The sequence below is a fragment of the Nocardia sp. NPDC051929 genome, from assembly GCF_044548645.1.
Lineage (GTDB): Bacteria > Actinomycetota > Actinomycetes > Mycobacteriales > Mycobacteriaceae > Nocardia > Nocardia sichangensis.
Genome location: NZ_JBIUCG010000021.1, coordinates 57,672 through 163,899, shown reverse-complemented (window position 1 = coordinate 163,899; position 106,228 = coordinate 57,672). Strand labels below are relative to the sequence as shown.

Here is a 106,228-nt window from a genome sequence, read left to right as displayed (position 1 = left end):
CCGTGCGGGGGGTCCGAACTGGGGCCCGGGGGGGGCGCGGGGGTCTTAAGGGGGGTGGGCTTCCCCCACTACTTTTGTTTTCGGCCCGGGCGGGCGGGGCGCCCCCCCCCCCCCGGCCCCCCCCCCGGCCCTGTTTCATATATGCGGGTGGTCGACGAACAAGGTTTCAGGGCAGCGGGACAGGCCGTCGGTTCTCCCGATCGCTGCTCACGGCTCGAACAAGCTCACACCTTGACGATCTCGATCTCCGGACCACACAGCAACGCCATGTCCTCGGGGTCCGACGTCACCACCGTCGCCAGCCCACGAACCGAGCGAGCCGACGCAGCCAGAACGGCGTCGATCGCGTACTTGTGTCCACCAAGGCCATGCTCGCGCAACAACGCAGCGGCCTGCGCGGCCAACTCTCCGGTCACCGTGTGAACGTCGATCTGTGACAGCGTCCATGCGATCCGGGCGGCACGCACTTTGCTGTAGTCGGCTTCCACAGTCGTCATAGCCGTAGTCGCGACTCGCACGCCGTCCTCTTTGGCCGCCTGTATCCACGCAAGCATGCGACGATCCTTCCGATACAGCATGGACAACCCCTCGCAATCGAGGAAAAGCACATCCGGCATCAGGCGGCCGATCCGCGCGAACCCCGACGTCGCCGCTCGAAACCCAATTCCGCCCTCGCCTGATCGATCTCCGCACGAGTCAACGGCTCGTCGTCCTTCTCGAAATCGGCAACCAGCTCCCCCAGCTTGTCCATCGCTACACGCTGCTCCAACGCCTCGGCAACATAGGCGGAGAAGCCGCCGGGGCCAACATAGGCTCGAGCCTGCTCGGCGAGATCCTCTGGGAGGCTGATCGAGTATTTCTTACTACCACCCATACTCCCGATGCTACCAAGGGTAGCAATCGCGGTGCCATGCAGGCCGCCTTCAAATGCGTGCCGCAGCGCAGCTCGGCATCGTCTCGATAATGTCGGCGCACTCGTCACCCAGCTCGATCGCGTCGCCCAGAGGTCGCCACTTTCTCGCCGTGCTCTTCGCGATGCCGGCACGGGCGGCGAATCGACGCTGGGTGAGTCCCAACGCGTCCGCAAAGCTGTGGCCCACCAGGATGATCGGCGTCGACACCCTCCGATAGGCACAATGGGTCCCTCGACAGGTCGGGCGGACATTCAGTACGCTGCCGGTCATGAGCAACGGGGGGACGCCGTCGACCGATAATCTCTCGGTGGTTCCGGAGAAGGTTCGTGAGGTCGGCGAGCAGGTCTATGAGCTATCGATGGCATTGCGGACGGCACTCGACTCTGCGGCCAAGGATGTCGAATCACTGGTCAATGGAACGTGGAGGGGCAATCTGGCGAGCCAGTTCGCTGACGGCTGGACCGATATCCGTGACGGCGGCGCCCAGATCATCACCGCTCTGTCCGGGATGGCCGAAAAGCTCGGTGTCACAGCCTCGACCTATGAAGACCTCGACGGGAGCAACGCCGCCGTACTGTACAACGCGAGCAGCTCGAGTTTGGACCTGCCATGAGTTCCGAGGAGTTCCAGGTCGACTTGGACCACCTCGATGAGGTCGTGATCCGCCTGTCCGCACTCGCGAGCGTTATCGCCGAGCACCTCGACACGATTGACGACAAGGTTGCCGCGCTGGCGGGTACCGGCTGGGAAGGTGTTGCCGCTCAGGCCTATTCCGACGCCCACCTCGAGTGGTCGGTCGGCGCGCGGGAATTCGCCGAAGGTGTCCGCGATATCAGCGAAGCAGCCCGCAAAGCGCATACCGGCTACACCAGCGCGATCGAAGAAAACCTGAAGATGCTCCGGGGGGCATGATCAGTGCGCGTCAATTGGCAGACGTACTTCGATGCCGGCAAACAATGCCATGACCTCGCCGCCGAACTGCGTCGCACCGACAAACCGCTACACGACGCCGTCAAGGGTGAATGTGCAGGCATGGCCGGGGACGCCCCCGGATGCAAGCAATGGGGCGAAGCGTACGACCAGTACGCACGCGACACCATGCAAACGTGTACACACCTGGCCGACGCCCTTACCAACTTCGGCAACGTCCTATACGCCAATGGTTACAAATACGCGATCGCAGACAACGCCAAACCCCAGCGACCGACTCTCCACCAGGTCTCCGAGTACCAGGTAACCATCCCGACCTCCGTCCACAACAACGGCGACGGCGTCAAACACAACGGTGGCGTAGAGGAGTTCTTCAACGAACTCACTGCGAAAATCGTCAGTACCTTCGGGAAACTTCCCAACGGTGACGTCGACAAACTCTCCAAGGCCGCCGACACGTGGAAAACCTTCGCCAACCACGCGACCATCACTGGAGCTGCGGCTAAGATCAGCGGGATCTCCGCGTTGTTCGACGATATGGATGCGGCAGAGAATCGCGCCAAGATCCAGGAATACTTCGGGACACTGAAGTCCAGCGCCGATCTTCTGGCCACCGCGTCCCTCAATGTCGCCGCCCCTGTTGCGGACTATCACAGCTCGACAGTCGAAGTCGGCGAAGGCATCAAGACGGCAATGACCACCTTCGCCTGGGCCGTCGGACTGCTGGTCACCGGCGCCATCGTAGGAGCGATCTTCAGCTTCGGCGGCAGTCTCGCGGTCGCCGGCGGCGGTGTCGCGCTCGCTGTTGAGGACACGATCGCCACCATTCGCGGCCTCTACACGACAAAGCGGCTATTCCAAATCCTCAAGATCACCCTGGCTGCGAGCGTCGCCGTCGGCGTTATCGAAGCCTTCGGCCAGGTCCCCGACCTCACCGCCACACTCACCAAACTGGCCGCCATCATCGCCATGAACGCACTCATCGACGACAACGGCCCTACAGCGACGCCAGCCCTGGGCGGGGACGATCCGATTACACAAGAGATCGCGAAGAAGATCGCCGAACACGCGAATGGACGTGCCGCACAGGGAGATGGCTCACACTACGTATCCGGCGTAGGCGCCGCGGAACTTCCCGAGTACGTTCGCAAGGTACTCGACGGCGAGGTACCGACGGAGGTAAAGCATCTACCCAGGGGCCGAACGGCATATTGGGATCCGGAGAAAGGTGCTGTAGTCATCGAGGACGGAGATGGAGGAACCGTGTTCACGCCAAAGGACGGACGCGAGTACTTCGACGGCCTGTAGCGATGACTTGGATTGACAGGAAGGACCCGGAGAAGATGCCAGAACCGAACCTCGGACGCTATCGAGAGCATCTAGTCAGCGCAGAAAATTTCCAGGTCATTCGACAGCTGACGTTCGAGCTGGCTAATGTACCCAGAGAACCGATGGTCAAGTTGGGATGGAATCCGAAGAACGGCGATTATCTGAAACAACTCGCGCGATCTGTGCCGTCGCAGATCACAGCTCCTACTCGGGTGAAATTGGTTGTCCTCGATGAGGAAATCAACGATCCGACCTTGCCGGGCCGCTTATATGCAGCCGAGGAAGAACCCGAACCACCGAGCGATATCGTGAGATACTTACCCAAGTCGATCGCGGCCGTGTATCCGAATCTGTTGAGAGCAGCTTTTGAAGCCCTGGGAGAGCTTGAAACACGTTATCGAACAGGATTCTACGAAGACGAAGTAATAGAGGCCCTGAATGCAATCGATGGCGTCAGCGAAAATTGAATGGATTAAATAGCCGAGAGCAACGGCAGACTCGCCGGAGCAGGACCGGCGACGCTACATGAGCGTCTGCTCGCCAAATACGATGCCACACCCGATCCGGGCGGCACGGTCATGCGCCCTGCCGATCCGGACAGCGCACTCGGCAAAGCTCCGGCAGCGTCCTTCTCGTCGCTGTGCCGGTGTTGGGAGTGGTCGGATTTCTGGCATATGTGGGCGGCGGCCCTTTCGAGCCGCCACCTGAGTGATGACAAGGCGCTGTCCGCGCAGTTGAACAACTTGTGACGGAAGGGCGGCTCCGCGCCGCTGCTCGACCTTGCCGGCGGAAGCTGGGACCGCGTCTATGTCTATCAACAGGAATACTTCGGCCGGGAGCAGGTGACTGCCCCGAGTCGAAATCACATCGACAGCGAGAACATATACGCAAGATTGCGATTCGACTGTTCGCTAAGGTTGCGTGTTCGGGATCCAATTGTGGGGTCAGAACCACTGTGCGGTCGGTGATCTCCGCGTCGATCGGGAAGACGAAATCGTCTACACGAGCGGCGAGTTCGGCTGCGGCGAGCACACGGCCGTCGTCGGCCGCGATCCGGAGGACGCCGTCATCGACGATCAGCGATCCCGCGTCGATCTCGATGATGGCCGAGGTAGACGTAGCGTGGGCGTTGAAACCTACTGAGCGCGAATCGGATTCCGCGCCTGCGGGTCCCGCAGCGAGGATGGCAGACGACGCGAGCGCCAACACTGCCCCGGCGACGATCCCGCCATCGCGACGACGCGCGATCGCCGACACAACGGTTTCCACGACCACAGCACGACGACGACCTGCGCGGGTCCTCGCGACTCCGCCATCGCGGCGGCGAGCGACTGCCGCGGCCACGGATTTCTCGATTGCGCCATCACCGCGACTCCGGAACGACGAAACCGCGTCCTGCACGATCCCACCGCGATCCACGGACCCCGCCGCACCCCTCACAATTCCGCCAACGCGGCGACGAACGAGGCGGCTACGGCCTGCTGACCGGCCAACGTGGCGTGGACGCCGTCATCGAGCAGCAGCGGGTCCTCGCCGTTTGGCAGCGTGTCGTTCTCCACGTCGACGGTCAGGTCGGCCAGGTCGTGCAGCACGGTCGAGGTGTCGGCGATGTCGGCTCGGGTCCAGGCGATGCCGATTCGCTGGAAAGGCTCGAACGCGGCGATGCGGGCTTCGTCGACCGTGGTCGGGGTGAGCCAGATCCACTGCGCCGGTTCGGGGGCGCGGGATCGGAGTATGCGCAAGTTGCGTTCGGTCTCGGCCAGGCCGACCAGACGCTGACCGCCGGGGCCGCCGATGCGCTGGGCGTCGTTGGCGCCGAGCTGGCAGAACACCCAGTCGGGGCGCTGGAAACCCAGAGCGGGAGCGAGCGTCAGCGTCTGCGTTGTGGTCGCCCCCGAGACGGCGAGATTGGTGAGCCGAATGGCATCGTCGGGTCTGCGCAGGTCGAGCAGATAGCACAGGATTTCGAACCACGACAGCCGGTCGGCGGTCGAACTTTCGCCCAAGGCGACCACGTGCTGTCCGGGTCGAAGCGGCAGCCGATCCACCGCGGCGGCCATCGCGGCGTCGTCCAGGAGGGCAGCGGCCGCCCAGCGCGCCTGCTCATCGAAATCGGCACAGAGCTTTTCGTATTCGACGGGGGTGAGGCCGAACAGCGGTGCGACGCGGTCGGCGCCGAGGCCGGGGAGGTAGGGCAGCGAGCGTTCGGGACGCTGGAATCGGACGAGCTTCTCAATGTGCGGATTCATCGGTCATTCCGTTTCTGCGGCAGATGATTTCGAGACGAGGAAGCCAGCGGCGATCAACCACGCCATGCCGGTGAAACGGGCCAGCGGCAGCAGGACGGCGGCCTCCGTGCGCATCAGCGTTGCCGTGGTAGCCAGTCCGGCGACGGCGATGACGAGGCCGAGCCTGGCCAGCCAGGTACGGAAGGCAGCTACCGGCAACGCGATGCCCGCGATGAGCAACCCGGTCGAGACGACATTGCCTGGGCCGCCCGCGAGGAAGGCCAGCGTGTGCAAAGCGCGCACCAAGTGCGGAGATTCGACGACTTCGGGCACCGTCAGCACCCAGGTCACCACCGCCGACAGCATCAGGAATCCGGTGGCGAGCGCGCCTCCGGTGAGGGCGAGCGCGCCCCGCGTCCGCAGCCGCGCGGTGATGGCGGCGACGAACAGCGCACCGGGGATCGCGGCGGCGAACTGCAACGTCGCTCCCAGCCGGACCGCGTCGCGGTGGTCGGTGAAGTAGAACAGCGCGTCGTCCGGCGCGGCGAACGGGGAAGGAAACACTTCGCCACCGGCCGCGACGGTGCTCGCGGCCAACCCGGCGACGAACAGCGCCGCCGAGGCGGTGGCGAAGACCCCCGGCGACGGTTCCAGCCCGGGTATATCCGGCCGCGGTGGAGTGGAAGCGATTGCGGGAGCGCTCATTACACGAGTCCGTTCTTTTAGGTGAATCATTCACTGCGGTGAACGATTGAGGCGTGTGTACGATAACCCGGTGACAGCAGGAGAGCAAGCGGGTGACAACCCGATTCCGCGACAGGCCCTTACCCGGCAGGTCTCGTTCCTGCTCGCCCAGCTCGGCGCACACGCCACCCAGCGGTTCACCGACCGCATCGCCCCGCTCGGCCTGACTCCCCCCGATATCGGCGTGCTGCGCATGATCGCCATGTCCCCCGGTCGCAGCCAGCGCGCTCTGGCGGAGGAACTCGGCGTGGTTCCCAGCCGCGTCGTCGCCCTACTCGACAACCTCGACCGCAAAGGCCTCGTCGAACGCCGCCGCAGCGCCACCGACCGCCGCAACCACGAACTGCACCCGACCCCGGCGGCCTACCAGCTGATGGGCGAACTTTGGCCGGTACTCCAGACCCACGAAGCCGACCTCACCGCGGCGTTGTCCCCCGCCGAACGCGATCAATTGGCGTCACTGCTGGCGCGGATCGCCGATCAACAAGGTCTGGACGTGGGCGTCCACCCGGGATACCAGCGCGCGAACTCGCCCACCACCGATCAGACGAAGGGATAGATCGCGACCCGACACCAGGCCGCTTCCAGGTGGAGCAGTTCAGCCCACGGCTTCACGCGGGTGGCAGTACCTGGTGAGATCACTGCCCCGTCGCCCCCATACGTGGCCGTGTAGGCCCACAGCGCCGACGCCGTACAACATGCGGGTGAAGGTTGTTGCCGGTTGAATAGCGTTCCCCACGTCACAGACGGTCCTGGCGTGAACTCCGTAATCGTCACCACGCAGATGCTGACGCGGCGTCCACTGCCGATATCGCCGTTGCGCCCACCTGCGCGAGTAGAGTCGCCGACCTGACGACGGCTCTCGGCAGTCCGCTTGAACGGCTCGGCCGGGCACGCCACCGGGCGGTCCGGTAGGACGGCCGTGGAAGCAGTGGCCGTCAGAGGCAAGCGTAAACCGCGCCTGTTCACCCGAAACCGCTCGCTCACCGTCTGCATCAGGGCGGCGCGGTTCGAGGCGGCCGCCCAACTCTCCGCTCGACACCACTATCGAAAGGCTGTGTCAGCAGGAGTGGTATTGCTTCAGCTGGCACAGAACGCCCGATCGACAGTTCTATGAATCGGACGTCTTCATCCTGTCCAATATCCTGGGCTGCCATTGGTAGAACCAACTGAACTTGTAGGACTCCCCATCGGGCGACGAGGTAGCGGCATAGGTGAATCGACGGTCGGTCGTGCTGATCGGGACTTTGTCGACGAGTTGCCCGAAGCGCGGTTCGATTCGAACCGGGAGCGTTGTCGGGTCCGGTGTTATCACCGGAAAACAGAGGCGCTCGATTCGGCGCGATTCCCAGCTGATGGTGGCGTAGATATCGAATGCTTTCTCGGTGAGTGAGAGAAAGTCATCGCTCGGGTCCGGGAGTCCGGCATCCCGGTGCAGCGACACGATGGCGCGGGGTTCGAAGTAGTCGGCCGACAGGCCGGGGAAGTACACGTTCATCGTCTTGTCGTGGTAGTCGATACCGAGCAAGCCGACTTTGTCCTCCAAGCCGTGACGTGCGAACATGCCGACGTGGTCGGCGAGACTGGGCGGCATGGACGGTAGTTCGGCGAGCTCCGATACTTTCCGCATGCCATCGGCGGGAAAGAACGGCCAGATTTTCTTGAAGCCGCCGACTACACCGATGTCGATCCCGTAGCTGTGGATCGGGCACCGTTCCCGGACCTCGTCCAGCAGAGCGCCGACCGGATGATCGGTCTCGGAAATGAGTTCGTTGGAAAGGGCGATGTCATAGGGGTCGATGTCGCTCGGCAGCGTCAAGAAGCGGTAGTCGAGGTCTCCTGAGCGGCGGGCGTCGGTGACCACTCGGAGGGAGATCACGGAACGCGTGAGCATCGCGCCGTACGCGGTCAGAGTGGGCCGGACAGCTTCTCGAGTGCAGGGCACGTTCCATAGCCGCGCGGATTCCTCGATGGCCGCGTAGAGATCTTCCAGCTCGGATTCGGTAGTGGTGAACACGCGTCCTTCCAGAGATCGGTGCTACGAGCAACATCACGGTTGCGCCAATTCCATTCAACCAGAATGCAACTCAGCGCCGGATGCCACGTGTGGGAATGCAGGCACCGCATCCATCCATGGTCACGCGGTCGACGAACGGAGGTGGCGGGTGAGGGCATGACCCAGATGCGGGCCGAGGGGACCGGTGTGGTCGATGCCGAGCTGGGTGGCGAGGGTGGTGGTGTGCAGGCGTGTGGCGTTTTCCAGCAGAGTGGCGTAGGCATCGGTGGTAGCGCGGATTCGGTGATGAGCGGTCGCGGCGATGACGACGGCGAGAGGTGCGGCGGGCCACCACCAGACGGTCAGAACGAGGTAGAGAACGGACCAGGCCGCAAGCGTGGTCGCTCGCGAGAGAGCGGTGCGGGCGGTGGTGATCTGCTCGCGCACGGGGTCCGGCAGGACCAGCCACAGCGACGGCCATACGGTCGCCAGGTCGAGATGGTGATCGCGATCGAGTCGAATCGCCGTTGCTTGGATTCGGTCGCCGCTCCAGGTCGGGCGCTCGGGCCGCTCGACCGAAATCCTTGCTCGCGCGCGTGCCGCACGGTGCCTGAGCGCCGGGTCGGGCCGGGACGCCGGATCGGGAGTCAAGGCATTCTGGTATTCACGGAGGTAGTCGGCGTTGGCGCTGTCCCACCGACGCTGACGGCGGGCGAGCGACCACCGAGCGGCGAACCGGACGGGAATCGGCCAAGCCTGCCATTCCGCCGCCAGCACAGCCCGCTCCACAAACGTTCCGATCGATTGTGCGACGAAACCGACCGCCGCGGCGGCTGCGAGAATCGCGGCCAAGACGACGACCTGCCCGCCCGTGCTGGTCACCCCGGGATTTCTGGCGTAGTCGGTGATATGTCGGGTGAGCAGGCCGATGTCCAACGCATGCGCGTGGCCGAGAGTGAGCGCGGTGGCGGTGACCGCCAGATAGAACGCGCCGGGCAACACGAGAAGCGAAAACCATTTCTCGGCCATCTTTTTGGCGAGTTCAGTCCACAACCCGTTCATCAGGAGAGCCGTTCGCGCCGTAATTCCCGTCCGCTGACGGCGCATCGGGGCGGCTCGGCATCGACATCGTCGCGGCCGTCGCAGCGTTCGAGCGGGCAGCGGTAGACGACTTCGATGCTGTGCACGCCGACCGGCACCAGACCGCGGTGGTGTCCATACAGACCGCGCGCATCGCCGGCCGCCCGCAGAGCGGTGTGCACCGCGTCCAGCGCGGCGGCGATGCCCGCACCGTCCCCCGATCGGACCGAGCTGAGCAGCTTGTGCAGCGGGGTCGAAGTGTCCGTCCCGTCATCCCCGAGAGTGCCGCGGATCTCCTGCAGATGACCGCACAGATACGCCAGCCCGGCGGTGACCCGAGTTGCATCTTGCGACGGCGGCAACCGAACCCCCAGGTGCACAGGTGAATACGATGGACACTGCCGCCGAGGCCACGATCCGGCGAGCGTGTCGTGTGATCATATCGCCGTAAACCGTTGTGCCACGGGTGGCCGTGTGATCAGCGTGGCTCGATAGGGCAGGGGGATGGATGCGGTATGACGATCAACGCCACCATCATCACGGCCGAAATCAAACTGTGGCAACGCAAGCTGACCACCCTTCCGAACGGCCACCCCACGCGGGTGCTGTGCCTGTTCCGCCTCGGTGACGCGTTTTATCGCCGGTTCAAGCAGACAGGGGCCATCGCCGACCTGGACGAAGCCATCGTCTCCCTCCGGAAAGCCGTGGAGGCCACTCCCGCCGGTCACCCGAACCTCGCCGTCATACTGACCGAACTCGGCGGCGGACTCTGGATCCGTTTCCAGCGGACCGGGATGCCGCCCGACTTGGACGAGGCGATCCGGACAGCTCGACGCGCGGTGGACGCCACGCCACCCGATCGCCCCGTGGACGGCCTGCTGGGTTTCATCGCTGCAGCCCTGAAGATCCGGTTCGAGCGGACGGGCGCGATGGCCGATCTGGACGAGATGGCCCGGACAATGCGGCTGACGATCGCGGCCACGCCCACCGATCACCCCGAGCGGGCCCAAAGGATCAGCGCGCTGAGTCGCGCCCTGCGGCATCAGTTCACGTTGACGATGGCGCTGCCCGATCTGGACGAGGCGATCCAACTCGGCCGACAGGCGGTGGCCGCGGCCCCGTACCACCCCGAGCGTTCCAGCATTCTGTCCGATCTCGGGATCTCCTTACGGTTAAGGGCCGAGCGAACGGGCGGGCAGGCCGACCTGGAGGAAGCGATCCGAGTAGGTCGGCAGGCGATAGCAGAAACATCCCCCGACCACCCCAAGCGTGCCGACCACATGACCAGCCTCTGCCGGGCTCTGGTGCACCGGTTCGCACGCGCGGGTCTACCGGACGATCTAGATGAGGCGATCGAAATCGGTCGACGAGCGGTAATGGTCACAGCCCCAGAGCATCCCGACCGTGCCGAAAGTATGTCCATCCTCGGATCAGCGCTACGGCTCCGGTCCGAGCGAACAGGCTCGACAGCCGATCTGGACGAGGCCGTCGCCACCCTGCGGAAGGCCGTGAATGTGGACCTCGTCGACCGAACAGTCCGCCCGGTGTCGCTGTCCGATCTCGGTATCGCCCTTTTGAACCGTTTCGAAAGGACCGGGGCCCAGGCCGACCTGGACGAGGCGATTCAGGTCGGCCGACAGGCGGTGGAAACCGGCTTCGGCCGCTTCGACTTCGGCAACATCCTGTCCGGTCAGGGGGTCGCGGTACTGCGGCGGTTCGAGCGAAACGGCGAAATGAGCGATCTGAACGAGGCCGTCATCACCTTCCGGAAAGCCGTGGACGTCACGTCTCCCGATCATCCCGATCTGGCGAGCATACTGACCAATTCCGCCGTCACCCTGCTGAAGCGGTTCGAGCGGACCGGCGAGCTGCCCGATCTGGACGAGGCGATCGAACTCGGCCGACAGGCGGTGACAGCCCTGCCCACCGGCCACCCTGACCTGGCCAAAACACTGTCCAATCTCGTTACCTGCCTGGCGAGCCGGTTTCACCGGACAGGCGAAATGGCCGACTTGGACGAAGCGATCCGGATCGGACGGGAGTCGGTCGTTGCCACACCCACCGGCCATCCCGGCTCGGCCGCCACCGGGTCCAATCTCGCGATCTGCCTGGTGAGCCGATTTCACCGTACGGGGCAGACGCCGGACCTCGACGAGGCGATCGCCACCCTCCGGAATGCCGCGGACGTTCTTGCCCCCGACCATCCCGATCTTGTCACGCTGCTGTCCAATCTCGGTGTCGCATTGTGGAAGCGGTTCGATCGAACCGGAGCCCCGGTCGACCTGGACGAGGCGATATACGCGAACCGACGAGCGGTGGCGGCCATACCGGACGACCACCCCCTCCGAGCCCGCCATCTGTCCAATCTAGCCATCCCTTTGCGGATTCGATTCCAGCGAACCGGCGCGATGGCCGATCTGGACGAAGCGATCCGAATGGGTCGGCAATCGGTCGCGGCCACACCCGAAGACCATCCTGACCTTCCCATCATGTCGACCGAACTCGCGGCCTTCCTGCTCAGCCGGTTCGAGCGGACGGGCATGATCGCCGACGCGGACGAAGCCATAGCCACGCTCCGGAAAGCCGTGGACATCACCCCGGTCGACCACCCCGCACGCGCCGGGATACTGGCCGACCTCGGAGTAGTGCTTTGGAAGCGCTCCGAGCGTACGGAAACGGCGGATGACTTGGGCGAGGCGATCCGGATGGGCCGGCTGGCAGTCGCGGCCACGCCGACCGACCACCCCGAACGCGCCAACCGACTGTCGAACCTCGCCGTGCCCCTGACGATTCGGTATGAATCGACGGGCACGACACACGATCTGGACGACGCGATCCGTCTCGCCCGGCAGGCGGTCGCGGCCATCCCGACCGGGCACCCTGGCCACGCCGTCATGCAGGTCAACCTCGCCGAAGCTTTGCGGGCCCGATACTCGCGGACAGGCACGGCGTCTGATCGGGAGGAGGCGACGACCGCCTTGCAGGAGGCTGCGGAACTGGCCACAGCGGCTCCGTCCCTGCGCATCCGGGCTGCTCGCGGCGCCGCCGAGCTCACCGCGACGGCGCAGCCGGGCCGGGCGGCGGAACTGCTGCGGCGGGCGGTCCGCTTGTTGCCCGAAGTCGCGCCACGTGAGTTGGCGCGGTCGGATCAACAACATGCTCTGGGCGAGTACGCCGGAATCGCCTCCGACGCGGCGGCACTGGCGCTGGACGATCCGTCCACACCGCCGGACCAGCGGCCCGTCCTGGCATTGCAGCTGCTGGAGGCGGGGCGGGCGGTGCTGTTGAGCCAAGCGTTGCAAGTGCGCGGCGACATAGCCGACCTCGCACACCAGCATCCAGATCTGGCCGCCGATTTCGTCCGGCTTCGGAAACTTCTCGACCGAACTCCCCATGCCGCCGCCGCGTCGGACGCGGCAGCCGACCCCATAGCGGACCGGGCGCGCTCGGCGCGGGAGTTGAACGACGTGCTGGCGCGGATCCGGGCGCAGCGCGGATTCGAGTACTTCGCCCTGCCGCCGTCGGCGGCGGAACTCATCGCTCAGGCCGGCCGAGGCCCGGTGGTGGTGTTCAACATCAGCGGTCACCGCAGCGACGCGCTGCTGCTCACCGCCGGCGCAGCGACCTGTCTGCCGCTGCCCGGCCTGCCGCTCGAGACCGTGATCGACCAGGTTCTCGCCTTCCACGAAGCCTTGCAGGCCGCTGGTCACGGCGGTACCGGGCCGGAGCGGCAAACCGCCCAACGACAGCTCAGCCGGATCCTGGAATGGCTGTGGGACAACGCCGCAGGCCCGGTTCTGGACGCCTTGGGCTACCGCGATCGGTTCCCTGTGGACCGGACCGGCCCGCGGGTGTGGTGGATACCCGGGGGTCTGCTGGGTCTACTGCCCATCCACGCCGCGGGCTATCACACCGCACCACCTGATCCCGCGGGCCGGGCGGTGCTGGACCGGGTTGTCTCCTCCTACACCCCCACCATCGCCGCCCTCCGCCATGCGCGGCGGCGCTCACCGAGCACCGAGCCGTCCGCACGCAGGCCCGCACTCATCGTCGCGATGCCGACCACCCCCGGCGTAGCGGGGCGCCTGCACCACGTGCCCGGGGAAGTCCGCACGGTCGCCGCCCACCTGTCGTCGTCGATCACGCTCACCGAGCCGGACTCCGGCATCCAGGTCGATCTCGCTGGAGCGGACTCCGCCACAACCCTTCCGACCAAGGCCAATGTCTTGAATCGCCTGGCCGACTGCGCCATCGCGCACTTCGCCTGCCACGGCACCACCGATCCGGCCGACCCATCCCGCAGCCACCTGCTGCTGCACGACCACGACGCGGACCCGCTCACCGTCGCCGAACTCGCCCCGGTCCACCTCGACCACGCGCGTCTGGCCTACCTTTCGGCCTGCGAAACCGCCCTCACCACCAACACCCGGCTCCTCGACGAAGCCATTCACCTCACCTCGGCGTTCCAACTCGCCGGATACCCACACGTCATCGGCACACTGTGGCCCATCGACGACGAAATCGCCGTGCAGGTGGCCGACGCCTTCTACGCCGCTCTGGTCACCGACCCGAACGTGACCGATGCCGCATACGCGCTGCATCGCGCCATCCAGGCTGTGCGCGACGCGCTTCCCGCCACCCCCTCGCTCTGGGCCGCCTACCTTCACGCCGGGGCATGAGAGCCGACCTCGATCGGCCCCGCATGCCCGCCTGCGTCGTCAGCACTTCGGCGTGAGCGGAGTGCACAGAGGCAGCAGGTTCATGCGGGCCGGGGTCTCCGTGACGGGCGGCGGTGGGGGAACCGCCTCGGTCGTGAGCACAGGCGCTTGGGTGGGTTGCACAGCGCCGCCGGTGGGGGTCGAGCAGGAGGCGGCCAGTATCCATATCGTGCCGATGACCAGCACGATCAGCGCCACCGCGGCGATCTGTTGCGAGCGGTGGCCGCGTGACTTCGATTTCTCGGAGGTGCGACCGGGGATCCGCGCGGACAGGGCGGTTATCTGCTCGCGAACCGGGACCCGTGGACGGCGCTCGAGCACAGCCGTCGGCGTGGGTCGGCGCAGCGGCTCGGGCGCGGGGGTGGGCGTTGACCACGATGCGGGCCGGCTCGGCGGAGGCGCCTGCACCGGACGTGGGCTCCGAGGCCGGTCGGCGGCGGGCTCGATCCACGACGACCAGTTGTCCGTGAAGGACGACGGTGCGGGCTTCGCCGCGAGTCGGCCTTCGAACCGAGGCGGCTCCGCGTGCTCGGCATCAGTTGTCGGGTCCGACGCCGCGGGATGTGATTCGGGCTCCGGCGCGAGGTATTCCGGCGCGAAGGGATCCGCCTGGGCGGGTTGCGCCTGCGCAGCTACGGCGACAAGTGCCTGCGGGGAATGCGACTCTGGCGCGGACACCTTCTGGCTGCCGCCTGGCACATCCGTGTACTCGAGTGACTGTCCAGCCGTCGACGACGCCCCTTGGGCTCGCTGTGCGCTTTCGGCACTGGGCCGCGTCGACGGCTCGAACTCCGAGCCCTCGTGCTCGTCGACAACCTGCGCGGCCACGGTTCCCGAGGCGTCGGTCTGCTCCAGCGCAGGCATCGCGGACTGCGACGCGGGCGACTGATCTACCTGCGGGACCTGCTGATAACCCTCATCTGCCTCGTCACCGTTTTCGACGGTTCGCGTCGAACCGGATTCGCTGAGTCGCGCAGCATCCGGATCGAGGTCGTGCGGCTCGGGCACGGCGTCGACCGGTGGCGCGTCCGAACCAGCCGACACGTCGTCGGTGTCCGAATCCTCGCTGGACGTCCTACCCTCGAGCTCGGGAGCCTTCCGCGTCACGCTCTCCAACGCCGCCAGCGTCCCGGCCCGTAACTTCCGCTCCGCCGGAAAACCATCCGCCACCAGGTCGTCGATGGTGATCTGGTCGCCCAGGTTCAAGTCCGTCAGGAGGGCGTGGGTGCGTTCGGCGGTCCAGATGAGCTTGCGGCTCGCGGTGCGGTGGAACCACGCGCGCAGGTCGGCCTGCCCGGCTCCGAGCACCACCGCGCATCCGCGCCTGCGCGACTCGATGTTGAGCGTGAGGTTCGAATCCTTGGGCGGCACCACGACGATCAGTCCGTCGACGAAGGCCTCGGCATTGTGCTTGCGCACCAGCGTCTTCAAGTTGAAGACGTTGTTCGTCACCTGGTCGAACGGGCTGCTGTCGTGGTCGCGCACGTGGATCGGGTCGCCCGCGTAGCCGGACAGCCGCCAGCGTCCGTTGGCCTGCACCGACAGGACACCGCTCGTCGCCTCCGGGACGGTGCCCTTGACCTCGACGACGACCGCCGCCCTGGGTGTGATCACCACCAGATCGGCTTCTTGCGTTTCGTCCTTGCGCTCGCGGTCGGGTAGGTAACACCCCGAGATCGCGAGTCCCACAATGACGTACTGGCCGGTCCAGCTCCGCATCCAGTCGAGCACGCGCTGTTCGGATCGCGGCGCCGTCGTTCGTTCATTGATGACCAACATCGGCGGCCTCCATCGCCGTCCACACCATCGACCACACAACGGTATGCGCCGGGATTTCCGCTACAAAATCGAAAGGCACTGGAGCAGCAGGATATTGGCAGCACAAGGGCGTGCGAAGGACGGCGTGTGGGCAGCGCCACACTCGGGTGCGTCAGACCCCGACCGCTTCTTCGATCTCTTCCTCGGCCGCATGTTCCGTGACGCCGACCGTCTCGGTGCGCGCGGCCGTGCGCAGCCTGCGCTCGTAGCCGCCCGCCACCAGGACCAGTCCCGCACCGGCCGCCAGCCACAGCACCAAGCTCAACACCCGGTTGCCGAATCCCGCACCGCCGTCGAAGTACAACAGGGTGCGCGCGCCCTCGACGAAACCCGCTCCGTTCCAGAACGAATGCAGCGCGCCGAAGAAATCGTTCTGCAGCCACGGCCCGTACACGCCGCCCGATGTCGTGAAGTTGAGCATCACGAACAGCACCATCATCGTCAGCGTGGTCCAGCGCCGTAAGAAGGTGTGCAGCCCGATGCCCACCGCGAGAATCCCAGCCGAATACAGCCACGACATCGCCCAGACGGCGGCGTAGTCGTGGTCGACCACATGGAATACCGGCCCCGCGACGCCGAGTCCGATGACGCTCACCGCCAGCGACGTGACCAGGCCCAGCAGCGCGCGAACGCCCATGCTCAGTCCCGCCCCGGCCGCGCCGATCGCCGCGACGCTGCCGTAGGAGCCGATGCTCAATGCCACCAGCAGGAAGAACAAGCCCTGCGCGGTCGGATCGCCGGTGCTCGGCGGAGCGATATCGGTGACCTCGACCGGTGCGCCCTGCTGGGCGGCGATCCGGTCGAAGACGGCCTCGGCCGCCATCGCCGTGGTGTCGGAACCAGCCTTGGCGACCAGCGCTTCGTGCGATTCCGGCACGTAGGCGCCGGCCAGTGTCCGCTCCCGCAACTGCCGCACCGCCTCCTCCCGACCTGGCAGAGTGACAACCTCCAGCGCGTCTCCGGCCCGGTCCTTCAGCGTCTGAGCCAGCACCTTGACCTGCGGTGCGTCACCCACGATCGCCACCTTCAGGTGGTTCGGCTCGGGCTGGTGGAACGCGCCCAGATACGCCAGTGCCATGCCGAGGCACATCAGCAGTGGGGTGAGCAGATGCGCGGCGACATGCCGTAGTTGGTGCATGAGACGACTCCCCAAAAGGTTGGTAAATACAACTATCTTCGTTGTACTATACAACCATGCGGCAATCTCCGGCATTCCCCACTCGCTCGACCCCCACTCGCTCGACCGCGATCCACACCATTCAGCGCGAGCTCACCGCATTCGCCCGCCGAGCCCGTGGCCGAGCCGCCGAACTGCATCCGGAACTGCCGCTGGTCGCGTCGAGCATCCTGGACCTGGTCATCGAACGCGACGGCTGCCTGGCCACCGAACTGGCCGAACACTTCCTGCTGGACAAATCCACGGTGAGCAGGCAGGTTGCGGCGCTGGAACGGCTCGGGTATCTCACCCGGGAGATCGATCCCGCCAATCGCCGCAACCACATCCTGCGCGCCACCCCCGCCGGGCAGCGGATCGCACGGGAGGCCGAGCAGCGCCGCCGGGAGGCGTTCGCGGAACGGTTCCGCGACTGGGACGACGAGGACCTCGCCGAACTCGCCGGGTACCTGGTCCGCTACAACGCGGCGGACGGCTGATCGGCCAACGGCCGGCGCGGCGGACGCGAGCGAGCCCCCTCAACCTCGCAGCGCCGCGGCCAGATCCGGGTCCACGGAGAACGCGATGGCGATCAACGATTCGACCAGCAGATCGATCAGCTCCGTACGCGAGATGGGCTCCGAGCGCAGCCAGGTGAGCGTGGATTCCTCGACGAAGGCGATCCAGCCGCGCATGGCGAGCATGAGGCGGGGGTGGTCGGATTCCACAATGGGAGTGGGAGTCTCCGCGAGGATGATCCCGATGATCGCGTCGCGGGTCTGGTCGACCAGCGGGGCCAGGTCGGGGCTGACGCTGGTGGGGCCGCGTAGCAGCGCCAGATAGGAGGTCCGGTTCTCCGTGACGTACTCGATGTAGCGCTCGATCGAGTCGCGCAGCATCTCGAACAGGCCCAGCGAGCGGTCCGGGGCGACACGCTCGAGCAGTTCGGCGTTGGCGTGGTGCACGATCGCGAGCTGGAAGTCCTGCTTGGTCGGGAAGTAATGGAACAGCAGGCCGCGGGAGATGCCCGCCTCGGCGGCGATCTCGCTGACGGAGATGTCCTCGATGGAACGCTCGCCGAGCATCTTCGCACCCAGAGTGATCAGCTGCTCGCGGCGCTCGTCGGGACTCAGCCGCGTGCGCTTGGGGGCGTCTCCCTGGGTTCTCGTCACGCGCCCAATCCTACTGAACGTCAGTCAATACACTGTTGACTCACGCTCAATAGGACCGTAGGCTCGGTTACATGAGTCGCAAGGTTACAGACAAAGCTGTCGCCGGCCGACCCGCGCGCCACGCCAAGACGATCATCATCGGCAGCGGGTTCGCGGGCCTGGGTCTGGCCATCCGGCTGACCCAGCAGGGTCGCAACGACTTCCTCGTGCTGGAGCGCGGCAGCGACGTCGGCGGCACCTGGCGGGACAACACCTACCCCGGCGCGGCCTGCGACGTGCCTTCGCACCTGTACTCGTACTCGTTCGCGCTGAACCCGAACTGGTCGCGGTCGTTCTCCCGGCAGGGCGAGATCCAGCAGTACATCCAGGACGTGTCGAAGCGCTACGACGTGCGTGACAAGCACATCTTCGACTGCGACGTGACCAGCGCCCGCTGGAACGACGAGACCGCGCTCTGGGAGATCGAGTCGACCAAAGGCAGCTTCACCGCGAACACGGTGGTCTCCGCGGTCGGCGCGCTGTGCGAGCCCGCGCTGCCGGACATCAAAGGCATCGGCGAATTCGAAGGCGAGATCTTCCACTCCGCCCGCTGGAACCACGACGCCGACCTCACCGGCAAGCGGGTCGCCATCATCGGCACCGGCGCCTCGGCGATCCAGATCGTGCCCGCCATCGCCCCGAAGGTCGGCCACCTGGACGTCTACCAGCGCACGGCGCCGTGGCTGCTGCCGCGCCTGGACCGCCCGTACACGAAGGCCGAGCGAATGGCCTTCAAGTACGTGCCGGGTCTGCAGCGACTATCCCGCGCGGCCATCTACGCCGCGCGCGAGACCCAGGTGGTCGGCCTGGCCAAGGTGCCTGCCCTGATGCAGTTGTTCGAGGCGATCGCGAAGGCCAAACTCCGCCGCGAGATCCGCGATCCGCAGCTGCGCGCCAAGGTCACGCCGAATTTCCGGATCGGCTGCAAGCGCATGCTGATCTCCAACGACTACTACCCCGCGCTGTCGCGCCCCAACGTCGACGTGGTCACCGACGGCATCGCCGAGGTGCGCGCGAACTCGATCGTCACCGAGGACGGCACCGAGCGCGAGATCGACGCGTTGATCGTGGCGACCGGCTTCCACGTCACCGACTCCCCCACTTACAACACCATCGCGGGCCGTGACGGTCGCACTTTGGCAGAGGTATTCGACGAGATCGGCCAGCAGGGCTACAAGGGCTCCGCGATCGCCAATTACCCCAATTTGTTCTTCCTGCTCGGCCCGAACGTCGGCCTCGGGCACACCTCGATGGTGTACATGATCGAATCTCAGATCAATTACATCGCCGACGCACTGGCTACCATCGACCGCCTCGACCTGCGTACCGTGGAGGTGCGCCGCGACGTGCAGGATGCCTACAACGCCGACCTGCAGGCGAAGCTGGCGGGCAGCGTCTGGCTGACCGGCGGGTGCTCGAGCTGGTACCTGGACAAGCACGGCAACAACACCACGTTGTGGCCGGACTTCACTTTCGAATTCCGTAGGCTGACCAAGACATTCGACGTGGCGGCGTACGACATCTCCATTTCCCGGGCCGATTTGAAAGCAGTGGCATCGTGAGCAGTGACGCTTACTTCGAGAACAAGGTATGTGTGATCACCGGAGCGGGTTCCGGGATCGGCCGTGCGCTGGCAATGAATCTGGCCCGGCGCGGCGCCAAACTGGCACTGTCGGACATCGACGTCGACGGTTTGAACGAGACCGTACGCCGCTGCGAACAGCTCGGCGCCGAGGTCAAGTCCGACCGGCTGAACGTGGTCGAACGCGAAGCGGTGATCCTCTACGCCGACGCGGTGAAAGCGCACTTCGGCACGGTGCACCAGATCTACAACAACGCGGGCATCGCCCACCACGGCGAGGTCATCCGCTCGGAGTACAAGGACTTCGAACGCGTGATGGACGTCGATTTCTGGGGCGTCGTCAACGGCACCAAGGCGTTCCTGCCGATGGTCATCGAGTCCGGCGACGGCCACGTCGTCAATGTGTCCAGCCTCTTCGGCCTGATCGCGATTCCCGGGCAGAGCGCCTACAACGCGGCGAAGTTCGCGGTGCGCGGCTTCACCGAGTCGCTGCGCCAGGAGATGCTGGTCGCGCGGCACCCGGTCAAGGTCACCTGCGTGCACCCCGGCGGCATCAAGACCGCGGTCGCGCGCAACGCCACCTACGCCGAGGGCATCGACGCCAAGTCGGCCGCGACGATGTTCGACCGGAAGCTGGCCATCCACACCCCGGAGATGGCGGCGCAGACCATCGTCGAGGGCGTGCGCAAGGGGCACGGCCGCGTGCTGATCGGCTGGGAGGCCAAACTGCTGGATCTGTTCGTCCGGGTCACCGCGTCGGGCTACCAGCGGATCGCGGCCAACGTCGAACGCCGCTTCCTGCCCTGACCCGGATTCGAGGAACGACGAATGCGGGACATCGACCTGCCACTGCCCCTCGCGCGGGCGATACTGAATCCGATCTTCCGGGTCACGCTGAACAAGCGATTGCCGTTCACGGTGCAGCGCAGGCTGCTCGACGTGACTTCGCGGGCGCAGTTGCTGCCCGCGGGCGCTGTCGTGCGGCCCGTGCGCCTTGGCGGCAGGCCCGCCGAGCGGATCGATTTCGCGGACACCTCCGAGCACGGTGCCGTGCTCTATCTCCACGGAGGCGGATACGCGGTCGGCTCGGTCGCGACACATCGCTCGCTCGCGGCCCGGCTGGCACGAGACATCGGTTGCGCGGTCTACGTGCTCGACTACCGGCTCGCGCCGGAGCACCCCTTCCCCGCGGCACTGGACGACGCCGAGGCGGCGTTCCTGGAGCTGGTGGCGACCTCGGGACTGCGGCCGGACCAGATCGCCGTCTCCGGTGACTCCGCGGGCGGCGGTCTGTCGCTCGCGCTGGCGCAGCGACTGATCGCCCGGCACGGGCAGACCCCGGCCGCGCTCGGTCTGATCGCGCCGTGGGCGGACCCGAACGAGATCCCGGAGCGGGAACGCGATCTGGTTATCAACAGGCCCTGGTCACGCGCCTGCGCCGCCGCTTACCTGGGCGACAGCGATTCCGCCGACCCGGCTTACGCACCCCTGACCGGCGAACTGCGCGGCCTGCCGCCGACCTACGTGCAGGTGGACGTCAGCGAACTGCTGCACCGGCAGTGCGTCGCGCTGGTCGCCGCGCTGCGCGAGGCGGGGGTACACGTGCGCTTCACCGAGAGCAAGGGCTTGTGGCACGTCGCTCAATTGCAGGCCGCGCTGGCGGCGCCCGCAGCGGCCGCGCTGTGCGAACTCGCCGAGTTCCTGCGCGAAGCGATTCAACCGGCGGACCTGCGCGAACTAGGATGAAATTCGAGCGGGTCCCCAGCCTGCGGTGATGTACGGAGGCGATTGGCGGTGGTCGACCTCACGGGCCCGGCGCAGGTGTCGTAGATTACTGGCGAGTAAACCCACGTGGAAGGGCACTGATGCGAGAGTTCGAAGTCCCGGCTTCTTACACCATTCCGGATGACGCGAACAATTCCGACAACGTCTTCCGCCACGCCGAGCAGTCGCCGAATACGGTGCTGTTCAACGTGCCGAACGGCAGTGGCGGCTGGCGGGACGTCACCGCCGCCGAGTTCGCGAAAACCGTTACCGGGGTGGCGAAAGGCCTGATCGCTTCGGGTCTCGAACTCGGCGATCGCGTCGCCATCATGGCCCCCACCCGCTACGAGTGGGCCGTCCTCGACTTCGCCATCTGGGCCGCGGGCGGCTGCACCGTCGCGATCTACGACAGCTCCGCCGCCGAGCAGGCCAAGTGGATCCTGCAGGACTCGGCCACCAAGCTGCTGTTCGTGGACAGCGACAAGCACCGGAAGGTGATCGACGAGATCGAAACCGGGGCGCTGCCCGAGCTGCGGGAGATCCTGCAGATCGACAAGGGCGCGGTGGACGAGCTGCTCGGCCGCGGCGCCGACCTGGACGACCAGGCCGTGCACGAGCGCCGCGCACAGGTCGGCGCGCAGTCGCCCGCCACCCTGATCTACACCTCGGGCACCACGGGCCGCCCGAAGGGCGTCATGCTGACCCACGCGAACCTGTACGCGGAGTCCAAGTCCGACCGGATCGCGCTGAACAAGTACGTCACCGAGGGCAAGAAGACCCTCATGTTCCTGCCGCTGGCGCACGTCTTCGCCCGCGCCGTGGCGCTGGCCGCGTTCGACGCGAAGGTGGTCGTCGCGCACACCGCCGACTGGTCCACCCTGGTCGAGCAGTTCGGCAGCTACCAGCCGCACTTCATCCTCTCGGTGCCCCGGGTGTTCGAGAAGGTGTTCAACAGCGCCAAGCAGAAGGCGCACGACGGCGGCAAGGGCAAGATCTTCGACGCCGCCGCCGATACCGCGATCGCATGGAGCGAGGCGCTCGACAACGGCGGACCGGGCCTGGCGCTGAAGCTGAAGCACGCGCTGTTCGACAGGCTGGTGTACGCCAAGCTGCGCGCCGCGCTCGGCGGCCAGTGCGAGGCCGCCGTTTCCGGCGGCGGACCGCTCGGCGCGCGACTGGGCCACTTCTTCCGCGGCGTCGGCGTCACCATCTACGAGGGCTACGGCCTCACCGAGACCACCGCGGCCATCGCGGTCAACACCCCGGAGCACATCCGGGTCGGCTCGGTCGGGCGGCCGATCGAGGGCCACGCCGCCAAGATCGCCGAGGACGGCGAGCTGCTGCTGCGCGGCTCGGTCGTGTTCAGCGGCTACTGGGGCAACGCGGAGGCCACCGACGACGCGTTCGAGGACGGCTGGTTCAAGACCGGTGACCTCGGCGCCATCGACGGGGACGGCTTCATCACCATCACCGGCCGCAAGAAGGAGATCATCGTCACCGCCGGTGGCAAGAACGTCTCCCCCGCGCTGCTGGAGGACTCGCTGCGGGCGCACCCGCTGATCAGCCAGGTGATGGTGGTCGGTGACGGCCAGCCCTTCATCGGCGCGCTGATCACGCTGGACCCGGAGTCGCTGCCCGGCTGGAAGGAACGCAACAGCCTGCCCGCCGACACCCCCATCGAGAAGCTGATCGAGAACCCGGATCTGCTCGCCGAGGTGAACGCGGCGGTGGCCGAGACGAACAAGAAGGTGTCGAAAGCCGAGCAGATCAAGAAGATCCGCCTGCTGACCATCGACTGGACCCAGGAAACCGGCGAACTCACCCCGAAGATGTCGCTCAAGCGCGCCGTCGTGATGAAACAGCACGCCGACGACGTGGCGAACATCTACAACTGAACCGATCGCGGAAAGGCGCTGTCCGTTCGCGGGCAGCGCCTTTCGCGTGTCCGGGTCCGTCCGCGACGATCCGTGCGCTGTCGCGGATGCCGGACCGAGCCGGTCGGCGGCCGACCGGCAGTAGTCTCGATGCCATGGCCGATCTGCGACTGCGTGTGGTGGCCGGGATCGTCTCGGCGGGCCTCACGCTGGGTGTCGCCGAATTGCTCGCGGCCTTCCTCGGCCCCGACAGCGCGCCGCTGCACCTTCTCGGTTCGGCCGTGGTCGACCACACGCCCGACGGTGTGCGGGAATGGGCCATCACCACCTTCGGTACCAACGACAAGGCCGCGCTGTACCTGATCATGAGCGTCATCGCCGTCCTGGTCGCCGGCGTGGCCGGAGCGATCGAGCGGACCACCCGTGCCGCCGGGTCGTGGTTGTTCGTCGTGTTCGGAGTGATCACCGCATGGGTGGCGGTAGCGCGCACCGGTCTCACCGCCGCGTTGCCGACCGTCGTCGGCGTCGCCGTCGGCATCTACTCGCTGCGAGCGCTGACACTTCGCATCGACGCGGCGGTCGACAAGTCGTCCGGTACGAGGCACGCGGGAACGGCATCGTCGACCGACCCTGCTCGAACCGTGGCCGAAGGTTCGGCTTCCGCCGACCGAGATCACTCAGAGCACGCCGATGTCGCCGACGGGCAGAACCGGGCGATCACCGACGTGGACTCTCGTCCGGACTCATCGGTGCACCGGCCAGGCACCGAACGCCCTGGTGCGGGCGAGAACCTCGCCGCCGCGGACGAACCGGGAAGGGTCGAGGCTAGACCGGCGGGTGAGGCCTCGCCCGCATCGGCCGCCGGGGCTTCGGAGCTCAGCTCGGCGGCTCCGGAGCGCAGGCAAGTCTTGCGGGGACTACTGGTGGCCGGTGGGCTGGCCGCGGTGACCGGAATCGGCGGACGGGTGCTCGGCGCCCGCCGCAGCGACGTTTCCGGCGAGCGAGCCGCCGTGCAGTTGCCGGAGCCGTCGGCACCCGCCGAGCCGGTCGCGCCCGGCGTGGACCTTCGTGTCCCCGGACTGACGCCGTACCTGACCGCGAACGACGATTTCTACCGGATCGACACCGCGCTGATCGTGCCGCAAGTGTCCAAGGACGGCTGGTCGCTGCGGATCCACGGCATGGTCGACCGCGAGATCCGGCTCACCTGGGCGGATCTGGCGCTTCGCCCGGTGGAGGAACACCTGGTCACGCTGGCCTGCGTGTCCAATCCGGTGGGCGGCGACCTGATCGGCAACGCGCGCTGGCTCGGTTACCGCGTGGATCAACTGCTCGCCGAGGCGGGACCGCACCCCGACGCGGACATGGTCCTCTCGCACAGCGCCGACGGCTGGACCGCGGGCACGCCGCTGGCGGTGCTCACCGACGGACGCGACGCGCTGCTCGCGGTCGGCATGAACGGCGAACCGCTGCCGGTGCGGCACGGGTATCCAGCCCGGCTGGTCGTGCCCGGTCTCTACGGCTACGTCTCGGCCACCAAATGGGTGACCGAACTGGAAGTCACCCGCTTCGACCGCGCCACCGCGTACTGGACCCGCCGCGGCTGGTCGGCACTCGGCCCGATCAAGACCGGCATCCGCATCGACACTCCCCGTGCCCGCGGCCGCCTCCAGCCGGGCCGCATCCCCATCGCCGGAGTCGCGTGGGCGCAACATCGCGGCATCCGCGCCGTGGAAGTGCAAGTCGACAACGGCCCCTGGCAGCAGGCCCGCCTCTCCGAAGAGCAGTCCATCGATACCTGGCGCCAGTGGGTCTTCGACTGGGACGCCACCTCCGGCCCGCACACCCTCCGCGCCCGCGCCACCGACGGCGCCGGCGAAACCCAAACAGCCGAACGCCGCGACGTCATCCCCGACGGCGCCACCGGCTACCCCTCGGTCACAGTCAGCGTGGGTTGACGCGCACCGCGGATGGTCGCGTAATGGCAGGCAGTGAACTCGTGTCGACGGGATAGGATCGGGCGAGTCCGGTAGTCGTCGGCCGTTCGAGGAGGGGGCCATGTCCGAGATTTTGGATTGGGCGCGAGAAGAGAACTTGCAGCCGGCGCCGATCACGTTGGAGATCTGGAAAAAGCTTCCCGAAGATTTCTGCCGCTTGGTGGAGGTGGTGAACGGGGAGGCCGTTCGGGCGGAGTCGCCTACCAGGCCGCATCAGAAGTCCGCCCGCAGAATAGCGGACTTTGTCGAGACCGCTGCCGAAGCTCACGTTGGTCGATACCGTAGCGGCTGCTTGGACGTCGATATGGATTTCGATGTGCTGCTGTGGGAGCTGCCGCGGGTGACGATTCGGCGGCCCGACATCGCACTGTTCGAATGCGCCCCGCCCGAACTTCGGCCGTTGCCCGCTTCCATGGTCAAACTGGTGGTAGAAGTCGTCTCACCGGGCACCGAGCGTGTAGACACGGCCGACAAGCTCGCGGAGTATGCGTTGGCCGGGATCCCGTGGTACTGGATCGTCTGGGTTTCCGGCAATTGCGTCGATTCGATCGAGGTCTATGTACTCGACCATGTACTGGGCCAGTACCGACTACATGTGAAGCTGCCGCCGACCGATTCCCAGACCGTGATCGATGTGCCGATCGAGATCACCATCGACTGGACCAAGCTCGGCGTGCTGGCGCGCTGACGAACATGCCCCGCAGAAGGACTTCTTCTGCGGGGCATGGGATTTCGGCGGTCAGCTCGCTACGGCGTCCGCCTCGACCCGTTCTTTCTCGAGCCGCGGCGGGGCCGACTCGCCGTGGCGGATGAACAGTACCGAGGCGGCGACGCCGATCAGCAGGACGGCCGCGGGGAGCAGCGCGGACTGGCCGAGCGCGGTGCTGAAGGCATCCTTGACGAACTCCGGGAGCGGGCCCCGGCCCGCGCCTCCTTCGGCGACCGGGCCGCCGCCCAGGCCGTTCGCCGTCATCCTGGCCGCCACGAGCGCGCTGATCGCCGCGCTGCCGAGCACCGAGCCCACCTGGCGGGTGGTGTTGTAGACACCGGCGCCCGCGCCGGCCAGCTGGACCGGCAGGTTGTGCGTGGCGGTGGACGCCAGCGGCGCCCAGATGCAGGCGTTGGCGAAACCGGCCAGCGCCGCGGCCACCAGGAACCAGACCAGCGACGAGTCCGGCTTCATCAGCGCCGCGAAGCAGAACACCGACAGCGCGAACAAGCCGAAGCCGATGGTGGGCACGATCCGCGGGTGCAGCTTGTCGGCGAACTTGCCGACCAGCGGGGCGGAGAAACCGGTCACGATCGCCATGGGCGCGAAGACCAGCGCGGACTTGGTCGGCGACAGCTCCCGCACGGCCTGCAGGTAGAAGTACGTCGGCACCATCAGGGAGGTCACCGCCGCACCCATCGCGGCGATCGCGGCATTGGACAGCGCGAAGTTGCGATCACGGAACAGGCTCAGCGGCAGCAACGGCTCGCCCTTGTTCCTGGCCTGGTTGACCAGGAACACCGCGAGCACCACCAAGCCAGCGCCGATCAGCAGCCAGATGCGCAACGACCAATCGTAGGTGTTGCCCTCCTGGATGCCGAACACCAGCAGGAACATGCCGACGCCGCTGAGTAGCACGCCGGGGACGTCGAACTTGTGCTCGTGCGTCGGCAGCGCGGGCACCAGCCAGACGGCCAACGCGAAGGCGACGACGCCGACCGGAACGTTCACGATGAAGATCCATTCCCAGCCGAGACCGTCCACCAGCACACCGCCGAGGATCGGACCCACCAGTGTCGCCAGGCCTGCGACGCCACCCCATAGACCCATAGCAGCGCCGCGCCGGTCGGGCGGGAAGGTTCTGGTGATCACGGCCATGGTCTGCGGCGTCATCAGCGCGGCGCCGATGCCCTGGGCGGCGCGTGCCGCGATCAGCATGCCGATGGTGCCGGACAGACCGCACCACAGCGACGCGGCGGTGAACACCGCCAAGCCGATCAGATAGATGTTCTTGGGGCCGAATCGATCACCCAATCGTCCGGTGACCAGCAGCGGCACCGCGTAGGTGAGCAGGTAGGCGCTGGTCACCCAGATCACCTGGGAGATGTCGGCGTGCAAGCTGGTCATGATCGCGGGATTGGCGACCGCCACGATCGTCATGTCCAGCAGGATCATGAAGAAGCCGACGACCAGCGCGAGCAGCGCCAGCCACGGATTGCGTTGTGTGGACATCTGTTTCGATTCCTAACTCGGATGATCCGAAAATCTCGGGTCGGCGGCCGCCACAGCGCCGGGCGGCACCGGCAGCGACACCGCGGTGTCGGCGGCCGGTCCGGCCGCGGAGCGTTCGCCGGTCACGGGGTCGAAGTCCAGCCACTCCACTGCGCCGCCGGCCAATTCGGCGGTGAACTCCTCGACCCAGGTGAGTTCGGCGGCGAGGATCGCCCGCAGATACTGCAGGGAGATCCAGTAGCGGCGGGGAACGACGTGCTCCTCGGCCCAGGCGATCAGCATGTCGGCATCGGCCAGTTCGGTCTCCAGCACGCCGATTCGTTCGCGCAGCAGCGTGAGCGCCTCCGTCTTCGGCAGATTGTGCAACTCGCCCAGCGCCACCGGGAAGATCGGATACTCCGGAACGGGTCGCCGCACGATCTCGGCGATCCGGTTGCGCAACGCCTCCCTGCCGCGCCCGGTGATCCGGTAGGTGGTGCGTTCGGGCCGGTTGCCCGCCCGGTCGACGCCCTCGGCGTGCACCAATTCTTGGTCGGCCAGGCGGGACACGGTGTGGTACAGCGAGCCCGGCCGCACCTTGACCAGCTTGTCCTCCCGCCGCGCGATCAGCGTCTGGAACATCTCGTACGGATGCATGGGCCGCTCCTCCAGCAGTGCGAGCACGGCGATGGCCAACGGCGTCACCGACGGATGCGCCTGCCCTTGCCCCATGCTTGTTCACCTCCGTCACTCGATCGTCTCGGCCTTCGGCCGCCGACGCTGCGAGCCTGCCGCCGACCGGCACGCTATCGCCCGGTTCCGACATGCTCCACTCTAAATATTCCACGTGGAATATACGGCGCGGAACAGCCTGCGAACAAGACACTGCGACCCGTGATGACCCCCACAATTCACAGCCCCGCGTATCGCGTTCCCCATGTCCCGGCTCGTACACGACGAGAGGCCATCGAGATGTCAGTTCTCGATGGCCTCTCGATTTCGGCTCCCGCCGAAGGCCGACAACGTCGGCGACCCTCTCCAGCGCCATTGCTGTGCGGGATGGTGTAGTGGCTGCTCAGCCAGCCTATGTCGCGGCTCACAACCGGCGGCAGTGTCGGATGCGACATCTATCGCTCGATTCCCGACAGCAAACGACGCGAGCTTAGGACTCAGCGGTGCCGGCCGGCTGTGGCAAGCGCCGTGCGGGTCACGCCTACAAGGAGTGCTTGTCCAGCCAGGCGCGCGCGACGTCACTCGGTGCGGCACCGTCGTCCCGGACATTCCGGATCATGGCCGCCAGCTCGTCGGTCGTCAGTTCGCCCGCGACGTAGTCGAGTTTCTTGATCTGCCGCCGGTCGAGCAGTCCTTTGCGGAACAGCGGCAGCACGTTCTCGGCTCGCACGGCGTACTCGTCATCGGACAGCACGGCCAATCCGTCGGTCGCACCGGGCGCCAGTTCGGCGGGACCGCCGAGCAGGCCGGCCTGAACCCGGCCTTCCAGCAGCGCTTTCCGCAGTGCGGCGGGATCCGGGAAGGCCACGGTGGCGGCGAAGTCGCACCCGGCGACGCGATCGCTCCCGGCCTGCGGCAGCAGGCCGGGCGTGGCCGCTACGCCGACGGTCAGTCCACCGCAGCGGGGCGCGAGATCACGCACCGAACGCACTCGGTCCTGCGCCGCCGCCTGGGCGGTGAGCAGCACCCGCGGCCGCAGATCGGTGCCGTCGGCGAGATCGGAGACGACCAGCCCCTCGGGCAATGCGGCGCTCACCGCATCTTTCACCTGCTCAGGCAGCCGCGCCGTCGTGTGTTCGTCGAGATGGGCCAGCAGCGCGCCGGTGTGCTCGCCGACCACTTGGACCCGGTCCGCATCGAGCGCGGCGAGGTAGTCCGCGCGGCTGCCCAGGCGCGGGTCCACCGCAGTCCGCACACCGGCGCGCGCGAGCGCGCCCGCATAGATTTCGGCGAGCACGGAGGACTCGATCGAATCACCCGCGCCGACCGTGATCGACGGCTGCGGCTCGTCGTTCCCGCAGGACACGACCAGCGCGACGGAAGCGACGACCAGCAACCGAGCCAGCACCCGCTGTGACGAGGCCAACACCATCCGGCGACACCAACTCTCCGACGACTCGACACGGCCAACAGAAAAACCCGGAAGCGGGCAGTATGGACACCCAGAATGTACCGGCGGCCGCTCGGTGCCGAGACCGCGCCCGCCGTCATGTCGGAAGGACTCTCGTGAAATCCACCCGCACCCCCGGTGCCGCCGCGCACCGGCACCCCGCCGCGCGCGTCGCACTGCGCGGCGCCCGTATCCTCGCCGCCGCGACCGCCCTCGCCGTCGCGATGGCCCTGTCGGCTTGTGGCGATTCCGATCCACTCGCCACCGGCGGCAGCTGTTCGGGAGACGGATTGACCGTCGGTTCGGCGAACTTCCCCGAGTCCGAGACCATCGCCGAGGTGTACGCGGAAGTGCTGCGCGCGAACGGCTTCAGCGTGGATACCAAGCTGGGCATCGGCAGCCGGGAAGCTTACCTTCCCGCCCTGCGGAAGTGCGCCATTTCGGTGATCCCCGAGTACACCGGCAATCTGCTGCAGTACCTGGACAAGAACGCCACCGCCACCAGCGCGGCCGACGTGAACAGCGCGCTCGGCAAGGCGCTCGGTTCCGATCTCGCGATCGGCACGCCCGCGCCCGGCGAGGACTCGGACGCCGTCGTCGTCACCCGCGCCACCGCCCAGCGCTGGAACCTGAGCACGATCGCCGACCTGGCCGCGCACTCGGCCGAGGTGAAATTCGGCGCGCCCGCCGAATTCCAGGAGCGTGCGGGCGGTCTGCCCGGCCTGAAGAAGAACTACAACCTGGATGTCGCGGCGGGCAATTTCGTGCCGATCGCCGACGGCGGCGGTCCCGCGACAGTTCGCGCGCTGGTCGAGGGCCAGGTGACCGCGGCCGATATCTTCACCACCTCGCCCGCCATCCCGCAGAACGACCTCGTGGTGCTGCACGACCCGAAGCACAACTTCCCGCCGCAGAACGTGGTGCCGCTGCTCAACGCGAGCAAGAAGTCGGACAAGGCGCTCGCGGCGCTGAACGCGGTATCCGCGCAGCTGACCACCGCCGAACTGATCAAGCTCAACGAGGCGGTCTCCGGCACCGGCAAGACCGAGCCCAAGGCCGCCGCCGCGGCCTGGGTCGCCGCCAAGGGGCTGAACAAGCCGGTCGGCTAGGGAGGGAGATTCGGTGTCCGATATCGAATTCTCCGGTATCAGCAAGACCTATCCGGACGGCACGCACGCCGTCACCGACCTGGATCTGCGCATCGAGTCCGGGTCGTTCACCGTGTTCGTCGGGCCTTCCGGCTGCGGTAAGACGACCTCGATGCGAATGATCAACCGCATGATCGTGCCCAGCTCGGGGACGATCACCATTGCCGGGCAGGATGTTTCGACCGTCGATCCGGTCCGGCTGCGCCTCGGGATCGGGTACGTCATCCAGAGCGGCGGACTGCTGCCGCACCGGACGGTCGTCGACAATGTCGCGACCGTTCCGGTCCTGCGCGGTGACTCGCGCCGGGCCGCCCGTGCCGCGGCGCTCGAGGTACTCGACCGGGTCGGCTTGGATCGCTCGCTGGCGCAGCGGTATCCGGCGCAGCTGTCGGGCGGTCAGCAGCAGCGCGTTGGCGTGGCCCGCGCGCTGGCCGCCGACCCGCCGGTCCTGCTGATGGACGAGCCGTTCAGCGCCGTCGATCCGGTGGTGCGCGCCGAATTGCAGGTCGAAATGCAAAGGTTGCAGGCGGAATTGCACAAGACCATCGTGTTCGTCACACACGACATCGATGAGGCGATCACGCTCGGCGATCGCGTGGCGGTGTTCGGACGCGGCGGAGTGCTCCAGCAGTACGACGCGCCGCAACGCGTGCTCGCCCAGCCCGCCACCGATTTCGTCGCCGACTTCGTCGGCCGCGACCGCGGTTACCGCGGATTGTCCTTCCGGTCCGCGAATGAGATTCCGCTGCACGAGATCCGGACGGCTGTCACGGATGAAGTGCGCGAACTGCGACTCGACGCGGGCGAGTGGGTGCTGGTGGTCGACACCGACCGCAAGCCGGTGGGCTGGATGGACGTCACCGGCGTCGAGGGATTCCGCGCGGGCCGCGCACTGTCGGACAGCATGTCGGCGGGCGGTTCGCTGTTCACCCCGTCCGGCGACCTGCGCCAAGCGCTGGACGCCGCGATCTCCTCGCCATCCGGAATCGGTGTCGCCGTCGACGGCGCCGGTGCGGTACGCGGCGGAGTGCTCGCCACCGAGGTGCTCGAGCAGTTGGCCGGGCAGCGCGCCCACGAAGACGCCGAACGCAACCGGCACTTCTTCGAAGAACGAGTGCCGTGAACGGACGTGAGCGAGACGGCGTCGTGCACGCCGGAATCCGGAGAGCGGCATGAGATACCTCGTCGAGAACTTCTCGGAGATCATGGGAATCACCGCGACCCACCTCTATCTCGCCCTGGTGCCGCTACTGCTGGGCCTGGTGATCGCGGTCCCGGTCGGCGCGCTGGTGCGGCGAGCGGCGTGGCTGCGCCGGGTCACGGTGACCGCCGCGAGCCTGGCCTACACCGTTCCGTCGCTGGCGCTGTTCGTGATCATTCCTCCGCTCGTCGGCATCTCGGCCATCGACCCGATGAACGTGATCATCGCGCTCACCATCTATTCCACGGCGCTGCTGGTTATCGCGGTCCCGGCGGCTCTGGACTCGGTGCCCGCCACGGTGCTCGACGCGGCCGACGCGGTGGGCCACGGCCCGCTGCGCCGCACGCTCACCGTGGATATGCCACTTGCCGTGCCGGTCTTCGTATCCAGTCTGCGGGTGGTGGTGGTGACCAATATCGCGATGGTGTCGGTCGGCGCGCTGATCGGCGTCGGCGGGCTCGGCAAATTATTCACCCAGGGCTACCAGCGCGATTATCCGGACGAGATCATGGCGGGCATCATCGTGACGCTCGCGCTCGCGCTGGTCGCCGACCGGGTGGTGTACGCGCTGGGCCGCTGGTCGACGCCCTGGGTGCGCGCGGACGCCAGGACCGTCAGGGCGAAAGGCACTGCGGCATGAACCTTTTCCTCGACGCCTTGCACTACTTCACCGACGGCGCCAACTGGAGCGGTCCGTCGGGCATCGGGAGCCGCATCGTTCAGCACCTCTGGTACAGCTTCCTGACCGTCGCCGTCTCCGCGGTGATCGCCGTACCGCTCGGCCTGATCATCGGCCACACCCGGCGTGGGGCGGCGGTGCTGGTCGGCTTCGCCAACGCCATGCGCGCGCTGCCCACCCTCGGCCTGTTGACCTTCCTGGTGCTGCTGCTCGGCCTCGGCTTGATACCGCCGCTGCTGGCACTGATCACGGTCGGCATCCCCCCGCTGCTCGCGGGCGCGTACGCGGGAATCGCGAACGTTCCCGCCGACGTCGTGGACGCCTCGCGCGCCATGGGCATGACCGAACGGCAGATCCTGTTCCGAGTGGAGGTGCCCAACGCGCTGCCCATCCTGCTCACCGGGCTGCGCGGCGCGACCCTCCAGGTGGTTGCCACCGCGACGATCGCCGCCTACGTCAACCTCGGCGGCTTGGGCCGCTACATCTTCGACGGCATCAGCCTCTACCGCTACGACCGCGTGCTGGTCGGCGCGCTGCTGGTGGCGGTGCTTGCCATGCTGCTGGACGGGCTGCTGGCGTTCGCGGTGTGGGTCAGCGCGCCGGGCACCGTCCGGTTGCGTCGCCCGACCCCGGCCGCGCGATCTGCTCCGCTATCGACCCAGGACCGAGCCACCGTGCCCAACTAAGCTCTCCACGTGTCCGCTCAGTCGTCGGTGACGCGAGGCGCTTACTCGGCCGCGACACGCAAAAGGCGCCCATTCGCGGTCGAATGGGCGCCCTCGGCTGGCGTGCGGTGGCGTTACGCGACGCCCTCGGCGCGAGCGGCGGCGGCGACCGCTTCGGCGACGGCCGGAGCGACCCGCGGGTCCAGCGGGCTCGGCACGATCTTGTCCGGGCCGAGTTCGTCGGCGACGACGCTGAGGATGGCGTCGGCGGCGGCGATCTTCATGCCCTCGGTGATCCGCCGGGCGCCCGCGTCCAGCGCGCCCTTGAAGACGCCGGGGAACGCGAGCACATTGTTGATCTGGTTCGGGAAATCGCTGCGGCCGGTGGCCACGATCGCGGCGTACTTGCGCGCCACCTCGGGGTGGATCTCCGGGTCCGGGTTGGACATGGCGAACACGATCGCCTCCGGAGCCATCGACGCGATGAGCTCCTCGGCGATCAGACCGGCCGACAGGCCGAGGAACACGTCGGCGCCTGCCAGCGCCTCCGCCGCGCCGCCGGTGAGGCCGCGCGGGTTGGTGCGGGTAGCCAGCTCGGCCTTCACCTCGTTGAGGTCGCCGCGGTCGGCGCCGACGATGCCCTTCGAATCGAGCACGGTCACGTCGCGGACACCGGCGGCCAGCAGGATGTTCGTGCACGCGACACCCGCGGCGCCCGCGCCGGACACCACGACCTTCAGGCCCTCGATGCCGCGGCCCTGCACCTTGGCGGCGCCGTTGAGCGCGGCGAGCACCACGATGGCGGTGCCGTGCTGGTCGTCGTGCATCACGGGGCAGTCGAGCGCCTCGATGACGCGCTTCTCGATCTCGAAGCAGCGCGGCGCGGAGATGTCCTCCAGGTTCACCGCGCCGAAGCTCGGCCGCAGGCGGATCAGCGTCTCGACGATCTCGTCGACGTCCTTGGTGTCCAACACGATCGGGATCGAATTCAGCCCGGCGAACTTCTTGAACAGCGCCGCCTTGCCCTCCATCACCGGAAGCGAGGCGCGCGGGCCGATGTCACCGAGGCCGAGCACGGCGGTGCCGTCGCTGACCACGACCACGAGCCGATCGGTCCAGGTGTAGCGCTTGGCCAGCGCCTCGTCCTCCGCGATCGCGCGGCTGACCTGGGCGACGCCCGGGGTGTAGGCGATCGACAGATCGCGCTGGGTCTCCAGGGGCGCACTGAGTTCGACCGAGAGCTTGCCGCCGAGATGTCCCGCGAAAATTTCGTCGTTTGTGATTTCGGACAAGCTTGCCGTGGAATTCGGTGCATCAGTCACAGGTGACACGATTTCACTCCTGCTCGGGTCGGGCTAAACCGGGGGACGGTTACCACCGGGTAATGGGTATAAGGGGTTTCACGACGCTCATCGGGTGCGCTGACCGGTGCGTTTCGAGCTGGCTGCGAGCGGCGAACGCGACTTGCCGAGTTCTCGATGGCGGGCGCGGCACTGATCCGCGAAGCAGAACCGAGCGGGTGCGCCCGGACAGAACGTGCGGTGCGATCTCGCGGGTCGCGACGGTACGTCGGCGAGGCGGAGACCTCCGTGATTCCCTCACCCGGCGGTGGCGGAGGCAAGGAATCCGACACATTCTGCCAGTCCGGTAGGCAAGTTGCCAAACCGATTACCCCGTGGGCCGTGTCGCGCTCCATCACCCAACGTTATGGGGCGGGAATTACCCTCAGGTAAGCGGAAACTCCCCGTTCAGCAGTCGCACGCGGTGAGCGATCGCACCGCTCGGGGCGGCGGCGGTGTGAGTACCAGCGGGCCGAGCGCCGCCCGGCGGCGCTCTGTCAAGCGACGATATCGCGGGGCTGCTCCGGCATCGTCCTCTGCGCGTCCGGGCGCACCCACACGCTGCGCACACCACCGGACATCAGTCGCGTCCGCCAGGTGTCGGACGCGCCGGGATGATCGGTCCTGCGATGCATGCCGCGGCTCTCCGTGCGCGTCAGCGCGCTGTATTTGGTCCAGCGCGCCACCGCGAGCAGCGCGGCGGCCTGCCGGGCCCGCAGCAGGTCGGCGCCGCTGCCGCCGAGGTCGAATTCCGCCCCGGGCCACATGCCGTCGAGTTCGCCGATGCTGTCGCGCAGGCTGCCCGCGCTGCGCCAGTAGCTGCGCCGCAACGGCAGAGTGTGCTCTTGGACGAGGCCGACCACCGCCCTCGGATCGATCCGCGCCACGACGTTGAGCCCGGCTCCGGTCACCTCGCGCGCCGGGGCACGCCGGTCCGTCGTCCGGGCGAATTTCGCCGCGCCCGCGCCTGCCCAGACGCCGGAAGCGATCGCCCACGCCGCGCTCAGTCCGCCGAATCCGCTCACCGCGCCGGTGAGCGGCTCGCGACTGACCACGGCGCCTGCGGCGAACAGGCCCGCGACGGTGGTCGCGCATTCCGGTCCGGTGACGCGCAGTCCGCCGGTGCCGCGCACGGTGCCCTCCAGCACGGCGCGCAGCGGCACCCGTTCGGCACGGTCGACGAAGCCATGGCGCGCCAGCCGGGACCGGAGGGCCACCGGTACGTCGTCCAGGGCGGCGAAAACCCGCTGACCATCGGCGATGGCCGCGAGCGCCGCCGAGCGATGCCCGGGCAGCTCGACGCCGGATTCGTCGTAGAGCGGGGCGTACCGCAAGGCTAGATTCCGCAGCGCGGTCGGCTCGGCCTTGCCTGGCGGAATCAGGCTGTAGGCGCAGGAGAACTCCATCCCGGACAGCTCGGCGCCCGCTTCCACGGCGAACAACAGACCGTCGCCGGTGTCCACGTCGGTGCCCGCCGCCCCGGACAGGAACGCGCAGCCACCGGTGGCCACCACGACCGCACCCGCGCGCACGGTCCAGCGCCCGAACCCGTCATGGGGGCGCAGCCCGGTGGCGCCGCGCACTACGCCGTCGCGGTCCACCAGCAGTTGCAACGCCGGGTGATGATCGAGTACCCGGATCCCCGCTTCCCGCACCGCGCGGCGCATTCGCCGCAGGTAGCGGGCGCCGTCGAGATAGCTGCGCCGCCTGGCCGGACCCGCGGGGTCACCGGCGATGTGATAGCCCCAGCGGGCCAATTGCTCGACCCGCTGATGACTTTCCTCGAGCACGCGGTGCATCCAGTCCGGATCACCCAGCGCGCCGCCGTGCGCGTGCCCGCGCCGCACCGCCTCGTCCCGCGCCGGGCCGGGCGGAAGGTGCCACAGCGAGATCGCGCCGTACGCCGTCGGCCCGCTCGACCCGCAGCGCGCCTTGTCGACGAGCACCACGGTGGCGCCGGCCGCGGCGGCCGAGACGGCCGCCCAGGTACCGGCGGGACCACCGCCGAGTACCAGTACATCCGTCTCGAGTTCGGTCATAAAGAAAAATGTTCGGGCACAATTCATCGGCCCGCAACCAAAACTCGGGAGTCAGCTCCACCATTGCGTCCACAGCAATAGTCCAGCAGCCAGAAAAACGATCATCGAACCGGTAAAGGCGGCCGAACCACGATGCCGGTCCGAATATATCTGCGCCGCCAGGGCGACCACCGCGGCCGCCACGTGCCAGGCCACCGATTCGGCACCGGGACCGGGGAAGCCGCGCCGCTGCGCGATGACCGCGGCGCCGACCACGACCAGCATGCCCACCACGACGCCACCGGCGACGACGCCGCTGAGGCCGCGCACGAATCTCACGCGGCGATCACCGGCACGCCGGAGGCCTTGCCCACCAGCTTCTCGAATTGCGTTGCGTCGGTGGTGAACTCGCCGAGCCGAATGGTCTTGTTTGTGCCGTGATAGTCCGATGAACCGGTGGTGAGCAGGCCGAGTTCCGCGGCGAGATCGGTGAGCAGCTCGCGGTCGGCCGCGGAGTGGTCCGGGTGCGCGATCTCCAGGCCGCCGAGCCCGAGCGCGGCCAGCTCCCGGATGTCGTCGACGGCGAGCAGCCTGCCCCGCTTGCGCGCCCTGGTGTGCGCCAGCACGCTGACTCCGCCCGCGGTGGCGATCATCTGCACCGCGCGACGCAGCGGGGTGTCGGCCTTCTCGGCGTAGTAGGGACCGTGCGGGGCGAGCAATTCGTCGAACGCCGCGTCCACGCTGGGCACCACGCCCGCGGCGACCAGCGCCCGGGCCAGATGCGGGCGCCCGGCCGACGGCCCAGCCGAGGCCAGCACGGCGTCGGGATCGATCGGCAGTCCGTCGGCCGCCATCCGCTCGGCCATGGCGCGCAGCCGTTCCACCCGTTCGGCGCGCAGCCGCTCACGTTCCTCGGCGAAGCCGCGATGGGTCGGGTCGAACAGGTAAGCCAGCAAATGTACGGGTACCGGCCAGCCATCCTCCCCCAGGCCGACGCAGGACATCTCCATGCCGCGGACCAGCGTCAGCCCCTTCGGTAGCGCGTCGACCGCTTCCGACCATCCGGCCGTGGTGTCGTGATCGGTGATCGCGACGACGTCCAGGCCCGCGGCGGCCGCGTTCCGTACGAGTTCCGCCGGAGTATCGGTGCCGTCGGACGCGGTCGAATGGGTATGCAGGTCGATGCGCACGCCTTCAAGTCTTACAGTGCTGCGCCGTCCCCCCGCACGCGCAGGCGACGTTCCGCCGGCCTGCGGCGACGTAGCATCGTCAGCGTGCCGTCCTTTTCTCCGCTTTCCTCGCTTCGTGGATCCGGCCGGACGCCGTCGCAGTCCGAGCAGCGGTTCATCCCGGTTCCGACGGCGCAGGCGATCGTCGACTGCGCGGTGTACGTGGACGGAAAGCGTCTGCCCGGACGGTTCACCCACAAAGCCGCACTCGCGCGAGCCCGCGAGGAGCCGAACGGGTTCGTCTGGGTGGGCCTGCACGATCCCGACCAGACGCAGATGGAAGACATCGCCGCGACGTTCGGCCTGCACCAGCTCGCCACCGACGACGCCCTGCAACGGCACCAGCGGCCGAAACTGGAGCGCTACGACGATTCGCTGCTGCTGGTGTTGCGCACGGTCAGCTACGTCCCGCACGAGATGAACAGTGTCAGCGAGATCGTGGAGACCGGCGAGATCATCGTGTTCACCGGTCCCGACTTCGTGGTCGCCGTCCGGCACGGTGAGCACTCCGGACTGGCCGAGGTACGCAAGGCGCTGGAGGAGGACTCCGCGCAGCTGGCCCTCGGACCGGGCGCGGTGCTGCACGCGATCGCCGACCGGATCGTGGACTCCTACATCGACGTGGCCCAGTCGGTCGAGAACGACATCGACGAGATGGAAGAGGAGATCTTCACCCCGCGCAGCAAGGTCACGGTGGAATCCATCTACCAGCTCAAGCGCGAGGTGGTCGAGCTGCGGCGCGCGGTGAATCCGCTCGCCGCGCCGCTGGAACAGCTCAGCCGCAAAACCGATCTGCCGGTGCCGAAGGAGGTCCGGCGCTACCTGCGCGATGTCGCCGAGCATCACGCCGCCGTGGCCGAGCGGATCAACGACTTCGACGAGGCGCTCAGCGCGCTGATCAGCGCCGCGCTGGCCCGGATCGGCGTGCAGCAGAACACGGATATGCGCAAGATATCGGCCTGGGTGGCGATCGCTGCCGTGCCGACGATGATCGCGGGCATCTACGGGATGAACTTCGACCACATGCCCGAACTGCACCAGGTCTGGGGTTATCCGATGGTGTGGGTGCTCATCCTCGCCATCTGCACCGGCTTGTTCTTCACCTTCCGCCGCAACAAGTGGCTGTAGCCGGGCTGGGCATCACAAGCTGGCGGCGCCGCGCCTCGGGTCGCGCACGTCGATGCCCGCCTCCTGCCATGCCTCCCGCAACGCCTGCGCTCCCCGCACCCGGACCCATGCCGCCTCGGTCGCGGTCACCGGCGTCACCGCGAAATACCGCACCGGCTCCGCCGGGTCCGGCAGCGGCACGGCGGGAATGTCGCTCTCACCGAGCAGAACCGCGGTGAACGGCGCGTCGCGCCACATCGGCTCACCCAGATCCATCAGCGCGTCCGCTTGCAGCACAACACCTTCCACGACCGGCGCCGCGGCGAGCACGCCGAGCGACTTGGCCAGGCCCGAGCTGGCTCCCACACCGGACCGCAACGTCAGCACGAGTTCCGCGCGCGGGCCGCGCACCGGGTCGGCGTGCACCGCGGTGGGATCGCCCATGGGATGCCTGCTGCCGCCCAGCGTCACGTAGTGCACCAGATCGTCCTCGACGATGCGCAGGATCTCGATCGGCTCCAAGCCCAGAAAAGTGACCGACGCGGCGTCGACGTTCGCGGCGTCCACACCGAAATGGCCCAGCACCTCGGTGCGGACCGTCTCCAGCACTTCCATACGTCAGATCGCCAGCCGCGCGAGCATGTCCCGTGCCTGCTCGGCCGACTTCGGATCGCACAGCACGTCGTAGCGGCCAGCCACCAATTGCATGGTGGACGCGAAGTCGCGCTGACCCCTGGTCGCCGCGTACGGGATCGAGGTCGAGATCAGGCCGAAGATGATGCCGCCGACCAAGCCGACGATCAGCGGGCCCAGCGCGCCGCTGGTGGTGAACAGGCTCAGCAGCAGACCGAGGAACAGGCCGAGCCAGGCGCCAGACACCACGCCGCCGCCGATCACCTTGCCCCAGGTCAGCCGGTAGAGAACCCGCTCGACCTGCATCAAGTCGACACCGACGATGGTCACGTCCTGCACCGGGAACTGGTTGTCGGCCAGATAGTCGACCGCCTTCTGCGCCTCGGCGTAGGTCGGGTAGGAGCCGACCGGCCAGCCCGACGGAGGCGTCGGGAGGGCCTGCCGCGCACGGCTCGAGTTCCCCAAGGGATTCGTCATAGTTCCATTCTGCTATTCCGACGCATCCCGCGGTGGTGTGAAACGCGTGGTGCGCGTCATTCCGGCGGCGCGGCCCTTTTCCGCGATCACCTGGGCCATCTTGGCGCTGGCCTCGTCGATCATCTCGTCGCCGAGCATCACCGCGCCGCGGGCGCCGCCGGCCGCCGAGGTGTGGAAGGCATAGGCGTCCAGGATCTCCTCGGCGCGGTCGTAGTCCGATTGCCGCGGGCTGAAGATCTCGTTGGCCGCCTCGATCTGACCGGGGTGCAGCACCCACTTGCCGTCGAACCCGAGCGCGGCTGTGCGCGCGGCGGCTCGGCGGAAGCCGTCCACATCCCGGATCTGCAGGTACGGGCCGTCGATCGCCTGGAGGCCGTGGGCGCGGGCGGCGAGCAGGATGGTCATCAGGATGTGGTGGTAGGCGTCGCCGGTGTCGTAGCCCTCCGGCTGTTCGCCGACCACCAACGTGCGCATGTTGATGCTGGCCATGAAGTCCGCCGGGCCGAAGACCAGGGTCTGCACCCGGGGACTCGCGGTGGCGATCGCGTCGATGTCGCGCAGTCCCACAGCGTTCTCGATCTGCGGCTCGATGCCGATCCGTCCGACGTCCAAGCCGCAGGTCTTCTCCAGCTGGGTCAGCAGCAGGTCCAGCGCGCGCACCTGGCCCGCGTCGGTCACCTTGGGCAGCAGGATCGCGTCCAGCCGCGCGCCCGCGCCCTCGACCACGGAAATGACGTCGGCGTAGGTCCATTCGGTGGTCCAGTCATTCACCCGGACCACCCGCAGTTGCGTTCCCCACCCGGAGTCGTTCAGCGCCGCGACGATGTTCGCCCGCGCCTCGGCCTTCGCGACCGGAGCGACCGCGTCCTCCAGATCGAGGAACACCTCGTCGACGGGCAACGTCTTGGCCTTCACGATCATCTTCGGGTTGCTGCCCGGGCACGCGAGCACCGAACGGCGTGGCTTCATGATCACTCCCGTCGATCGTGGCGGGATGCGAACACCCGCGCGCGAACATCTAGCCTTGGCAGCATGGCAGCTACCAGGGTGTACGTCGCCAGGCTGGCCGGTTTGGCGGTACTGGGACCGGACGGGGAGTCTATCGGCCGGATTCGTGACGTCGTCGTGGCCGTGCGGTCCGACCGCCAGCAGCCCCGCGTGCACGGCCTGGTCGTCGAACTGCCCACCCGGCGGCGCATTTTCGTGCCGATTCTGCGGATCACCGCGATCGAGCCCGGCGTGGTCACGCTGAACACCGGAACGGTCAGCCTGCGCCGTTTCACCCAGCGACCGGGCGAGATGCTCGCCTTGGCGCAGATCGTCGACTCGATGGTGCGGGTCGATGACCCCGACCTGCCCGACCTGGCCGGCGTGGACGTCCACGTGGCCGATCTCGGCATCGAACAGGCGCGTTCCAGGGATTGGCTGGTCAGCAGGGTGGCCGTGCGCGGGCACCGCAGGCTTGGCCGCAGGCGCACGGTGCACGTGGTGGACTGGACCAGGGTGTCCGGCCTGACGCCCCACGAGATCGGCAGGCCGGGACAGGACGTGACGCAACTGCTCGAACGGTTCGAGGGCATGCGCGCGGCCGACGTGGCACAGCAACTGCGCGAGCTGCCGGAGAAACGGCGGATCGAGGTGGCCGTCGCGCTGGACGACGAACGTCTGGCCGACGTGGTGCAGGAACTGCCCGACGACGAGCAGGTCGAGTTGCTCAGCCACCTGGAGGTGCGCCGGGCCGCCGACGTGCTGGAGGCGATGGACCCCGACGACGCCGCCGACCTGCTGGGCGAACTGCCCGAGGGCGAAGCCGAATCGCTGCTCGCCCTGATGGACCCGCAAGAGTCCGAGCCAGTGCGCAGGCTGCTCGAGCACTCCCCTTACAGCGCGGGCGGCTTGATGACGCCCAAGCCGGTCATTCTCACCCCCTCCACGACGGTGGCCGAAGCTCTGGCGCGCGTGCGCAACCCGGACCTCACTCCCGCGCTGGCCTCCATGGTGTTCGTGGTCCGTCCGCCCACCGCTACGCCGACCGGCCGCTACCTCGGTTCGGTGCACATCCAGCAGTTGCTGCGCGAACCACCCGCCCACCTGGTGGGCGGAATCCTCGACACCGATCTGTCGACGTTGCGTCCCGAACTGCCTCTGGCCGCGGTGACCCGGTACTTCGCGACCTACAACCTGGTCTGCGGACCGGTGGTGGACGAGGAGAATCACCTGCTCGGCGCGGTCAGCGTCGACGACGTCCTCGACCACCTGCTGCCCGAGGACTGGCGCGACCAGGAAGAGACCGACGAACGGGGCGGAGCGTGAGCCCGCACGACCCCGCGCACGCCCGAAAGGACACACCGTGAGCGAGAACGACCCGGGCGTGCGGCTCGGTCACAGCAGGGCCCGCCAACGGCTGGAGACGCCGGTGGAAAGCCGGTTCCGATTGGAGTGGGACGCCGAGGCTTTGGCCCGCAGCAGCGAGCGAGTGGCGCGATTCCTGGGGACCGGTCGGTATTTAGCGGTCCAGACGATCGTGGTGGTGGTCTGGATCCTGGTGAACATCTTCGTGGTCGCGCTGCGCTGGGACCCGTATCCGTTCATCCTGCTGAACCTGGCGTTCTCCACTCAGGCCGCCTACGCGGCGCCGCTGATCCTGTTGGCGCAGAACAGGCAGGACAACCGGGACCGGGTCGCCCTGGAGGAGGACCGGGTGCGGGCCGCTCAGACCAAGGCGGACACCGAGTTCCTGGCCCGGGAACTCGCATCGCTGCGCATCGCGGTCGGCGAAGTGGCCACGCGCGATTACCTGCGCCGGGAATTGGAAGAGCTGAAAGGAATTCTGGACCGCATGGAGTACGCGGAATCCCCGGATGCGGAGAGCCGGACGGACAGCGCAGGAAAGGGCGGTCGCAAGAAAAGCTCCGGCCGAAAGCCCGCTCCGGCATCGGTTTCACCGTCGGTAACCAGTGATCAACCGGAAATACCGAATAAGGACCTGACTGGTGGGTAACCTGGACAACGTTGTCCAGAGCGGCCTGGGCAGGGGATGTCCCGGACAGCCGCTCCCACGACGTCGAGGATTGGGTGTGGCCGAATGCGTGTATCTGCTCCGATAACGGTCTCGGCTTTGGTTGTTGCTGGTGTGGTGGTGAGTGGTTCGGGGGCGCAGTCTCCGGTGGGGGTGTCGGCGCCGCGGGCGCCGGAGGTGTTGGCGGCGGCGAACGCCGAGTCGCGGGTGGTGGGGTTGTTGCCGGTGGCGGCGGAGGGGCCGCGGCGGTTGCGGGCGGTGACGCCGGGGGTGGCGCCGTTCGCGGGTGCGGTGCCGTTGCAGGAGTTTTCGTTGCCTGGGGTGGGGGGTGCGTTGGGGATTCCGGAGGTGGTGTTGGCGGCGTATCGGAATGCGGAGTTGGCGTTGGCGTCCTCGACGCCGGGGTGTGGGTTGTCGTGGAGTTTGCTGGCGGGGATCGGGCGGATCGAGTCGGGGCATGCGGGGGGTGGGCGTACGGATGCGGCGGGCACGACGGTGACGCCGATCTTCGGTCCGGTGTTGGATGGGAGTTTGCCGGGTAACGAGGTGATCAGGGCGGCGGAGGGGGGGTATGTGCGGGCGGTGGGTCCGATGCAGTTCTTGCCGGGGACGTGGGGGGCGTATGCGGCGGATGGTAACGGGGACGGGGTGGCCGATCCGCACAATGTGTTCGATGCGGCGTTGGCGGCGGGGAAGTATTTGTGTTCGGGGGGTTTGGATCTGCGGGATCCGGCGCAGGAGTTGCGGGCGGTGTTGCGGTACAACAACTCGATGGCGTATGCGGCGAATGTGTTGAGCTGGGCTCGGGCGTATCGGTCGGGTGGTTCGCCGACGCAGGTGCGGGTGTCGCCGGATCTGGTGGCGCCGGGGTCGTTGCCGCCGGTGGGGCCGGGCACGGACATGAGCGCGGTGCGCACCACCACCCCGACCACGGATCCGGCCGGACAGTATCGAGCGCCCCGGCCGCGACCGCAGCCGACGCAGGTGATGATCACGCTCCCCGGTCTGCCGCCGATCCCGTGCGGGATCTTCTGCCCGGCTCCAGCGCCGGTGAATCCCTGTGTCGGGCAATCGGTTCCCGCTCCGATGCCGTTCCCGGACCTACCCGGGACCGCCCGCGTACCGCTCGCACCGCAGCAGCCTTACGGCGCCACAGCGGCCGAGCCGCGCAACCCGGGTTCCACCGATGCCGCCGGGGCGGACAAACCCGCGGAGGCCGCTACAGCGGGACAACCCGGCACCGCAGGACAGCCCGCTCCCGCAGGACAACCCGGCACACAGGACCAGCTCGCCGCCGGATGCGGACAGCCGGACACCACGCTCGCCACCGCCGAACCTGCCCCCATCCCGGGTGACCTACCCGCCCGCGACAACGAGTCTCGCCGCGAATCCGAACCCGCCGCCACCACCACACCACCCGCACCGGAACCCGAATCGGCGACCGCCGCCGAACCCACACCCACGCCGCCGCCCGGAATCACCCTGCCGTTCGGCATCGTCATCCCCCTTCCCGCGCCACCCGCGCCCCAGCAGTGATTCAAACCTGGCATCAGATCACGAAGCAGTAACAAAAAGATCTCGGATGCGGTACCCTTCCCATGGTTCCGTAACAAAGGGCTCACAGCGAGCCATGGGAGGGTCACCACACCGTGGGGCGTCATCGAAAACAACCGCCTGCCACCGTTCGACGGAGTTCCGTCATCGCGTTGACCGGATTGGTTCCCGCAGGGCTCGTATCCGTCACGGCCGCCTCCGAGGTAGGCGAGGCAGCGCCGCTCGCGACCGCCGTCCATACGCCGGAGGGCCAGGACGTTCAGGGCGCCGCGCAATCGGTGGTCGAGCCCGTCGCCGGGACCGAATTCCTCGCTCACGCAATGGCCAAGGCCGCGCCCACGGCGACGCCCGTGGTGAAAACCGTTGCGCTGCCCAGTGGTCGGCAGGCCTCCGCCATGCAGGCCGGGCCGCTCGGCGTCCCCGGCATCGCCGTCGCCGCCTATCAGAACGCGGAACGGGTCCTGGCCGCCGAGAACCCCGTGTGCGGCATGCCGTGGTCGCTGCTGGCCGGTATCGGCCGGGTCGAGTCCACCCACGCGTACGGCGGCAAAGCCGACGCCGACGGCAACCCGCTCAGCCCCGTCTACGGCCCCGTGCTGGACGGTTCGCTCAACGGCAACCACGTCGTCCGGGATTCCGACGACGGCGCGCTGGACGGCTTGGACAGCTACGACCGCGCGATCGGCCCGATGCAGTTCCTGCCCGACACTTGGAAGCGCTACGGGGCCGACGGCAACGGCGACGGCATCGCCGATCCGCAGAACCTCTTCGACGCCGCGCTGACGGCGGGGAGGTACCTCTGCGACGGCGGCCTGAACATGCGCGACCTGGCGCAACAGTCCAAGGCGATCCTGCGCTACAACCACTCCATGGCCTATGTCGCGAACGTCATGGCATGGGAGACCTCCTACAGCACGGGGGTCGCACCCCGGGCCGGAGACCTGCCCAAAATTTGACACGCCTAAAATTCCGGCCATGCCAGTGGTTACGGAATCGGATGTGCGGGGTGCCCTTGCGAAGGTCGACGACCCGGAGATCCGCAAGCCGATCACCGAACTGGGCATGGTGAAAAGCGTCGTCATCGGCGCTGATAGCGATGTCCACGTGGAGATCTATCTGACGACGGCGGGCTGCCCCCTGCGCACCGAGATCACGCAGCGGGTGAGCAGGGCCATCGCCGACGTGCCTGGTGTGGGCGCCGTCAGCGTCGACCTCGACGTGATGGACGACGAGCAGCGCACCGCACTGCGCAAGCAGCTGCGCGGCGACTCCGCCGATCCGGTCATCCCCTTCGCCCAGCCCGGCTCGCTGACCCGCGTCTACGCCGTCGCCTCCGGAAAGGGCGGCGTCGGCAAGTCCAGCGTGACGGTGAACCTCGCCGCGGCCATGGCCGCGCGTGGCCTGTCGGTCGGCGTGCTGGACGCCGACATCTACGGTCATTCCATCCCGCGCATGCTCGGCACCGACGCCAGGCCGACGCAGGTGGAGCGGATGATCATGCCGCCGGTCGCGCACGACGTGAAGATGATCTCGATCGCGCAGTTCACCCAGGGAAACACCCCTGTGGTCTGGCGCGGCCCGATGCTGCACCGGGCGTTGCAGCAGTTCCTCGCCGACGTGTTCTGGGGCGACCTCGACATCCTTTTGCTGGATCTGCCGCCGGGCACCGGCGACGTCGCGATCTCCATCGCACAGCTGATCCCGAACGCCGAGATCCTGGTCGTCACCACCCCGCAGCCCGCCGCCGCGGAGGTGGCCGAGCGAGCGGGCGCGATCGCGTTGCAGACCCGGCAGCGCATCGCGGGCGTGGTGGAGAACATGTCCTGGCTGGACCTGCCGGACGGCACCCGGATGGACCTGTACGGCTCCGGCGGCGGGCAGGCCGTCGCCGACCGGCTCACCCGCGCCGTCGGTGCGACCGTGCCGCTGCTCGGCCAGATCCCCATCGAACAGGCGCTGCGCGAAGCGGGCGACGAAGGTACTCCGATCGTGCTGCGCGATCCGGAGAACTCGGCCGCCAAGGCCCTGTTGGAGGTCGCCGACAAGCTCGCCGTCCGCCGCCGCGGCCTCGCGGGCATGTCGCTCGGCATCGACACCACCCGGCATTTGTAGGGCCACGCGCGAGCCCGACTGTCGGTGCTCGCTAATAAGCTCGGTCCCATGCTCACCATGCTGTTGTACGTGCTGATCGTCGGCTTGGTCGCCGCGGTGCTGTTCCTACTGGCCAGTGCGGTGTTCGGGCGGGCGGAGGAACTCGGGCCGCTGCCGGAGGGTACGACGGCCACCGTGCTGCCGGTGGAAGGGATCACCGGGGCGGACGTGCGCGCGTTGCGATTCCAGCAGGTGGTGCGCGGCTACAAAGCCGGAGAGGTGGATTGGGCGCTGGCCCGGCTGGCCGCGCGGATCGATGAGCTCCAGCACCAACTGGCCGAGGCGCAGGCCGCGCGATGGCAGACGCCGATCGCGCCGGAGTCGAAATGAGCGCCCTCGCCGACGACGGACTGATCCGCTGCGCGTGGCCGTTGGATTCCCAGCTCTACCGGGACTATCACGACTACGAGTGGGGCAAGCCCCTGCACGGCGACGACGCGTTGTTCGAACGGCTCTGCTTGGAGGCGTTCCAATCCGGGTTGTCCTGGCTGACCATCCTGCGCAAACGCCCGGCCTTCCGCGCGGCGTTCGCAGATTTCTCGATCGCGCGAGTCGCGGAGTTCGGTGACGACGACGTCGCCCGGCTGATGGCCGACGCCGGCATCGTCCGCAACCGCCTCAAGATCGACGCGGCCATCGCCAACGCACGCGTCGCGCGTGACCTCGACGTCGGCTTGGACGAGTTGCTCTGGTCGTTCGCCCCGCTGCCGCGCCCGCGCCCGCGCTCCGGCGCCGAGGTGCCCGCCACCACACCCGAATCCACCGCCATGGCAAAAGAATTGAAACGGCGTGGATTCCGGTTCGTCGGACCGACCACGGCGTACGCCCTGATGCAGGCGACCGGAATGGTCGATGATCATGTGGCCGACTGCTGGGTGGGCAGCGCCCGGCCCGAGACGGGCCGACCGGTCACTTTTTGAACTCAGCTATCCGTCCCTATCGGCGATAGGGAAGAATGGGACGGGTGTAGCTCGCCAAACGCCGGCGAGCTCGCTGGTTGGTGACAACTGGAGTTCCAAAAAGTGCGCAAGGACCGCGCAGATCTGGAGGGAGCAGAGGATGGCGGCCATGAAGCCCCGTACCGGGGACGGTCCCCTCGAGGCAACCAAAGAAGGGCGTGGAATCGTCATGCGGGTTCCACTCGAGGGTGGCGGGCGTCTGGTCGTCGAGCTCACGCCGGACGAAGCAGCGGCGCTCGGTGACGAACTGAAGAGCGTCACGAGCTGAGTGGCCCCGGCTGAGCACTCGGCCCTCGCCGACGCGGCCGACGTCCTGGCCTGCCCGGAATGCCTGCGGGCGCACCGGGATGCCGCGTCGCTCGCGCTCGAACCGCGGGATCGAGCACTGCGCTGCGGTCGCGGCCACAGTTTCGACGTCGCCAGGCAGGGCTACGTCAGCCTGCTGACCGGTGCGTCGACCAAGATGACCGGGGACACCGCGGCCATGCTCGATGCCCGCGCCGCCTTCCAGAGCGAGGGCCACTTCAGGCCGATCGCGGACGCTGTGGCGCGCGCCGCCACTGCGCGCCGGACGGACGGTCCGGTGCTGGAGGTCGGCGCGGGCACCGGCTACTACCTCGCTCGGGCACTCGACGCCGCTCCCCCGGCTGTCGGCATCGGGCTGGACGTGGCCAAACCCGCCGTCCGGCGGTGCGCCCGCGCGCACCCGCGCGCCGCGGCGGTGCTGGCCGACGCATGGCGCGGGTTACCGATCCGCGACGGCGCGCTGGCCTGCGTACTCTCCGTCTTCGCCCCGCGCAATCCCGGCGAGATCGCCAGGGTGCTCACCGAGGACGGTCGCTTCGTTGTCGCCACACCCACCGAGCGCCACTTGGGCGAACTGATCGAGCCGCTGGACATGGTGCGGGTCGACCCCGACAAGAACAGCAGGCTCGACGCCGCGATGACGGGACATCTCGAACCCGTGGACCGGACATTGATCGAGTATCCGATGACGCTCGCCAGAACCGATGTCGAACATGTGGTCGGCATGGGTCCGTCCGCGCATCACGCGGCCGCCGGAGCGGAGCGTCTCGCGCGGCTGCCGGAGACCGTCGAGGTCACCGCGTCGGTCGTCGTCGGCACCTACCGCCGGGCGGCCTGATCGCCCGGCTCAGCCTTTTCTGACCTCGTCGTAGACCGCGACCGTGCGCGCCGCGATGCGTGACCAATCGAATTCGGAGATCGCGCGCTCGCGCCCCGCGGCGCCCAGGCGAGCGGACAGCTCCGGATCACCGGCCACTTCGTTCACGGCGGCGGCGAGTCCGTGCTCGTAGTCCTCGGCTGCGCCCGCGTCGTAGTGCACCAGTCGGCCGTTGCGGTCGTCGACCACCTCGGGGATGCCGCCCACGTCGGAGGCGACCACCGCGGTCGCGCAGGCCATCGCCTCCAGATTGACGATGCCCAGCGGCTCGTACACCGACGGGCACACGAACAGTGCCGACGCGGCGAGAATCTGCCGGATCCGCTCGGTCGGCAGCATCTCACGCACCCAGAACACCCCACCGCGCCGCTGTCGCAGCTCCTGGACAGCCGTGGCGACCTCGTGCTCCAGCTCCGGCGTGTCCGGCGCGCCCGCGCACAGCACGAGCTGGATGTCGGGGTCGAAGTCGCGGGCGGCCGCCAGCAGGTGGCCGACGCCCTTCTGCCGCGTGATGCGGCCGACGAAGGCGACGAGGGGAAGATCGGCCCGCACGCCGAGTTCGGTGAGCACCGACGGCTCGCCGCCCGCCGGGGGGCCGGGATGCCAGACCGCCCCGTCGATGCCGTTGTGCACCACATGCACGCGGTCCGGGTCCACCGCGGGGTAGGCGTCGAGCACGTCGTGGCGCATGCCCTCGCTCACCGCGATGACGGCGTCGGCGTGCTCGACGGCGTTGCGCTCCGACCAGGACGAGAGCCGGTAGCCGCCGCCGAGCTGCTCGGCCTTCCACGGCCTGCGCGGCTCCAGGGAATGGGCGGTCAGCACGTGCGGGACGCCGTAGAGGGCCGCGGCCAGATGGCCGGCCAAGCCGCTGTACCAGGTATGCGAGTGCACCACGTCCACATCGCCCACCGCGTCGGCCATCCGCAACTGGGCGGACATCATCTGCAGCGCGGCATTGGCGGCGTAGAGCGACGGATCCGGTTGGTGGACCACGGCATCGGCGCGGTCGACACCCATGCAATGCACGGTCACCTCGCACAGTTGACGCAAATGCGCCGTCAACTGCGTGACGTGCACCCCGGCCCCGCCGTACACCTCGGGCGGATACTCGCGGGTCAGCATCGCGACGCGAAGCCGGTCCCGTTCGCCGGAATCCACCGGCGAACGTCCGCCATCCGTGCCGAAACTCACCGATCCAAACTAAACGTTCGCGTCCGCGGCGGCCACTCACGGGCGCTTCACCCGGTAGTTTGGCAGGTGTGAGGAGCCAGCCGCACGTACTCGGAATCGTGCTCGCCGGTGGTGAGGGCAAGCGACTCTTTCCACTCACGGCCGACCGCGCCAAGCCCGCCGTCCCGTTCGGCGGCGCCTACCGTCTCATCGATTTCGTACTCAGCAATCTGGTCAACGCGGGTTTCCTGCGGCTGTGCGTGCTCACCCAGTACAAGTCGCATTCGCTCGACCGGCACATCTCGCAGACCTGGCGGTTGTCCGGTTTCGCGGGCGAGTACATCACCCCCGTGCCCGCCCAGCAGCGGCTGGGACCGCGCTGGTACACCGGCAGCGCGGACGCGATCCTGCAATCACTGAACCTGATCTACGACGAGGACCCGGAATACATCGCGGTTTTCGGCGCCGATCACGTCTACCGGATGGACCCGGAGCAGATGGTGCGCCATCACATCGATTCCGGCGCCGGTGTAACCGTGGCCGGCATCCGGGTGCCGCGCAGCCAGGCGAGCGCGTTCGGCTGCATCGATAGCGACGAGTCCGGCCGCATCACGCAGTTCCTGGAGAAGCCCGCGCATCCGCCCGGCACCCCGGACGACCCGAACGTCACCTTCGCGTCCATGGGCAACTACGTCTTCACCACCAAGGTGCTGGTGGACTCGATCCGGGCGGACGCGGACAACTCCGACTCCGACCACGACATGGGCGGCGACATCATCCCGGCCCTCGTCGCGGCGGGGCAGGCCGGTGTCTACGACTTCGCCGACAACGACGTGCCGGGCGCCACCGACCGCGACCGCGGCTACTGGCGCGATGTCGGGACCATCGACGCGTTCTACGACGCGCACATGGACCTGGTCTCGGTGCATCCGGTGTTCAATCTCTACAACCGTCACTGGCCGATCCGCGGGGCGACCGAGAACCTTCCGCCCGCCAAGTTCGCCCAGGGCGGCCTGGCGCAGGAATGCATCGTGGGCGCGGGCAGCATCCTGTCGGCCGCCACCGTCCGCAATTCGGTGCTCAGCGGCAACGTCATGGTCGACGACGGCGCCACTGTCGAGGGGTGCGTGCTCATGCCCGGCGTGCGGATCGGGCGCGGCGCGGTGGTCCGGCACGCCATTCTGGACAAGAACGTCGTCGTCGGCGAGGGCGAGATCATCGGAGTGGACCTGGCGCGCGACCGCAGCCGCTTCGCCGTGAGCAACGGCGGTGTCGTCACGGTCGGCAAGGGCGTCTGGGTGTAGTACCGCCTGGATCGGGCTAGGGCGCGCCCGGCTCGGGCGCGGGCGAATTGATGCAGAACGGCGCGCAAGGGCCCGGGGTGCGTGGCACGGTGGATTTCGAGGCGCCACCGAAATCGGCGGTACTCACCAAATAGACCACCAGCACGGCGAACAACAGCACCGCGGCGAAAGCGATCATGGTCCGGCCCCAATGAATCGGCTTCGGACGACGCTCGTCTTCGTCCCAGAGAAACATCATCATCACCATGCCGCACCCGCCTCCGGATCCACTCGGAACATGACTTCCACCAGTATCGGGGATCTTCGGTCTTTCGCGGCATCATGCGCCGAACCGTGCTCGTTCGGCGGCTGTTTCGCGAACGCCGGCGGGTGGTGCGGCTGCGATGAAGAAACGGCACGGCGGCCAGGAATTCCGGAAAAACTTCGGCGGCAGGCCTATTCGGCCGGAGTACGCGCGCGGTCGACAGCGGGATTACGGGGCGGGCGGGGCGACGTTCTGGGTGCAGAACGGCTCACAGGGACCGGGGGTAGGCGTGGTTTTCGCCGGGCCGGTGTCGAAATCGGTGTTGCTCACCACCACCATCACCAGCACCGCTCCCAGAATCACGAGCAGCAGGGCCATCATCGTCGGCCGCAACCAACTCGTGCGCCGTTCGGTCACGACTTCCCCCATAGCCGCTACTTCGAGGGGTGTTAGTTCACGCATAACTGTTTTCCTCACTGAGTTCTTTCTCAGCGCATACCCCGGATTCCGGGGTGGAATCAGACTGCCCCGCGAATCGCTAACCGCGTGAGGCGCAAAGCAATCCGTCGCCGACCGGAATCAGCACGCAGGTGAGTTCCGGATTCTCCGCGATGGCGCGGGTGGCGGCGCGCACCGCCTGCGTGGCCGGATCACGTTGCGCCGGATCGGGTACGCGCCCGCCCAGCAGCGCGTTGTGCAGCAGGATGGCGCCGCCGTCGCGCAGCAGCCGCACGGCCTGAGCGACGTACTCCGGGTGTTCCAGCGGCGCGGCGTCGATGAAGACCAGGTCGTAGGCGCCGTCGGCCAGCCGGGGCAGCACGTCCAGCGCCCGCCCGTTGATCAGGCGGGTGCGCGCGGGCGGGATGTCGGCGGCGCGGAACGCCTCCTTGGCCGCGCGCTGGTGTTCCGGCTCCGAATCGATGGTGGTGAGCGTGCCGTCCTCGCGCATGCCGTCGAGCAGCCACAGGCCGCTGATGCCCGCGCCGGTGCCGACCTCGACCACCGCGCGCGCACCGAGCAACTGCGCGTACATGCTCAGCAGCGCACCCACCGAGGGCGGCACGGGTATCGCGCCGAGTTCGGTGGCCCGTTCCCGCGCGCTGACGAGGATTTCGTCTTCCACGACGGATTCCTCCACATAGGCGAGATTCCGCTCCAGATTCGATGCCACGGGTATGAGGCTAACGCCGGGCGGGTGATCTCGGCGTTCCGGACAACACGCGCCGCCCGCCATTTCCGCCGCCGGTTTTCTCAGGTGACCCTCAGCATCTCCATAACCCGGCCATATCAGGACCAGAAAGAGTATGGGCATCGCAAGACCACCGACCGTGCCTTAACACGGGACGCGGGAACAACGACATACCGGTTGTCGGTTGTATCCGTACGTGACGGACCGTAGACCCGGCCCCGAGCGAGTTCCCGACGTTTGCGGTCCCTAGTAGGAGGTAGCCCCATCCACATGGTCGATGCGGCGCGCGAATACGCCACCCTGCCCGAGCAGATCCTGCCGGTCGAGGCCGAGTCCGCCGAGGACGCGGTCGAGCTGACCGGGACTGCTGCCTTCGATGCCACCGGCGACCGGTCGGCGATGCCCACGTGGGACGAACTCGTCCGCGAGCACGCGGACCGGGTCTATCGCCTGGCCTACCGACTCTCCGGCGACGCACAGGACGCGGAGGACCTCACCCAGGAGACGTTCATCCGGGTGTTCCGTTCGCTGTCGAATTACCAACCGGGCACCTTCGAGGGATGGCTGCACCGCATCACCACCAACCTGTTCCTGGACATGGTGCGCCGCCGCAACCGGATCAGGATGGAAGCGCTGCCCGAGGACTACGACCGGGTGCCCGCCGAGGGCCCGGGGCCGGAACAGGCCTACCACGACGCCCGGCTGGATCCCGACCTGCAATCGGCCCTGGATTCGCTCGCGCCGGAGTTCCGCGCGGCCGTGGTCCTGTGCGATATCGAGGGGCTGTCCTACGAGGAGATCGGCGCTACGCTCGGCGTGAAACTGGGCACTGTGCGCAGTCGGATCCACCGTGGACGCCAAGCCCTGCGCGACTACCTTGCGCATAATGGAAGTGAGCAGCGGTTCGCCGCTGACGCGAACATAGGGTGATTCGTCGGAAGCCGGCATCGCCCGAACATCGGTCGATGTCGGTTGGAAGGGTGAGCACCGAATGAGTGGCGACTTCAGCACGTCCGGTCGTCGTCCGCCCCGTTTTCGCCCCACCGAGCATTTGGCGAGCGAGGCGATCGCGGCGTACGTGGACGGTGAGTTGCGGATGAACGCCTACCTGCGTGCCGCTCAGCACCTCTCGCTGTGTCCCGAATGCGCGGCCGAGGTCGATGCCCAGCAACAGGCGCGCATCGCACTGCGGCACGCAGGCCAGGTCGCGATTCCGACCGGGCTGCACGACAGCCTGACCAGGATTCCCCTCGCGGAGTTGCCCGGCGGCGCGTCCAGTGGCCGGACGCCCGCCCCGACCTCCGGTCAGTCCGGGCGTAACGACGCGGTTTTCGGGTTTCTGACCGATTCGTTCACCGCGACCCGGTGGACCACGTGGTGGCGCAAGTAGAGTTTCCCGAGTGACCACCGAATCGACGAATTCCGGATCGGCCGACACCTCGGATTCGGCGGCCAACCGCGGGAATCTCCGTCCTCCGGACGCACCCGTGCTCGGTCCGCGCCCGGTCTACCGGCCCCATGTCGACACGCACACGGCGCGGGCCTTCCGCAGACCGTCCGGCCTGTCCGGTTCGTTCGCCGAGCCGCTGCCGCTCCGTAAGGCGGGCGCGGCGCCGCAATCCGGTCCCGAACTGCAGAACCGTCCGCCCGACGCGGTGCTGGCCGAGGCATTCGGCCGTCCAGAAGGCTCCAGCGAACTCCTGCAGCGCGATCCCGACGCGGCCGGTGGCCAGGCTCCCGCTGCCGGACCGGCCGACCCATGGCGCGACCCGGAGGCGGTCGCCCGCCTCGGAGCCCCTGCGGTGCCCACACCCAAACCGCAGGCGCTGCCGCAGGCCGAGAAACTCAGCGCCCGCGAAGTGCTGTTCGGCTCCCGAGTCGCGCCCAAGGCGCTGGCCCTGCTCGCGCTCGTCGCACTCGTCATCGGCCTGCTCGGCGGGCTGGTCGGCCGCCTGACCGCGGAAACCGCCTCGACGCTGACCTCCCGCAAGGTGGCCCTCGAACAGGGCGGCGACGGAAACCGCCCGCACGGCCTGATCGCAAAGGTCGCCAACGCCGTGTTGCCCTCGGTCGTCTCCATCCGCGTGACCGTCGGTGAGAACGGCGCCACCGGCTCCGGCGTGGTGATCGACGGCGGAGGCTACGTCGTCACCAACAACCACGTCGTCTCGATGGCCGCCCAGGACAAGACCAACCGGTCCGCGATCCAGGTGCAGTTCTCCGACGGCACCAGGGTGCCCGCCCAGATCGTCGGCCGCGACCCGAAGACCGACCTGGCCGTCCTGAAGGTCGATGTGAAGAATCTCACCGTCGCTCAGCTCGGCAAATCCGGCAACGTACAGGTCGGCGACGACGTGCTGGCCATCGGATCGCCGCTCGGCCTGAGCAAGACCGTCACCTCCGGCATCGTCAGCGCCTTGCACCGCCCGGTGAAACTGGAGGGCGAGGGCAGCGACACGAAGGCCGTGATCGACGCCGTGCAGACCGACGCGTCGATCAACCCCGGTAACTCCGGTGGCGCTCTGGTGGACATGGACGGCCGGGTCATCGGCATCAACACCGCCATCCGCAGCGAGACCGGCGGCTCGGTCGGCCTCGGCTTCGCCATCCCGGTGGACAAGATGACCGAGGTCGCGCAGACCTTGATCCGTGACGGTGTGGTGCACCATCCGACCATGGGTCTGTCCCTCCGCACCAAGACGGTCGCCAATGACGTCATGAGCGGAGCCGCGGTGGCCGACGTGTCGCCGAACGGCCCGGCCGCGCGGGCGGGCATCGTCGAAGGCGATGTCATCGTGCGCGTCGGCGATCGGGAGGTCACCAGCTCCGACGAGTTCACGGTGGCCGAACAGTCCAGCAAGATCGGCCAGACCGTGGTCGTCCAGCTCATCCGCGACGGCCGCCGAGTCGACGTCCCGGTGACCCTGGAATCCGACTAGCAGTTCCCTGCGCCAACTAATAACGCAGAACCCCAATTATTTTCGCTAGACGCCGCAAAACCGCGGCGGATAGAGTCACGCTGTCGAAATCCAGCAGCACGGGGAGGGCTGTGATGCGTCATCTCGCCATTTTCATTCTCGGATCCACTATGGCGGCGGTCGCCACCGTGGGGCTGTCCGCGGCACCGGCCGGCGCTACCACGAACGACACTTACGTCGACTGGTTCGACTGCCGCCCGGGTGGAGGGCACACCGCGGTCGCGACGGACGGCGTGGAGTACTGCTACGGCGGCATACACAACGGCAAGATTGTGATCTACCCCACATAGATTCCTTTTCTTGTACGTGCGGTGGGTGCCGTACGGCCTGGAAAAGCCCGGACAACACCCACCGTTCATTTCCCGGTCGGCTATCAATGGACGACCCGCTGACCGGGCCAGGTAGCCTGGTTACGTGTTCAGCAACATCGGCTGGAGCGAGATGGTCATCCTGCTCGTCGCCGCCCTCGTGATTCTCGGCCCGGAGCGCTTGCCCGGTGCCGTGCGCTGGACCACGCGCAGCCTGCGGCAGGTGCGTGATTACGCGAGTGGCGCCACGTCTCAGCTGAAAGAGGAATTGGGGCCGGAGTTCGAGGATCTGCGTAAACCGCTGGCCGACCTGAACCAACTGCGCGGTATGACGCCGCGGGCGATGGTGACCAAACATCTTCTCAACGGCGATGATTCGCTGTTCCGGGATTTCGACAGCGCGCTGCCCGATCCCAAGGACCTGTACAGCACGAACAGCGGGATGCCGGACTATCCGATGCCCAAGTTGGATAAGCCGTTGGAGCGCAACGAACGTCCTCCGATCGACACCGACGCCACCTGAACGTCAAGAAGACTAGACACATTGAGCTGTTCAGCTGTCTAGACTTCGCACATGTCGGCCGATGACGTGGCGCGCGTGTTCGCGATCGAGGACAAGGTCGAGCGACTGAAGGCGGCCACCGACGGGGTGGCGGCGGCCCAGCAGACCATCAACGAACTGACCAGGATTCGGCGTGCCGTGATCCGGGAGCTCCATGCCGAAGGCTGGACGTTCGCCAGAATCGGTGCGGCGGCCGGGCTTTCCCGGGCCCGTATCCACCAGGTGAGTACGCAGGGACCCGCGCCGGAAGGACTGTTCTTCGGGCACGGCTCGCTCACCGTGCTCGTCCCGGAGGTGCGCGCAGGGCGGGTGATCGGCGCGCCGGATCCCGCGGCGCCGCAACGATTGGCCGAGCTGCTACGCGAACTCGGTTTCAGCGTGGCGGTCGAGCATTTCCTACCGGGCCGTCCGGTCGATTTGCGGCGGGACGGCTTGATCGTGTTGGGCGGGCCGGAACTGTCCCCGAGCTTGCGTCAGTTGGTCGCCGCGGACCCACGATTGCGCCGCGCCGTAGCCAGAATGGGTGACGCGCGCCGGGGCATCGAGGACCGGGCGGCCCGACGGGTCTACCGGCCGGGCGGACCCGAACCGCACGACATCGCCTACCTGGGCAGGCTTCCCAGGCCCGACGGGCGGGGCAGCGTATTGATGATCGACGGCATGCATCCGCCGGGCTCGCTCGGCGCGATCCGGCTGCTCGCCACCCGGCTGGCCACCCTGCACGAACGAGCGAGCAATCACCTGTTCTCCGTGCTGATCGCCTGTCGCTTCGACCGTGCCACCGGCGAACCGCTGGAGGCCGAGCTGCTCACGCCGGTCTACCGCCACGATCCCGAGAACAGATCGCCCGCAACGGGTCTGCGCCGCTGAGCCGCGACCCGGGTGAAGGCGCTGCGGATCCGCCCCGAGATGCCCGGCGCGTCGGACATACTGAGACAACGGATTTCAGCAAATATCTGGTCATCATGACCGAGCGCAGAACGCGCGCAATCAGCGCAGCAGAAAAATGACTCGAGCCGCCGAACGGGCACCACTAGCTCCGCTGATCACCTGTTCACAGCGACTCTCTCGACTTAAAAAGCAGCCGCACATTATGTGCCCCAGGTCACCACCCCTCCCCCGAGTGCGTTCATACGCGGATGATTGAATAGCTGGACGATAACCGCTCTCCGAGAAACGGCCGCGTGAGGCGTCCGGCAAGGAGGAAATCGTGAATCCGCTATTGCTGATCGGCGGGGCCGTCCTGGCGGTGGGCCTGGTCGGCCTGATCATCAGTGTGCTGCTGCGGCCGACCGGGTCGAAGGCTCATGTGACCGTCGCCGATCTCCAGGCCCGGCTCGCGCGGGAGCAGTCGGCTCCGCCGCCCGAGGCGGACGGCCCGGTGGACGGTGAACCGGAATCCGGCTCGCCGAATACCGACGCCGAGTCGGTCGATCCCGGGCGCGAGGAACGCGAGCAATCCGGCACCGAGGCCGACGAGCCCCGTGACGCTGCCGCGGATTCGGCGACCGAGGACGATGCGAACCAGGTACTGCTGCCGGATCATCGTCGCCGCAACCAATAGCCTTCGGTTAACCAGCGGTCGGCACAGCGGAAATTCACCGATTTCTCGGGCTCAACGCGCTGCGGCCGGACCCGATGCGCGAAGCGCCGGCGCCAAGCGCGCGGCACTCGGGTAATTGCTCACCCTGCTGTCACACGACTCGGCGCGCGGACGAGACGGCCATCTCCATCGTCGCCCAGATTCCGGCCGAGCGCGGCGGCACTCCACTTCCCCGATGCAGCGCATCGAGGGGACCCATTCACCGGCTGATCAGCTCGAAGTTCGTACGTGTGGCGGATTGGACCGCCGGTCGGCGGGAATACCGGCCACAGAGCCGCACATACCGGTCGGCGGCGCGTCCAATCCCACTTGCACGACGCGCTCACTCGGCCCACACTTGATTTGCTGAAAATTAACTGCACGTTGGTGACGGTGCGTTGCGCTTCGGCCCCGCCACGTTCTGCCCGGCCCGCCCCACCGAGAGGAGAAATGCGCCGTGACCGCCACCCAGATCGCCGTCCTCTGCTCGCTCGTCGGCGCGGCGAGCCTGCTCGCCACCATCGGGTTGCTGCACGGACCGGCGAACCGGCGGCGCCGGGTCGGCGTCACCGAGCACGTGATCGCGGAACAACTGCCCGCCCCCGCGCTCCCGGTCTGTCCGATCGGCAGGCCGCAGCGACTACCCGTCGAGCCCTTGACGGTGGCGGAGGCGCACGAACTCATGCAGCGCCACCGGATCTGTGAACCCTCCGAGTGCGTCTACAAGTACGCGGCCTTCCGGACTCTGATCGAGGCGGGATACATGCGCGACCCGCATGCGGAAGGGGCCTGACCGCATCCGCATGCGGCGCGAGAACGGATCAGGCCGCGGCGCAGGCCGGCCGGAGGGTGTTCATCGGCGGGCGGTCCAGCAGGGAGACCTCGGTGCGGTGCGCGGTGAACTCGTCGCCGATCAGCGGGAACTGGGTCAGCGCGGCGCCGGAGTCCTGGATACCGCTGCGACCGAGCACGGTGCCGAGGATCTGGCGGCTCATCACCCCCAGGTCGGCCAGCGGACGGTTGCGATGCGTGCGCACACCCAGGTTGACCTGGCCGATCGCGGACATGCCGAGCCGGTCGTAGGTGTCGAGCAACAGCCCGATCTCCACCCCGTAGCCCGGGGCGAACGGCACCGAGGTGAGCAGTTCGCGGGTGCCCGCGTACTCGCCGCCGAGCGGCTGCAACACCTGCGACAGCTCCGGTCGCAGCGCGGCCAGGAGGGGCCGGGCGACCAGTTCGGTGACGCGGCCGCCGCCATGCGCGTCCACCGCGCCGCCTTGCCGCAACGGCCTGCGGTAATACGCTTTGGCCAGGTGCATGTCGTCCACCGTGAGCAGCGGACCGAGCAGCTTCGGCACGAAGGCGGGATCCGGGTCGATGAGGTCGGAGTCGACGAAGGCGATCAGATCGCCGCTGGTCACCGCCAGCGAGCGCCACAGCACCTCGCCCTTGCCCGCAACCGGCTCCAGCTCCGGAACCGCCTGCTCGCGGCTGATCACCTCGGCGCCCGCGGCGCGGGCCCGCTCCGCGGTGGCGTCGGTCGAGCCGGAGTCCAGCACGATCAGCTCGTCCACCAGCGTGCCGAGCAGCGGCCGGATGCTGGCCACCACGTCGGCCACGGTCCGTTCTTCGTTCAGCGCGGGCAGCACCACCGACACGGTGCGCCCGGCTTTCGCGGAGACGAGTTCGTCCACGCGCCAGTTCGGGGTGTCCCAGGTATTGGTCGTCGCCCAGGCGGGCTCACGGTGTTGAAATGTCATGCCAGACCTCGCAAGGTTCGTGCGGGGGGCCGGATGCCCTGGATAGCGGCGATCATGTCCACGACCCGCCGGGTCGCTGCGACTTCGTGGACACGAAAGACTCTGGCGCCTGCCGCCGCCGACCACGCTGTCGCCGCCAAAGTGCCCTCCAGCCGTTCGGAAAGACCGACACCTAGAGTCTCCCCGATGAAATCCTTGTTGCTCAGCGCCATCAAGACTGGCCATCCGGTTTTTACAAGAACGTCGACTCGGCGCAACAGTTCGAGACCGTGATAAGTGTTTTTGCCGAAATCATGCGTAGGATCGATCAGGATCGAATCCCGGCGCACTCCCGCGGCGAGCGCTTCCTCGGCGGCCCGCACCACGGTTCCGGTGACCTCCTCCACCACGTCGGTGTAGCGGACGCGGTGCGGCCTGGTGCGCGGCACCGCGCCACCGGTATGGCTGCACACCACACCCGCACCGTGCGCGGCGGCCACCGGAACGAGATCGGGGTCGGCGCCGGCCCAGGTGTCGTTGATCAGATCCGCCCCCTCGCCCACCGCCGCCAACGCAACATCGGCGCGCCAGGTGTCGACGCTGATCAGTAGCTCCGGGTACTTCGCGCGAATGGCCGCGACGAACGGCACCACCCGGCGCGTCTCCTCGGCCGCGTCCACCGAATCACCCGGCCCGGCTTTCACCCCGCCGATGTCGACGAGATCGGCGCCCTCGTCCACCGCGCGCGCCACGGCATCCATGGCCGCCGCATCGGTGAACGTGGCGCCGCGGTCGTAGAACGAGTCCGGGGTGCGGTTCACGATCGCCATCACGAGCGCCCGATCCGTCGCCACCGGCCGCCCGCACAGCGTGGGAAGCGGGGCCGCGGTCGAGCTGAACATGTCGCTCTCCCGCCTCTCCGCGAATCAGGCCGTACAAATCAGGAGACAGGGATCGCGGACAGGTCGTGCCGCCGGGGCTTGGGCCTACCCCACGAGTGACCCGTGTGCTCACGAAACCAGTGGTCTCCTAATTCTCAGACCGTACCAGTCGAGTGCCACAAGATCAGCCAGCAGTCCTCTGGCGGAGGTGGGGGAACCACCGCCACCAGCTCTTTTCCGCAGATGGCCGTCAGTTCTTCGGGGCGCGGCCCGCGGCTACGTCGGCGGCGTAATCGGCGTAGGCGGGGATGTATCCCTCGGCGCGGCCCGCGAGCACGTACAGCGTGCTGTCGGGATCGTCGGCGTAGCCCTGCTTGCGCAGGTCCACCTTGCGGCTCTTGAACGTCGAAGTCTGTTCCAGCTCGTGCACGATGCGAATGAACAGCGGCACGGCGTAACCCGGCAATTGGTCGTAGGCCAGCTTCGCCACCGCCGCACCGTCGAATTCCGCGCCCGGATGCAGCGTCACCGCGGCCATGCCCGCCTTGCCGTCGGTTCCGGGGATGTCCACGCCGTAGACCACCGCCTGCTCGATCGACTCCGCCTTGCTCAGCGCGCCCTCCACTTCGGTGGTCGCCACGTTCTCCCCCTTCCAGCGGAACGTGTCGCCGAGCCGGTCCACGAACGCGATGTGGTGCCAGCCCTGGTCGCGCACCAGGTCGCCGGTGTCGAACCAGACGTCCCCGGATTCGAAGCCATCGCGCACCAGCTTGGCCTCGGAGGCGGCCTTGTCGGTGTAACCGTCGAACGGGGAGCGGTCGGTGACCTTGGCCAACAGCAGGCCGACGCCACCGGTGCCGACCCGGCGCAGGCGGCCGTTCTTGTCGCGCTTCGCCTTTCCGGTCTCCTCGTCGTACTCCACGACGGCATACGGCAGCGGACCGAAACCCGCCGTCCGGTCCACGCCGAATGCGTTGACGAAGGCGATGTTCGCCTCGCTCGCACCGTAGAACTCCACGATGCGCTCGATGCCGAACCGGGACTTGAACTCGTCCCACAATTCCGGACGCAATCCGTTGCCGACGGCGAGCCGGATCAGGTGCTGCCGGTCGGTCGGCTCGGCCGGCTGGTTGATCAGGTAGCGGCACAGTTCGCCGATGTAGATGAACGCCGTGGCCTGTTCGCGAATGACCTCGTTCCAGAACCGGGACGCGGAGAAACTCCGGCCGAGGGCGAACGTGCCGCCCGCGGCCAGGACCGCGGACAACGCGACCGTGAGCGCGTTGTTGTGGTACAGCGGCAGGCAGCAGTACAGGGTGTCGTTGCCGCGCAAGCGGATTCCCAGGCCACCGAGTCCGCCCATGCTCTTGGTCCAGCGCAGGTGGGTCATCACGCTGGCCTTCGGCAGTCCGGTGGTGCCGGAGGTGAAGATGAGGAAGGCCCGCTCGCGCGCGGTGACCTCCGCACAGCTCGGCGGGTCGCCGTCGTCGGCGTCGCGGGCCGCGTCGCGGAGTTCGTCGGCCGCGAGCACGTTGGCGGGCGGTTCGGGCAGCGAGTCGATCGCCTCGGCGCACTCCGCGCCCACCACGTTCAGCACGCTGTCGAGCAGGCCGAGGCTGTGCGCCAGCACCTGGTCGCGCTGATGATGGTTGAGCAATCCGACGGTGGCCCCGAGCTTGACCGTCGCCAGCACGACGAACAGGGTTTCCGGCCGGTTGGTCATCAGCACGCCCACCACGTCGCCGCGCCGCACCCCGCGCGCGGCGAGCACGCTCGCGTACCGGTTCACCTCCGCGTTGGCCTCGCCGTAGGTGTAGCTCGCGCCCTCGAACCGCAGGAACAAGCGGTCCGGATGCCGGTGGGCGTTGCGCTGGAAATACAGCCCGACCGACGACTTGGAATCCGGCGTCACGAGCATGTTCAACGCGTTGCGGAGCATGCCGGGCGCGTCCAGGGCCATCGCGGGGAGATGCCGGGCGAGGTCGACCAAACTCACCGTCGAGCGGGCATCGGTGCTCACGTCTTCAGCTCTCCTCACGGGGTAGGCGCGCCTCCAACGCCGCGAAAGCGGACGGGAGATCGGTCACCACGGTAATCCGGGACAACGCTGTCTGGGGCACGAACTTCCGCTCGTACAACTCGTCCAGCCAGGAGAACAACCCGCGGAAGAATCCATTGGGATCCAGCACAACAACGGGTTTCTCGTGCTGTCCCAGATATCCGCCGGTCCAGGTTTCGAAGAACTCCTCGAGTGTGCCGATGCCGCCGGGCAGGGTGAGGAAGGCGTCGGCGCGGTCCTCCATCACCTGCTTGCGCTGGCGCATGGTGTCGGTGACGACCAGTTCGTCGGCGTCGACGTCGGCGACCTCCCGGTGCACCAGGTGCTTGGGGATCACACCGATGGTGTTCGCGCCGCCGGCGCGCGCCGCGGTGGCGATCGCGCCCATCATCGAGACGTGACCGCCGCCGGACACCAGTTGCCAACCGCGCCGGGCGATCTCGGTGCCCACCCGGGCGGCCAGCGAAAGATAGTCCTGGTCGGTCGTGCTCGCCGAACAGTAGACACAGACGGCGAAAGGCCGCTCGCTCACCACTGATCCTCCGTCCCGATCGCGTCCTCGGCGCCGCCCGCTATCGCGGCCGCCTGAATGATGTTCACGACCTCCTCGACGCTGTCGGTCACGTGCAGCAGTCCGAGGTCGCCCGGAGAGATCTTGCCGGACCCGCCCAGCGAGTCGCGCAACCAATCGACCAGCCCGGACCAATACCTGGTGCCGAACAGGATGATCGGGAACCGGGTGATCTTGTGGGTCTGCACGAGCGTCAGCGCCTCGAACAACTCGTCGAGCGTGCCGAAGCCGCCGGGCAGGCAGATGAACGCCTGCGAGTACTTCACGAACATCGTCTTGCGGACGAAGAAGTACCGGAAATTGATGCCCAGGTCGACCCAGTCGTTGAGGCTCTGCTCGAACGGCAGCTCGATGCCGAGACCGATGGAGTAGCCGCCCGCCTCGCATGCTCCTCGGTTGGCCGCCTCCATCGCGCCGGGACCGCCGCCGGTGATCACCGCGAAACCCGCCCGCGCCAGCGCGGCGCCGATGGCGAGTCCGGCCTGGTACTCCGGGTGGTCGGCGGAGGTGCGCGCCGAACCGAAGACCGTCACCGCTCGGGGCACCTCGGCGAGAGCGCCGAAGCCCTCGACGAACTCGGCCTGGATGCGCAGCACGCGCCACGGATCGGTGTGCACCCAGTCCGTGTCGCCGCGCTTGTCCAGCAGATTCCGGTCGGCGGTGCTGACGCCGTCGGCACGGTCGCGGCGGAACATGATCGGCCCGCGGAACTTCGGTCTCGACTTCGGTTCGGGGGCGACCTCACGGTCCGCGGCGTCGGTGGACATGCATTCCACGCTACCGCCCGGCAAGAGGGACTCACGGGCCGGACGAGAGAAGTCGTCCGACGTTCAGCCGGACGCAGGCAGGGCGAGACACCATCGCAATCTCGGCGCTCGAGGCGCACGTCACCGTGCGAATCAGGCGGGCGGCGAGTCGGAGTCGGGCACCCGCGATCGCGGCCATCAGCGGGAATCGGGCCGCGTGGCCGGGTCGGCAGCAACCGAACCTCCAGCCGCGCCGCTGCGCGCCCGAAGCCATCCAGGTGCACTCGGACGGGCTCGCCGGACCTCTTCGACCTCTGATCGACGCCGTCGCGGAGATCGCCACGAACGAGATCACGCGGACGGACGGGCGCGGGAAGTTCGTGCTCGGTCGATCACGCGCGCGGCGGCAGTACGGCGGTCGCGACGATCCCGGGCCGGATGCGGCGGCACCCGCGGCTTCGCACCCGCCGTTCAGTCCGGAGTGCCGCTCAGGTAGCCGCGCAGCATGGCGGTGACCGCGGTGATCTGGTCGACGGGAACGTGTTCGTCGCGCTTGTGCGCGAGGTTTGGATCGCCCGGACCGAAGTTGACGGCGGGGATGCCGCGGGCCGCGAAACGCGAGACGTCGGTCCAGCCGTACTTCGCGCGCACACCGCCGCCGCCGTGGCGCTGTACCGACGCGATCAGGTCCTTGGCCGCCGGAGCGGTCAGCCCCGGCAGCGCGCCCGGCGCCGAGTCGGTCACTTCGAAGGACAACTCGAGCCCTGCGAAGACCTCGCGCACGTGCTCGACGGCTTGGTCGACGGTGCGGTCGGGCGCGAAACGGAAGTTGACGTCCAGTTCGGCGGCGTCCGGCACCACGTTGCCCGCCACGCCGCCGGTGACCCGAACCGCGGACAGTCCCTCGCGATAGACGCAGCCGTCGATGTCCACTTCCCGGGCGCGGTAGTCGGCGAGCCGCTGCAAGACCGGGGCCAAGCGGTGAATCGCGTTGTCCCCCAGCCATGCTCGCGCCGAGTGCGCGCGCACGCCCGAGGCGCTCAGCCGCACGCGCAGCGTGCCCTGGCAACCGGCCTCGATCCAGCCGCCGGACGGTTCGCCGAGCACCGCGAGGTCGCCGCTGAGCCAGTCGGGCAGGTCGCGTTCGATGTGCCCGAGGCCGTTGAACTCGGCGGCGATCTCCTCGCCGTCGTAGAAGATCAGGGTCAGGTCGTGCACCGGATCGGCGACGGTGGCGGCCAGATGCAGGAAGACCGCGTCGCCGGATTTCATGTCCACCGAGCCACAGCCGTAGAAGACCTGTTCGCCTGTCGGGCCCACCGCGAACCGGCCGGGCACGTTGTCGGCGATCGGCACGGTGTCCAAGTGCCCGGCCAGGATCACCCGGGTCGGCAACCCGCGGTGGGTGCGTGCCAGCACCACGTTCCCGTGCCGGAGGATCTCGAAGCCCGTCGTCTGCTCCACCAGTGCCCGCTCCACCGCGTCGGTGATGGCGGCCTCGTCGCGCGAGACGCTCGGGATGTCGACGAGGGCGGCGGTCAGTGTGATCGGGTCCGCATGCAGGTCGATGGTCACGCGCTTCACCCTACGACCGGTCACCCGCGAGGCCCGCCGGTACCGGCCGGTGTGCCGCCGCATCGTCCGGGACCGCCATCGTGCGCCGGCATCTCGCCGGAGTCGTCCAGGCGATGGTGCGGTCATTCTCGGCCCAGACACTGTTCAGCGTGCGACAGTGCGGCCACCGTCGCGCGTATCTCCGGTCGGCGCAGTGGTCTCGTTGATCGGGCGATCGAGCGTCGGCGCGACTGCTGACCAGGGCACTCGGCCGACCGGTCCTGGAGCTGGAGGCGTATCGAGCCTGGTGATCGCGCTCTCCGGAGCAGCCGCACCATCGCCGGTCGCGGGTCGGTAACCTCTAGGCCGTGAGTATCCAGGGAGCAGCAGCAATCGGTATCGCCAACGTGACCGCGGACGGGACCGTGCTGGACACGTGGTACCCGAACCCGCAGCTGGGCGAGTTCGCCGAGACCGGCAGCAAGCGGCTGGACGAGGCGCCCGCGGAGTACGCGGCTCTGCTCGGCTTCGACGACGCCCGCGGGGTCGACGTGATCGCGGTGCACACCACGATCGCCGACCTGTCCGCCGCCCCGGTGGACGCGCACGACGTCTACCTGCGCCTGCACCTGCTCTCGCACCGCCTGGTCAAGCCGCACGAGGTGAGCCTGGACGGCCAGTTCGGCCTGCTCACCAACGTGGTGTGGACCAACCACGGCCCCGCCGCGGTGGATGGCTTCGAGGCCACCCGCGCCAAGCTGCGCGCCCGCGGCCCCGTCACGGTGTACAGCGTGGACAAGTTCCCGCGCATGGTCGACTACGTGCTGCCCTCCGGCGTCCGCATCGGCGACGCCGACCGGGTCCGCCTCGGCGCGCACCTGGCCTCCGGCACCACCGTCATGCACGAGGGCTTCGTGAACTTCAACGCGGGCACCCTCGGCGCGTCCATGATCGAGGGCCGCGTCTCCGCGGGCGTCGTGGTCGGCGACGGCTCCGACATCGGCGGCGGCGCGTCCACCATGGGCACCCTCTCCGGCGGCGGCACCACGGTCATCTCCATCGGCGAACGGTCCCTGCTCGGCGCGAACTCCGGGCTCGGCATCCCCCTCGGCAACGACTGCGTCCTGGAGGCCGGCCTCTACCTCACCGCGGGCACGAAGGTCACCACACCCGACGGCACCCTGGTCAAGGCCGCCGAACTCGCAGGCCGCGACAACCTCCTCTTCCGCCGCAACTCCACCACCGGCGCCGTCGAAGTAGTCCCCCGCAAGGGCACCGGCATCGAACTCAACGCCGACCTCCACGCCAACGACTGAACGTTCCGCGAGTGGCACATGGTTGTGCCACTCGCGAAGTTCGGATCAGGCCGAAGGCGCTTCCGAGAGCCCGAAGGCGATGACTCGGTGGGGATGGATGCGGATCATTTCGCGGGAGACGCCGGGGATGTATGGGTCGACGTCGGTGAGTGCTTCGGCGGTGCCGCGGATCTCGAGGCAGCGGACGCGCCACGGTTGGACCGACGCGACGTCGTCGACGACGAAGGCGACGTGGTCGTTGGTGGCGAGGTTGCGGAATTTCCACGAGTCGCCCATGTTCCAGCCCGCGATGTCGATGGTGCCCAGGTCGGCGTTGTAGCGGAAGCCGACGGGGTTGTTCTGCGGGGTGCCGTCGGGCCGGACGGTGGCCAGCCGGCCCAGCCGCTGGGTGTGCAGGTAGTCGATGTGTTCGGTGGTCAGAGTCGCAGTCATGCGCCGACCGTAGAACCTCTACCTAACTCGAGGTCAACCCCGCGGTCAGCCCAGCTTCTTCTTCTGCACCTTGCCCATGGCGTTGCGCGGCAGCGCGTCGACCACGCGGATCTCGCGCGGGCGTTTGTGCACCGAAAGTTCTTCGGCCACATGGTCGATCAACTCACGCTCGGTCGCGGCGACGCGCAGCACGACGAAGGCGGTGATGCGCTGGCCGAGATCGTCGTCGGGCAGGCCGACCACCGCGGCTTCCGCGACCGCGGGGTGACCGAGCAGCACCGTCTCGACCTCGCCCGCGCCGACCCGGTAACCACCGGACTTGATCAGATCCACCGATTCCCGGCCGACGATGCGATGAAAGCCTTCCGGGTCGATGGCGGCGACGTCGCCGGTCCGGAACCACCCGTCCTCGGTCCAGGTCCGCGCGGTCGCCTCCGGGCGATTCAGGTAACCGTCGAAGAGCATCGGTCCGGACACTTCCAAGCCCCCGATGCTCTCGCCGTCATGCGGCACCGGAGCACCGGACTCGTCCCGGATCCGGGTGCGCACACCGCGCACCGGCAATCCGACCCAGCCCGGCCTGCGCTCACCATCGGCCCGGGTGGACAGTGTGATCATGGTTTCGCTCATGCCGTAGCGCTCGACCGGCGCGTGCCCGGTCAACTCGCGCAATCGCTCGAAGACCGGCACCGGCAGCGGCGCGCTACCGGAAACCAGCAGCCGCGCGTCGGTCAATTGCTTCGCCGCGTCGGGGTCGTCGACCACACGCGACCACACGGTGGGCACGCCGAAGTACAGCGAACCCTTGGCCGCCGCGTACGCCTGTGGCGTCGGCTTACCGGTGTGGATCAACGGACTGCCCACCCGCAGCGGACCGAGCAGGCCGAGGATCAGCCCGTGCACATGGAACAACGGAAGCCCGTGCACCAGCGTGTCACTCGCGGTCCAAGCCCATGCCTCGGCCAGGGCGTCCAGACCCGCGGCGATCGCGCCGCGACTGAGTAGCACGCCTTTGGGCAGGCCGGTGGTTCCCGAGGTGTACAGCACGAAAGCCGTAGTGGCCGGGTCGGGTTCGGGGTAGGTGTGCCAGGACCTGGCGTGCCGCCGCACCGGCACCACGGGTAGGTCGGCGTCCTCCGGCGCTTTCCCCAGCCACGCCTGAGCGCTCGAATCGGCCAGGATGTGCGCCCGTTCCGCGGTCCCGGAGTCCGGGGGCACCGGAACCACCGTGACGCCCGCGATCAGGCAGCCAACCACCGCGAGCACGGTTTCCACGGTCGGCTCGGCGAACACCGCCACTCGTTCCGCGCGCGCGACGCGTTCGGCCACCGAAGTGGCGGCGCCCAGCAGATCGCTGCGGGAGAGGGTGGCGCCGTCGATGGTGACGGCGTCGGGGATGTCCGCTCCGCCTGCGACGGCGAGCGGGTTCAGGGAGCTGAGCAGCAGCGGCGGACCGAACGGCATTCGCTCACGCTACTTCGCCGGATCAGCGGCGGTGTCGCGGCATCCCGCGCCGACCGGCGTCGAATGTGACGGTTGACACTCCCGCTGACGTGGTGAGAACGTTGGTGCATAGCTTTCTCAGCACTGCGAGGTCGACGATGACGAGGCCACTTTCCGCGACGCATCGTCCCGAATCGCCGGACTCCTTCGACATCGGGCAATACCTCGACGGCGTGGCCGGCCTGTTCGGCGGCGTCGCGAACGTCATCATGCAGCTGAGCGCTCCGCCGGTCGGTTACGGCGTGCTGGAGAGCACCGTCGACAGCGGAAACGTCATGTTGCATCCGGTCAAACGGCTGCGCACCACGTTGACCTACCTTTCCGTAGCGATGCTCGGCACCGACGAGGAACGCGCCGCCTACCGAGAAGCGATCAACGTCTCGCATCGTCCGGTCCACTCCACCGACTCGAGCCCGGTGCACTACAACGCCTTCGATCCCACATTGCAACTCTGGGTCGCGGCCTGCCTGCATTGGGGAGCGCGGGATCTGTACGAGCGCATGCACGGCCCGATGGACGAAGCGACGGCCGACGCGTTCTACCGTCTCGGCGCCAGGCTCGGCACCACCCTCCAGATGCCCGCAGCGATGTGGCCTCCAGACCGCCGCGCCTTCACCGAGTACTGGAGCGCGAATCTCGCGGCGACCAGCATCGATCCGACGGTCCGTGCCTACTTCGACGACCTCATCGACCTACGCATGCTGCCGCGACCCGCGCAGCTGGCTTTCGGGCGCCTGCACCGCTTCTTCGTGACCGGATTGCTGCCCCGGCACCTGCGCGACGAGATGGGGATGACCTGGACCGACCGCGACGAACGCGTACTCGGCCACCTTCTGCGCGCCGTCGGGGCCGCCGAGTCCCGGCTACCGCGAACGATCCGCGCATTCCCGCTGAACGCTTATCTCCTGGATATGCGCATCCGGCGTCGACTCGGCCTTCGTCTCGTCTGAGCCAACCCTCGTTTCATTCCAGTTACTGGTGGGCAATCGCATCTCGTATTGCTGATCGCGCCTGCACAGCGCCGTCCGACGCGACGTGACGCCACCAGCCAGGAGGAGACGATGGGCTACCGAACGACGTTGACCGCGCTGATCGCCTGCGGGTTCCTGGCGCTGGCCGCGCCGGTCGCCCTTGCCGAGGAATCCGCCGAAACCGAAGTGGCCGCGGTGCCGCCGCGCACGGCGATCTCCGTACGCACCTCGGTCGGCATCGGCTGGGGAACACCGAACGAACACGAGTCACGCTCGAGTCTGTCGCTGTCGAAGCTCTTCCTTGCCGACTACGCCCTGCGCCACGGCGACGGCTCGGCCGAGGACCGCATGCTGGGAGAGCAAATGATCCGCTACTCAGATGATGGAGCCGCGACCGTGATGGAGGCCAAGTATCCACAGGCCATCGCGGCCATCGCCGCCGAATACGGCCTCGCCCAGACGGTGCCAGGACCCAGTTGGGGCGCGGGGGCGACCAGCACGGCGAACGTGTCCGACTTCCTCGCCACCAAATTGCGCACCGATCCCGGATCACCGATCTTCGGATGGATGGCCGCGGCGGGATCGACGGCCCGAGACGGCACCGAGCAGAACTGGGGCACGGCACGATGGCCCTTCGTCCAGGGCAGCAAATGGGGCTGGTCGGATTTCGGCGAGCCGGAGGTCGCCTCGACGTCCTACGGCCCCGGTTTCGCGGTGACCGCGCACACCCACGGCACCGCGGCCGAGCAGACGGCGGATGTCATGGCCGCGCTCGGGGCGATGCTCTTCGGCCTTCCGCAGCACCGCTGACGTCAGCGCACCCGGAAGGACACCACGACGTGATCGCGGGCGAACTGCCGGATCGATGCGTCGTCGCCGAGCGGGATCACGGTCTGCGGGGTCAGCGCCAGTGACAGCGCGGTGCGAGCGATCATCTCGGCCAGCGGCTCCGGATCGTATTCCGGCAACTTGCCTTCCCGCTGCAACCGCGTGATGAACTCGGCCAGGTAATCCCGGCCGAGTTCGATGACCGGCGCGCCCTGGGTGGTGAGGTACGGCAGCACGAGTTCGGGCTCGGTGGCCAGCAGCCGGTGGATCAGCTGGTTTCCTCGCAGGCCGTTGATGAACGCGGCGAACAGTTCGACGATCTGGTCCTCGGCGCTCGCGTCGCGATCGACCTGACGCTGGAGCGCGGCGTCGACCTCCTCGATGAATTCGCGCGTCTGCCGCAGTCCGACGGCCCGGATCAGATCGGATTTGCTCGCGAAGCGGCGGTAGAGCGTGGCCAGCGACAATCCGCCGCGACGCGCCACTTCCACCATGCTGGTGCGCTTGATACCGAAGTCGAGGAACGCCAGCAGCGCCGCGTCCAGTACCCGCGCCTGGTTGCGATCCTCCGGGGCGGCGCTGCGCACCAGCGGCAGCAGCCTGGTCAGCCTGGCCATACCTCAACCCTATCCGCGACAGCGACACGATGACACTTTCAGCATTGCACACCATCACCGCCTACCCGCGGCGATTGACAGCTCACCGAGTCGATGAGAAAGTTAGGGCATTATCTTCTCATCGACCGATTCTCTGGGATCGGGCGGACACGAAAGACGAGGTCGACGATGACCGCGCCGCTGCGCACCGCCGAGCACGAACCGGATCCGAGCCAGACCCTCACCCCCGAGACGGTCGCGCAGTACGTCGACGGCGTCGCCGCGTTCCTCGGCGGCGCGGCGAACGTCATCATGCAATTGAGCCTGCGCCCGGTCGGCCGCGGCGTGCTGGAGAGCACCGTCGACAGCGGCAAGGTCACACTGCACCCGATCAAGCGGCTGCGCACCACCCTCACCTATATCGCCGTGGCGCTGCTCGGGTCGGATGACGAACGCGACGCCTACCGGGAGGCCGTCAACGTGTCGCACCGGTCGGTGCGCTCCACCGCCGCGAGCCCGGTCAAGTACAACGCCTTCGACCCCAATCTCCAGCTGTGGGTCGCCGCGTGCCTGTACTGGGGCATCGATGACCTCTACACGCGGATGCACGGCCCGATGGACGACGCGACCGCCGACGCCTTCTACACCTACGCCGCCCGCCTGGGCACCACCCTGCAGATGCGGCCGGAGATGTGGCCGGCGAATCGCACGGAGTTCCAGCGGTACTGGGACGAGAACCTGAAGCAGCGCGGCATCGAGCCGGAGCTTCGGGACTACTTCAACGGTCTGATCGACCTGAAGATGATGCCGCGACCGGTGCAGGTGGTCTTCGCCGGATTGCAGCGCTTTATCGTCACCGGCTTGCTTCCGCAGCACCTGCGCGACGAGATGGGCATGACCTGGACCGACCGCGACCAGCGGCGGTTGGACCGGCTGCTGCGGATCCTCGGAGCCGTGCACGGTCGGCTGCCCGCGGCGGCACGCATGTTCCCGCTCAACGCCTATCTGTTCGACCTGCGCAGGCGCCTGCGGCAGGGAAAGCCGCTGGTCTGATCACCTCTCCATGTGCGGGTAGCGGAAGTCGACGGGCGGCACGAAGGTCTCCTTGATCGTCCGCGGCGCGACCCAGCGCAGCAGGTTCAACGGCGAGCCCGCCTTGTCGTCGGTGCCGGAGGCGCGTGCGCCGCCGAATGGCTGCTGCCCCACCACCGCACCCGTGGGCTTGTCGTTGACGTAGAAGTTGCCCGCCGCGAAACGCAGTGCGGCGTCGGCCTCTTCGATCGCGTACCGGTCCTGCGCGAACACCGCTCCGGTCAGCGCGTAAGGCGCAGCCGACTCGACTTCGGCGAGTATCGCACTGTAGGAGCCGGGTTCGGCGTCGTCGTAGACGTACACCGAAAGGATCGGGCCGAAATACTCGGTGGCGAACGATTCGTCGTGCGGATTGTCGGTCAGGAATACGGTCGGCCGGACGAACCAGCCTTCGCTGTCGTCGTAGGTTCCGCCGACCGGGATGGCGACGCCCGCGTCCGCGGCGCGCCGGATGGCCGCCGCATTCTTGTCGTACGCGCGCCGATCGATCAGCGCTCCACCGAAATTCGACAGATCCGCGACGTCGCCGTAGCTCAGCCGGTCGGCGTCGTGCAGGAACTCGTCGCCCATCGCGCGCCAGACCGACCGCGCGATGTAGGCGCGTGAGGCCGCCGAGCACTTCTGACCCTGATACTCGTAGGCGCCGCGAATCAGGGCGGTGCGCAGCGCGCCGGGGTCGGCCGAGGAGTGCGCGACGATGAAGTCCTTGCCGCCGGTCTCGCCCACCAGGCGCGGATAGCCCTGATACCGACCGATATTCGCGCCCACTTGCTGCCAGAGGTACTGGAACGTCTTGGTGGAACCGGTGAAATGGATACCGGCCAGCCGCGGATCGGCCAAGGCCACCTCCGACAGTTGCACCCCGTCGCCGGTGACCATGTTGATCACGCCGGGCGGCAAGCCCGCCGCCTCCAGCAGCCGCATCGTGTGGAACGCCGACAACGTCTGCGTCGGCGACGGCTTCCACACCACCGTGTTGCCCATCAGCGCGGGCGCGGTCGGCAGATTCCCGGCGATGGCGGTGAAGTTGAACGGTGTGATGGCGTAGACGAACCCTTCCAGCGGCCGATAGTCCATCCGGTTCCACACCCCGGCGCTGGAGCTGGGCTGTTGCTCCAAGATCTGCCGCGCGAACGCGACGTTGAACCGCCAGAAGTCGACCAGCTCGCACGGCGCATCGATCTCGGCTTGCTGGGCCGACTTCGACTGCCCGAGCATGGTGGCCGCGGCGATCGTCTCCCGCCACGGCCCGGCCAACAGGTCCGCGGCGCGCAGCAGCACCGCGGCGCGCTCCTCGAACGGCAGCGCCCGCCACCCCGGGGCGGCGGCCGTCGCGGCGTCGATGGCTCCGTGCGCTTCCGAATGGGTGGTGTCGGTGTAGGTCCCCAGCACGTGCCGATGCCGATGCGGTGTGACGATGTCGTGCCGTTCGCCGAGGCCGGGTCGATGCTTGCCGCCGATGACCAGCGGCACGTCGACGGGTTCCGCGGACAGCTCGGCCAGCTTGCCGAGGAGTAACTCCCGTTCGGGGCTTCCGGGCGCGTAGAAGTGCACCGGCTCGTTGCCGGGCGTGGGGACAACCGTGACAGCGTCCATACCTCAGGCTAGCTCGCCGGGCAGGGCGGGCGCGGACGCCGACACGCCTCGCTGTGCCCGTTGTGCGACCGCGGCCTCGAACGATGGCCGCGCTCGCGCGCAGCGGCGACGAAGGTGTCAGCCCGCGGCGAGCCGTTCGGCCGCCGCCGCGATCCGCTCGTCGGTCGCGGTCAGCGCGATCCGCACGTGCTCGCTCGCGCCGGGGCCGTAGAAGTCGCCGGGCGCGGCGAGGATGCCGCGATCGGCCAGCCATTCCAACGTGGTCCGGCACGGCTCACCACGCGTCGACCACAGATACAGGCCCGCCTCGGAATGATCGATCCGGAAACCCGCGGCCTGCAAAGCCTTTCGCAACACGTCGCGTCGGGCGCGGTACCGCTCGCGCTGACGCGCCTCGTGCGCGTCGTCGCTGAGCGCGGCGGTCATCGCGGCCTGGATCGGGAACGGCACCATCATGCCCGCGTGCTTGCGCACTTCGAGCAGTTCCGCGACCAGCTCCGGGTCGCCCGTCACGAATCCGGCGCGATAGCTGGCCAGGTTGGAGGTCTTGGACAACGAATGCACGGCCAGCAGGTTGGTGTGGTCGCCGTCGCATACTTCGGGGTCGAGCAAGGAGACGCCGCGACCCTCCCAGGTCAGTCCCAGGTAGCACTCGTCGGAGGCGACGATCACGCCGCGCTCCCGCGCGAAGGCGACCACCTTGCGCAGATGTTCGACGCCGAGTATCCGGCCGGTCGGGTTGGACGGCGAGTTCACGTAGATCAGCGCGGGCGTCTGCGGACCGAGCCGGGTCAGTCCGTCCGCGCGCAGCACCTGCGCGCCCGCCAGCAGCGCGCCGACCTCGTAGGTGGGGTAGGCGACCTCGGGGATGACGACCAGGTCGCCCGAGCCGAGCCCGAGCAGCCGGGGCAGCCCCGCGATCAGCTCTTTGGTGCCGATCGCGGGCAGCACGGCCGCGGGCTCGAGTCCGGTGATCCCGTAGCGCCGCTTCAGCGCGTCGACCGCGGCCGCGCGGAGCTCGGGGGTGCCATGCGTGGTCGGGTAACCGGGGACCGCCGCGACGGAGTTCAGCGCCGTCCGGATCAGCGGGTCGACCGGGTCGACCGGAGTGCCGACGGACAGGTCGACGATCCCGCCGGGGTGGGCGGCCGCTTTCACCTTCACCGAAGCGATGGTGTCCCAGGGGAAATCGGGCAGCAGACTGCTGACCCGGCCACGCGGTGACACGTCAGGTCTCACTCACTCGCCATCGGGGGCAGTTCCTTGATGAACGGCGGGTCGTAGTCGACCTTGCCGACCTTGGTCGCGCCGCCGGGCGAGCCCAGCTCGTCGAAGAAATCGACGTTGGCGTTGACGTATCCGCTCCACTGGTCCGGGGTGTCGTCTTCGTAGAAGATCGCCTCCACCGGGCACACCGGCTCACATGCACCACAGTCCACGCATTCGTCGGGATGGATGTACAGCATGCGACCACCCTCGTAGATGCAGTCCACGGGGCATTCCTCGATGCATGCCTTGTCCTTCACGTCAACGCACGGTTCAGCGATGATGTACGGCACTGCCGCTCTCCTAGTCTGTCCTCGCCTGCGGGATAGTCCGCCCGGCGAAACCCTATCCCGGCAACCACACGTTACTACTGGTCAGCCTGCCCTAACTTCGGGGATCGCGCACGCCGACGCGAGGCCCGATTCGACTCCGCCACCCGAGGTACGCGCTGGGGGCCGCGTTGTGGGAGGTAGCGCCGGAGCGTGCCGCGGCGGGTCCGGTATTGCGCCGGTCCCGGCTGCCCGCGGCCGACCGGAAGCCCGATCGCACCGCGGGCTGGAACCTATCGCCGTCGCCGCGCCGCCCGGCGCAGCTCCCTCGTCAGTCGACCAATACCGCCTGAAGCCCCGGAGCGGCCGACAACCGCTTGTGCTTCGGGACGCCGTAGGTCGTCGTCCGTTCCCGGGCCGGTCGTCCGATGCCGGAGGCGATCTCCACCAACTCGGCGACCGTCTTGGCCGAGCCGTGCTGCGAGCCCGCCATCCGGGAGATGGTCTCCTCCATCAACGTGCCGCCCAGATCGTTGGCACCACTGTTGAGCATCACCCGCGTTCCGGTGGTGCCCAGCTTGACCCAGCTGGTCTGGATGTTGTGGATCCGGCCGTGCAGCATGATCCTGGCCAGCGCGTGCGCGGCGCGGTTGTCCCGGTTGGTCGGCCCGGGCCGCGCGGCGCCCGCCAAGTACAGCGGCGCGCTCTGGTGCACGAACGGCAGCAGCACGAACTCGGTGAAACCGCCGGTCTCGTCCTGGATTCCACGCAGCACCCGCAGATGCCCGACCCAGTGCTTCGGGTTGTCCACGTGGCCGTACATCATGGTCGAACTGGACCGGATGCCCACCTGGTGCGCCGTGGTGATCACCTCGATCCACGCCGAGGTGGGCAGTTTGCCCTTGGTGAGCACCCAGCGCACCTCGTCGTCCAGGATCTCCGCGGCGGTGCCTGGGATGGTGTCCAGGCCCGCCTCCTTCAGGGCGACCAGCCACTCCCGGACGCTCTGGCCGCCGCGCGAGGCGCCGTTCACGATCTCCATCGGGCTGAAGGCGTGCACATGCATCGACGGCACCCGCTGCTTGACCGCCCGCACCAGATCCGCGTACCCGGTGACCGGCAGGTCGGGGTCGATGCCGCCCTGCATGCACACCTCGGTGGCGCCGTCGACATGCGCCTCCCAGGCCCGGTCGGCCACCTCGTGCGTGCTCAGGGTGAACGCGTCCGCGTCGCCCTTACGCTGGGCGAACGCGCAGAACCGGCACCCGGTGTAGCAGATGTTGGTGAAGTTGATGTTCCGGTTCACCACGTAGGTGACGTCGTCGCCGACGGTGTCGCGGCGCAGTTGATCGGCCAGCGCGGCGACCGCGTCCAGCTCCGCGCCGTCCGCCGTGGCCAGCGCCAGATACTCGGCGTCGCCGAGCCCGGCCGGATCGCGTTCGGCGGCGCGCAGCGCGGCGAGCACGTCGGAGTCCAGCCGCTGCGGAACGGCGACGGCGAGATCGCGGGCCTGTTCACGAATGGTGTCCCAGTCGCCGAAGGCGCCGACGATGTCCTGCCCGAGGGCAGCGTCGCTGCGGGCCTCGGTGTTGCGGCCCTCGGTGTCGATGGCGGTGTTGAGGTCGACGCGTCCGGCCGACTCCCAGGACTCGTCCGGCTCCTGCCAGGGCAGGCCGACCGGGATCGCGTCCGGATTCGCCAGCCCCGTCACCGGGTCGGTGAGCGCGGCGACGTGCGCGCCGATCCGCGGATCGACCCACGGATTGCCCGCTCGCACGTACTTCGGGTGCGCGGAGGTCCGCTCGACCAGCTGATAGCCCGCCGCCTCGGTGATCTCCCGCAACGTGTCCAGGTTCGGCCACGGCCGCTCCGGGTTCACGTGGTCGGGCGTCACCGGCGAGACGCCGCCCCAGTCGTCGATGCCCGCGTCGATCAGCGCGCGGCACTCGGCGTGCGAGACCAGGTTCGGCGGCGCCTGCACCGGCACGTCCGGCCCGAGCAGCACGCGGGTGACCGCGATGGTGGCGAGGAATTCCTCCAGGCCCGCGTCCGGCACGTCCCGCATGGCGGTGTCGTCCTTGGCGCGGAAGTTCTGCACGATGACTTCCTGGATGTGCCCGAAAGCCTTGTGCTGCTTGCGAATCGCCATGATCGACTCGGCCCGCTCCGCCATCGTCTCACCGATGCCGACCAGGATCCCCGTGGTATAGGGCACCGAGAGCCGTCCCGCGTCGGTGATCGCCCGCAGCCGCACGGCCGGGTCCTTGTCGGGGCTGCCGTAATGGCAGTTGCCCTTCTCGGTGAACAACCGGGCCGAGGTGGTCTCCAGCATCATGCCCATGGACTGCGCCACCGGCTTGAGCCGCGCGATCTCCTCCCACGACATCACGCCCGGGTTCAGGTGCGGCAGCAGGCCGGTCTCCTCCAGCACCATGATCGACACGGCGCGCAGGTAGTCCAGCGTGGAGTCGTAGCCGCGCTCGTCGAGCCACTGCGCGGCCTCCGGCCAGCGATCCTCGGGCCGGTCACCCAGCGTGAACAGCGCCTCTTTGCAGCCGAGGGCAGCGCCCCTGCGTGCGATGTCGAGCACCTCGTCGGGTTCGAGGAACATCCCCTTGCCCTCGGCGCGCAACTTGCCGGGCACCGTGACGAAGGTGCAGTAGTGGCACTTGTCCCGGCACAGCCTGGTCAACGGGATGAAGACGTTGCGGGAATAGCTGATCGTCTTCGGACGCCCCGCGGACGCCAGCCCGGCGTCGCGCACCCGCGCGGCGCTGCGACAGAGGTCGGCCAGGTCGTCGCCGGTCGCGTGCAGCAGCACCGCGGCCTCGTCCACGTTCAACGTGACACCGTCGCGGGCCCTGCGCAGCGCCCGGCGCATGGCCGATGGACTGGGCGGCGCGGATGGGACGCTCGGGTTCGGTAGGTCGGTCACGCCCTCGATCATGCGCTACACATCCGGAACTGTCTCCCTCCAGTGCTGGTTGCGACGAAGCGGACGAGTCACGGCTCCGCTCGCCACGGAGCCCACACGGGGACGTGGAGCACCGTTGAGCGTTGACAACTGTGCGGTACCCGAGGCTATTCCGGGGCACCCGCGCCGCGCGGCCCGCGTTCGGTCGTCGAGCGCGGCCTCGGTGAGCGCCGCCGATTCGACCGTTCCGGCACACCAGACCCTCGCAGGTGAGGCCGGGGGCCAACTCCTCGGCGACCGCCCGATGCGCCCGAAACGGTTGTCACACAACGAGGCTCATTCCCGGTAGAAAGCCCTCTGCGACCCTCGCGCTCACCCGTCCGCCGGGTCCGCGCCGTCGCGGTAGGCCGCTCACCATCGACCGCGACGGCGACCGCGTGATCGTGCAACGATTGGCGGCATGTCGCAGCCGCGCACGATCATGGCCGATCCGGCCTGGCGCCCCAGTCCGAAGGCGAAGCTCCTGTGGACTGTGCAGGCCGTCCTGACGTGGGTGATCCCGTTCGCGGCCCTGCTGGTGTGGGCGGTGGTCGACTCCGCGCATCGCGGGTGGCAGCTGGGATTCTTCCTGGTCGCGCTCGTGCCCGCCGCGCTGAACATCGGTGTCGCGCCGTGGTGGCGGTACGCGGTGCACCGCTGGGAGGTCACCGACGATGCGGTCTACACCCGGGTCGGCTGGCTCACCCAGGAGAGCCGGGTCGCGCCGATCTCCCGCGTGCAGACCGTCGACACCGAACGCGGTCCGCTCGAACGCCTGCTCGGATTGGCGACCGTCACCGTGACCACCGCGTCCTCCGCGGGTGCGGTGCAGATCGGCGCGCTCGACCTTCCGGTCGCCGAGGAAACCGTGGCCCGGCTCACCCGGATCGCCGCCCAGCACCGCGGAGACGCGACATGAGCCCCGAGACGACCGGCGCCGAGCAGGACGGGCCGCCCTGGCAGCGGCTGGACAAGCGGATGCTGCTGGTCCATCCGATCACCGAAGTGGTGAAGTTCATCCCGGTGCTGATCGGTTCGGTGATCCTCGGGACCAGCAGCGGCAACCACGTGTGGAGCGTCATCCCGCTCGCGTTGATCGTCGGGTTCGCGCTGACCCGCTGGTTCACCACGACGTATCGGGTCGGGCCCACACACGTGGAATTGCGCACCGGGCTGCTGGAACGCAAGAAACTGTCGGTGCCGCGGTCGCGGATCCGCTCGGTGGACATCGAAGCGGACCTGCTGCATCGGGCTCTCGGCCTGGCGGTGCTGGCGATCGGGACCGGCCAGCATGCCGAATCGGGCGAGAAGTTCAAGCTCGACGCCCTGGATGCCCGCGTCGTCCCGCCGTTGCGCGCCGCGCTGCTCGCTCATACGGCGGCCAGGGTGGGTCCGGACGAAGAACGAAAAGAGCCGCAGCAGAACAGCTCCGGTGGTTTAACGGCCCCGCGTACCCGGGCGGGAGAGATCGGGCACTGGAGTCCGGCGTGGGTGCGCTACGCCCCGTTGTCGCTGACCGGGTTCGCGATCATCGCGCCGATCGTCGGCTTCGCGCTGCAATACGGGCTCGGTGAGATCGTTTTCCGGTCCGACGCGGTGCACGACGTGGAAGACGGCGGCGTGCTCGTCCTCGCGCTCGCCGCGGCCGCGCTGCTGGGCGTCATCGTCGTCGTGGTCAGCGCTGCCGCGTGCGCGCACTATCTGACCACGTATTTCGGGTTGCGCGTCCGCGACGACGGCAAGACCTTGCAGCTGCGCCACGGCCTGTTCACCACCCGCCAGATCACCCTCGATCGAGCCCGGCTGCGCGGAGCGACGGTCTCCGAACCGCTGCTGCTGCGCCTTGCGGGCGGCGCCGAACTCGAGGCGATCATGACCGGGCAGAACCCGCGGCAGCGAATCCTTCCGCAGGCCCCGCGTAGCGCCGTGGAGCACACCCTCGGCCATCTGCTCGCCCCAGAGGAAGTGCGAGACAACGAGTTTCCTGTCCAGCCGGAGGCGAGGCCCACCGGTTCGGGCGCGGCGGACGCGCACACCGTCCCGGCGCCGGGCAGAGCCCCGCTGATCGCGCACGGTCCGGCCGCACGGCGACGCAGGCATACCCGCGCGCTCGCGCCGGTCGTGCTCATCGCCGCCGCGCTGGTCGTCATCTCCCTTGCTGGACAGCACTATTCGCCGTGGTGGTGGCTACTGCCGGGCCTCACGCTCGCCCTCGCGCTCGCCCTCGCCGAGGACCGCTATCGCGGCCTCGGACACGCGGTACTGCCCCGCACAACCACCAGCCCGACCTGGCTGATCACCCGGTCCGGATCACTCGACCGCGACCGCGACTGCCTCGAGGCCCCCGGCATCATCGGCTGGACAGTGCGTCGAACCTTCTTCCAACGGCGTGCCGGGGTCGCTACGGTCGTCGCGGCCACCGCGGCGGGCAAGAAGCACTACTCCGTGGTCGACCTCCCCGCCGACCGAGCATGGGAACTCATCCAAGCCGTCACACCAGGGCTGCCCGGCACCCGCTGAACCCGCCCCCAGTGTCGCTGATCGGTTGCCGAGCGGCGGCGGAGTTCAATGGACGCTGTGGTGACCAAGACCGAGCCGCACCATACGGAGCCGCGGATCGCCGACCGCCGGGTTCGGCAGATGCAGCGAGCGGACAAGTTCCGTTTGACCGCGGTGGGCGGGCTCGCCGCGCTCTCCCTGGACGCGTTGTCCAGCGTCGCCTACGGACCAGAGGCGATCGTGCTGGTGCTGGTCGCGGCGGGCGCGGCGGCCGTCTCCTGGACGCTGCCGGTTGCCTGCGCGATCGCCGCGCTGTTGCTGGTACTGGTGCTCTCCTACCGGCAAGTGATCGCCGTGCATCCGGACGGCGGCGGCGCGTACGCGGTCGCCAAGAAGCAGCTCGGCAGGCCCGCCGCGCTGCTCGCGGCCGCCAGCCTGGTCGTGGACTACGTGCTGACCGTCGCGGTGAGCCTCGCCGCAGGCGCGGCCAGCCTGGCCAGCGCCTTTCCCGCCCTGGCCCACGAACTGCTACCGATGACGCTGATCGGCCTCGCGGCGCTGACCGTGATCAACCTGATCGGAGTGGCGGAATCCGCGCGGGTGCTGATGGGGCCGACGATCCTGTTCGTCGTCCTGATCGGCGGTGTGATCGTTGTCGGGCTGCTTCGGCCGGAGCCGGTCGCGATGATCGGCGGCGACCCGGGTCCGATCGAGCCGGTCGAGGCGCTCGGAATCGTTCTGCTGCTCAAGGCCTTCGCGGCGGGATGCTCGTCGCTGACCGGTGTGGAAGCGATCGCCAACGCCGTGCCCGCTTTCCGCAGCCCCGCGGTGCGCCGCGCGCAGCACACCGAGGTGGCGCTGGGCATCCTGCTCGGCGCGATGCTGCTCGGCCTGGCCGTGCTGATCCGCGAGCACCACGTCACGCCGCGCCCGGATGTGACCATCTTGGCCCAGCTGGCGGCGGCCGCGTTCGGCACCGGCTGGCTGTTCTACCTCACCAATCTCGCGGTCACCGCGGTGCTGCTGCTCGCGGCGAACACCAGTTTCGGCGGGCTCCCGGTGCTGCTGGCGCTGCTGGCCAAGGACCACAGGGCGCCGTCGCTGTTCGCGCTGCGGTCGGAGCGTCCGGTCTTCCGGTACGGGGTCACGGCACTCGCCTTGCTGGCCGGGCTGGTGCTGCTGGCGGTCGACGCCGAAACCCACCGGCTGCTGCCGGTTTTCGCGATCGGCGTCTTCATCGGGTTCACCATCAGCCAGACCGGTCTGGTGCTGCACTGGTGGCGAGTGCGCGACCGCGGGTGGTTGCCGCGCGCACTGCTGAACGGATTCGGTGCGACGCTCACCGCCGTCGCGGGCGTCGTCTTGCTCGCGGAGAAGTTCACCGAGGGCGCGTGGCTGCTGCTGCTCATCATTCCCGCGCTGGTTGGCCTCTTCTTCCGGATCGAGAACTACTACGCCGGCGTCGCGCGTCAGCTGCGACTGCGTGAAATCCCGCCGCCGCCGCGACCCGCGCCGGAGGCCAAGGAGTTGGTGGTCGTCCCGGTGGTCACCATGAGCGAGGTGACCTATCGCGCCTTGGAAGCCGCGCTGCGCATGCGGGGCGAGATCGTCGCGGTGGCCGCGGACATCGATCCGGCCACGACCAAACGGCTCAGCGCCCAGTGGAAGGAGTGGGATCCCGGTGTGCCGCTCGCGGTGCTCCCCTGCCCGCATCGCAGCCTGGTGTCGACGCTCGTCGGCTACGTCCGCAAGCAGACCGCCGCCGGGCTGGGTGTCACCGTGCTGCTGGCGCATGTCGAAGCCCGGCACTGGTGGCAACGCCCGCTGCACAATCCGCGCGGACCGGTGCTCACAGCCGCGCTGCGCGTTCGCACCGAGGCCGTGATCGCGACCCTGGCGGTCCGGCTCGCGTGAGTCAGCGGCGGCCGAAGACGTGCGCGTTCGCCTGGATGTAGAGGTAGGCCAGCGGCGGCAGCAGCCCGGCGAACAGCAACAGCGCCGTCCGCCAATCACTGCCGAGCAGAATGTCACCGCCGGGCCCGGCGCTCGCGCAGACCAGGAAGCCGAACGCCCATGCGACCAGCGGAAGGCCCAGCAGCGCGGGACGCCGGGTCACTGTTCGCGCACCCGCGACGAGCAGCACGTTCACCACTCCCGCCACCGCGGCGGAGACCGGGAAAACGACCGAGCCCAGATAGGTCGGCAGGTAGAGCACCTCGAGCGCAAGGGTGAGCAGGGCGTCCACGATCAGGATCGCGAGGATCACCGAGCCGAGGAGGCCTACGGGGATACGGGTGGCGCCGGATGCCACGGGAGCGCGATCGCCTGCGTGGTCGTCGATCTTCGTCGTCACGGCACCGGCGGGTAGCCGAGGAGGGTCAACAAGTGGCTTTGCATGTCGGCGAACGCGTACAGCACCGTCATATACAGGTCGTGCTGCTCCTGCCAGTGCGGCCGCATGCTGTCGACGAACGCCGCGATCGCGTTCTGGACCTCCCAGTTGTACATACTGCCGAGTCTATTCCGGCGCGATCGGGCGCACGATCAGTTCTCCCGGTCGGCAGGCAGGGCGGCGACCACCGGAGGTTCGCCGGTCGGGTCGCCACGCTGCGCCGCTATGGCCAGCACTCGCTTACGCGCGGCGAACCAGCCGACGATCAGCGCGGGGACGATCAGGGCGATGGTCGCGACGGTCCAGGTCCCCACCGGATAGTCGAACCCCGTCAGCACGACGACGAAGAACAGGAACACCAGCGTGAGCAAACCGGTGTAGGGCGCGCCGAACATGCGGAAGGCGGGCCGCTGGATGCGTCCCCGGGTGGACCAGCGCCACAACTGCAGCTGGCACAACACGATGGTGGCCCAGGAGGCGACGATGCCGAGCGACGCCATGTTCAGCACGATCTCGAACGCCTGATCCGGGACGATGCCGTTGAGCGCGATGCCGACCAGCGCGATCAGGCTGGTGAGCAGGATGCCGCCGTAGGGAACGCCGTTGCTGCCCATCACCCCGGTGAATTTCGGCGCGCTGCCGTTGATCGACATCGACCGCAGGATGCGGCCGGTCGAGTAGAGGCCGGCGTTCAGGCTGGAGAACGCCGCGGTCAGCACCACGAGATTCATCACGCTGCCGATGCCAGGGACGCCGAGCATGGTGAAGAAGGTGACGAACGGACTCTCGTCGGCCGTGTACCGCGTGTACGGCAGCAGCAATCCGAGCAGGACCAGCGAACCGACGTAGAAGACGGCGATCCGGACGATCACCGAATTGATCGCCCGTGGCATGACCTGCTCCGGATGCTCCGTCTCCCCCGCCGCGGTGCCGACCAATTCAACAGCGGCATAAGCGAATACGACACCGGACACCACCACGACCAACGGCATGACGCCGGTCGGGAACAGGCCGCCGTGATCGGCGATCACGCTGGTCCCGGTCGCGGCGCCCTGCACCGTGAAGCGGCCGAGCAAGAAGATCGTGCCGACGATCAGGAACGCGCTGAGCGCGAATACCTTCACCAGCGCGGCCCAGAACTCCATCTCACCGAACCACTTCACCGAGATCAGGTTGACGCCCAGCACGAGGACCAGCGCGATCAGCGCGAGCAACCATTGCGGAACGGCGGAGAACCCGGACCAATAGTGGAAGTACTGCGCGATCGCGGTGGTGTCGGCGATGCCGGTCATCGACCAGTTCAGGAAGTACATCCAGCCCGCGACGAACGCCGCCTTCTCACCGAAGAACTCGCGCGCGTAGGAGACGAACGACCCGGACGACGGCCGGTGCAGGACCAATTCGCCGAGCGCGCGCAGGATGAGGAACGCGAAGAACCCGCACACGCCGTAGACCAGGAACAACCCGGGTCCGGCACTGGCCAGCCGCCCGCCGGCGCCGAGGAACAGGCCGGTGCCGATGGCGCCGCCGATCGCGATCATCTGTAGCTGGCGCGGCTTCAGACTCTTGTGGTATCCGTGGTCCTCGATGCTGAGGTGGGCGTTGTCGCCGCGCGCTGTCATGAACCGACGGATCCTCCGTTTCGATGTGCCGAGATCACGCCGAACCGTACCCGCCGCGCCGATACCGCCAACTGCCAGCCCTGGGGGTACAGGAGCTCGCCGCCCGGACAAGTTCCGAAAACAGCGGGCGAATTATGTGAAATGTCCGGAAATCGCGGGTAGCGGCCGCACCGCCGCCGGCGGGATCCGTCACTCCGGGGCGGCGAACAAATCGTGCTCCCGCCCGTCCGGACCGAGCGGACCGCGCCGACCCCGCACCAGGATGAAGTGCTCCTCGGGCAACACCGGCTGAGCGATACCGTTCGACAAGGCGAATTCCCGGCCGGACGGCGCGACCGTGACCTGTGTGGCGTGCGCCCGCAGCGCGGCGCGCTTGGCCGAAAGCACCTCGGAGACGTCGATCGTGGTGGTCACCGCGTCGCTGGGCACGCTCGCCAGTTCGCCCTCGGCGGGCAGTCGCCAACCGGGCGGCAGCGCGCCGGGCAGGCCCGCGGCCGTGCGCCGGGCCAGCGCCGCGGTGTGCAGACGCAGCATGTCGGCGTCGGTGACGGTCCAGTAGTACTTCGGGACATCCCAGCCTTCGCCGGCGGCGGCATGCACGGCGGCCGTGGTGATCTCGTGCGCCCGGATGTGGTCCGGATGGCCGTAGCCGCCGTTCGGGTCGTAACCGACGACCACGCGCGGCCGCAGACGAAGGACGACGTCCGTGAGAGCCCGCACCGCCTCGTCTCCGGAGCGCACGAAGACGCGCGGCTTGTTCGCGGCGGGTGTGCCCGCCATCCCGGAGTCACGCCAGCGTCCCGCGCCCCCGAGCAAGTGCGGCGGACCCGCGCCCAGCGCGTCCAGCGCGCGGGTCAGCTCCAGAATGCGATAGCCGCCGAGCTGGTCGGCGTGATCCGCCGCGAGCAGCGCCCAGTCGTCGCCGATCACCTCGCCCTCCTCACCGAGGGTGCAGGTGATCACGGTGACCGGCACGCCGCGACGGCGGTAGTGCGCGATCGTGCCGCCGGTGGTGATGGACTCGTCGTCCGGGTGGGCGTGTACCAGAAGCAGCCCACCGGTCTCCGCGGTCACGGGATCCTGCGCCACATGGACGCGTCGCCGAAGATCCCGACCTGGATCGCGCCGCTGAGCGAGGCGCCGTCCAGCCGAGGACCGGACGCGGCGACGGCGTTGTCCTGCACGATCGGCAGCACGGTCGCCATGGCCCACAGTTTGGGTTCGGCCTCGGCGAGCACCCGTCCCACGTCGCCGCCCCGCAGGGCGTCGTCGATCGCGGGTTGCAGGGTCGGATCGCACACGCCGGACAGGTTGCTCGGCGCCCGCTGCGCCGCCTCGGCGATGGCCTGCGCCGGGCCGGTGACCCCTGGCAGCGCGGGCGGCGGGCAGCCATACCTGGAAGCCAGCACGGTCGCCGGATCGGAACCGGCCACCTCCCAGCCGACGATCGCGTCGACCGTGCCCTCGAGCAGTTCCTTGCCGTACAACTCGTCGGCGGCGACACTGCGCACCGTGGCGTCGATGCCCGCGCTGCGCAGCTGGTCGGCGGCGGTATTGGCCACGGCCAAGGCGGTGGCGTCCCGGTCGACCGCGCCGATGCGCACGGCCAGCGGCTTGCCATCCTTGCCGACGGTGCGCGGCTGCGGGGCGGGCGAGGTCGGGGAGGTCGCCGGCGGCGGCTCCGGCGCCCGGCCGTACCCCGCGGCGGCGAGCAGCGCGAACGCCTCCTCCGCCGATGGACGCGGCGGAGCGGTCGGGGCGTATCCGGGATCGGATGGTGCGAGCACCTGCGCGCGCGCCGGTTCCACCCAGTTGCCGGTCTGCGCGCCGACCGTGGCCAGCAGGGCAGGGTCCAGCAGGGCCAGCACGCCCGAGCGGACCCGGGGATCGCTCAAGTCGCCTTTGCGCCCGTTTAGCGCCATCTGCAGCACTCGCGACTGCGGCATGATCGTGGTGCGCACGGAGGGAATCGCCCCCAGTTGCGCCTGGGTCGCCACGCCCCCGTGGACCAGCGCCATCTGTACGTCGCCGGTGCGCAGCGAGCCCGCCAGCTGCGCGGTGGTGCCGCCGCGGCGGAGCAGGATCTGGCCCGGCATCGCCGGTGTGCCCCAGAAGCGGTCGTTGCGTTCCAGCAGCATCTCGTCACGGCCCGGGTCCGCCGAGCGGATCCCGAACGGCCCCCCGGACACCCGGACACCGCTGACCTGACCGTTCATCCCCCTGGCGAATCCGCCGGGCGCGTCCTTGAGCAGATGAGACGGCAGCAGATCGGTGAACAGCTCCCGCCAGCCGGGGTAGGGCTGCGTCATCACGACGGTGACCGTCTTGCCGCCCGCCGACGAATTGACGTCCGAGATCATCCGGTAGCCGGCCGGGTCGACGACGCCCGGCTCGGAGATCATCTCCTGCCACAGGTAGCGGAAGTCCTCGGCCGCGATCGGCGCGCCATCCGACCAGGACGCTTCGTTGCGCAATTTGTAGGTGATCGTGAACGGTTCCTGCGCGGTGACTTCGGCGGAGACCAGCAGCGACGAATCCGGCACCCAGGCCGTCGTCCCTGGCCGCGCCGGATCGAGCACCGGCCGGAACGGACTCGGCAGGACCAGGGAGGCGATCGCCGAGGTCGCGGCGGATTGGTCCGAGCGCAGATGCGGGTTGAACGCGGTGCCGATGGTGTCCAAAGCGACGACGACGGTCGTCTCCGCGGGCTTGACCGGTGTGGTCTTCGGACTGTCGGTGCTCTCGATGGGCGGCGGCGGATTCGCCGCACAGCTGCTGATCAAGGTCAGCACTGCCACGGCCGGCAACAACGTGCGCCACGCTGCGCGTTTTCCTGCGCCCACTTTCACGCTCGGGAACTCTACCGTACGGTCGAGTCCGTTCCCAGATTCCTGCTGACCAGCGCGGAAACAACGCGGTCGAACGGATATGCGTAGCGCGGAAACACAGCAGCGTCGCAGGGTCGTGACATCACCCATACAAACCGTGTCGAACCTCGGCAAATATTCGGCGTACCGTCGCGGCACAATAGCCCGCCGCACCCGACGCACCGCAATCCGTATGCGCATCGGTGTCGTTTAGGCAACCACACGCGCTACCGACTCGGACATGAAGTGAACATTTGCGCCGACACGCCGAACGGGAGACGAATTCTTTTCGTCGAAGCACCATCCGGCCAACACGGCGACAACCCACACAGGCGCTGGCCCGCCCGCGCGTCGAGGCCCCTCGATAGCATGAGAAAGCTCATTGCGTGCACAGCTCTGGATGACCACGGGTGCCGACAATATAAAACAGGCGCACGGCACAGCCAATTATTTTCACCCGCCACCACTACCCCATGACGGGTAGTGGTCGACAATTACCAAATTTTCCCACCAGCCGTCGCTTCGGAAACTTATTCCACGCGAACGAACCGATTTCGGACCCGCATACCAAGGGCTGAGACGATCACAAATCGAAATTACCGACAACGAAACCGACCAGCCCTCGAATATGTGGCACCGGACTTCACCACCGCACGCATCACGGGGCCGTCTCGAATTTTCTCCCGATTGCCACCATGCCTGGTGATGCGAGGAATTGCGATCACACCCGAGGAGCCCGAGTCGAACGCGAGGCTGGCGGTACACCCGCACGATGCGAGCGCCCGCGACTGCCCGACCAGCGGTTCTGCCCGGTATTCGGTGCCACCCGCGGTGACACCGAATACCGTGGCACACAAGTTGTTACAGCGCCGCGCGGTCGCGCGCCTTGCGCCGGGACAGTTCCCGTGCGCGCTCGTTCTGCCCGAGGACCACCTTGCGCACCCGGACCACCTCCGGGGTGACCTCAACGCACTCGTCGGCGGCGCAGAACTCCATGGCGCCTTCGAGATCCAGCTGCAACGGCTTGGCCAAGGTCTCGATCACGTCGGCGGTGGAGCTGCGCATGTTGGTCAGCTTCTTCTCGCGCGTGACGTTGATGTCCAGATCCTCCGCGCGCGGATTGACGCCGACGACATGCCCCTCGTAGGTGTCCGCGCCCGGCTCCACGAAGAACTGCCCGCGGTCGGCCAGCTGGATCATCGCGAACGGCGTCACCGAGCCCGACCGGTCGGAGACCAGCGAGCCGGTGTGCCTGGCCCGGATCTCGCCCGCCCACGGCGCGTAGCCGTGCGACACAGCGTTGGCGATGCCGGTGCCGCGGGTCTCGGTGAGGAAGTCGGTGCGGAAACCGATCAGGCCACGGGAGGGAACGATGAACTCCATCCGCACCCAGCCCGCGGCGTGGTTGCTCATCTGCACCATCTTGCCCTTGCGGGCGGCCAGCAACTGGGTGATCGCGCCGAGGTACTCCTCGGGGCAGTCGATGGTCAGCTCCTCGTACGGCTCGTGCACCTTGCCGTCGACCTGCTTGGTGACCACCTGCGGCTTGCCGACGGTCAGCTCGAAGCCCTCCCGGCGCATGGTCTCGACCAGGATGGCCAGCGCCAGCTCACCGCGGCCCTGCACCTCCCAGGCGTCCGGGCGCCCGATGTCGAGCACGCGCAGCGACACGTTGCCGACCAGCTCCTGGTCCAGGCGCGCCTTCACCATGCGGGCGGTCAACTTGTGCCCTTGCACCCGGCCGACCAGCGGCGAGGTGTTGGTGCCGATGGTGACCGAGATGGCGGGCTCGTCGACGGTGATGCGCGGCAGCGCGACCGGATCATCGATGTCGGCGAGGGTGTCGCCGATCATGATGTCCGGAATGCCCGCGATGGCGACGATGTCGCCCGCCACCGCCAGCTCGCCCGGCTTGCGCTCCACGCCGACGGTCTGCAGCAGTTCGGTGATCTTCACCTGCTTGACGCCGTCGGCGTGCATCCACGCGACGTTCTGCCCCTTGCGCAGTTCGCCGTTGTGGATGCGGACCAGCGCGAGACGACCCAGGAACGCCGAGGCGTCCAGGTTGGTGACGTGCGCCTGCAGCGGCGCGGACGCATCACCCTTCGGCGCGGGGATGTATTCCAGCAGCACGTCGAACAGCGCGTCCAGATTCTCCGCGGCCGGGGCGTTGCCGTTCTCCGGACGCTCCTTGGACGCCTTGCCCTCACGACCGGAGGCGTACAGCACCGGAAGGTCGAGCGCGAGCTCGGCGGCCTCGGCGGCGGCGTCGTCGAGATCGGAGGCCAGGTCCAGCAGTAGGTCGTGGCTCTCCTCGACGACCTCTTCGATGCGGGCGTCGGGGCGGTCGGTCTTGTTCACGACCAGGATCACCGGCAGCGACGCGGCCAGCGCCTTGCGCAGCACGAACCGGGTCTGCGGCAGCGGCCCCTCGGACGCGTCCACCAGCAGCACCACGCCGTCCACCATGGACAGGCCGCGCTCGACCTCGCCACCGAAGTCGGCGTGGCCGGGGGTGTCGATGACGTTGATCACGGTGACCGAGCCGTCCGGGTGATGCCGGTGCACCGCCGTGTTCTTGGCGAGAATGGTGATGCCCTTCTCGCGTTCCAGGTCGCCGGAGTCCATCACCCGATCGACGGGCTCGGCCCGCTCGGCGAAGGCGCCCGACTGGCGCAGCATGGCGTCGACCAGGGTCGTCTTGCCGTGGTCGACGTGAGCCACGATGGCGACGTTGCGAAAATCGCGTGCAGACGACACGCCTGAATCCTCCTGCTGTTCGGTGTTGGAGCCGACGGTGCTCGGTGTCCGGCGTGCACGGACTCTCCGTGATTACGCAGGCTGCCGCCTCCGGGGCCTGACGCACACGCCGGTCTCCCTGCGAACAGGTGGAGAATCGAAACTCACCAGGCATCGCGGCGAGCTATACCCTACCGGCAGTCGGTTCGAGGCACCGTTTCAGCCTTTGTACTAAGGGTATGCTAACCGCCGTGGGCAAGGTCAAAGCCAAGAAGGTTTCGAGCCTGAAACCGAAGAAGAAGTGCTGTCGGAAGAAGACGCGCTGCGTGAAGTGCCCCGTGGTCATCATGCGGATGAAGAAGTGCGAAGCGGCCGGTGTCACCGGCAAGGATCTGAAGAAGGCACTCAAGCAGGCGCGCGCTGCCTGACCCCCGCCGCCACCCTTTCCGGGGCGGCCCGAGGCGAGTAGTAAGGAGTGTTATGGCGCAGCAGGCACTGCTCTCCGAACCCGAAATCGTAGACGCTCTCACCGAATTGCCGGAGTGGTCCAGGTCAGGGGACAACCTGACGCGCACCGTCGAGGCGGCCACCTTCCCCGCGGGCATCGAACTGGTGCGCCGCGTCGCCGAAGTCGCGGAGGAGGCGAACCATCACCCCGACATCGATATCCGCTGGCGCAAGGTCACATTCAGCTTGTCGACACACTCGGCGGGCGGGCTCACCGCGCTGGATGTAGCACTGGCACATGAAATAGACCGGCTCTGTTGATTTTGCAGCGCCTTCGGCGCTGCGTGTTCGCGGCCCTCTTATGGCTCGCGTCCGAGCGACCGCCGCTGGCGACTGCGTCGCGGAGGCGGCGGCCGCTCGGACGCGAGCCGGGCCGCGAACGGGGCATGCTCGGTCTCGCTTCGCTCGAAACCGGGAGCCGGGCCGCCGTGTCGCGTTCCAGCCAGAAGTTCGAGTCTCCGCTGATCGCCGCTCGACGCTGATCGAAGCAGAGTCGGGCGAGTACCTTATGCGGTGCGCGCGGGGCCCTCGGTGGTTGCGCGCGCTTCTTCGTCCTCGGCCGATCGCGTGTACCTGGCTCCGAAGCGGATCACCCAGAGGTAGAACGCCAGAACGCCGAGCACGTCGACGGCGCCGAGCCAGGCCAGTACGCCCGGGCGCGAGATGGTCCAGATCGAATCCTGGAAGAACGACAGCACCCACGGCACGCCGACGAGCATGGTCACCAGCCAGTACCCGGCGATCACCCGCGCGCCGGGCGCCCGGCGCAGCGGCCCGTACACCACCCAGAGCACCGTCGGCAGCAGCCACACCCAGTGATGCGACCACGAGATCGGCGAGACCATCAGCCCGAACAGTTGCACCACGATCAGCGTGCCGAGCCGGTCGTCCGCGCCGAGCGCGCGCCAAGCCAGGAACGCCAGCACCGCCACGACGAGCACGGCCGCGATCCACCACGGGCCGGACTCGACGTCGTAGCCGAGGATGCGGCTCAGTGTGCCCCGCAGCGACTGGTTCCACACCGACCCCACCGGACCGATCCGGTCGGCGTCACCGAGCAGTGTGCCGAAATACCGACGCGCCTCGACCGGCGCGATCAGGAAACTCAGCCCTACCGTCGCGCCGAAGACCACGGCCGACCACGCCACCGTCGCCCAGCGCTTGCGCGCGACGAAGTACAACCCGGTGATCGCCGGCGTCAGTTTGATGCCCGCGACTATTCCGACCAGTCCACCGGACAGCCACCACCGCGAACTGCGAACCGCGAGCATCCCACCGAGCACCAGGAAGACATTGACCTGGCCGTAGTCCATCGTGGTTCGGACCGGCTCCAGCCACAGCCCGAGCGCGGTCCACCCGACGGTGGCGGCCCGCCACTGCGGCGTGCGCAGCCGCTGCGCCCCGAACAGCAGCTCGAGACTGATGTGCACCACCGCGTACAGCGCCGCGGCGATGGCCAGCAACCAAGCCACCGCGACCAGGGTGAACGGCAGATAGTGCAGCGGGAAGAACACCAATGCCGCGAAAGGCGGATAAGTGAACGGCAACGGGAAGTCCGGAGTCTTCTCCGCATAGGTGAAGTCGTAGAGCTGATCGGTCAACAACGCGGCCGACCCGCCGACGTAGACATGCAGGTCGACGAGGTTCATCCCATTCGGGGACAGCAGCATCCAGAGCAGCCGGGCCAGCACGGACAGGCCCAGCACCGACACGGCCCATCGGAGGTGACGATTCAAATCGCTGGCTTTCGGCTCGGGTGCGGTGCGTCGGTTGGCGCGCCCGAAGTTCGATGTCGAGGCGACAGCGCGGACGGCACCGATTAGATTAGCCGCAGCGCGAATCCGGTCGGTTCCACCCTCGAACCACCGATAACATTTGCATCAACTTTCACATCAGTAACATCTGGGCGCGGTATCTTCTGCTAACACTGATCGTCCACGGCGCTTTCCGGACGCCGCAGCTGTACACATAGCCGCAATGTCCCTAGAGTGACCCCCGAAACGATGGCTTTTAGCAATCGAACCCAGATGTACCCCGAGGTAAGGACGGCCAGACCAGTGCTTCGCACCCGAGGATCGCGGATCGCATTGTCCGCACTCGCCGTCGCGGCGAGTGCCACGCTCGCCGCGCCGACGACAGCAATCGCGGCCCCCGCGACCACCCCCGTGGCGACTACGAACAGCGTTCCCATGGTGCCCGAAGGCGTTCCCGTGGATGCGCTGGCCGCGCTCGCCCCAGCCATCGTCGGCGCCGTCGCGGGCCCCGCGGATATCGCGAGCCCGGCCGGCGTCGCGGGTCCGCAGTCGGCCATCCTCGATCAGGCCCGCAGACTGCTGGCCACTTTGAACCTTCCGCCGCAGATCAAGTCGACGCTGGAACGGATCATCACCTTCCTGGACGGCAGCGGCGGCGGAGGCCCCGAGGTACCGCAGGACGGACCGGTGATCGCCCAGTTCCTCTACCCGAGCATCGGCAAGGGCTGCATCGGCCCGTCCGCCGACTCGGTGGGTACCGCCCTCGCCGTGCCCGGGCCCGCCACGCTGCCGCCACCCGGCCCGCAGGCGGGCCAGACCGGGTTCGTCTTCACCGCGCTCGGCACCAAGGGGCCGACGCCGGTGCAGAACCCGCCGATGACGGTGCAGTGGCTGAACCTCGACACCCGCCAGTCGGGCGTCCTGCCGCTGACCGACGAGGCCAAGATCAACCCGGACGGCCCCGCCACGCTGTCCGCGATCGCCGACACGGGCAACGGCCGCGTCGTCGCGGTCGTCTCCGGCTCGCTGACCACCCAGTCCGGTGACGCGGAGGCGCGGACCTGCTCCTTCCTGCCGACGCTCGGATTCTTCACCGTAGGCTGAGCTTCCGGTCGAGGGCGGCGACTCCATGGGGGTCGTCGCCCTTTCGGCGTTGCGGTGACTCGGCGAATACCTCGTATCGATCTGCCGCGCAGCCACACGAGGTGGCCGGACTGTGGTAGACCGCTATCTATGGCGACCACCGTTTTCTCGAAATCCGCGGACTGTTCGAGACAGCCGGGTCATTCGATCCGGAGCAGGCGCTCGCACCGTTCCATCCTGTCGATCCGCTCGGAGGGTTCCATCCTCTCGATCGGCTCGGCCTACTCGGTCCTGTCCATCGGCAGCGTGGGCTCGGTGCTGTCGATCGGATCCGTGGGATCGTTCGGGTCGGCGATCTCGTCGTTCTCGTTCGCCAGCCTCGGCTCCGCGTTCTCCGGCCTGTCCCGGTGGTCGCTGCTGTCCTGGCTCGGCGATCACGAGGCTCCGGACAGCCACCCCTCCCTGCGGGTCGTTCCGGACGACGAGCCCGATCTGCGCGTCACCCCGATAAGCCACTGCCAGACGTAATATTCGGCAGCTGCTCGGTCTCACTTCGCTCGAAAAGCGGGGTGGAGGCGAGCAGGCACGTACCGCGGCAGCTGCTCACCACTGCCCGTATTCGGGCGTGAGCACGTTGTTCACATCGATCCCCACACCGTCGATGGATTGCTTGTCGATCTCGACCTGGTGCAGGTTGGCGGCGGGGTGCACGAAGCCCTTGGGTGTGCCCCAGTTGTGCTGCCAGTACCAGGAACCCAGGCTCGCGGTGCGGGCCAGCTCGATGGTCGGGGTGTTCGCGTAGACGCCGGTGTTCTCCGTGCCGAGCACTGCCTGCCAGCCCAGTAGGTACGGCGCGATCATGGTGGCGAAGTCGACCGGGGAGGGGTTGTCGTCGATGGACGCGTAGATGGGCACGTTGTCCGGGCCACCGGCGGCGCGGTGCAACGCGAGCCCGCGCTCGGCGTGCCGCTTGCCCGCCTCCAGCCCGCCACGCCAGTCCGCGGTCGGTCCCTTGCCGAATTGGTAGCACGAGACGATCTGCAGACCAGCCGCTTTGAGATCGTCGACTTCGGGGGATCGCAGCGGTTTGCCCGCCATCCACTCGGCGCCGGGCCTGCGATCGGACACGTAGCGGATCACGCCGATATGTCCGGCGTCGCGGATCGCCGCAGCGGAGGGAACGCCTCCGGCGTAATCGATGAGGGTGCCCAGCGCTGGTCGCGCGGACGCGGGAGCTGCCGCGGCGGTCATGCCGACGACGGCCGCGGCGGCCGTGTAGGCGAACAGATCACGCCGGGATACCGAATTGGAACGCATCGTCGACTCCTTCGCGCAACCCGACATGGATGGCAGCGTGCCCGGCGCACCTTCCCCAATCCACCGCGCGCCGGGAGCCTCGAACGTGAACTCATTTCACCATATTCACACTGGAACCGCTAGACCCAGGAGAATCACGTTTCACATTCGCCACATACGCTCGACGACGCGACCGGTCACACAATGCCGTCGATGCGCGCGGCGACATCGATGGCGCGCATCGCTGGATCGGCCAGTTCTTTGCGGATCACCGCCGCCACCTGCGCCACGACCTGCTTCTTTATCCCGGCGAGCGCACCGAGCGCGGCCGCGCGGGCGCCCTGCGCGGTGAATTCCATCCGAATGTCGGCCGGGTCGGGCGGCGGCACGTCGATCACCACCCGCAAGGGGTCGGCAGCGCGGGCGGTGAGTACCAAAGGCACCTCGACGTCAGCGCGATAGCGATTGGCTTTCAACACGTCGACCGTGATGTCCAGGCTCACCGGCAGGGTCAGATCGAAGGCGACCGGCTCCGTCGACCGGTCCGTCAGCCGCGGCATCCGTACCGTTCCCCGAACAGTCACGACGGCGCTCGCGCGCGGTCCGGTCCGCAGCGGACCGACCTCGATCAGCCTGCCCGCCAGCCGTTCCACCACGTCCCACACTCGCTCGCGCGTCACGATGCGGGAGAAGAACCGATGCCCGAACTCGTCGTAGCCGATCCAATCGAACGCGAGCTCGTCCCGATACGGCGAACGCTTGCCCGCGACCATGGCCTCGAGGTCGAACACCAGCCCCCTGCGGGTCTGCGGGTCGGCAAGCATGGCGTTCACCCGGGAGGCGACCTCTCGCTGCACCACGCCCGCGATCGGGTCGAGCAACCATTCCCACGCCGAATCCACCGCCTGGGCGCGCAAGACGAAACTGATGTCCCGCTGGGTGATCGGTGGGATATCGATGACGACGAGCACGGGTTCGGCGGTGCGGGCGTGCAGGGTCAGATCGATCTCCACCCTGGCCTCCAGCCGCAGTTTCCGGCCGCCGAGCAGCACCTTCAAGGTGAGCGTCACCGGAACGGTGACGTCGAAGGTGACCTTCGGGCCGCTGCGCAGTACGCGCGGGGCGCCGACCTTCCCCTCGGCGACGAATCCGGCGAGCCCGGCCGGGCCGATCGAGACCGGGCCGATGGTCATGCCGCGGCCCGCCATGCCGGAGACCGCGGACTCGATACGAGCGGCGTTCACGGCGTGCGTGACGAAACGCTCGCCGAACTCGGCGTAGTCGATCCAGCCGGGCGCACTACTCGGTTCGTCGGTCGGATGCATCGCTAGTTCCGCAACCCTCACCTCTCGATGGACACCCGACACGGTACGCGACCGATCTCGTCCCACCCCGGAACGCACTGCGGCCCGAGATCCCCGTCCTGCCGATGAGGGGGAAGCAGGGCGGGGACCGGCGGCGGCGCTGCCGGGCGCCGCCACCTCCCATCGTAGGACTATCCGGCACCCCGTTTCACCCGCATATCGGTCGAATCCCGTTCGACGGAAGTGATCTTCACAATCGGCCGAACCCGACCACCCCGGTTATGTCGCCCAGCACGAACCGGTGGATGCGCACCGCGCCGTACTCGTTACCGCCGATCGTGGTCACCTGGCCGCCCTCGACTCGCAGGACGATGTTCGTGTGCTGTCCGAACGGACTGGGCTCTCCGTACAGCAGCACGTCACCGGTCCGCGGTCGATAGTTCGAGCCGCTCGGGACGAACCGGCCGATGCTCTCGTAATACTCCTGCAAGGTATAGACGCCGGGAATCCGCCACGAACCCGAATTCGGGTTGGCCAGCGGCACACCGGCCTCGCGCAGCACCCAGCTGACGAAATCGGCGCACCACGCCTCCTCGGCTCCTTCCGCGTATTTCGTACCCGCACCGGGATCGGCGAACTCGCGCTCGGCGACCGCGACGATTCCGGCCTGGGCCGCGTCGAGTGCCGAACGGTCCAGCGCGGGGAACTCGGTGAGGCGCTCGCCCGCGATCGCCCGGTGGTCCGTACGGTCCTGCCACCAGAGACCACCGGCGATCCCGGCGGCGACCACGCCGAGCACCACCAGTGCGAGCGCGACCCACCGCCCCGATCGCGATCCCCGTTGTTGTGTCATTCGCTCCCCCGATTCGTTCGTGTGACGTTGTTGTCGAGCTTATGGAATTCGACGCGCGAGCACGCCGAACGGTTCCACGCGCCGTCCGCCTGGTTTCGGCGACCGAGCGGAGGGGCAACCCGGTGGAGCCGAAATCATGGACGGCACCTGGAAAACCGCGCTAGTCTCCGGAGAGACCAGCCGATGGGGAGGTACGGCCCTGGACACGCTGTGGACATTCATCGTGCACCGGCGGCACCAGTTGCTGGTCGACTCCTACCTGCACGTCTCGGCCGTGGTGCAATCGGTGCTGCTGGCGACGGTGGTCTCGGTTCTGATCGGAATCCTGGTCTACCGCAGCCCGTTCGGCTCGTCGATCGCCTCCGCGCTGGCGGGCGCGGTGCTCACCGTTCCGTCGTTCGCGCTGCTCGGCCTGCTGATCCCGGTGCTCGGTCTCGGTGTCGCACCGACGATCACCGCGCTCGTGGTGTACGCGCTGCTGCCGATCATGCGCAACACCATCATCGGACTCGCCTCGGTGGATCCGGCCGTGACCGACGCCGCCCGCGGCGTCGGGATGAACCGGCTGCGGGTGCTCGCCCGGATCGAACTGCCGCTGGCGTGGCCCGCGATTCTGGCCGGTATGCGGGTGAGCACCCAGCTGATCATGGGGATTCTCGCCCTCGCGGCATACGCCAAGGGCCCCGGACTCGGGAACCTGATCTTCTCCGGACTCGCGCGCCTGGGCAGCCCGAACGCGGTGCCACAGGCGCTGGTCGGCACGATCCTCGTCGTCGTCCTCGCACTCGTCCTCGACGGGATCTACGTCCTGGTCGGGCGGCTCACCACTTCCAGGGGAATTCGTGACTGAAACCGAAACCAGCGACGGCCGCGCGGCATCCGTCGTCTCCGGCGTCGAGATCGTGCTGCACGCGGTAACCAAACACTATCCGGGACAGCGTGATCCGGCTGTGGACAGCGTCTCGCTGACCATCCCGGCCGGCGAGATCGTGGTCCTGGTCGGGCCGTCCGGCTGTGGCAAGACCACCACCATGCGAATGATCAACCGGCTGATCGAACCCACCTCCGGAACCATCACGATCGACGGCCGCGACGCGGCCACGATCCAGCCCGACCGGTTGCGCCGCGGCATCGGCTATTCGATCCAGCAGGCGGGACTGTTCCCGCACCTGACCGTCGCGAAGAACGTCGCGACCGTACCGGGCCTGATCGGCTGGGACCGGCGGCGCGTCGCGGCACGGGTCGACGAGATGCTCGAGCTGGTCGGTCTCGATCCAGGCACCTTCCGCGACCGCTATCCCCGCCAGCTGTCCGGCGGCCAGCAGCAGCGCGTCGGCGTGGCCAGGGCATTGGCGGCAGACCCGCCCGTGCTGCTGATGGACGAGCCGTTCGGCGCGGTCGATCCGATCACCCGGGGATTGCTGCAGGACGAGTTGCTGCGGCTGCAAGGCGAACTCGGCAAGACGATCGTGTTCGTCACCCACGATTTCACCGAGGCGGTCAAGCTCGGCGACCGCATCGCCGTGCTCGGCGACCGGTCCAGGATCCTGCAATACGACACACCCGCGGCGATCCTGGCCGACCCGGCCGACGAGACGGTCGCCGGTTTCGTCGGCGCGGACGCCTCGCTCAAACAGCTCACCCTGACCCGGGTCGGGGATGTCGAACTCGGCGACTGCCCCACCGCCACCGAACAGGACACCGTCGACGAGTTGCGCGCCGCGCTCGCGGACCGCGACTGGCCGTGGGCGCTGGTACTGGACGGTCATGGCAAGCCACGCCGCTGGGTCTCGGCCGAACAACTGGCCCACGCCGATTCGCTGCGCGATCTGGGAACGCCGGTGCCGGAGACGCTGGCGCTGAAATCGACGCTGCAGGACGCGCTCGAAGCCCTGCTCACCCATCAGAGCGCGACCGCGGTGGTGACCGGCGCGCGCGGCGAGTACGCCGGGCTGATCACCATCGACACCCTGGTCGGCCACCTGTCGGCCCTGCGCGCCGAGCACGGAGCCGGGCGTTCCGCGACGGACGGCGCACCATGACCACCGCCACCGCGTCACCCGCCACCCAGCGCAGGGCCGAGCGCATCCGGTTGGTCGTGCAGCCGGTGGTCGTGCTCGTGCTCACCGCGGGCGTGCTGGTGTGGGCGTTCGCCCGCGACCTGACCGTCACCCAGCAAGCGAGCCTGAACGCGGGCAACGTCGCGACCGTCACCTGGCAGCACGTGCGGATCACCGCGACCGTGGTGCTGATCGTCGTCGCGGTGGCCGTCCCGCTCGGAACCCTGCTCACGCGACCGGGATTCCGGCGGCTCACACCCGTTTTCGTCGGTATCGCGAATATCGGCGCGGCCGCACCGGCCATCGGCCTGATCGTGCTGTTCTACCTGGCCACCCGCACCACCGGCTTCTGGATCGGCGTGGCGCCGATCGCGTTCTATTCGCTGCTTCCGGTGCTGCGCAACACCATTCTGGGCTATGAGCAGGTGGACCGGACGCTCATCGATGCGGGGCGCGGCCAGGGCATGTCGGCCGTGACGGTGTTGCGGCGCATCGAATTCCCGCTCGCGGTGCCCTACATCCTGGCCGGGCTGCGCACTTCGCTGGTGCTCGCGGTCGGCACCGCGACGCTGTCGTTCCTGGTGAGCGCGGGCGGGCTCGGCATTCTGATCGACACCGGCTACAAGCTGCGCGACAACGTCACCCTGGTGGTCGGCGCGGTGCTCGCGGTGGCGCTGGCCCTGCTGGTGGACTGGCTCGGCGCGCTCGCCGAAGCGTTTCTCGGGCCGAAGGGGCTGAAATGATCCGGGCGTGGCGCGCGCTGACCCTCGGCCTGGGCTTGACGTTGCTGGCCGCCTGCGGGCTGCAATCCGGCGGCGCGGTGCCGCTTCGAGTCGGCCCCGGCAGCATCCGGCCCGTGCCCGAACTGGAGGGTGTGCAGGTCACGGTGGGTTCCAAAGACTTCACGGAGCAGAACATCCTCGGCTATCTGATCGAGTTCGCTCTCTCGGCGGCGGGCGCCGAGGTGCGCGACCTGACCAACATCCAGGGCTCCAACAGCGTGCGCGATGCCCAATTGCACGGGCAGATCGACCTCGCCTACGACTACACCGGAACGGGCTGGATCAACTATCTCGGCAACGAGACACCGGTGCCGGACGAGATCGGCCAGTTCCAGGCGGTGCGCGACGCCGACCTCGCCGCGCACGGCATGCTCTGGACGGCGCTCGCGCCGATGAACAACACCTACGCGCTGGTCATGAGCGCCCGCACCGCCCAGGAGACCGGTGTGCGCACGCTGTCGGACTACGCCAGACTGGCGGCCGCCGATCCGGCCGCCGCGGCGATCTGCGTCGGCACCGAGTTCAACGTCCGCCAGGACGGATTTCCCGGCCTGGCCCGCAAGTACGAGATCGACGCGAGCAAGGTCCGCAAGCAGATCGTGCAGGACGCCGTGGTCTACCAGGCGACCGCCGACGGCAGGCAGTGCCGCTTCGGCTCGGTCGCGGCCACCGACGGACGCATCCCAGCGCTGAATCTCATTCTGCTGCAAGATGATCGCGGCTTCTTCCCGAAGTACAACGCGGCGCTGGTGATGCGCCGGAGTTTCGCCGAGGCGCATCCGCAGGTGGACACGATCCTGACGCCGATCTCGCAGCGCCTCACCAACGAGGCCATCACCGAACTCAACCGTCAGGTCGACGTGGACGGACGCGAGCCCGCGGAGGTGGCCAGGGACTGGATGGTCACCCAGGGATTCGTCACCGCGCGCTGATTTCCGTCGCGTGGAGAGCGACGCCTCCGAACAGCTGATCGGAGGAAACCGCTGTCCCTGAGGCGTTTGGAGGCCGCATCGCTGGATCAGGCTCCGGTACGCCGTCCGCTGGGCTCACCAGGTGAACCCAGCGTCCTGCCAGGCAGGTTCAGCGCGGATCGCGGCCCAAGTAGCGCAAGAGCTCTCCGAGAGCGCCGTCGGCCGGACCGTCGACGATCGCGGCGAAAGCACCCCACTGACGCAGCGGCTCGATGATCTCGGCCGTCTCGCCGCTGCCGGGCGCAGGGTGAGCGGCCCGCGCGGCGATGAGCAGGGCGGCGGCGAGTTCGTCGGTCAACGGCGACGGCTGGCCGGTCGCGATCGCGATGTCCCAGGCGTGCACCCCGGCATCCAGCGCGCACATGACCGCGGCCACCGGAGTGGCGAGCGCGCCGTGCGGCAGCGGCGTCGGCACGGTCTCGGTGGCGTCGTCGACCGTGGTCCAGGCGAAGGCGGTCTGCTCGACCGCCGCACGCACCGCGTCCCCGGGGGAGCCGTCGATCGTGCCGGAAGGCGCGAACGGGTTGTAGGCCGGACCCTCTCCGATGCCGAGGGCCTGGGCGTAGGCCAGCTGGTCACCGACGGCGTGCTGCAGCACCTGCGTCACATCCCAATCCGAGCACGGGGTGGGCAGGTGCCACTGATCCGCTCGCACACCGGCGACGACGCTCTCCAGCGCGCGGTAGGAATCGGCGAGCACGTCCCGCCAAACGGGGAGCAGAGTCGCGGCGGCGGTGGCGGTGGCGTTCATGTCGGAGCCTTTCGGTCGTTCTCGCTGATGACACAAGCCTATTCGGCAATTAGGCTACTTTTGTTCCTAATCAGCGAGGAGGGCGAAAGTGGCATCGACCACACCGCGTCTGCTGCGATTGCTGGCCCTGCTACAGGACCGTGCGTACACCGGCCGGGAGCTGGCCGAGCGCCTCGGCGTCACCGATCGCACACTGCGGCAGGACATTCAGCGGCTGCGCGAACTGGGCTACCCGGTGCATGCCGGACGCGGCGCGGTCGGCGGCTACCGGCTCGGCCGCGGCGCGACCATGCCTCCCCTACTGCTGGACGACGACGAAGCGGTGGCCGTGGCGGTCGCGGTCGGCCTCGCCGAGGACGGCTCCACCGGCATCGCGGACATCGCCGAGCACGTCACGAAGGCACTGGGCAAACTGGATCAGATCCTGCCCAAACGATTGCAGCGCAAGGTATCCGCACTGCGGGATGCGACGGCCATCGGCCCGGCCACGACGGGGTCGCGCGAGCCGGACGCACCGGTTCCCGCCGCCGTGCTCACCACCCTCGCAGGCGCCATTCGCGACGGAGCGACGGTCCGGATCGCCGAAGCCGGGGCCGCGTCGTCCGTCGAGATCGAGCCGTACCGGCTGATCAACTGGCAACGCCGCTGGTACCTGGTCGCCTACAGCCTGGAAGACCACTCCTGGCGAGCGATACCGGTCGCCCGCGTGCTGCGCGCGGAGACGAGTTCGCGTCGTTTCGCCGCGCGTTCGCTTCCCGACGACGACCTGGTCGCCTTCGTCATGCGCCACATCGCCACCACCGGGTGGCGGGTGCAGGCCCGGGTGACCGTGCTCGCGCCCGCCGAGACCGTCATCGCCAGGATCAATCCCGCCGTCGGCGTGGTCGAGCCGGTGGACGCGGACACCTGCGTGCTCTACACGGGCGCGGACGCGCTGGAGACGATCGCCATCTACCTGTCCATGCTGATGATGGACTTCCGCGTCGACGGCCCGCCGGAACTCGTCGCCCATATCCGCACCCTGGGCCGCCGGTACACCGAGGCCGTCGCGAACGCTTGAATCCCAGGCGTCAGGAATGCCCGGTGGTGGTCGCCGCGTCGGCGGTCTTCCGCATCGGGATCACGGCGGTCAGACCGATCGCGACCAGCGCCGCGGCCATCGCGATGAGGAAGGTGGTGTGAAAACCGTCGCGCGAGGGCAGCAGGTGCGGGCCGAGCCGCATGGTCATGTGCGCCAGCACCACGCTCATCACCGCGGCCGAGGTCGAGGTGCCGATCGAGCGCATCAGCGAGTTGAGGCCGTTGGCCGCGCCGGTCTCGGTGATCGGCACCGCGCCCATGATCAGCGCGGGCATCGCCGCGTACGCCAGGCCGACGCCGCCCGCGACGATCACCGCGGCGAGCATGATCTCCCAGACGCTGTTCATCAGTACCACCGCGCACAGATAGCCGACCGCGATCACCGCGGAGCCGAGCGCGAGGGTGACCTTGGGCCCGCGGCTGGCCGACAGCCGCGCCGACACCGGTGACAGCAGCATCATCACGAAGCCGGTGGGGGCCAGCGCCAACCCGGCGGTGATCATGGACAGCCCGAAGCCGTATCCGGTCTGCTCCGGCGCCATCAGCAGCTGCGGGAAGGTCAGCGACATGCCGTAGAGCGCGAATCCGACGGCGATCGAGGCCGCGTTGGTGAACAGCACCCTCGGCCGCGCCGAGACCCGCAGGTCCACCAGCGGTGAACGCTGCCGCAGTTCGAAAGCGCCCCAGCCGAGGAACACCACCACCGACACCGCGAACAGGGTCAGGATCCGCGCGCTGGCCCAACCCCAGTCCGCGCCCTTCGTGATCGCGACGAGCAGCGCGAGCAGCGCTACCGACAAACCGACGGCGCCGCCGAAGTCGAACCGGGCGGGCGTGCGCACCGGCGACTCCGCGACGAACACGAAAACCAGGACGGCGCACACGACGCCGAGCGCGGCGGAGGTCCAGAACAGCACGTGCCAGTCGGCGTTCTGCGCGATGGCCGCCGCGACCGGCAGGCCGATCGCGCCGCCCACGCCGAGCGTGGCGCTCATGATCGCCATCGCCGAACCCACCCGCTCGGCAGGCAATTCGTCGCGCATGATGCTGATGCCGAGCGGGATGGCGCCGACCGCCGCGCCTTGCAGCGAGCGACCGACGATCTCGGGCACCAGGGTGGAGAAGGACGCGCAGACCACCGAACCGGCGATCAGCAGAAGAAGATTCGCGAACAAGACGCGCCGCTTGCCGAACATATCGCCCAGACGGCCGCTGATCGGGGTCGCCACCGCGCCGGCCAGCAGCGTGGCCGTCACGACCCAGGAGGCGTTGGACGCGGAGGTGTGCAACAGCGTGGGCAGCGACGGAATGATCGGGATGACCAGCGTCTGCATGAGGGAGACGACGACACCGACCATGCCGAGCGTCGCGATGAGCAGTGCCGACGAGGGACGGGGCCGGTCGCCGGATTCAGAGACGCTCGAGGACGCGTCGGCAGCTACAGTCACATTTGCACGGTACATATGGTGTGTATGCTGCACAATTTGGAAAGTACGTGATCCTCGCGACATAGTGTGGTATGTCCGAATCCGGCCCCGGCGACAACGCAGCGCTGTACCGCCTCGTCTTCGAGCTGTCACTGCTGTCAAGGCACTTCCCCGCCGCGGTGCTCCGGCGTCCCGGCTTCCAGCTCGACCGCTCGGCGTACCTGATCCTGACCAGACTGGAACTGGACCATCCGCTGAGCCTGCGTGAGCTGTCCGAAGCGTTTCAACTGGACGTTTCGACGATCAACCGGCAGGTCGGAGCCATGCGCAAGCAAGGGTTGGTCGACCGGGTGCCCGACCCCGACGGCGGCATCGCCCGCAAGATCCGCGCCAGCGCCAAGGGACTCGATCTTTTGGCCTCCGACCGAAAGCAGAGCCGTCAAGGCATCGGCGCGGTGGTTGCCGAGTGGACCGAGGCCGACATCGACCAGTTCAGCAGGTTCATCGCGCGTTTCAACCAGTCGGTCGAGGACAAGGAGGACAACCCCTGGCCGCGCCCAGCCGGGCTGGAGTGACGCACGATCGGCCGGGACCCGGGCTGCCCGCCGCACGGCTACGCACCTCCGATCGAACCGGATGTCCGCCATTTGCCCTTGCCCCAGGGACCACGGCGTCAGGCTCCGCGGTCCCGACCTTGGGCGAGTGGAAGAAGCGTCATGCGGTGTAGGGATGGTCGGCGCGGGCCGACCGCAGCGCGCGGCCCCACCAGACCAGCTGGCCGAGCAGTTGATCGGCCGCGGCCACCGGCATTTCCGGATCCGTCGGCTGCCCCGCGGCATCGAACCGCCCGCCCGCGTCGTGGAAGCTCACCGTATCGCGCACGGTGACCGCATGCAGCTCGGCGAACACCTGCCGGAGGTGCTCCACCGCGCGTAAGCCACCGGAGATGCCGCCGTAGGACACGAATCCCACCGGCTTGGCCCGCCATTCGGTGTAATGCCAGTCGATGGCGTTCTTGACCGACGCCGGATAACTGTGGTTGTACTCGGGTGTCACGACGACGAACCCGTCCGCCGCGGCCAGGCGGGGGCCGACCGCTGCCAGCGCCCGCGCCGCCTCGGGTTCGGGGTGATGGGAAAGCCGTTCCGGCAGAGGCGTTTCGGCCAGGTCGACAACGTCGACGTCGACGTCGTCGCGCCGCTCGGCGTGAGCGGCGAACCACTTGGCGACGGTCGGCCCGAAGCGGCCCGCTCGAGTGCTGCCGACGATCAGGGCGAGCTGGATCGGATGGTCGGACATGGTGGATTCCCTTCGACGTGTTCGGTGTCCAGAACAGCGTCGAACCTGAACAACAGTTCAGGTCAAATCGGCTCGATCGCCGATCAGACCTCCAGATCCTCTTCGATCCCCCGCAGGCGGTGCCGGGCCATCGCCAGATTCGCCCGTCCCCGGTCCAGGGCGAGGTAGAGGAACAGGCCCTTGGACTTGCGGCCGGTCATCGGCCGG

105 protein-coding genes (1 of these 105 running past the window's edge) are annotated in these 106,228 nt (G+C 68.2%); 53 read left to right on the top strand and 52 right to left on the bottom strand.

What is annotated here, in order from left to right:
- Positions 1-224: 224 nt before the first annotated feature.
- The 3 genes from ACIHAX_RS27570 to ACIHAX_RS27560 are packed head-to-tail and all read right to left on the bottom strand — an operon-like array spanning position 225 to position 1,121.
- On the bottom strand, positions 225-617 hold the full coding sequence (locus ACIHAX_RS27570) for a DNA-binding protein (protein ID WP_379254830.1): 393 nt from the start codon (positions 615-617) through the stop codon (positions 225-227).
- On the bottom strand, positions 617-874 hold the full coding sequence (locus tag ACIHAX_RS27565; protein ID WP_397077186.1) for a hypothetical protein: 258 nt from the start codon (positions 872-874) through the stop codon (positions 617-619). The genes ACIHAX_RS27570 and ACIHAX_RS27565 overlap by 1 nt, the downstream gene beginning before the upstream one ends.
- A gap of 49 nt (positions 875-923) precedes the next feature.
- Positions 924-1,121: a hypothetical protein gene (locus tag ACIHAX_RS27560; RefSeq protein WP_379254827.1), complete on the bottom strand. Its 198-nt coding sequence runs from the start codon at positions 1,119-1,121 to the stop codon at positions 924-926.
- Positions 1,122-1,182: 61 nt separating this feature from the next.
- Between ACIHAX_RS27560 and ACIHAX_RS27555 the strand changes: the two genes are divergently transcribed.
- From ACIHAX_RS27555 to ACIHAX_RS27540, 4 genes are read left to right on the top strand one after another with little or no spacing between them, the layout of a single operon-like run.
- Positions 1,183-1,527, top strand: coding sequence for a type VII secretion target (locus tag ACIHAX_RS27555; protein WP_397280361.1), 345 nt, complete (start codon positions 1,183-1,185; stop codon positions 1,525-1,527).
- On the top strand, positions 1,524-1,826 hold the full coding sequence (locus tag ACIHAX_RS27550; RefSeq protein ID WP_379254824.1) for a WXG100 family type VII secretion target: 303 nt from the start codon (positions 1,524-1,526) through the stop codon (positions 1,824-1,826). Before ACIHAX_RS27555 ends, ACIHAX_RS27550 begins: the two co-directional genes overlap by 4 nt.
- A gap of 3 nt (positions 1,827-1,829) precedes the next feature.
- Positions 1,830-3,152 (top strand): hypothetical protein, encoded by a 1,323-nt coding sequence (locus ACIHAX_RS27545; protein ID WP_397280359.1) that lies wholly within the window; start codon positions 1,830-1,832, stop codon positions 3,150-3,152.
- Between the two features lie 35 nt (positions 3,153-3,187).
- Positions 3,188-3,640, top strand: a complete 453-nt coding sequence (locus tag ACIHAX_RS27540; protein WP_379254820.1) for a hypothetical protein — start codon at positions 3,188-3,190, stop codon at positions 3,638-3,640.
- Between the two features lie 969 nt (positions 3,641-4,609).
- Here the strand turns inward: ACIHAX_RS27540 and ACIHAX_RS27535 are convergent.
- Complete coding sequence (locus ACIHAX_RS27535; protein WP_397280357.1) at positions 4,610-5,422, bottom strand: SGNH/GDSL hydrolase family protein; 813 nt, start codon at positions 5,420-5,422, stop codon at positions 4,610-4,612.
- A gap of 3 nt (positions 5,423-5,425) precedes the next feature.
- Positions 5,426-6,106, bottom strand: a complete 681-nt coding sequence (locus ACIHAX_RS27530; RefSeq protein WP_397280355.1) for a hypothetical protein — start codon at positions 6,104-6,106, stop codon at positions 5,426-5,428.
- Between the two features lie 70 nt (positions 6,107-6,176).
- Here ACIHAX_RS27530 and ACIHAX_RS27525 point away from each other — a divergent pair, with 70 nt between their 5' ends.
- The gene (locus ACIHAX_RS27525; protein WP_364438445.1) at positions 6,177-6,704 is read left to right on the top strand and encodes a MarR family winged helix-turn-helix transcriptional regulator; all 528 of its coding nucleotides are present in this window, start codon (positions 6,177-6,179) and stop codon (positions 6,702-6,704) included.
- 552 nt (positions 6,705-7,256) lie between these two features.
- Here the strand turns inward: ACIHAX_RS27525 and ACIHAX_RS27520 are convergent.
- From ACIHAX_RS27520 to ACIHAX_RS27510, 3 genes are all read right to left on the bottom strand, one after another.
- Positions 7,257-8,162, bottom strand: a complete 906-nt coding sequence (locus tag ACIHAX_RS27520) for an aromatic prenyltransferase (protein WP_397280353.1) — start codon at positions 8,160-8,162, stop codon at positions 7,257-7,259.
- A 120-nt stretch (positions 8,163-8,282) separates the two neighbouring features.
- Positions 8,283-9,203 (bottom strand): hypothetical protein, encoded by a 921-nt coding sequence (locus ACIHAX_RS27515; RefSeq protein WP_397280351.1) that lies wholly within the window; start codon positions 9,201-9,203, stop codon positions 8,283-8,285.
- Positions 9,203-9,601: a hypothetical protein gene (locus ACIHAX_RS27510; protein ID WP_397280349.1), complete on the bottom strand. Its 399-nt coding sequence runs from the start codon at positions 9,599-9,601 to the stop codon at positions 9,203-9,205. Before ACIHAX_RS27510 ends, ACIHAX_RS27515 begins: the two co-directional genes overlap by 1 nt.
- 135 nt (positions 9,602-9,736) lie before the next feature.
- Here ACIHAX_RS27510 and ACIHAX_RS27505 point away from each other — a divergent pair, with 135 nt between their 5' ends.
- Positions 9,737-13,900, top strand: a complete 4,164-nt coding sequence (locus ACIHAX_RS27505; protein WP_397280347.1) for a CHAT domain-containing protein — start codon at positions 9,737-9,739, stop codon at positions 13,898-13,900.
- 39 nt (positions 13,901-13,939) lie between these two features.
- On the opposite strand, the gene ACIHAX_RS27500 is transcribed toward ACIHAX_RS27505, so the two are convergent.
- Together ACIHAX_RS27500 and ACIHAX_RS27495 are read right to left on the bottom strand one after the other, a co-directional pair.
- Positions 13,940-15,718, bottom strand: coding sequence for an NERD domain-containing protein (locus tag ACIHAX_RS27500; RefSeq protein WP_397280344.1), 1,779 nt, complete (start codon positions 15,716-15,718; stop codon positions 13,940-13,942).
- A 151-nt stretch (positions 15,719-15,869) separates the two neighbouring features.
- On the bottom strand, positions 15,870-16,895 hold the full coding sequence (locus ACIHAX_RS27495; RefSeq protein WP_355077322.1) for a hypothetical protein: 1,026 nt from the start codon (positions 16,893-16,895) through the stop codon (positions 15,870-15,872).
- 56 nt (positions 16,896-16,951) lie between these two features.
- Here ACIHAX_RS27495 and ACIHAX_RS27490 point away from each other — a divergent pair, with 56 nt between their 5' ends.
- Entirely contained in the window at positions 16,952-17,410 is a 459-nt protein-coding gene (locus tag ACIHAX_RS27490) for a MarR family winged helix-turn-helix transcriptional regulator (protein ID WP_397280341.1), read from the top strand.
- Between the two features lie 39 nt (positions 17,411-17,449).
- Here the strand turns inward: ACIHAX_RS27490 and ACIHAX_RS27485 are convergent, their stop codons facing one another.
- A complete protein-coding gene (locus tag ACIHAX_RS27485; protein WP_355077325.1) occupies positions 17,450-18,082 on the bottom strand; it encodes a TetR/AcrR family transcriptional regulator in 633 nt (210 codons plus the stop codon).
- A 71-nt stretch (positions 18,083-18,153) separates the two neighbouring features.
- Between ACIHAX_RS27485 and ACIHAX_RS27480 the strand changes: the two genes are divergently transcribed.
- The 6 genes from ACIHAX_RS27480 to ACIHAX_RS27455 all read left to right on the top strand — a co-directional run bounded on the left by ACIHAX_RS27480 (position 18,154) and on the right by ACIHAX_RS27455 (position 26,026).
- Positions 18,154-19,683, top strand: a complete 1,530-nt coding sequence (locus ACIHAX_RS27480) for a flavin-containing monooxygenase (RefSeq protein ID WP_397280339.1) — start codon at positions 18,154-18,156, stop codon at positions 19,681-19,683.
- Entirely contained in the window at positions 19,680-20,510 is an 831-nt protein-coding gene (locus tag ACIHAX_RS27475) for an SDR family NAD(P)-dependent oxidoreductase (RefSeq protein WP_355077329.1), read from the top strand. The genes ACIHAX_RS27480 and ACIHAX_RS27475 overlap by 4 nt, the downstream gene beginning before the upstream one ends.
- A gap of 21 nt (positions 20,511-20,531) precedes the next feature.
- On the top strand, positions 20,532-21,449 hold the full coding sequence (locus ACIHAX_RS27470) for an alpha/beta hydrolase (RefSeq protein WP_356969729.1): 918 nt from the start codon (positions 20,532-20,534) through the stop codon (positions 21,447-21,449).
- Positions 21,450-21,568: 119 nt separating this feature from the next.
- Positions 21,569-23,362 (top strand): long-chain fatty acid--CoA ligase, encoded by a 1,794-nt coding sequence (locus ACIHAX_RS27465; RefSeq protein ID WP_364438421.1) that lies wholly within the window; start codon positions 21,569-21,571, stop codon positions 23,360-23,362.
- A gap of 134 nt (positions 23,363-23,496) precedes the next feature.
- Positions 23,497-25,299, top strand: a complete 1,803-nt coding sequence (locus ACIHAX_RS27460; protein WP_397280336.1) for a molybdopterin-dependent oxidoreductase — start codon at positions 23,497-23,499, stop codon at positions 25,297-25,299.
- Positions 25,300-25,399: 100 nt separating this feature from the next.
- Positions 25,400-26,026, top strand: a complete 627-nt coding sequence (locus ACIHAX_RS27455; RefSeq protein ID WP_379254789.1) for a Uma2 family endonuclease — start codon at positions 25,400-25,402, stop codon at positions 26,024-26,026.
- A gap of 51 nt (positions 26,027-26,077) precedes the next feature.
- On the opposite strand, the gene ACIHAX_RS27450 is transcribed toward ACIHAX_RS27455, so the two are convergent.
- From ACIHAX_RS27450 to ACIHAX_RS27440, 3 genes are all read right to left on the bottom strand, one after another.
- Positions 26,078-27,559 (bottom strand): DHA2 family efflux MFS transporter permease subunit, encoded by a 1,482-nt coding sequence (locus ACIHAX_RS27450; protein ID WP_397280334.1) that lies wholly within the window; start codon positions 27,557-27,559, stop codon positions 26,078-26,080.
- A gap of 12 nt (positions 27,560-27,571) precedes the next feature.
- Entirely contained in the window at positions 27,572-28,270 is a 699-nt protein-coding gene (locus ACIHAX_RS27445; RefSeq protein WP_364438412.1) for a PadR family transcriptional regulator, read from the bottom strand.
- A 481-nt stretch (positions 28,271-28,751) separates the two neighbouring features.
- On the bottom strand, positions 28,752-29,642 hold the full coding sequence (locus ACIHAX_RS27440) for a glycine betaine ABC transporter substrate-binding protein (RefSeq protein ID WP_397280332.1): 891 nt from the start codon (positions 29,640-29,642) through the stop codon (positions 28,752-28,754).
- A 242-nt stretch (positions 29,643-29,884) separates the two neighbouring features.
- On the opposite strand from ACIHAX_RS27440, the gene ACIHAX_RS27435 reads away from it, so the two are divergent.
- The 4 genes from ACIHAX_RS27435 to ACIHAX_RS27420 are packed head-to-tail and all read left to right on the top strand — an operon-like array spanning position 29,885 to position 33,374.
- Positions 29,885-30,769, top strand: coding sequence for an ABC transporter substrate-binding protein (locus tag ACIHAX_RS27435; protein WP_397280367.1), 885 nt, complete (start codon positions 29,885-29,887; stop codon positions 30,767-30,769).
- A gap of 13 nt (positions 30,770-30,782) precedes the next feature.
- Positions 30,783-31,931: an ABC transporter ATP-binding protein gene (locus tag ACIHAX_RS27430; RefSeq protein WP_356969741.1), complete on the top strand. Its 1,149-nt coding sequence runs from the start codon at positions 30,783-30,785 to the stop codon at positions 31,929-31,931.
- Positions 31,932-31,980: 49 nt separating this feature from the next.
- A complete protein-coding gene (locus ACIHAX_RS27425; protein WP_397280330.1) occupies positions 31,981-32,649 on the top strand; it encodes an ABC transporter permease in 669 nt (222 codons plus the stop codon).
- On the top strand, positions 32,646-33,374 hold the full coding sequence (locus ACIHAX_RS27420) for an ABC transporter permease (RefSeq protein ID WP_397280328.1): 729 nt from the start codon (positions 32,646-32,648) through the stop codon (positions 33,372-33,374). The genes ACIHAX_RS27425 and ACIHAX_RS27420 overlap by 4 nt, the downstream gene beginning before the upstream one ends.
- A 113-nt stretch (positions 33,375-33,487) precedes the next feature.
- Here the strand turns inward: ACIHAX_RS27420 and ACIHAX_RS27415 are convergent, their stop codons facing one another.
- The 4 genes from ACIHAX_RS27415 to ACIHAX_RS27400 all read right to left on the bottom strand — a co-directional run bounded on the left by ACIHAX_RS27415 (position 33,488) and on the right by ACIHAX_RS27400 (position 37,901).
- Positions 33,488-34,684, bottom strand: coding sequence for an NADP-dependent malic enzyme (locus tag ACIHAX_RS27415; protein ID WP_397280326.1), 1,197 nt, complete (start codon positions 34,682-34,684; stop codon positions 33,488-33,490).
- A 506-nt stretch (positions 34,685-35,190) separates the two neighbouring features.
- Complete coding sequence (locus tag ACIHAX_RS27410) at positions 35,191-36,732, bottom strand: FAD-binding protein (RefSeq protein ID WP_364438398.1); 1,542 nt, start codon at positions 36,730-36,732, stop codon at positions 35,191-35,193.
- Positions 36,733-36,783: 51 nt separating this feature from the next.
- Positions 36,784-37,041: a hypothetical protein gene (locus ACIHAX_RS27405; RefSeq protein ID WP_397280324.1), complete on the bottom strand. Its 258-nt coding sequence runs from the start codon at positions 37,039-37,041 to the stop codon at positions 36,784-36,786.
- Positions 37,042-37,046: 5 nt separating this feature from the next.
- Positions 37,047-37,901, bottom strand: a complete 855-nt coding sequence (locus tag ACIHAX_RS27400; RefSeq protein ID WP_355077350.1) for a PHP domain-containing protein — start codon at positions 37,899-37,901, stop codon at positions 37,047-37,049.
- A 75-nt stretch (positions 37,902-37,976) separates the two neighbouring features.
- Between ACIHAX_RS27400 and ACIHAX_RS27395 the strand changes: the two genes are divergently transcribed.
- Positions 37,977-39,068: a magnesium and cobalt transport protein CorA gene (locus ACIHAX_RS27395; RefSeq protein ID WP_355077388.1), complete on the top strand. Its 1,092-nt coding sequence runs from the start codon at positions 37,977-37,979 to the stop codon at positions 39,066-39,068.
- 12 nt (positions 39,069-39,080) lie between these two features.
- Here ACIHAX_RS27395 and ACIHAX_RS27390 read toward each other — a convergent pair whose 3' ends face one another.
- Genes ACIHAX_RS27390 through ACIHAX_RS27380 form a run of 3 tightly spaced genes read right to left on the bottom strand, consistent with a single transcriptional unit; the run spans position 39,081 to position 41,126 of the window.
- Positions 39,081-39,662, bottom strand: a complete 582-nt coding sequence (locus ACIHAX_RS27390) for a suppressor of fused domain protein (RefSeq protein WP_356969749.1) — start codon at positions 39,660-39,662, stop codon at positions 39,081-39,083.
- 3 nt (positions 39,663-39,665) lie between these two features.
- On the bottom strand, positions 39,666-40,157 hold the full coding sequence (locus ACIHAX_RS27385; RefSeq protein ID WP_039800517.1) for a general stress protein: 492 nt from the start codon (positions 40,155-40,157) through the stop codon (positions 39,666-39,668).
- Between the two features lie 12 nt (positions 40,158-40,169).
- Positions 40,170-41,126: an HpcH/HpaI aldolase/citrate lyase family protein gene (locus tag ACIHAX_RS27380; RefSeq protein WP_397280321.1), complete on the bottom strand. Its 957-nt coding sequence runs from the start codon at positions 41,124-41,126 to the stop codon at positions 40,170-40,172.
- 63 nt (positions 41,127-41,189) lie between these two features.
- Between ACIHAX_RS27380 and ACIHAX_RS27375 the strand changes: the two genes are divergently transcribed.
- The 9 genes from ACIHAX_RS27375 (at position 41,190) to ACIHAX_RS27335 (ending at position 48,984) form a co-directional block, all read left to right on the top strand.
- A complete protein-coding gene (locus tag ACIHAX_RS27375) occupies positions 41,190-42,470 on the top strand; it encodes a magnesium transporter MgtE N-terminal domain-containing protein (protein WP_355077356.1) in 1,281 nt (426 codons plus the stop codon).
- Between the two features lie 58 nt (positions 42,471-42,528).
- Positions 42,529-43,158 (top strand): DUF1003 domain-containing protein, encoded by a 630-nt coding sequence (locus ACIHAX_RS27370; RefSeq protein WP_364438475.1) that lies wholly within the window; start codon positions 42,529-42,531, stop codon positions 43,156-43,158.
- 138 nt (positions 43,159-43,296) lie between these two features.
- Complete coding sequence (locus ACIHAX_RS27365) at positions 43,297-44,712, top strand: lytic murein transglycosylase (RefSeq protein ID WP_397280319.1); 1,416 nt, start codon at positions 43,297-43,299, stop codon at positions 44,710-44,712.
- 113 nt (positions 44,713-44,825) lie between these two features.
- Positions 44,826-45,686 (top strand): lytic transglycosylase domain-containing protein, encoded by an 861-nt coding sequence (locus ACIHAX_RS27360; protein WP_397280317.1) that lies wholly within the window; start codon positions 44,826-44,828, stop codon positions 45,684-45,686.
- Between the two features lie 19 nt (positions 45,687-45,705).
- Complete coding sequence (locus ACIHAX_RS27355) at positions 45,706-46,842, top strand: P-loop NTPase (RefSeq protein WP_364435115.1); 1,137 nt, start codon at positions 45,706-45,708, stop codon at positions 46,840-46,842.
- 48 nt (positions 46,843-46,890) lie between these two features.
- Positions 46,891-47,211, top strand: a complete 321-nt coding sequence (locus ACIHAX_RS27350; RefSeq protein ID WP_039800550.1) for a DivIVA domain-containing protein — start codon at positions 46,891-46,893, stop codon at positions 47,209-47,211.
- Positions 47,208-47,801: a DNA-3-methyladenine glycosylase I gene (locus ACIHAX_RS27345; protein ID WP_364435119.1), complete on the top strand. Its 594-nt coding sequence runs from the start codon at positions 47,208-47,210 to the stop codon at positions 47,799-47,801. Before ACIHAX_RS27350 ends, ACIHAX_RS27345 begins: the two co-directional genes overlap by 4 nt.
- A gap of 139 nt (positions 47,802-47,940) precedes the next feature.
- A complete protein-coding gene (locus ACIHAX_RS27340) occupies positions 47,941-48,108 on the top strand; it encodes a DUF3117 domain-containing protein (protein WP_011211259.1) in 168 nt (55 codons plus the stop codon).
- A complete protein-coding gene (locus ACIHAX_RS27335) occupies positions 48,109-48,984 on the top strand; it encodes a putative RNA methyltransferase (RefSeq protein WP_397280314.1) in 876 nt (291 codons plus the stop codon).
- Positions 48,985-48,993: 9 nt separating this feature from the next.
- Here the strand turns inward: ACIHAX_RS27335 and glgA are convergent, their stop codons facing one another.
- A complete protein-coding gene (glgA, locus tag ACIHAX_RS27330) occupies positions 48,994-50,148 on the bottom strand; it encodes a glycogen synthase (RefSeq protein ID WP_355080430.1) in 1,155 nt (384 codons plus the stop codon).
- 137 nt (positions 50,149-50,285) lie between these two features.
- Here glgA and glgC point away from each other — a divergent pair, with 137 nt between their 5' ends.
- Positions 50,286-51,500, top strand: coding sequence for a glucose-1-phosphate adenylyltransferase (glgC, locus tag ACIHAX_RS27325; RefSeq protein WP_355080419.1), 1,215 nt, complete (start codon positions 50,286-50,288; stop codon positions 51,498-51,500).
- A 16-nt stretch (positions 51,501-51,516) separates the two neighbouring features.
- On the opposite strand, the gene ACIHAX_RS27320 is transcribed toward glgC, so the two are convergent.
- The 3 genes from ACIHAX_RS27320 to ACIHAX_RS27310 all read right to left on the bottom strand — a co-directional run bounded on the left by ACIHAX_RS27320 (position 51,517) and on the right by ACIHAX_RS27310 (position 52,915).
- Positions 51,517-51,747, bottom strand: coding sequence for a hypothetical protein (locus ACIHAX_RS27320; protein ID WP_356966614.1), 231 nt, complete (start codon positions 51,745-51,747; stop codon positions 51,517-51,519).
- Between the two features lie 225 nt (positions 51,748-51,972).
- Positions 51,973-52,206 (bottom strand): hypothetical protein, encoded by a 234-nt coding sequence (locus tag ACIHAX_RS27315; RefSeq protein ID WP_356966616.1) that lies wholly within the window; start codon positions 52,204-52,206, stop codon positions 51,973-51,975.
- 76 nt (positions 52,207-52,282) lie between these two features.
- Positions 52,283-52,915: an O-methyltransferase gene (locus ACIHAX_RS27310; RefSeq protein ID WP_379255959.1), complete on the bottom strand. Its 633-nt coding sequence runs from the start codon at positions 52,913-52,915 to the stop codon at positions 52,283-52,285.
- Positions 52,916-53,203: 288 nt separating this feature from the next.
- Here ACIHAX_RS27310 and sigE point away from each other — a divergent pair, with 288 nt between their 5' ends.
- From sigE to ACIHAX_RS27270, 8 genes are all read left to right on the top strand, one after another.
- Positions 53,204-53,863 (top strand): RNA polymerase sigma factor SigE, encoded by a 660-nt coding sequence (sigE, locus tag ACIHAX_RS27305; protein ID WP_355080414.1) that lies wholly within the window; start codon positions 53,204-53,206, stop codon positions 53,861-53,863.
- A 61-nt stretch (positions 53,864-53,924) separates the two neighbouring features.
- A complete protein-coding gene (locus ACIHAX_RS27300; RefSeq protein WP_364435126.1) occupies positions 53,925-54,323 on the top strand; it encodes a hypothetical protein in 399 nt (132 codons plus the stop codon).
- 10 nt (positions 54,324-54,333) lie between these two features.
- Entirely contained in the window at positions 54,334-55,872 is a 1,539-nt protein-coding gene (locus ACIHAX_RS27295; RefSeq protein WP_356966620.1) for a trypsin-like peptidase domain-containing protein, read from the top strand.
- 113 nt (positions 55,873-55,985) lie between these two features.
- Positions 55,986-56,201: a hypothetical protein gene (locus tag ACIHAX_RS27290; RefSeq protein ID WP_355080409.1), complete on the top strand. Its 216-nt coding sequence runs from the start codon at positions 55,986-55,988 to the stop codon at positions 56,199-56,201.
- 124 nt (positions 56,202-56,325) lie between these two features.
- Positions 56,326-56,742, top strand: a complete 417-nt coding sequence (tatB, locus tag ACIHAX_RS27285) for a Sec-independent protein translocase protein TatB (protein ID WP_067804157.1) — start codon at positions 56,326-56,328, stop codon at positions 56,740-56,742.
- A 51-nt stretch (positions 56,743-56,793) separates the two neighbouring features.
- A complete protein-coding gene (locus ACIHAX_RS27280; RefSeq protein WP_355080407.1) occupies positions 56,794-57,651 on the top strand; it encodes a hypothetical protein in 858 nt (285 codons plus the stop codon).
- Positions 57,652-57,991: 340 nt separating this feature from the next.
- Positions 57,992-58,345 carry a hypothetical protein gene (locus tag ACIHAX_RS27275; RefSeq protein WP_364435135.1) on the top strand — a complete coding sequence of 118 codons (354 nt, stop codon included), beginning with the start codon at positions 57,992-57,994 and terminating at the stop codon, positions 58,343-58,345.
- Between the two features lie 475 nt (positions 58,346-58,820).
- Positions 58,821-59,156: a hypothetical protein gene (locus tag ACIHAX_RS27270; RefSeq protein ID WP_355080404.1), complete on the top strand. Its 336-nt coding sequence runs from the start codon at positions 58,821-58,823 to the stop codon at positions 59,154-59,156.
- Positions 59,157-59,184: 28 nt separating this feature from the next.
- Here the strand turns inward: ACIHAX_RS27270 and ACIHAX_RS27265 are convergent, their stop codons facing one another.
- The 6 genes from ACIHAX_RS27265 to dapE all read right to left on the bottom strand — a co-directional run bounded on the left by ACIHAX_RS27265 (position 59,185) and on the right by dapE (position 65,934).
- Positions 59,185-60,123 (bottom strand): glucosyl-3-phosphoglycerate synthase, encoded by a 939-nt coding sequence (locus ACIHAX_RS27265; protein WP_355080402.1) that lies wholly within the window; start codon positions 60,121-60,123, stop codon positions 59,185-59,187.
- The gene (gene folP / locus ACIHAX_RS27260) at positions 60,120-61,004 is read right to left on the bottom strand and encodes a dihydropteroate synthase (RefSeq protein ID WP_356966629.1); all 885 of its coding nucleotides are present in this window, start codon (positions 61,002-61,004) and stop codon (positions 60,120-60,122) included. The genes ACIHAX_RS27265 and folP overlap by 4 nt, the downstream gene beginning before the upstream one ends.
- A gap of 229 nt (positions 61,005-61,233) precedes the next feature.
- On the bottom strand, positions 61,234-63,003 hold the full coding sequence (locus ACIHAX_RS27255; protein WP_364435140.1) for a long-chain-acyl-CoA synthetase: 1,770 nt from the start codon (positions 63,001-63,003) through the stop codon (positions 61,234-61,236).
- Positions 63,004-63,007: 4 nt separating this feature from the next.
- Positions 63,008-63,577: a TIGR00730 family Rossman fold protein gene (locus tag ACIHAX_RS27250; RefSeq protein WP_379255965.1), complete on the bottom strand. Its 570-nt coding sequence runs from the start codon at positions 63,575-63,577 to the stop codon at positions 63,008-63,010.
- Entirely contained in the window at positions 63,571-64,380 is an 810-nt protein-coding gene (locus ACIHAX_RS27245; RefSeq protein WP_355080394.1) for a TIGR00730 family Rossman fold protein, read from the bottom strand. Before ACIHAX_RS27245 ends, ACIHAX_RS27250 begins: the two co-directional genes overlap by 7 nt.
- A gap of 450 nt (positions 64,381-64,830) precedes the next feature.
- Positions 64,831-65,934 carry a succinyl-diaminopimelate desuccinylase gene (dapE, locus tag ACIHAX_RS27240; protein WP_364435145.1) on the bottom strand — a complete coding sequence of 368 codons (1,104 nt, stop codon included), beginning with the start codon at positions 65,932-65,934 and terminating at the stop codon, positions 64,831-64,833.
- Between the two features lie 347 nt (positions 65,935-66,281).
- Here dapE and dapD point away from each other — a divergent pair, with 347 nt between their 5' ends.
- Positions 66,282-67,229 carry a 2,3,4,5-tetrahydropyridine-2,6-dicarboxylate N-succinyltransferase gene (dapD, locus tag ACIHAX_RS27235; protein ID WP_355080390.1) on the top strand — a complete coding sequence of 316 codons (948 nt, stop codon included), beginning with the start codon at positions 66,282-66,284 and terminating at the stop codon, positions 67,227-67,229.
- Positions 67,230-67,274: 45 nt separating this feature from the next.
- Here dapD and ACIHAX_RS27230 read toward each other — a convergent pair whose 3' ends face one another.
- Together ACIHAX_RS27230 and ACIHAX_RS27225 are read right to left on the bottom strand one after the other, a co-directional pair.
- A complete protein-coding gene (locus ACIHAX_RS27230) occupies positions 67,275-67,661 on the bottom strand; it encodes a PPOX class F420-dependent oxidoreductase (RefSeq protein WP_355080388.1) in 387 nt (128 codons plus the stop codon).
- Positions 67,662-67,706: 45 nt separating this feature from the next.
- Complete coding sequence (locus ACIHAX_RS27225) at positions 67,707-69,125, bottom strand: acyl-CoA synthetase (protein WP_397280309.1); 1,419 nt, start codon at positions 69,123-69,125, stop codon at positions 67,707-67,709.
- Between the two features lie 137 nt (positions 69,126-69,262).
- Between ACIHAX_RS27225 and ACIHAX_RS27220 the strand changes: the two genes are divergently transcribed.
- The gene (locus ACIHAX_RS27220) at positions 69,263-70,114 is read left to right on the top strand and encodes an oxygenase MpaB family protein (protein WP_364435153.1); all 852 of its coding nucleotides are present in this window, start codon (positions 69,263-69,265) and stop codon (positions 70,112-70,114) included.
- 111 nt (positions 70,115-70,225) lie between these two features.
- A complete protein-coding gene (locus ACIHAX_RS27215; protein ID WP_355080383.1) occupies positions 70,226-70,945 on the top strand; it encodes a hypothetical protein in 720 nt (239 codons plus the stop codon).
- Between the two features lie 2 nt (positions 70,946-70,947).
- On the opposite strand, the gene ACIHAX_RS27210 is transcribed toward ACIHAX_RS27215, so the two are convergent.
- A complete protein-coding gene (locus ACIHAX_RS27210; RefSeq protein WP_397280307.1) occupies positions 70,948-71,580 on the bottom strand; it encodes a TetR/AcrR family transcriptional regulator in 633 nt (210 codons plus the stop codon).
- A gap of 168 nt (positions 71,581-71,748) precedes the next feature.
- Here ACIHAX_RS27210 and ACIHAX_RS27205 point away from each other — a divergent pair, with 168 nt between their 5' ends.
- A complete protein-coding gene (locus tag ACIHAX_RS27205) occupies positions 71,749-72,612 on the top strand; it encodes an oxygenase MpaB family protein (protein ID WP_355080379.1) in 864 nt (287 codons plus the stop codon).
- Here ACIHAX_RS27205 and pruA read toward each other — a convergent pair whose 3' ends face one another.
- The 4 genes from pruA to ACIHAX_RS27185 form a co-directional block, all read right to left on the bottom strand.
- The gene (gene pruA / locus ACIHAX_RS27200; RefSeq protein WP_397280304.1) at positions 72,613-74,247 is read right to left on the bottom strand and encodes an L-glutamate gamma-semialdehyde dehydrogenase; all 1,635 of its coding nucleotides are present in this window, start codon (positions 74,245-74,247) and stop codon (positions 72,613-72,615) included. It abuts the gene before it with no gap.
- 117 nt (positions 74,248-74,364) lie between these two features.
- Complete coding sequence (gene dapC, locus ACIHAX_RS27195; RefSeq protein WP_364435163.1) at positions 74,365-75,486, bottom strand: succinyldiaminopimelate transaminase; 1,122 nt, start codon at positions 75,484-75,486, stop codon at positions 74,365-74,367.
- Entirely contained in the window at positions 75,483-75,806 is a 324-nt protein-coding gene (gene fdxA / locus ACIHAX_RS27190) for a ferredoxin (protein WP_014987978.1), read from the bottom strand. Before fdxA ends, dapC begins: the two co-directional genes overlap by 4 nt.
- Positions 75,807-76,113: 307 nt before the next feature.
- A complete protein-coding gene (locus tag ACIHAX_RS27185) occupies positions 76,114-78,729 on the bottom strand; it encodes a bifunctional FO biosynthesis protein CofGH (protein WP_397280301.1) in 2,616 nt (871 codons plus the stop codon).
- 427 nt (positions 78,730-79,156) lie between these two features.
- Between ACIHAX_RS27185 and ACIHAX_RS27180 the strand changes: the two genes are divergently transcribed.
- Genes ACIHAX_RS27180 through ACIHAX_RS27170 form a run of 3 tightly spaced genes read left to right on the top strand, consistent with a single transcriptional unit; the run spans position 79,157 to position 83,148 of the window.
- Positions 79,157-79,654 carry a PH domain-containing protein gene (locus ACIHAX_RS27180; RefSeq protein ID WP_355080371.1) on the top strand — a complete coding sequence of 166 codons (498 nt, stop codon included), beginning with the start codon at positions 79,157-79,159 and terminating at the stop codon, positions 79,652-79,654.
- Complete coding sequence (locus ACIHAX_RS27175) at positions 79,651-81,255, top strand: PH domain-containing protein (protein WP_397280299.1); 1,605 nt, start codon at positions 79,651-79,653, stop codon at positions 81,253-81,255. Before ACIHAX_RS27180 ends, ACIHAX_RS27175 begins: the two co-directional genes overlap by 4 nt.
- Before the next feature lie 60 nt (positions 81,256-81,315).
- A complete protein-coding gene (locus ACIHAX_RS27170) occupies positions 81,316-83,148 on the top strand; it encodes an APC family permease (protein ID WP_397280297.1) in 1,833 nt (610 codons plus the stop codon).
- A 1-nt stretch (position 83,149) separates the two neighbouring features.
- Here ACIHAX_RS27170 and ACIHAX_RS27165 read toward each other — a convergent pair whose 3' ends face one another.
- From ACIHAX_RS27165 to typA, 6 genes are all read right to left on the bottom strand, one after another.
- Positions 83,150-83,587 (bottom strand): hypothetical protein, encoded by a 438-nt coding sequence (locus ACIHAX_RS27165; RefSeq protein ID WP_355080365.1) that lies wholly within the window; start codon positions 83,585-83,587, stop codon positions 83,150-83,152.
- On the bottom strand, positions 83,584-83,742 hold the full coding sequence (locus tag ACIHAX_RS27160) for a hypothetical protein (RefSeq protein ID WP_169332723.1): 159 nt from the start codon (positions 83,740-83,742) through the stop codon (positions 83,584-83,586). Before ACIHAX_RS27160 ends, ACIHAX_RS27165 begins: the two co-directional genes overlap by 4 nt.
- Before the next feature lie 36 nt (positions 83,743-83,778).
- A complete protein-coding gene (locus ACIHAX_RS27155) occupies positions 83,779-85,248 on the bottom strand; it encodes an amino acid permease (protein ID WP_355080363.1) in 1,470 nt (489 codons plus the stop codon).
- A gap of 189 nt (positions 85,249-85,437) precedes the next feature.
- The gene (mshB, locus tag ACIHAX_RS27150; RefSeq protein ID WP_355080361.1) at positions 85,438-86,322 is read right to left on the bottom strand and encodes an N-acetyl-1-D-myo-inositol-2-amino-2-deoxy-alpha-D-glucopyranoside deacetylase; all 885 of its coding nucleotides are present in this window, start codon (positions 86,320-86,322) and stop codon (positions 85,438-85,440) included.
- Complete coding sequence (locus tag ACIHAX_RS27145; protein ID WP_397280294.1) at positions 86,319-88,097, bottom strand: ABC transporter family substrate-binding protein; 1,779 nt, start codon at positions 88,095-88,097, stop codon at positions 86,319-86,321. Before ACIHAX_RS27145 ends, mshB begins: the two co-directional genes overlap by 4 nt.
- Positions 88,098-88,976: 879 nt before the next feature.
- Positions 88,977-90,875, bottom strand: a complete 1,899-nt coding sequence (gene typA, locus ACIHAX_RS27140) for a translational GTPase TypA (protein WP_355080358.1) — start codon at positions 90,873-90,875, stop codon at positions 88,977-88,979.
- 230 nt (positions 90,876-91,105) lie between these two features.
- On the opposite strand from typA, the gene ACIHAX_RS27135 reads away from it, so the two are divergent.
- Positions 91,106-91,282 carry a hypothetical protein gene (locus ACIHAX_RS27135; protein WP_356966658.1) on the top strand — a complete coding sequence of 59 codons (177 nt, stop codon included), beginning with the start codon at positions 91,106-91,108 and terminating at the stop codon, positions 91,280-91,282.
- A gap of 52 nt (positions 91,283-91,334) precedes the next feature.
- Positions 91,335-91,622, top strand: coding sequence for a 4a-hydroxytetrahydrobiopterin dehydratase (locus ACIHAX_RS27130; RefSeq protein WP_355080355.1), 288 nt, complete (start codon positions 91,335-91,337; stop codon positions 91,620-91,622).
- Between the two features lie 245 nt (positions 91,623-91,867).
- Here ACIHAX_RS27130 and ACIHAX_RS27125 read toward each other — a convergent pair whose 3' ends face one another.
- On the bottom strand, positions 91,868-93,097 hold the full coding sequence (locus ACIHAX_RS27125; protein WP_397280292.1) for a mannosyltransferase: 1,230 nt from the start codon (positions 93,095-93,097) through the stop codon (positions 91,868-91,870).
- A gap of 321 nt (positions 93,098-93,418) precedes the next feature.
- On the opposite strand from ACIHAX_RS27125, the gene ACIHAX_RS27120 reads away from it, so the two are divergent.
- On the top strand, positions 93,419-94,219 hold the full coding sequence (locus tag ACIHAX_RS27120; protein ID WP_397280290.1) for a hypothetical protein: 801 nt from the start codon (positions 93,419-93,421) through the stop codon (positions 94,217-94,219).
- 129 nt (positions 94,220-94,348) lie between these two features.
- Complete coding sequence (locus ACIHAX_RS27115) at positions 94,349-94,726, top strand: hypothetical protein (RefSeq protein WP_397280288.1); 378 nt, start codon at positions 94,349-94,351, stop codon at positions 94,724-94,726.
- Between the two features lie 75 nt (positions 94,727-94,801).
- On the opposite strand, the gene ACIHAX_RS27110 is transcribed toward ACIHAX_RS27115, so the two are convergent.
- The 3 genes from ACIHAX_RS27110 to ACIHAX_RS27100 all read right to left on the bottom strand — a co-directional run bounded on the left by ACIHAX_RS27110 (position 94,802) and on the right by ACIHAX_RS27100 (position 97,651).
- Positions 94,802-95,515 (bottom strand): DUF1906 domain-containing protein, encoded by a 714-nt coding sequence (locus tag ACIHAX_RS27110; RefSeq protein WP_355078657.1) that lies wholly within the window; start codon positions 95,513-95,515, stop codon positions 94,802-94,804.
- 176 nt (positions 95,516-95,691) lie between these two features.
- Positions 95,692-96,819 (bottom strand): hypothetical protein, encoded by a 1,128-nt coding sequence (locus ACIHAX_RS27105; protein WP_397280287.1) that lies wholly within the window; start codon positions 96,817-96,819, stop codon positions 95,692-95,694.
- A gap of 229 nt (positions 96,820-97,048) precedes the next feature.
- A complete protein-coding gene (locus tag ACIHAX_RS27100) occupies positions 97,049-97,651 on the bottom strand; it encodes a CHAP domain-containing protein (protein ID WP_397280285.1) in 603 nt (200 codons plus the stop codon).
- A gap of 199 nt (positions 97,652-97,850) precedes the next feature.
- On the opposite strand from ACIHAX_RS27100, the gene ACIHAX_RS27095 reads away from it, so the two are divergent.
- From ACIHAX_RS27095 to ACIHAX_RS27080, 4 genes are read left to right on the top strand one after another with little or no spacing between them, the layout of a single operon-like run.
- Positions 97,851-98,501, top strand: coding sequence for an ABC transporter permease (locus tag ACIHAX_RS27095; protein WP_355078669.1), 651 nt, complete (start codon positions 97,851-97,853; stop codon positions 98,499-98,501).
- Entirely contained in the window at positions 98,494-99,693 is a 1,200-nt protein-coding gene (locus tag ACIHAX_RS27090) for an ATP-binding cassette domain-containing protein (protein WP_364435196.1), read from the top strand. The genes ACIHAX_RS27095 and ACIHAX_RS27090 overlap by 8 nt, the downstream gene beginning before the upstream one ends.
- On the top strand, positions 99,690-100,454 hold the full coding sequence (locus tag ACIHAX_RS27085; RefSeq protein WP_364435199.1) for an ABC transporter permease subunit: 765 nt from the start codon (positions 99,690-99,692) through the stop codon (positions 100,452-100,454). The genes ACIHAX_RS27090 and ACIHAX_RS27085 overlap by 4 nt, the downstream gene beginning before the upstream one ends.
- Complete coding sequence (locus tag ACIHAX_RS27080; RefSeq protein WP_355078652.1) at positions 100,451-101,425, top strand: glycine betaine ABC transporter substrate-binding protein; 975 nt, start codon at positions 100,451-100,453, stop codon at positions 101,423-101,425. The genes ACIHAX_RS27085 and ACIHAX_RS27080 overlap by 4 nt, the downstream gene beginning before the upstream one ends.
- A gap of 148 nt (positions 101,426-101,573) precedes the next feature.
- Here ACIHAX_RS27080 and ACIHAX_RS27075 read toward each other — a convergent pair whose 3' ends face one another.
- Positions 101,574-102,215 carry a TIGR03086 family metal-binding protein gene (locus ACIHAX_RS27075; protein WP_355078651.1) on the bottom strand — a complete coding sequence of 214 codons (642 nt, stop codon included), beginning with the start codon at positions 102,213-102,215 and terminating at the stop codon, positions 101,574-101,576.
- Between the two features lie 88 nt (positions 102,216-102,303).
- On the opposite strand from ACIHAX_RS27075, the gene ACIHAX_RS27070 reads away from it, so the two are divergent.
- A complete protein-coding gene (locus tag ACIHAX_RS27070; protein WP_397280281.1) occupies positions 102,304-103,275 on the top strand; it encodes a helix-turn-helix transcriptional regulator in 972 nt (323 codons plus the stop codon).
- A gap of 10 nt (positions 103,276-103,285) precedes the next feature.
- On the opposite strand, the gene ACIHAX_RS27065 is transcribed toward ACIHAX_RS27070, so the two are convergent.
- Positions 103,286-104,743: an MFS transporter gene (locus ACIHAX_RS27065; RefSeq protein ID WP_364435209.1), complete on the bottom strand. Its 1,458-nt coding sequence runs from the start codon at positions 104,741-104,743 to the stop codon at positions 103,286-103,288.
- 71 nt (positions 104,744-104,814) lie between these two features.
- Between ACIHAX_RS27065 and ACIHAX_RS27060 the strand changes: the two genes are divergently transcribed.
- A complete protein-coding gene (locus ACIHAX_RS27060; RefSeq protein WP_355078648.1) occupies positions 104,815-105,297 on the top strand; it encodes a MarR family winged helix-turn-helix transcriptional regulator in 483 nt (160 codons plus the stop codon).
- 139 nt (positions 105,298-105,436) lie between these two features.
- On the opposite strand, the gene ACIHAX_RS27055 is transcribed toward ACIHAX_RS27060, so the two are convergent.
- Together ACIHAX_RS27055 and ACIHAX_RS27050 are read right to left on the bottom strand one after the other, a co-directional pair.
- Entirely contained in the window at positions 105,437-106,021 is a 585-nt protein-coding gene (locus tag ACIHAX_RS27055; protein WP_355078647.1) for an NAD(P)H-dependent oxidoreductase, read from the bottom strand.
- An 83-nt stretch (positions 106,022-106,104) separates the two neighbouring features.
- Positions 106,105-106,228: the 3' end of a hypothetical protein gene (locus tag ACIHAX_RS27050; RefSeq protein WP_043729685.1), read on the bottom strand. 248 nt of this gene lie beyond the right edge of the window; only the last 124 of its 372 coding nucleotides appear in the window; its start codon lies off the right edge, out of view; its stop codon occupies positions 106,105-106,107.

What these genes read in the sequence shown, in the direction of transcription:
- ACIHAX_RS27515 (WP_397280351.1), bottom strand. Translation starts at nt 9,203, where the DNA reads ATGAACGGGTTGTGGACTGAACTCGCCAAAAAGATGGCCGAGAAATGG.
- ACIHAX_RS27555 (WP_397280361.1), top strand. Translation starts at nt 1,183, where the DNA reads ATGAGCAACGGGGGGACGCCGTCGACCGATAATCTCTCGGTGGTTCCG.
- ACIHAX_RS27465 (WP_364438421.1), top strand. Translation starts at nt 21,569, where the DNA reads ATGCGAGAGTTCGAAGTCCCGGCTTCTTACACCATTCCGGATGACGCG.
- ACIHAX_RS27280 (WP_355080407.1), top strand. Translation starts at nt 56,794, where the DNA reads ATGTCGGCCGATGACGTGGCGCGCGTGTTCGCGATCGAGGACAAGGTC.
- ACIHAX_RS27060 (WP_355078648.1), top strand. Translation starts at nt 104,815, where the DNA reads ATGTCCGAATCCGGCCCCGGCGACAACGCAGCGCTGTACCGCCTCGTC.
- ACIHAX_RS27130 (WP_355080355.1), top strand. Translation starts at nt 91,335, where the DNA reads ATGGCGCAGCAGGCACTGCTCTCCGAACCCGAAATCGTAGACGCTCTC.
- ACIHAX_RS27435 (WP_397280367.1), top strand. Translation starts at nt 29,885, where the DNA reads ATGGCCCTGTCGGCTTGTGGCGATTCCGATCCACTCGCCACCGGCGGC.
- ACIHAX_RS27075 (WP_355078651.1), bottom strand. Translation starts at nt 102,215, where the DNA reads ATGAACGCCACCGCCACCGCCGCCGCGACTCTGCTCCCCGTTTGGCGG.
- ACIHAX_RS27185 (WP_397280301.1), bottom strand. Translation starts at nt 78,729, where the DNA reads ATGATCGAGGGCGTGACCGACCTACCGAACCCGAGCGTCCCATCCGCG.
- ACIHAX_RS27290 (WP_355080409.1), top strand. Translation starts at nt 55,986, where the DNA reads ATGCGTCATCTCGCCATTTTCATTCTCGGATCCACTATGGCGGCGGTC.
- ACIHAX_RS27225 (WP_397280309.1), bottom strand. Translation starts at nt 69,125, where the DNA reads ATGCCGTTCGGTCCGCCGCTGCTGCTCAGCTCCCTGAACCCGCTCGCC.
- ACIHAX_RS27530 (WP_397280355.1), bottom strand. Translation starts at nt 6,106, where the DNA reads ATGAGCGCTCCCGCAATCGCTTCCACTCCACCGCGGCCGGATATACCC.
- ACIHAX_RS27080 (WP_355078652.1), top strand. Translation starts at nt 100,451, where the DNA reads ATGATCCGGGCGTGGCGCGCGCTGACCCTCGGCCTGGGCTTGACGTTG.
- ACIHAX_RS27480 (WP_397280339.1), top strand. Translation starts at nt 18,154, where the DNA reads ATGAGTCGCAAGGTTACAGACAAAGCTGTCGCCGGCCGACCCGCGCGC.
- ACIHAX_RS27460 (WP_397280336.1), top strand. Translation starts at nt 23,497, where the DNA reads ATGGCCGATCTGCGACTGCGTGTGGTGGCCGGGATCGTCTCGGCGGGC.
- ACIHAX_RS27055 (WP_355078647.1), bottom strand. Translation starts at nt 106,021, where the DNA reads ATGTCCGACCATCCGATCCAGCTCGCCCTGATCGTCGGCAGCACTCGA.
- ACIHAX_RS27420 (WP_397280328.1), top strand. Translation starts at nt 32,646, where the DNA reads ATGAACCTTTTCCTCGACGCCTTGCACTACTTCACCGACGGCGCCAAC.
- ACIHAX_RS27350 (WP_039800550.1), top strand. Translation starts at nt 46,891, where the DNA reads ATGCTCACCATGCTGTTGTACGTGCTGATCGTCGGCTTGGTCGCCGCG.
- ACIHAX_RS27500 (WP_397280344.1), bottom strand. Translation starts at nt 15,718, where the DNA reads ATGTTGGTCATCAATGAACGAACGACGGCGCCGCGATCCGAACAGCGC.
- ACIHAX_RS27455 (WP_379254789.1), top strand. Translation starts at nt 25,400, where the DNA reads ATGTCCGAGATTTTGGATTGGGCGCGAGAAGAGAACTTGCAGCCGGCG.
- ACIHAX_RS27390 (WP_356969749.1), bottom strand. Translation starts at nt 39,662, where the DNA reads ATGGAAGTGCTGGAGACGGTCCGCACCGAGGTGCTGGGCCATTTCGGT.
- folP (WP_356966629.1), bottom strand. Translation starts at nt 61,004, where the DNA reads ATGTTCAGCTCGACCGCGGCCCCGCTTCCCACGCTGTGCGGGCGGCCG.
- ACIHAX_RS27115 (WP_397280288.1), top strand. Translation starts at nt 94,349, where the DNA reads ATGGCGACCACCGTTTTCTCGAAATCCGCGGACTGTTCGAGACAGCCG.
- ACIHAX_RS27535 (WP_397280357.1), bottom strand. Translation starts at nt 5,422, where the DNA reads ATGAATCCGCACATTGAGAAGCTCGTCCGATTCCAGCGTCCCGAACGC.
- ACIHAX_RS27300 (WP_364435126.1), top strand. Translation starts at nt 53,925, where the DNA reads ATGAGTGGCGACTTCAGCACGTCCGGTCGTCGTCCGCCCCGTTTTCGC.
- ACIHAX_RS27175 (WP_397280299.1), top strand. Translation starts at nt 79,651, where the DNA reads ATGAGCCCCGAGACGACCGGCGCCGAGCAGGACGGGCCGCCCTGGCAG.
- ACIHAX_RS27380 (WP_397280321.1), bottom strand. Translation starts at nt 41,126, where the DNA reads ATGAAGCCACGCCGTTCGGTGCTCGCGTGCCCGGGCAGCAACCCGAAG.
- ACIHAX_RS27490 (WP_397280341.1), top strand. Translation starts at nt 16,952, where the DNA reads ATGCGGCAATCTCCGGCATTCCCCACTCGCTCGACCCCCACTCGCTCG.
- ACIHAX_RS27540 (WP_379254820.1), top strand. Translation starts at nt 3,188, where the DNA reads ATGCCAGAACCGAACCTCGGACGCTATCGAGAGCATCTAGTCAGCGCA.
- ACIHAX_RS27570 (WP_379254830.1), bottom strand. Translation starts at nt 617, where the DNA reads ATGCCGGATGTGCTTTTCCTCGATTGCGAGGGGTTGTCCATGCTGTAT.
- ACIHAX_RS27155 (WP_355080363.1), bottom strand. Translation starts at nt 85,248, where the DNA reads ATGACAGCGCGCGGCGACAACGCCCACCTCAGCATCGAGGACCACGGA.
- ACIHAX_RS27470 (WP_356969729.1), top strand. Translation starts at nt 20,532, where the DNA reads ATGCGGGACATCGACCTGCCACTGCCCCTCGCGCGGGCGATACTGAAT.
- ACIHAX_RS27100 (WP_397280285.1), bottom strand. Translation starts at nt 97,651, where the DNA reads ATGACACAACAACGGGGATCGCGATCGGGGCGGTGGGTCGCGCTCGCA.
- ACIHAX_RS27085 (WP_364435199.1), top strand. Translation starts at nt 99,690, where the DNA reads ATGACCACCGCCACCGCGTCACCCGCCACCCAGCGCAGGGCCGAGCGC.
- ACIHAX_RS27205 (WP_355080379.1), top strand. Translation starts at nt 71,749, where the DNA reads ATGACCGCGCCGCTGCGCACCGCCGAGCACGAACCGGATCCGAGCCAG.
- ACIHAX_RS27550 (WP_379254824.1), top strand. Translation starts at nt 1,524, where the DNA reads ATGAGTTCCGAGGAGTTCCAGGTCGACTTGGACCACCTCGATGAGGTC.
- ACIHAX_RS27425 (WP_397280330.1), top strand. Translation starts at nt 31,981, where the DNA reads ATGAGATACCTCGTCGAGAACTTCTCGGAGATCATGGGAATCACCGCG.
- ACIHAX_RS27110 (WP_355078657.1), bottom strand. Translation starts at nt 95,515, where the DNA reads ATGCGTTCCAATTCGGTATCCCGGCGTGATCTGTTCGCCTACACGGCC.
- ACIHAX_RS27410 (WP_364438398.1), bottom strand. Translation starts at nt 36,732, where the DNA reads ATGACCGAACTCGAGACGGATGTACTGGTACTCGGCGGTGGTCCCGCC.
- ACIHAX_RS27355 (WP_364435115.1), top strand. Translation starts at nt 45,706, where the DNA reads ATGCCAGTGGTTACGGAATCGGATGTGCGGGGTGCCCTTGCGAAGGTC.
- ACIHAX_RS27265 (WP_355080402.1), bottom strand. Translation starts at nt 60,123, where the DNA reads ATGACATTTCAACACCGTGAGCCCGCCTGGGCGACGACCAATACCTGG.
- ACIHAX_RS27245 (WP_355080394.1), bottom strand. Translation starts at nt 64,380, where the DNA reads ATGTCCACCGACGCCGCGGACCGTGAGGTCGCCCCCGAACCGAAGTCG.
- ACIHAX_RS27315 (WP_356966616.1), bottom strand. Translation starts at nt 52,206, where the DNA reads ATGCGTGAACTAACACCCCTCGAAGTAGCGGCTATGGGGGAAGTCGTG.
- ACIHAX_RS27220 (WP_364435153.1), top strand. Translation starts at nt 69,263, where the DNA reads ATGACGAGGCCACTTTCCGCGACGCATCGTCCCGAATCGCCGGACTCC.
- ACIHAX_RS27105 (WP_397280287.1), bottom strand. Translation starts at nt 96,819, where the DNA reads ATGCATCCGACCGACGAACCGAGTAGTGCGCCCGGCTGGATCGACTAC.
- ACIHAX_RS27160 (WP_169332723.1), bottom strand. Translation starts at nt 83,742, where the DNA reads ATGTACAACTGGGAGGTCCAGAACGCGATCGCGGCGTTCGTCGACAGC.
- ACIHAX_RS27230 (WP_355080388.1), bottom strand. Translation starts at nt 67,661, where the DNA reads ATGACTGCGACTCTGACCACCGAACACATCGACTACCTGCACACCCAG.
- ACIHAX_RS27320 (WP_356966614.1), bottom strand. Translation starts at nt 51,747, where the DNA reads ATGGTGATGATGATGTTTCTCTGGGACGAAGACGAGCGTCGTCCGAAG.
- ACIHAX_RS27440 (WP_397280332.1), bottom strand. Translation starts at nt 29,642, where the DNA reads ATGGTGTTGGCCTCGTCACAGCGGGTGCTGGCTCGGTTGCTGGTCGTC.
- ACIHAX_RS27565 (WP_397077186.1), bottom strand. Translation starts at nt 874, where the DNA reads ATGGGTGGTAGTAAGAAATACTCGATCAGCCTCCCAGAGGATCTCGCC.
- ACIHAX_RS27385 (WP_039800517.1), bottom strand. Translation starts at nt 40,157, where the DNA reads ATGACGAATCCCTTGGGGAACTCGAGCCGTGCGCGGCAGGCCCTCCCG.
- sigE (WP_355080414.1), top strand. Translation starts at nt 53,204, where the DNA reads ATGGTCGATGCGGCGCGCGAATACGCCACCCTGCCCGAGCAGATCCTG.
- ACIHAX_RS27450 (WP_397280334.1), bottom strand. Translation starts at nt 27,559, where the DNA reads ATGTCCACACAACGCAATCCGTGGCTGGCGCTGCTCGCGCTGGTCGTC.
- ACIHAX_RS27180 (WP_355080371.1), top strand. Translation starts at nt 79,157, where the DNA reads ATGTCGCAGCCGCGCACGATCATGGCCGATCCGGCCTGGCGCCCCAGT.
- ACIHAX_RS27505 (WP_397280347.1), top strand. Translation starts at nt 9,737, where the DNA reads ATGACGATCAACGCCACCATCATCACGGCCGAAATCAAACTGTGGCAA.
- ACIHAX_RS27375 (WP_355077356.1), top strand. Translation starts at nt 41,190, where the DNA reads ATGGCAGCTACCAGGGTGTACGTCGCCAGGCTGGCCGGTTTGGCGGTA.
- ACIHAX_RS27495 (WP_355077322.1), bottom strand. Translation starts at nt 16,895, where the DNA reads ATGCACCAACTACGGCATGTCGCCGCGCATCTGCTCACCCCACTGCTG.
- ACIHAX_RS27340 (WP_011211259.1), top strand. Translation starts at nt 47,941, where the DNA reads ATGGCGGCCATGAAGCCCCGTACCGGGGACGGTCCCCTCGAGGCAACC.
- pruA (WP_397280304.1), bottom strand. Translation starts at nt 74,247, where the DNA reads ATGGACGCTGTCACGGTTGTCCCCACGCCCGGCAACGAGCCGGTGCAC.
- ACIHAX_RS27445 (WP_364438412.1), bottom strand. Translation starts at nt 28,270, where the DNA reads ATGGGGCAAGGGCAGGCGCATCCGTCGGTGACGCCGTTGGCCATCGCC.
- ACIHAX_RS27210 (WP_397280307.1), bottom strand. Translation starts at nt 71,580, where the DNA reads ATGGCCAGGCTGACCAGGCTGCTGCCGCTGGTGCGCAGCGCCGCCCCG.
- glgA (WP_355080430.1), bottom strand. Translation starts at nt 50,148, where the DNA reads ATGCTGACCCGCGAGTATCCGCCCGAGGTGTACGGCGGGGCCGGGGTG.
- ACIHAX_RS27345 (WP_364435119.1), top strand. Translation starts at nt 47,208, where the DNA reads ATGAGCGCCCTCGCCGACGACGGACTGATCCGCTGCGCGTGGCCGTTG.
- ACIHAX_RS27215 (WP_355080383.1), top strand. Translation starts at nt 70,226, where the DNA reads ATGGGCTACCGAACGACGTTGACCGCGCTGATCGCCTGCGGGTTCCTG.